This is a genomic window from Aquibium oceanicum (assembly GCF_001889605.1).
In the GTDB taxonomy this organism is placed as follows: domain Bacteria; phylum Pseudomonadota; class Alphaproteobacteria; order Rhizobiales; family Rhizobiaceae; genus Aquibium; species Aquibium oceanicum.
On record NZ_CP018171.1, the window covers coordinates 2136418 to 2249021 of the forward strand.

Consider the following 112604-nt stretch of genomic DNA (forward strand, 5'->3'; position numbering starts at 1 on the left):
TCGCCGGCATCGTCGGCCTGAAGCTGGTCACGCCGTAGGGCGAACCCTATCACTGCCCTCCCGCCGCCAGCAGCGACAGCGAGCGCACGTTGTCGGCGCCTTCGAAATCGAGCAGTCGCGTAGGGTACTCACCGCTGAAGCAGGCGTCGCAGAACTGCGGCGACTCCCCGTTGCGCGCGGTCTCGCCGACGGCGCGGTAGAGGCCGTCGATGGACAGGAAACCCAGCGAATCGACGCGGATGAAATCCGCCATCTCCTCGACCGACATGCGCGAGGCGAGAAGCTTGGCCTTCTCGGGCGTGTCGACGCCGTAGAAGCAGGAGGCGCGGGTAGGCGGCGATGCAATGCGCATGTGCACTTCCTTCGCGCCCGCCTCGCGCACCATCTGCACGATCTTCTGGCTGGTGGTGCCGCGCACGATGGAATCGTCGACCAGCACCACGCGCTTCCCTTCGATCATCCGGCGATTGGCGTTGTGCTTCAGTTTCACGCCCATGTGGCGGATCGAATCGCCCGGCGAAATGAAGGTTCGGCCGACATAGTGGTTGCGGATGATGCCGAGTTCGAAGGGAAGCCCCGCTTCCTGAGAAAAGCCGATGGCCGCAGGCGTTCCCGAATCGGGGACGGGAACGACGATGTCCGCCTCCACCGGGCTTTCGCGCGCCAGTTCGATTCCGATCTTCTTGCGCACGTCATAGACGTTGCGGCCTTCCACGGACGAATCCGGTCGGGCGAAATAGACGTACTCGAAGATGCAGAAGCGGGATTTCGCCGGCTCGAAAGGAAAATGGCTCTCGATTCCGTTGGTGGTGACCACCACCATCTCGCCCGGCTTGAGGTCGCGCACGAAGCGCGCGCCGATGATGTCCAGCGCGCAGGTTTCCGAGGCGAGGATCCAGGCGCCGTCGAGGTCGCCGAGCACCAGCGGGCGGATGCCGAGCGGATCGCGGCAGCCGATCATCTTCTTGGAGGTCAGCGCCACCAGCGAGAAGGCGCCCTCGATCTGCCGCACCGCCTCGATGAAGCGGGCATTGGTGTCGCGCTGCTTGCTGGTCGCCACCAGGTGAAGGATCGTCTCGGTGTCCGAGGTAGACGAGAAGATCGAACCCTGCTTCTGCAGGGCGCGCTGGACGGTCATCGCGTTGGTGATGTTGCCATTGTGGGCGATGGCCAGGCCCCCGTCGGCAAGCTCGGCGAAGAAGGGCTGGACGTTGCGCAGGCCTGCGCCGCCGGTCGTCGCGTAGCGCGTATGGCCTATGGAGCGCGTGCCCTGCAGCCGGTCGATCACCGACTGCTTGGTGAAGGTGTCGCCGATCAGGCCGACATGGCGCTCGACGTGGAACTGCGAGCCGTCATAGGAGACGATGCCGGCCGCTTCCTGCCCGCGATGCTGGAGCGCGTGCAGGCCAAGGGTGACGATCGCAGCCGCGTCCTGCCGCCCGAAGATGCCGAACACACCGCACTCGTCGTGGAAGTGGTCGTCGGCCTCACCGGCGCACGTGTCCCGTTCGTGGTGCGTGTCGATCGCTGCGTCTGCCATTGCAAGCCGCCTTTGCGCTCTTCGGCGCCGTTGTTCCGCCTACCCGCGGGCGACGGATCAGTTGTTCGTCTCGGCCTCGTCGCCTTCGGTCAGGCGCTTGATGATCGAGTTCTCCGGATCGTCCGGAAGCACTTCCTGCAACTTCGCGCCGATGCCTTCGAGCAGGGGCAACGACTTCGCCTCGGCCACCCATTCCGGCTTGTTGTCGCCTACCAGCCAGTTGAAGAACATCAGAGCCACGGCGATCACGAGGATCCCGCGCGCCGCGCCGTAGACGAAACCGAGCGTCCGATCGAGCGCGCCGACCCGCGAATCGATGATGAAGTCGGCCAGCTTCATCGTGATCACCGTCACCACGATCAGCGCGAGCAGGAAGACGATGGCCGCTGAGGCGGCAAGCGCGATCTTGTCGTTGTCTATGTAGGGCGCGACGTAGGGGAGCACAAAGGGGTAGAGGAAAAAGGCCGCCGCCGCGGCCGCCGCCCACGAGGCGATGGAGAGAAGTTCGCGCGAGAGGCCGCGGACCATCGCCAGGATCGCGGAAACAAGCGCAAAGCCGACGAGTATTCCGTCAAGCAGCGTAATCGGCATCGTCGCCCACTCCAATCCGTCAGTCCGCCTCGTGACCGCGCTTCGTTCCCGCGATCCGGGCAACGAGGTCGGCCAGCGCATCCGGCTGGAACGATCGCGTCGCGATCGATCCTGCCACGTCCCCGCTGCCGGCGGGCAGGACCGCCTGCCCGAAACCGAGTTTTTCCGCCTCTTTCAGCCGCTGCTGCGCATGCGCGACAGGCCTGACGGCGCCGGAAAGGCTGATTTCGCCGAAATAGACACAATCGGCGGGCAGGGCAAGTCCGGTGAGCGACGAAACCAGTGCGGCAGCGACGGCGAGATCGGCGGCCGGCTCCGAGATGCGGTAGCCGCCCGCGACGTTGAGGTAGACGTCGTTCTGCGCGAATCGGACGCCGCAATGCGCCTCGAGCACCGCGAGGATCATCGACAGACGCGCCGAATCCCAGCCGACCACCGCCCGGCGCGGCGTTCCGAGCGGCGAGGGGGCGACCAATGCCTGGATCTCGACGAGCACCGGGCGCGTGCCCTCCATGCCGGCGAAGACGGCGGCACCCGGCGCCTTGGCGTGGCGCTCGCCGAGGAAAAGCTCAGAGGGATTGGCGACCTCGCGCAGTCCCTTGTCGGACATCTCGAAGACGCCGATCTCATCAGTGGGACCGAAGCGGTTCTTCACCGTGCGCAGGATGCGATAATGATGTCCGCCTTCGCCTTCGAAGTAGAGCACGGCGTCGACCATGTGCTCGACCACGCGCGGGCCGGCGATCTGGCCTTCCTTGGTCACATGGCCGACCAGAACGATCGCCGCCCCGGTCGATTTGGCATAGCGGATCATCGCCTGTGCCGAGGCGCGGACCTGCGTGACGGTGCCGGGCGCCGAATCAGCGAGGTCCGTCCACAGGGTCTGGATCGAATCGAGGATCAGGAGGTCCGGCCGCCGTCCCTCCGCGATAGTCGCCAGGATGTCCTCGACGTTGGTCTCCGCTGCGAGTTCGACCGGCGTGTCGGCCGCGCCGAGACGCTGGGCGCGCAGCCTGATCTGCGCCACCGCCTCCTCGCCGGAGACGTAGACGACCCGGTGCCCCTTGCGCGCGAGCGCTGCGGCGGCCTGAGTGAGCAGCGTGGATTTGCCGATGCCCGGATCACCGCCGACGAGCAGGGCGGAGCCGCGCACGAAGCCGCCGCCGGTGGCGCGGTCGAGCTCGCCGATGCCGCTGGCAATACGCGGCGCGTCCTCGATCTCGCCGGACAGGGAGGTCAGCGTCACCGCACGGCCCTTGCGGGCGTTGCGCATGGAAGCCGGCCCTGAGCCGATGCCGCCGGCCGTGCCTTCCTCGACGAGCGTGTTCCACTCGCCGCAGCTGTCGCACTTGCCAGCCCAGCGGTTGTGCACCGAGCCGCAGTTCTGGCAGATGAACTGGACGCGCGACTTCGCCATTATCGGGCTGCTCCGACCATCATCACCGCGTATCGGCGCCGCTGATGTAGGCGCGGTGGTAGCGCTGGCCGATCCGGGTGAGGAGTTCGTAGGAGATCGTTCCCGCCGCGCGCGCGGCCTCGTCGAGCGGCAGGTTGGGCCCGAAGAGTTCGATGTGATCGCCCGTCGCGATGCCGTCCTCGCCGAGGTCGGTCACGTCGAACATGGTCAGGTCCATGGTCACGCGCCCGACGATCGGCACGCGGCGACCATGCACGAACCCGCTTCCGCCGGGAAAGAGCTGGCGGATCGGCACCCCGCTGCCAGACGCGGCGCGCGGGAAGCCGTCGGCATATCCGGCCGCGGCAACGGCGATGATGCTGTCGCGCTCGAGGACCGCCGTCGCGCCGTAGCTGATGGTCTCGCCGGCCCTGGCATAGCGGATCTGAACCACGCGGGCTTCCGCCGTCACCACGGTGCGCATGGTGACGCCAGGTGCGGGCGATCCGCCGTATACGGCGATGCCGGGGCGGCAGAGGCCGAAATGGTAATCGCGCCCTAGCAGCAGGCCTGAGGAATTGACGAGGCTCGCCTCCATATCCCCGAACGCACGCCGCACCTGCCGAAAAAGTTCGAGCTGCCTGCGGTTCTTGGGATCGTCGCGCCGGTCGGCGCAGGCGAGATGGCTCATCAGGAGCACCGGGTTGACCGTGCCGGTCAGCATGTTCTCGTCCGCGAAGGCAATCGCCTCGGCCGGCGTGATGCCGAGGCGGTTCATGCCGGTGTCGACATGGATGGCGCAGGGGTGCGCCGCACCCTGCCGCCCGCAGAATCGTTCCCAGATCGTCAGGTCGACGGCGGTGTTGATCACCGGGATCAGCTGCGACCCGGCGTATGCCTCGGCCGCCTCCGCTCCGAAGAGACCGTTGAGGACGAAGATGCGCGCTTGCGGCGCAGCGCGCCTGACTGCGAAGCCTTCTTCGGGCAGGGCGACGAAGAACGTATCGCATCCGACAGCCGCCAGCGCGGGGACGACCTCCGCGATGCCGATGCCATAGGCGTCCGCCTTGACGATTCCGGCGACGCGGGCCGGCGCGGCCACCTTTGCAAGCGCGCGAAAATTCGCCTGCAGCGAGCGCAGATCGATCGTCAGCCGGCCGCCGGCAAGGTGAGGTTTGGTCCCGGCCTCCCGGATGTGGAATTCCTCCTCCAAGCGACTACTCGAAGCGTTCCGGCAGATGACTTTCCTCGGCGAGGTCGGAGAACCGGGTGAACTGGCCTTCGAAGGCGAGATCGACCGTGCCGGTGGGGCCGTGGCGCTGCTTGGCGATGATGAGTTCGGCCTTGCCTTTCACGCGCTCGAACTTCTCCTGCCACTGCTGGTGTTCCATCGTGCCGGGCTCGGGCTCCTTGTTCTGCATGTAGTATTCGTCGCGATAGACGAAAAGCACGACGTCGGCGTCCTGCTCGATCGAGCCCGATTCGCGCAGGTCCGAAAGTTGTGGGCGCTTGTCGTCGCGGCTTTCGACCTGGCGCGAGAGCTGCGACAGCGCCACGATCGGCACCTGGAGTTCCTTGGCGAGCGCCTTGAGGCCAGTGGTGATTTCGGTGATTTCCTGTACGCGGTTCTGGTTCGATTTCGACGAGGAGCCCTGCATCAGCTGGACGTAGTCGATCACGATCACGTCGAGCCCACGCTGCCGCTTGAGCCGCCGCGCCCGGGCGGCAAGCTGGGCGATCGAGATGCCGCCCGTCTGATCGATGAAGAGCGGCGTCTTCTGCATCATCTGCGCGCAGGCGACGAGCTTTTCGAAATCGGCCTCGGAAATCTCGCCGCGGCGGATCTTCGAGGACGAGATCTCGGTCTGCTCCGAGATGATGCGGGTCGCGAGCTGTTCGGACGACATTTCCAGCGAGAAGAAGCCGACTACGCCGCCATTGGCCGCCTTGAAGGACCCGTCGGCCTGCTGCGCCGGCTGGTAGGCCGATGCGATGTTGAAGGCGATGTTGGTGGCGAGCGAGGTCTTGCCCATGGCGGGTCGGCCGGCGAGGATGACCAGATCCGACGGCTGCAGGCCTCCGAGCCTGCGGTCGATGTCGCGGAAGCCGGTGGAGATGCCCGAGAGATGGCCGTCGCGCATGTAAGCGGCGTTGGCCATGTCCACGGCGGTCTTGACCGCGTCGGTGAAGCTTTCGAAGCCGCCGTCATAGCGCCCGGTCTCCGCGAGTTCGAAGAGGCGCCTCTCTGCGTCTTCGATCTGGTCGGAGGGCGCCATGTCCACCGGCGCGTCGTAGGCGATGTTGACCATGTCCTCGCCGACGGTGATCAACGCGCGCCGCGTCGCGAGGTCGTAGATCGCCCGTCCGTAGTCGGATGCGTTGATGATCGTCACGGCTTCCGCCGCGAGCCGTGCGAGGTAGTGCGTGACGGTAATGTCGCCGACCTTCTCGTCGGCAGGCAGGAAGGTCTTCATCGTCACCGGATTGGCCATCTTGCCCATCCGGATCAGTTCGCCGGCGATCTCGTAGATCTTGCGGTGCAGCGGTTCGTAGAAATGGGGCGGCTTCAGGAAGTCCGAAACGCGATAAAACGCGTCATTGTTGACGAGGATGGCGCCCAGGAGCGCCTGCTCGGCCTCTATGTTGTTCGGCGCTTCGCGATAGAGCGGCGTTTCCGCCACCGCGAGTTTGCGGACTGCTTCTGCCATTTCTTTCCCGTCGATTCCCTGCCCGCCAACCCGGTATCAGATGTCGGCGAAGGATGGGGCGGGAAACCGCCTCACCGCCCGTGATTCACACTTCTCCACAGCCCCGGGATCGAAAATGCAAAAAAGCCGGTTGACGCGAATCGATCCTAGGGAAGGGGCATTGTAGCCCAGGTATTCACGCGAACAAAACGAGAAAATCGGAGCGGGAATCCGCTCCGATGTTTTGAGAAACGATGAGCAAAAGGGTTCCTCCTGCCGCCTCGTGCACCGCGGCGGGAAGGATGGGCTTCGATCGTCCTATTCGCCGGGTTCCGACATGCGCGTGTGCGTCGCCTTCTCTGGCAGGTGGCCCGGCTCGGCGACTCCGTGTTCGGCCAGGTCCCTTTCCGATTCCAGCATGTATTCGCGCGTCATCGGCAGGACCGAATTGCTGCGAGTAAGCTGGATCTGGAACACCATCATGTCCTGCCAGCGGAAGGCCGCTTCCGAACCGGCGAGATAGAATTCCCACATGCGGCAGAAGCGCTCGTCGTAGATCGACTTGATGCGATCGCGGTTCGCGAGGAAGCGCTGGCGCCAGTGCTTGAGCGTCTCGGCGTAGTGCAGCCGCAGGATCTCGATGTCGCCGCTCATCAGGCCGGCACGCTCGACCGACGGCAGCACCTCCGACAGCGCGGGGATGTATCCGCCGGGGAAGATATGCTTGCGAATGAAGGCGTTCGTGGCGGCCGGCGGGCCGAAACGGCCGATAGAATGCAGGAGCATCACGCCATCGGGCTTCAGCAGCGTGGCGCACTTGTCGAAGAAGGTGCGGTAGTGATTGACGCCGACATGCTCGAACATGCCGACCGACACGATGCGGTCGAATCGCTCCGATAGATCTCGGTAATCTCGCAGCTCGAAATGGACGTGCCGGTCGAGACCTTCGGCATGGGCGCGCTCGGTGGCGATCGCGTGCTGCTCCTCCGACAGGGTTACCCCGACGACGTCGACGTCGAAATTGCGGGCGAGATAGAGGCTGAGGCCCCCGAAGCCGCAGCCGATGTCGAGCACGGTCTGCCCCGGTTTGAGATCCAGCTTGGCAGCGATGTGGCGCTTCTTGGCGAGCTGCGCCTCTTCCAGCGTCACGTCCGGACCCTCGAAATAGGCGCAGGAATACTGCATGTCGTTGTCGAGGAAGAGGCGGTAGAGTTCCGGCGAAAGGTCGTAGTGCCGCGCCACGTTGCGCCTGGCGCGCACGGTGGTGTTGAGCTGCTGGAACCGGCGAAACGCGCTGCGTGCGCCTTCCAGCGCTCTCGTCCATGCCACGTCGAGTCCGCTCGGACCCATGTTCTGGTAGGCGATCCGCAGCATATCAATCAGATCGCCTTCGACCACGTCCAGTTCGCCATCCATGTATGTCTCGGGGACGGCAAGCATGGGATCGAATCCGATCGCGCGTTCGGCATGCTGGGTGCGAATGGCGATGGTGAGCCGCGGACCCGTTCCGTCTCCGAAGGTATGGGTCGAGCCGCCCGGATCGACGATGACGAGGTTTCCAGTGCGGACCAACCGCTCCAGGACATTGCGCAAGAGAATGTTCATCGAACACACACCCCTTACCGAACGTACTCCTCCCGCTCCGCCTACCGTTTGCTGGAGCGATGCCGAAACATGCATCCGCTCCACATGTTCCTTCAAGCAAAAAAATACCCGGGCGTTCCCGCCCGGGTATTGAGCCTGTTCGGGCAATCCGAATGGATCAGGCGTTTTCTTCTTCTTCTTCGAATCCCTCTTCGTTCGGATCGAAGTAGGCATCCGGACGCGCGTTCTCGTTGATGTCTTCGCCGTAGATCGCCTCGAGGGAATCCAGCTTCTCGCCGGCCGCCTGACGTTCCGCCTCGTCGGCCGAGCGCGCGACGTTGAGCGTGATGGTCACCTCGACCTCCGGATGGAGCGCGATGACGACGTTGGTGAGGCCGATCGACTTGATCGGGTTGTTGAGCTCGACCTGATTGCGGCCGACCGAGAAACCCTCGGCCGTCAGCAGTTCGGAGATGTCGCGCGGGGAGACCGAGCCGTAGAGCTGGCCGGTTTCACCGGCCGAACGCACGACCACGAACGACATGCCGTCGAGCTTCTCGGAAACCGCCTCGGCTTCCGACTTGCGCTCCAGGTTACGCGCTTCGAGCTGCGCGCGCTGGCCTTCGAACTTCTTCTTGTTGGCTTCGTTGGCGCGAAGCGCCTTGCCCTGCGGAAGCAGGAAATTGCGTGCGAACCCGTCCTTCACCTTGACGGTGTCGCCCATCTGGCCGAGGCGGGAAATGCGTTCGAGAAGAATGACTTCCATTGGTCTTGTCCTTTCACGGGCCGGGATGCGGCCAAATCGGTTCGGGACAGGTCAGGAAGCCGTGTCGGACGCGCAGTGCGTCGATGTCGCTGTCCTGCCTGCCGCGGCAGTTAGGGCGATACCGCCCAACTCGGGATTTTTCGAAAGCCGAGACCGCCGCACCCGAAGCGGCGGAAGGCCGGGCGGTCGAGCCGCCCGGCCGGCCGGATCACTTCACCACGTAGGGCAGCAGGCCGAGAAAGCGCGCGCGCTTGATCGCCTGGGCGAGTTCGCGCTGCTTCTTCTGGCTGACGGCGGTGATGCGGGAAGGAACGATCTTGCCGCGCTCGGAAATGTAGCGCTGCAGGAGACGGACGTCCTTGTAGTCGATCCGCGGCGCGTTGGCGCCGGAGAACGGGCAGGTCTTGCGGCGGCGATGGAAGGGCCGGCGCGTCGGGATCTGATTGATGTCGACCATTAGTGCGAAGCTCCCTCGGGCTGTTCACGGGGACGGCGCGGGCCACGATCGTCGCGGTCGCCGCCACGGTCACGATCGCCACCTCCGCGCGGGCCGCGATCACGGTCGCCGAAGCGCGGACGGTCACCGAAGCGGTCACCCCGGTCGCTGCGCTCTTCGCGCTTCTGCATCATCGCGGACGCGCCTTCCTCGTGCTTCTCGACGCGGATGGTCATGAAGCGCAGGACGTCTTCCGACAGGCCCATCTGACGCTCCATTTCCTGGATCGCCGCCGCCGGGGCGGTGATGTCCATGAGCGTGTAGTAGGCCTTGCGGTTCTTCTTGATGCGGTAGGTGAGGGACTTCAGTCCCCAGTTCTCGACCCGGCCGACACTGCCGCCATTCGCTTCGATGACACCCTTGTACTGTTCGACAAGGCCGTCGACCTGCTGCGAGGACAGATCCTGGCGGGCGAGAAACACATGTTCGTACAGAGCCATGAGCTTTCTTGCCTTTCTTCGTTTCGCTCGTCCGGTTCCCAACGGCTAAAGCCTCTGCGACAGCTCTTTCCGCGTTCGCGGAGAAGAAAGGCGCATTCGATGAGACGGTCGAGAGCGGAGACACGGGAGGCGGAAGGCTTGCACCTTCACACACGCGGATTTCCCAAATTAGAGCTGGAGAAACGCACGGGCCCTCCGTTCAGCCCCCAGTCGGGACCGGCAGAGTGGTCGCGCTTATACGGAAAACTCCGTGCTTTGCAAGGCCCGGATATCACATCGGGGTGAGGAACAAGACCGCGGTGTACACGGCATAGCCTGCGAGCATCAGCCCGCCCGCGGTCTTTCCGAGCCGATCCCCGGCGGTGAGCACGGCGGCAAAGCCGATGCTGATGGCCATCATCAGAGGCAGATCGAACCAGAGAAAACGGGTGGCAATCGGCAGCGGCGCGATGATGGCAGTCGCACCGAGGATGCCAAGCACGTTGAAGATGTTGGAGCCGACGACGTTTCCGAGCGCGACGCCCGGCCGTCCGCGCCAGGCGGCGACGATGGAGGTGGCGAGCTCCGGCAGGCTGGTGCCGATCGCGACGACGGTCAATCCCACGACAGCGTCGGATATGCCCGCCGCGCGCGCAATCGAACTCGCCCCGTCCACCAGCCAGTCCGCGCCGAGAACGAGCATGACGATGCCGCCGATCACAAGGGCGACGCTGCGCCAGAGCGGGTCCATCGCAGTCGTATCCGGACCGTCCGCCGAATCCGGCTTCGCGTTTGCGTGCCGTGCCGCCCGAAAATGTGCGTAGAGGTAGACTGCGAGCAGCGCGACGAGCAGCAGTCCGCCAAGCCGCGGGATCGCGCCCCATGCGGCGGCCGGCAGTATGAGGGCCGAAGAGGCGAGCATCACGCGCAGGTCGCGCTTCAGCTCGCCATCCGGCGCCACCATCGAGGCGATAAGCGCGGTAAAACCGCCGATGAGCAGGATGTTGGCGATGTTGGAACCGACGACGTTGCCGATGGCTATTTCCGGGCTGCCCTTCAGGGCCGCCTGGACCGACACGAGCAGTTCGGGCGTCGATGTCGCGAAGCCGACGATCGTCAGGCCAATGACGAGTTCGGAGACACCGAACCGGCGCGCGGCGGAAACGGCCCCGCGAACCAGGAACTCTCCGCCACCGAACAGCAGCCCCATCCCGAGTAGAACGAGTAGAAGGTCTGTCCAGAAGCCCATGAAATCCCAATGTTGCTAGTGGTTCGGCCAGCCCTACATGGGTCGCTCGCTACGAACCCGCAAGCCGCCGGATGTCATCTGGAAGGCGGATGCGCGACGCAAACGTCGATTTTCCGATTGCGGCCAGTGCCTCGGCGGGCAAGACTGGCCGCACCAAGAATGAGTGGAGTTTCCAGGACATGCCGATCATCAACCGTATCGCCGAGTTCCACAAGGACGTGACCGAGTGGCGCCGGGACATCCATGCCAACCCGGAACTGCAGTTCGACGTGCATCGTACCGCCGCGCTGGTGGCGGAAAAGCTCAAGGAATTCGGTGTCGACGAGATCGTCACGGGTATCGGACGCACCGGCGTGGTCGGTGTCATCAAGGGTCGCAAGAACGGCAGCGGCCGCACCATAGGCCTGCGCGCCGACATGGACGCGCTGCCGATCCAGGAAATCATCGACCGACCCTACAAGTCGAAGACGGACGGGGCGATGCATGCCTGCGGGCATGACGGCCATACGGCCATGCTGCTGGGCGCGGCACGCTACCTGGCGGAGACGCGCAATTTCGACGGTACGGCGGTGGTCATCTTCCAACCGGCGGAGGAGGGCGGCGGCGGCGGCCGCGAAATGGTCAATGAGGGCATGATGGACCGTTTCTCAATTGACGAGGTTTACGGCCTGCACAACGCGCCGGGCCTTCCGGCGGGCGCCTTCGCAATCCGCAGCGGGTCGATGATGGCGGCGGCCGACATGTTCGTCATCGACATCGAAGGCTTGGGCGGCCATGCCGCGCGCCCGCAGCGCTGTGTCGACACGACGCTGGTCGGCGCACACATCATGACGGCGCTGCAGTCGGTGGTGGCGCGCAACGTCGATCCGGTCGAGGCCGCGGTGGTTTCCGTCACCACCTTCAAGGCAGGCGACACCTTCAACGTCATCCCGCAGACCGCACAGCTCACCGGCACGGCGCGCACGCTGTCGGCTGAGGTCCGCGACCTGCTCGAGGAGCGCATGCGGGAGGTCGTGGAACATACCGCCCGAGCCTTCGGGGCAAAGGCGACGCTCGACTACCAGCGCAACTATCCGGTTCTCTCGAACCACGCGCAACAGGCCGAGTTCGCGGCCGGCGTCGCCCGGCAGGTCGCGGGTGACAGGGTGGACACCAACACGCCGCCTGTGATGGGCGGCGAGGACTTCGCGTTCATGCTGGAAGCCCGCCCGGGTGCCTTCATCTATCTCGGCCAGGGCGACGGACCCTACGTCCATCATCCCGCCTACGACTTCAACGACGAGATCATCCCCGTCGGCTGTTCCTACTGGGCGAAGCTGGTGGAAACGGCGCTGCCGGCGGGCTGAGACAGGACAGGACGATACGGAGGCGGTTCAGGCCGCCTTCGTGATGGTGAAGTCCACGTGGATGGCGTCGTAGGGAAAGACGATCTTGCCGTCGTCGGTCGGTTCCTGCCCTGGCCTTGACTTGTCGGCCTCTCCTGCCGCACAGGCTCACCGGAAAGAACGACGGGGAGATCGCCCGATGGGCATTGCATTCACCTTTCCAGGGCAGGGCAGCCAGTCCGTCGGGATGGGCCGGGACCTGGCCGAAGCCTTCCCCGAAGCGCGCCGCGTTTTCGAGGAAGTGGACGAGGCGTTGGGCGAGAAGCTCTCGTCCATTATCTGGGACGGGCCGGAAGAGATGCTGACCCTGACAGCCAATGCGCAGCCGGCGCTGATGGCGGTTTCCATGGCCGCCATCCGTGCCCTGGAGGCACGCGGATTTTCGCTGAAGGACAAGGTGTCCTACGTGGCCGGCCATTCGCTTGGCGAGTATTCGGCTTTGTGCGCGGCAGGCGTGTTTTCGCTCGCAGACACCGCGCGGCTCCTGCGCATCCGCGGCAATGCCATGCAGGCGGCGGTTCCGGCGGGCGAAGGGGCGATGGCGGCAATCATCGGTCTAGACCAGGAGAAGGTAGAGGACGCCTGCGCGAAGGCTTCCGGCGGCGCCTGCCAGATCGCCAACGACAATGGCGGCGGGCAGCTTGTGATTTCCGGTACGAAAGCCGCCGTCGAGGATGGTGCGCGGCTGTGCACGGAGATGGGCGCCAAGCGCGCGCTCATGCTTCCGGTCTCCGCGCCCTTCCATTCCGCGCTGATGCAGCCGGCGGCCGAAGCGATGCGCGAAGCGCTGTCGAAGGTGGTCGTGAACGCGCCGTCGGTGCCGGTCGTTGCCAATGTGACGGTCTCGCCGATCGCCGATCCCCACGAGATCCGGCGCCGCCTGGTCGAGCAGGTGACGGGGCGGGTTCGCTGGCGCGAAACGGTGGAGTGGCTGGCGGCGAACGGGGTGGCGACACTATATGAGGTCGGCGCCGGCAAAGTGCTGTGCGGTCTGGCCCGCCGCATCGACCGTAACCTGAACGCGGTGGCGGTCAATTCACCGGCCGATGTGGAAGCCGCACTCGCGACGCTCGGCTGAAGCCGAAGCGCCGAGTTCGGGAAGACCCGGGCGAAGGACCGAAGGAGAGGAAAATGTTTGATCTCAGTGGGCGCAAGGCCCTCGTCACCGGTGCCTCCGGCGGTATCGGCGAAGCGATTGCGAGGGCTCTCCATAAGCAGGGCGCGACGGTCGGCCTGCATGGAACGCGGCAGGAAAAGCTGGAATCGCTCGCCTCCGAATTCGGGGATCGGGTCAAGGTCTTCCCCGCCAATCTTTCCAGCCGCGACGAGGTGAAAGCGCTCGGGCAGAAGGCGGAGGCCGAGCTCGAAGGCGTCGACATCCTCGTCAACAATGCCGGCATTACCAAGGACGGACTGTTCGTGCGCATGTCCGACGCCGATTGGGATTCGGTGCTGGAGGTGAACCTGACATCGGTGTTTCGCCTGACACGCGAACTGACCCATCCGATGATGCGCCGCCGCTACGGCCGCATCATTAACATCACCTCGGTCGTCGGCGTCACCGGCAATCCGGGGCAGGCCAACTACTGCGCTTCCAAGGCCGGCATGATCGGGTTTTCCAAGTCGCTGGCGCAGGAGATCGCGCCGCGCAACGTGACGGTGAACTGCGTCGCACCCGGCTTCATCGAATCGGCGATGACCGAGAAGCTCAACGACAAGCAGAAGGACGCGATCCTGGGCATGATCCCCATGAAGCGGATGGGCGTGGGCGACGAGATCGCGTCGGCCGTGGTCTATCTGGCGTCCGCCGAGGCGGCATACATGACGGGCCAGACTCTCCACGTGAACGGCGGCATGGCGATGATCTGATGTCGCTCGTGGCGCCGGGGAGGAATACTGCTTTGCGGCACATGCCGGTTCGTGATATGCGGCGCGAGCCAGCGAGAGAGGCGGCCGTTGCCGCCCCTGCGGCAGGTTTCCAGCACCGAACCGTCCCGCCGGGAATGCGCCGTTGAAGGGCGAGAGCGGGGCCATCTTTCAGCTTGATTAGCGGTTGACCTGCCGCTAACGAAGACCAACTTGAACCGAAGTCGAGGGTTTTGAAATGAGCGATACTGCAGAACGCGTAAAGAAGATCGTTGTCGAGCATCTTGGCGTCGACGCGGACAAGGTGACCGAGCAGGCGAGCTTCATCGACGATCTGGGCGCCGACAGCCTCGACACCGTCGAACTCGTGATGGCCTTCGAGGAAGAGTTCGGCGTGGAAATCCCCGACGATGCGGCCGAAACCATCCTGACGGTCGGTGACGCCGTGAAGTTCATCGAGAAGGCTTCGGCCTGAAGGCGTCGGGCGCACCAAGCGCCCGTCGAGTGAATTCGCATGAGACGTGTCGTCGTAACTGGCCTTGGTCTCCTGTCTCCCTTCGGAACGGGCGTCGAGCATTCCTGGAAACACCTGCTTTCCGGAAAGAGCGCGGCGCGCCGTATCGAAACTTTCGAGACGGGCGACCTGGCCTGCAAGATCGCCAACGTAATCCCGCGCGGTGACGGAAGCGACGGCAGTTTCAATCCTGACCAGGTGCTGGAACCCAAGGACCAGCGCAAGATCGGCGATTTCATCATCTACGGCATCGCCGCGGCCGACGAGGCGCTGCGGGATTCCGGCTGGGAGCCGAAGACGGAGGACGACCGTTATGCCACCGGCGTGATGATCGGCTCCGGCATCGGCGGCGTCGACGGCATAGCCGAGAATGCGCTGATCCTGCACGAGCGCGGCCCGCGCCGCATCAGCCCCTTCTTCATTCCGGGCAACATCATCAACCTGGTTTCGGGCCAGGTCTCGATCCGGCACGGGCTCAAGGGCCCCAACCATGCTGTCGTGACGGCGTGCTCCACCGGCGCGCATGCCATCGGGGACGCCGCGCGGCTGATTGCTCTCGGGGACGCGGACGTCATGCTCGCAGGTGGAACCGAAGCGCCGATAAATCGGCTGTCGATCGCCGGTTTCGCCGCCTGTCGTGCCCTTTCGACCGCCTACAACGATACGCCCGAGAAGGCATCGCGCCCCTATGACCGGGATCGTGACGGTTTCGTCATGGGCGAGGGCGCCGGCGTCGTCGTTCTGGAGGAACTGGAGCACGCAAAGGCACGCGGCGCGAAGATCTACGCCGAAGTCACCGGTTACGGGCTGACGGGTGACGCCTATCACATCACCGCGCCGTCCGAGGACGGAGACGGGGCGTTCCGCTGCATGAAGGCTGCCCTGAAGCGTGCCGGCATCTCGCCGTCGGACATCGACTACATCAACGCCCACGGCACCTCGACCATGGCCGATACGATCGAGCTTGGCGCCGTCGAGCGGCTGGTCGGCAATGCCGCGTCGGAGATCTCGATGTCCTCGACTAAGTCGTCGATCGGTCATCTTCTCGGCGCGGCCGGCGCCGCAGAGGCGATCTTCTGCGTGCTCGCGATCCGCGACAACGTTGCGCCCGCGACGATCAATCTCGACAACCCGTCGACTGAGACGGCCATCGATCTCGTCCCGAACACGCCGCGCGAGCGCAAGATCGACATTGCGCTTTCCAATTCGTTCGGCTTCGGCGGCACGAACGCCTCCCTGGTATTCCAGCGATACAATGGCTGACCGGCGCGAGCCGCGAATTTTGCCATATTCGTCGATATGGTCCGGTGACCATGTCGTGATTCCGCTTCCTTCCGACGGAGCGTAGCCGACCACACAAGCAGCCGTGCTGGAACAGCACGGAACGGGACGTTCGCGGTAGCAACGAGACGAACGCCGTTCGAGGGAGCCTTGGGACGAGGATGACGACCGAAGACAATGCAACGTTCGGCAGGCGAAGCGATGTTCCCAAACCAATTGTCCCCAAATCCGCGACAGAGGCGCTGAGGCCCGAGATGGGTACGCCTCCGCCAAAGCGCGTTCGACGGTCGCGCGGCTCGCGCAACCAGTTCGTGGTCTTCCTGAATTTCGTCATGTCCTCCATCGTGCTCCTGACGCTGGCGGCGGGCGCACTCCTTTATTTCGGCAAGCGCGAGTTCGAATCACCGGGTCCATCGCTGACCGGCGACGTGGTGATGGTTCAGCCGAACTCCGGCGTCAGGGAGATCGCCTCCCTGCTCGAGCGGCGCGGCCTGATTAGCGACGCGCGCATTTTTCGCTACGGCGTCCAGGCCTACGGGCACGATGCGAGCCTCAAGGCCGGCGAGTACGAGATCAAGCCGGCAGCCTCGATGCGCGACATCATGGAACTCCTGGAGAGTGGGCGATCGGTCCTTTATTCGCTCACCGTTCCCGAGGGCCTGACGGTCGAGCAGGCGTTTCAGCGAATCGCCGAGCATGAGGCGCTGACCGGCGAGATGCCGGCGGAAATGCCGCCGGAGGGCAGTATCGTGGCCGACACCCAGCGCTTCACGCGCGGAACCACGCGCAAGGAAGTCATCCAAAGGCTGATTGCCCAGCAGAAGGCACTCGTCGAGAGTGTCTGGGAGCGCCGGGTCGAGGGCCTGCCGCTCAAGGACATCAACGAGTTCGTGACCCTTGCCTCGATCGTAGAAAAGGAAACCGGAGAGCCCGATGAGCGGTCCCGCGTGGCCGCGGTCTTCATCAATAGGCTGAGGAAGGGCATGCGGCTCCAGTCGGACCCGACGATCGTGTATGGCCTCTTCGGCGGCAAGGGCAAGCCATCGGACCGGCCAATCTACAGGTCCGATATCGACAACCACACACCCTACAACACTTACCAGATCGACGGCTTGCCGCCCACGCCCATCGCCACGCCGGGCCGGGCCTCTCTCGAAGCGGTGGCAAACCCGTCCCAGACGAACGATCTCTATTTCGTCGCCGACGGCACCGGGGGCCATGTCTTCGCCGAGACGCTCGACGAGCACAACCGCAACGTTGCGCGCTGGCGAGCGGTCGAGCGGACGCAGAAGGAAAGCGCCGCCCCGGCCGGCGGGGAAGCAGGCAGCGGCGACTGAGCTCATCGCGGGCGGGGGGGGACTCCATGGCGGTTCAAAGCATGACGGGTTTTGCCCGCGCCGGTGCCGAACACGACGGAATGGCCATCGCGTGGGAAATCCGCTCGGTGAACGGCAAGGGGCTGGAGGTGCGATTGCGCCTGCCGCCCGGCTTCGAAAGGTTGGAACAGCCGGCAAAGCAGGTCGCGCAGAAACGTTTTGCGCGAGGCAACGTCCAGGCCACGCTTGCGGTGTCCCGCACGGGTGCCGCCGCGCAACCCGTGCTCAACGAGGCATTCCTGGAGGCGGCGGCGAAGCTGGCCCGCGACCTCGAGGAGCGGTTCGGATGTCGGCCGGCGACCGCCGATGGTCTCTTGGCCTTGCGGGGCGTTCTCGAGGTGCCCGATCTCATCGAAAACGAGGAGGCGCGTGCGGCAGTCGATGAAGCGGTGCTCCGGTCACTCGCGGCCGGCTTTACGGATCTCGAGCGGGCGAGGCTAGCCGAAGGTGCGGCGCTCGCGAAGGTTCTCCTGAGGCAACTCGATACGATCGAAGAACTGACGCTGAAGGCCGAGGCCGATCCCTCCCGCGATCCCGCGGTCATTCGGGAGCGCATCGCGGCCCAGGTGAGCATGATCATGGAGGCGACGGGATCGGCGCTTGATGAAACGCGGCTGCACATGGAGGCGGCGCTGCTGGCGACCAAGGCCGACATCCGGGAAGAGATAGACCGCCTCAAGGCCCATGTCGCCTCCGCCCGCGAGATGATCGCGAAAGGCGGCGCGATAGGCCGGCGCCTCGATTTTCTTTCACAGGAATTCAACCGCGAATCGAATACCCTGTGCTCCAAGTCCAACGCCACCGCGCTCACCGCGATCGGTCTGGAACTGAAGGCGGTCGTCGATCAGTTCCGCGAACAGGTGCAGAACCTGGAGTAGAAGAGGATGGTCGACAAGAATCCGGCCGAGAGCATTCGCCGCCGCGGCCTCATGCTCGTCCTGTCATCCCCGTCGGGAGCCGGGAAGTCGACGATCGCCCGCAATCTCCTGGAGAGCGACAAGGAGTTCGAGCTTTCCGTCAGCGTCACGACCAGGCCGCGCCGGGCAAGCGAGATCGACGGCGTCCATTACCATTTCCGCGGCCGGCGCGAGTTCGAATATCTTCGCGACAATGACGAACTGCTCGAATGGGCCGAGGTGCACGGCAATTTCTACGCGACCCCGCGCGAGCCGGCGGAGAGGGCGATCTCGGAAGGCCGCGACATGCTGTTCGACATCGACTGGCAGGGCGCCGAGCAGTTGCGCGAGCGCATGAGGGGCGACATCGTCTCCATCTTCATCCTGCCGCCTTCGATGCGCGAGTTGAAAGACCGGCTGCGCCGCCGCGCCGAGGACCAGGAATCCGTTATCGCCGCCCGGCTGAGCAATGCTCGCGAAGAGATCGAGCACTGGCGCGAATACGACTACATCGTGATCAACAGCGATCTGGACGCGGCGTTCTCGTCGGTGAAGGCGATCGTGGCGGCGGAGCGGCTGCGGCGCGACCGACGGCCGGGACTCTTCGAGTTCGTATCCGGGCTGCTCGACGAGAAGCTGTAGCGCCTCTCAAATCGCGTTTGCCAGCGCGACGAACTCCTCGACCGACAGTGTTTCGGCGCGCCGAGTGCCGTCGATTCCGACCTTTCCCAGCAATGTCTCGCCGCCAAGGCTCTTCAGGCTCTGCCGAAGCATTTTGCGGCGTTGACCGAACGCTGCCTGCGTCACCCGCGAAAGCTTGCTTGCGTCGCAGGGAAGCGGCTCCGGCCGGGGAACCAGGTGCACGACCGCGGACGTGACCTTGGGCGGTGGCGTGAAGGCTTGGGCGGGCAGGTCGAAGGCGATACGGGCCTCTGTCCGCCATCCGGCCAGCACGGCCAGACGGCCATAGCTGCCGCTGCTAGGTGCGGCGACGATGCGCTCGGCGACCTCGCGCTGGAACATCAGTGTCAGCGAGGCGTAGAAAGGCGGCCAAGGCTCGGCGGTGAGCCAGCCGACCAGCAACTCAGTGCCGATGTTGTAGGGGAGGTTGGCGACGATCCGGACCGTCTCTCCGCCAGCGAGAGTATGAAAGTCGGTCCGGAGCGCGTCGCCCTGCAGGACCTCCAGCCGGCCGGGATAGCGCGCCTGGATCTCGGCCAGCGCGGACAGGCATCGTTCGTCCCGCTCGATTGCAATGACGCGTTTGGCGCCGTGCGACAGGAGCGCCCGCGTTAGGCCGCCGGGTCCCGGACCGACCTCGATGACGGTCGCCCCGTCGAGGTCTCCCGCCGCGCGCGCGACCTTGCCGGTCAGGTTGAGGTCCAGCAGAAAATTCTGGCCGAGCGACTTCTTCGCCATCAGCCCATGCCGCGCAATGACCTCGCGCAGCGGCGGCAATCCATCGGAACTCATGTCGGCGAAACGTTACGTTGACGCGTCGCCATCTCCGCCGCCATCCGCAGCGCCGCGATCAGGCTGTCCGGCCGCGCGATGCCCTTGCCGGCGATATCGAAGGCCGTTCCGTGGTCGGGCGAGGTACGGATGAAGGGCAGGCCGAGCGTGACGTTCACAGTCTCGTCGAAGGCCAGTGCCTTGGCCGGGATGAGCGCCTGGTCATGGTACATGCAGATCGCGGCATCGTAACCCTCCCGGGCCCGCGCGTGGAACATGGTGTCCGCGGGCAGCGGGCCGAAAGCCTCTATGCCTTCCGCCCGCAGCAACTCGACGGCCGGCCGAACGATCGCCTCGTCCTCGACACCCATCGCACCATTCTCGCCCGCATGCGGATTGAGGCCGGCGATCGCCAGTCGAGGCTTCTCGATGCCGAAGCGTGCCCGCAGGTCCCGTGCCGTGACCCGCGCGGTCGAGACGATGAGATCGGTCGTGAGCGTTTTCGGCACGTCCGCAAGCGCGATGTGGATGGTTACGGGCACGGCGCGCAGTTGTGGCCCTGCGAGCATCATGACAGGCTGTACGGAAATGCCGGACGCCTCTACGCAGAGGTGGGCGAGATATTCGGTATGGCCGGGAAAACGGAATCCGGCATCGTAGAGCGGTTTCTTGGCGATCGGGTTCGTGACGACCGCAGACGCGGTTCCGGCTCTGACGTCGGCGACAGCCCTGTCGATGGACTCCAGGATACCAGCCGCATTGCCGCTGTCCGCGACGCCGGGATCGTCACGCACTGTCGCCTGGAGAGGCACGAGCGGAATGGCTTGCGCAAAAATCCCGGGCGCATCTTCCGCGGCGCAGGGGACAAAGGAAACCGAGGCGCCGACTTGAACGGCCCGTGCCTCCATGAGGTGGGGGTCCGAGATAAGGTAAAAGGGCGGCACCTGCCGCTCCTTCCTTGCCAGCCACGCCGCTATCGTGATTTCCGGCCCGATCCCGGCCGGATCGCCGCAAGTCAGCGCGAGCGGCGGCTGGTCAGCGCTGGACGATCCGCGCATTCTTGCGCAGTTCCGCTAGATATTCCTCGGACAGTTTCGAAGGCTTCTCTTCGCCGGCGATCTCGTTCTGGAACACCATCTGGGCGACGCGATCGTCGGACACTTCGCGCGCGCTGCAGATACCGATGAATTCCACGCCGCGGTCGGTTTCGCGGACGGGGGTGGCCTGGCCCGGCTTCGTGGCCTTGATCTTGTCCGCCCAGTCCGGCGGAAGTTCGGGCGCGAGCACCTTGCCGAGGTCGCGGACCGTCACGTCGAGCAGCCCCTTCGCGAATTCACGTGTCGTGTTGCATCCATTGAAGCGCGCACGCATGGATTCAGCCTCGCGCTTGCGCTTGCCAAGCTGCGCGGACCGTTCGGCCGCCGGGACGACGAAAATGATCTGCTGAAGGAGGTATTCGGTCGCGGTCGGCTTGTTTCCGCCCTGCTGGAGCATGCGCTGAGCCGCATCTTGCTCGCTGATCCGGGCCTCCGATCGCAACTTGGCACCGAGCACCTGGCTCCATCCCATCTGGGCGCGGATGTAGTCCTTGAAATGTGCCTTGGTCACGCCGCTCTGGGCCATGACCTGGTCGACCTGGGCAACGGAGAGCTTGTTGCCCGCGGCGAAACGGGCATAGGCGTCGTTTACCTGCTGGTCGGTTATCTTGATGCGCCTGCGGTTGATTTCGGAAACCTGCAGGGCCTGCTCGATCATTGCTTCGGAGGCACTGCCGGAACGTCGCTGCAGCTTCAGGAAGGCGGCGCGCCGGGCGATGTCGTAGCTCGTGACGGGGACGTCGTTCACGATGTACTTGATCTCGCTGGCAAATGCCCGCGTGGCAGTGGAAATCCCCGTCAAGCCGATCACGAAAGCGGCCAGAAGTGCCGGGAAGGTGAGGCGCCTCGTGGCAGTCATCATGCGATAAATCCTGTCTGGCTATACGAAGTCTCGGCGAAGATGCATGCGTTTCCTATGCGGCGAAAGCATGACGCGATCACTCGATGCCGAGTTGCGTGGACACTTCCTCGGTCGACGTGCCTATTTCGCCGAGTGTTCTTAGCGAAATGCGGAACGCGACATTGTAGTCGACTTCTTTGGTTGTCGTGCCCTCTTTGCGTTTGAACGTGAGCGCGTAGGAGAAGCACTCGTCCTCGTACTCCAGCCCGATGCTGCTCGTGGCGAGCGTGTTCGAATACAGGTCGTACGCGCCTCCTCCGAAAACGCGCCAGTTCTCGTCGAGCTTGTTCGATGCGCTCAGCCGCACTTCCTCGCGGTCGCGGTCGAAGCCGTAGAGCGGCTGTTCCTGGATGAAGGCATAGGTCGCGCTGAGTTTCGTCGTGCCGATTTCCGTCGTGGCGCCGACCTCGGCGCGTCTGGTTTCGAAAGTCTCCTCGTCGAAGCGCCCGCCAGCGAAAAACTTGAGACCCACCGGTGTGTCGAGATCCACATAGCCGACGAAATCCGACACGTCGCTCTCGAGCCCCGAAAAGGCGCCGGCATTTACGAAGTTCGGCGAAGCGTAGGGGTTGGTGCCGGCAATGTGATAGGACTGCCCGAATATACCCGACATATTCCAGCCGTTGCCGAAAGATCCGACATAGCGGATACCGAGATTAGCCCGGGTCCCACCCTCTATCAGGTCGTAGCCGGAAAACTTGTCCCGTTCGAAAAGCGATGCCGCGTCGAACACGAGGCTCTGCGCATCCTCGTTGGGAATGCCGAGCGTATCCCCGTAGGGGGCGTCAGGCCGGATGAAAAGCTGCCCGATTGGTTCGAGCACATGCGATGCGCTCGTCGTCGAAAACATCACCGGCCACCGCGCTTCCAGACCCGCGGTCGCCATGCCCCGGTAGTAGGACGAGCGGATGTCGGACGCCACGGTGCCATAGGTCGAACCGTCATAGGAGTAGCGCGACCCGCCAAGCTTGCCGGTCATGTGGTTGATGGCAGAGATGGTGGAATCCGAGGCGTCGACACCGATCGCGTCTCCGCGCACGCTGAGCAGCGGTGTCAGAAGAAGCCCGCCTCCGGTAATGAAACTGCGTTTCCACTCCGATTCCAGCGTGATCCGCCCCGTCGTCCCCTCTATGCCCCGTAGCGCGGGTACGCCGCTCGAATAGTCCCGGTCGCTGCGATGGACGATCGCTGTGTTGAGATCGAAGCTGAGTTCTCCGCCCGCGACGGGCTCGTCGACTGTCTTGGAGTAGTCCAGGGACGGAAGCACCCACGGCTGCAGCGAGTCGAGTTGCGTGCCCCGGAAATTGCGATCCTGAACGCTGAACTTCTGCAGGCGAAGGTCGAAATAATTCCGGTCGTTCAGACCGGTGAGGTAGATCTCGTTCGTCCGCTCGTACGCGTCATACCCCACGATGCCGTAGGTGGCGGAAAAACGCGAATCGCTCTGCACCATCACGTCCCATCCGAACGACCAGCGCGGATTAATGGTGAACGCGCCGCTCGTGCCGATCATGCCGCGCTGCTCGACGGTGGTGTCGACGTAAGATGACGGGAATTCGCTCGGATCCTTCTGGCTGATCCCGGCAATGGTCACCGAATATGCACCGTTGTTGAAGCGCTGGCGCCATTCGGCTTCGGCCAGGAAGCCCTGCTTGCCGTAATAGGTGCCGGTAACGGTCAGGTCGTATGTCGGCGAAAAGGCGAAGAAGTATGGGATCGATACGCTCGCGCCCAGATACTTCGAATAGCCGATCGCCGGCCGTAGAAAGCCGCTCTTGCGCTGGACCGTCGGGTCCGCCATCTCGAAATAGGGAAGGTAGGCGATCGGCAGTCCGAAGAACTCGAACCGAGCTCCTTCGAAGCGCACCACCTTCTCTTCGCCGTTCCAGATGATCTTTCGCGACTTCACGCGCCAGATCGGCGCCTTGTCGGGACGATCTTCGCACGGTTCGCAGGCGGTGTAGACGCCCTGGTTGAAGACGGTGACCCTGCCGCCGCGCCGTTCGGCGCTTTCCGCGGCGAAATAGGTGTCGTCAGTCGTCTCCACCGAGAGCGCGTTGATGAAACCGTCGCCGAAGTCCTCGGTCACGTCGATTTCGTCCGCGAAGATTCGTGTGCCTTGCCTGTCGACGATCTGGACGTTGCCGGACGCCACGATCCGCCCCGTGGCCTGGTTGTAGTCCACCCGCTCCGCGACCAGGCGGCTTCCGCCATACTTGATTCGGACCTGGCCCTGGGCGGTCACCGTCTGCAGGTCGTTGTTGTAGATCACCGTGTCCGCTTCGAGGTACATCTGGGTATCCTCGTCCGCCCCGGCGTCAAACGACGGCAGGTTCTGGGCATGCGCATTCGTAGCGCCGAGCGCGCAAAGCAACGCCAGAGCGGTCGCGCCGCAAAGCAGCCGCGCGCGAGCGGCTGGTCCGCTACCCCTCACCAACCCCAACTAACCGTCCTCCTTGTACAGCAGAAAGGTCACCCCGAAAAACATCGCGACGACCACAGGCATCCAGGCTGCGATGACCGGCGGCACGATCCCCGAACTGCCGAACGCCTTGACCAGAGTCGTGACGACATAAAGCAGAAAGCCCGCAAGGATGCCACCCAGAATCAGGGTCGCCGATTGGCCGAGTCTGACGAACCGCATCGACACCGTCGCCGCGATGAGCGTCATTGCGACCAGTAGCACCGGCATCGCAACAAGTGAATGATATTGCATGGCAAACGCATTCGCAGCGTAGCCGTATGCCTTCGCCACTTCGATCTTTTCGCCAAGTTCGAGGAAAGGCGTCGCCTCGGGGCGGGCGAGCTTTTCCTGGACGAACTCCGGGCGCAGGTTCGTTGCAACGCGCGTGGTTTGCACCGACACCGGCTTTTCGCCGGGAACTGATACGCGCACGTCGTGGAGCTCCCAGTATCCATCGGTCAGGTTCGCCCGGCGGGCATCCTGGCGCATCACGATGTCGCCGTTCTCGCCGAACTGGATGAAGACCGCGTCCGAAAGGGTCAGGCCCGAATCCAGCACGGCGCGTGCGCCGATGATGGTCTCGGTATCCTCCGTCTTCTGCCGCAACCAGGGCGCCGAGGAAGCCGAGATCGCGTTGGAGTGTCCGGAGCGGAGTTCGCTCTCGATCTGCTCCATCCGCGCCACTCCATGGGCCGCAATCGGGTTGAGGACGAAGATCGTCAGCAGCCCGAACATCAGCGCGCCGATGCAGGAGGGCAGCAGGAACTGCCACGCCGAAACGCCGGCGGCACGGGCGATCACGAGTTCGTATTTGCGGTTGAGGGCGATAAGAGTGGCCATTGCCGCAAAAAGCGCGACGAACGGCACCGTTTGCTGGAGGATCAGTGGAATGCGCAGGGCCGTCATCAGGATGCCCAACTCGAGGGAGTAACCCGGAAGCGACCCGAAGCGATTGGCCTGCTCCGTGAAGTCGATGATGAAGATGAGCGCGGAAATCCCGGCGAAGAACCAGAGGGTGATCACCACGTAGCGTCGGAAGAAGTACCGCCCGAGGGTCCAGCCGATCATGACCTGCCCTCCATCGGACGCAGAGGATTGAGCCAACCGATCATGCGCCGGAACCACGCCGCCAGCCATGCGATCCGGTTGCCCAGGGCTTCGGCCCACGAAGCGGGAAGCTCCAGCAGGCGCCCGGTGACGACGAAGTAGAGCGCAAAGAGCGAATTTCCCAGAAGCACGGCATAGAGGAGCGGTATGAAAGCCCGGCTGTCCTCAACCTTGTCGGCGAGGAAATACCCTTCCCACCGCACGAGCAATGCGTAGGCGATCGCCGTGACCATGGGGTGAATCCGCGCCTGCCGGTGCGAGCGCACATCGCCCGCGGCGGCAAGCGCGATCAGGGCGAAAACGATGGAGTAGGTCCAGTCGGTGAGCCTTCGATGCAATTCCGCCACGTAGAGCAGCGGGACCTGCTGATAGATGTTGTCGTCCGGATCGGGTTCCAGCAGGTATCCCAGGGTTCGGTCCTTGGGGTACAGGAAAACGCTGTCCGACTTGGACTTGAACTCGGAGAGATCGAACGCGTAGGACACGAACTTGATGACGGAGACATCGCCTCCCGGCGTCTTGCGGTGAACTTCGCCGTCGCGCATGAAGAGTATCCGGTCGTCGCCTTCGCTGTAGATTTCTCCTTGCTTGGCATAGAAGGCCAGGTCGATGTTCTTGGTGCGCGAATCCGCCACGAATATTCCGCCGAGACGACCGTCTGGAAGTCGCTCGGCGACTTGGACGAAGAGGCCGTCCTGAATCTTTCGGAACGACCCTTCCTCGATGACCGAGGTGAGGATGTCCGCATTGGCGTTGGCGATGATGTCGCGAACGCGCTGGCGTGCCGCGGGTTCGATCGCGTTGTCGACGAAGAACGAGAGCGTACTTGCCAGAAGCGCGAGAACGAGCACCGGTTTCACGATGGTCCAACGCGAGGTTCCCGATGCCGAGATGACGGCGAGTTCCGAATCCTGGTTCATCGCGGCGAGCGTCTGGGTCACGCCGATGATCACCGCGAAGGGCATGACGACCCCGACGACGGTTGGAAGCAGCAGCGTCGCCACCTCGAAGAAGGTCATGGCCGTCTGGCCGCTGTCGGTCACGAGATTGATGCGGCTGAGCGCCTGCGTGGTCCACGCTATGCCGAGCGCGACCGCGAGAGCGCTGGCCGATACCTTCATCGCACGGGAGAAGACGTATCGCTCGACGAGTTTCATAGGATGAATGCCAGCGCTCCTGTCCCTAGCCCTTCGCTCCGATGCGCCAGGCAGGCTATCCGCGCGAGGCTGGCCTTACAACCGCTCGCGCTTCGATCTGCGTTCAGAAAACCATCGTCCCCGATCACATTCATGATGGGTCAGCAGGGCTAAAAAAGGGCGAAGAAGCATGGTTAAGGCTTCGTTAGCCGCCAATGGAGGCAAATGCGATCACAATCAGGTTCACGAGACCGCCCGCCTGTTCTAGATATGTGCTCGATCTCAGACTCGGGCCCTCGAACAGAACCGGATTGACATGCACAAGCCACCATCGATTGCTTTCGCGAAGCTGACCGCCGCACCGAAGTCCGGCGCCGTCGTTCTCCTCATGGCCGATAAGGGCGGGCTGGGCGATGCAGTTGGCTCGGTCGATCCGTCCGGAGCGCTGACACGTGCGGCGGGTGCGGCCAAGTTCACGGGCAAGATGGCTACGCGGCTGGAGGTCTGGGCGCCCGAGGGAGCGCAGGCCGACCGGTTCTGCATCGTCGGCGCCGGCCAGGTCGACAAGCTGGACGAACAGGCCTGGATCAGGCTCGGCGGCGTCGCCTGCGCGATGGTGCAGAAGGCGGAACAGGCGGCACTCGTGCTGGATCTGCCGGGCGAGGCGCCCGGCGCCGATGCAGCAGCGGCCTTCGCCCTGGGGTTCCTGCTCCGCTCCTATTCCTTCGACAAGTACAAGACCAAGAAGGATGGCAAGGAAAAGGACGAAGAGGGCGAAGCCCCGGCGAAGATCGCCAAGCTGACGATCCATTGCGCCGATCCCTCGCGGGCGAAGAAGGCCTTCGCGGACGTGGATGCCGTGGCGGCCGGTGTATGTGTCGCGCGCGACCTGGTCAACGAACCGGCTAATATCCTCGGTCCCGTCGAGTTCGCGGACCGGGCGAAGAAGCTGGAGGACCTTGGCGTCAGGGTCGAGATCCTGGCCGAGAAGGAGATGAAGAAGCTCGGCATGGGCGCTCTGCTTGGCGTGGCGCAGGGATCGCCGCGCGGCGCACGCCTGGTGGTGATGCACTGGAACGGCGGCAAGGGGAAGGACCAGCCGATCGCCTTCGTGGGCAAGGGCGTCACCTTCGACACCGGTGGGAACTCGATGAAGCCCGCCTCCGGCATGGAGGACATGAAGGGCGACATGGGCGGCGCCGCTGCCGTGACCGGCCTCATGCATGCCCTTGCCGCGCGCAAGGCGAAAGTGAACGTGATCGGGATCATCGGCCTTGTCGAGAATGCCGTCGACGGGCACGCGCAGCGTCCCGGCGACATCGTCACCTCCATGTCGGGCCAGACCATCGAGGTGCTCAACACCGACGCCGAAGGCCGCCTCGTGCTGGCGGATGCGCTCTGGTACTGCAACGACCGTTTCAAGCCAGGCTTCGTCATCGACCTCGCCACGCTGACGGGCGCGATAATGGTTGCACTCGGACAGGCGCATGCCGGCCTGTTCTCCAACGACGACGCGCTCGCGCAACGGCTTTTCGCCGCGGGTCACGCCACCGGCGAGAAGGTTTGGCGCATGCCGCTCGGGCCCGAATATGACAAGCTGATCGAATCCAAGAACGCCGACATGAAGAACATCGGAGGTCGCTACGGCGGCGCGATCACGGCCGCGCAATTCCTGCAGCGCTTCATCAAGGACACGCCCTGGGCGCATCTCGACGTCGCCGGCACGGCAATGGGATCGCAGGCGAGCGACATCAATCAGTCCTGGGGATCAGGCTTCGGCGTGCGGCTGCTCGACCGGCTGATCAGGGACCACTACGAGGCGTGACGGAAATCCTCTTCTATCACCTGACGGAATCCACGCTCGAGGATGCGCTTCCGCCGCTCCTCGAACGTTCGCTCGCGCGCGACTGGCGGGTGGTCGTGCAGACCGGCAGTGACGAGCGCCGCGATTCGCTCGACCAGCATTTGTGGACATTCCGGGATGATTCCTTCGTCGCTCACGGCACCGATCGCGATCCACATGCCGCGGAGCAGCCCGTGCTGCTGACAACCGGCACCGGAAATCCCAATGCAGCGGCGATACGCTTCATCGTCGACGGCGCCCGTGCCCCGACCCTCGATGAATACCAGCGCGCAGTCTTCATGTTCGACGGACATGACGAAGCGCAGGTGGCGCTGGCACGCGACGACTGGCGGGCTGTGCGATCCGCCGGGCATCAGGCGACGTATTGGCAGCAGACACCGGATCGCCGGTGGGAGCGGAAGGCGTAAGCTTTTCCGGGACGGAACTCGAAGGGTCGCCTCGCGGCCCATTTCTGGACATCGCCGCGGGTGCGTGCCAAATCGCGCATCGACGACATGGCCGCAAGAACGGACTGCCAAGCATGCGCTTCTTCTTCCTGATCATCCTTCTTGCCGGCCTCGCACTGGGGGTCGGCTATCCCTGGGCGGTCAGGAACGTCAGCGGATACGAGATCGGCACCTTTCCGGTGTTCGGACAGGCTGGCGGATTCGTGCCCGCCGAAGTCGCGCTGGCACCGTCAGAGGCGCCGGTGAGCGTCACGGTCGAGATGCAGACCTCGGCGCCGTTCACCACCGGCGAGGGTGTGGAGGTCCTGAGGATAATCGCGACAACGGACAACCGGACGGTGCTCACCACCCCGGTCTCCTTCGAGAATGCCGAATCGCGGTCCGCAAGCCCGCAGGGCGGAATGGTCTATCGCGCCGACGTGGCAACCATCGATCCTGTCGACGGAGACGAGAACTACGTCTTCACCGTCGAACAGGGAGATATCGAAGACCTTCCGCTCGAAGGCGTCGTACTAATCCTGAATGCGGGCGCTTTCGAACTCGACCCGCGGGCCGTCCCCATCGGCTACATTCTCATTCTCGTCGGTGTGGTCGGGTTCGTGGCCATGTTCCGCCGCCGGCGCATTATCAATCGCAAGGCGGAAGCCGAGAAGCCGAAGTGGGGCAGGGGAGCCGAAAAGGGCACCGACAAGGAAGAATAGGCGGCCGACGTTTCGGCTGGAGCCTCGCCAGTTCTCCTAGATCTCGGAAAAATCGCCGGAGCGTCCCTTGCCGGACGCGAAGCGCGCGGCTCCGGCGCTGCCTTCCGCCCGAAAGGTTTCCGCGCTCTTCCATTCGTTGGCGAGCGCATGGGGAATGTCGAGCGACCACTGCTCGAGGGCGGACTTTCGGTCGGCGCGCATGCACGCCTGCGGAAACCGGCTGATCTGGCCGGCGAGTTCGAGGGCGGTCTCCAGCGCGGCGCCGTCGTCGCAGAGCCGGTTGGCAAGGCCGATCGCGAGGCACTCCTCGGCCTCGACCTGCCTTCCCGTGAGGATCAGATCCATCGCACGCCCGTGCCCGACGATGCGGGGAAGCCTGACGGTGCCGCCGTCGATCAGCGGGACGCCCCAGCGGCGGCAGTAGACGCCCATGTAGGCCGAGCGCTCCATCACCCGCATGTCGCACCACAGGGCGAGTTCCATGCCGCCGGCGACGGCGGGGCCGGAGATGGCGGCGATGACGGGCTTGGAAAGCGTCAGCCGGGTCGGTCCCATCGGACCCTTGCGCGGCTGGTCGTCATGTCCGTCGAAGCTCGCGTCGAGTTCGTGCTCTGCATACCAGGTCTCGCCCATTCCGCCCGCCGCCCGCTTTAGGTCGAAGCCGGCGCAGAAGGCGCCCGGTATGCCGGCCAGAATGGCCACCTTGAGCGCGGGGTCGCGGTCGAAGGCCGTGAACTCGGCGAACAGCTGCGACGCCATTTCCGGATCGACCGCATTGCGGGCTTCCGGCCGATCGATGGTGACGACCCTGATCTCGCCATGCGTCGCGGCCTTGATGCTCATTCGGCTATTCCTTGCTCGTATTCGGCGGAGAGTTCTAGCCATGTCTCCTCGTGCCGCGCCAGCGCGGCCGCGAGTTCAGACCGCTCCTTGGCGAGCCGGGTCGCCTTCTTCGGATCCTTCTCGTAGAGCGCCGGATTTGCAAGCTCGTCCTCGACACCGTCGAGCTTCTTTCGGGTCCGCTCGATCAGCCCCTCCGTCGCGCGCACCTGCTTCGCCACCGGCTCCATGGCAGCGCGGCGGGCGGCGGCTTCGCGGCGCTTGTCGGCCTTCGACGCCTTGTCCGCCTCGCGCTTCTCGCGTCTGTCCGCCGACCCGCCCGTGATCTGGCTGCGATAGTCGGACAGGTCGCCCTCGTAGGGCGCCACCGTGCCGTCCTTCACCAGCCACAGCCGGTCGGCAGTGGCCTCGATCAGGTGCCGGTCGTGCGAGATCAGGATGACCGCGCCCGGATAGTCGTTGAGCGCGTGGATGAGGGATTCGCGGCTATCGATGTCGAGGTGGTTGGTCGGCTCGTCGAGGATGAAGAGGTTCGGTCCCTCGAACGACGCCAGCCCCATGAGCAGCCGGGCCTTTTCGCCGCCCGAAAGGTCCTTCGCCGCCGTCGTCATCTTTTCGGTCGCAAGCCCCATCTGGGCGACGCGCGCGCGCACCTTGGCCTCAGGCGCGTCCGGCATCAGGCGCCGCACGTGCTCGATGGCGTTCTCCTCCGGGCGCAGGTCGTCGAGCTGATGCTGCGCGAACATCGCGACCTTCAATTGCGGCGCGATGGTCATGCCGCCAGTGTCGAGTTCCAGCCGGCTGGCGATCAGCTTGGCGAAGGTGGACTTGCCGTTGCCGTTGGCACCGAGCAGGGCGATGCGGTCGTCCTCGTCGATCCGCAGCGTCAGGTTCTTGAGGATCGGCTTGCGGGGCTCGTAACCGACCGCGCCGCCCTGGATGGCGACGATGGGCGAGGCCACGCTCTTGACCGGCTCGGGAAAGGAGAACGGCCGCACGGTCTCGTCGCTCCACGCGGCGATCGGCTTCATCTTCTCCAGCGCCTTGATGCGCGACTGTGCCTGCCGCGCCTTGGAGGCTTTGGCGCGGAACCGGTCGACGAAGGATTGCAGGTGCTTGCGCTGCGCGTCCTGCTTGACGCGCGCCTTCTCCTGCAACTCGATCTGCTCGGCGCGCTGGCGCTCGAACTGGTCGTAGCCGCCGCGCCAGAAGGTGAGCTTCTTCTGGTCGAGATGGACGATCGAGGTGACCGCGCGGTTGAGCAGGTCGCGGTCGTGGCTGATCAGGAGCACGGTGTGCGGGTAGCGCGAGACGTAGTTCTCCAGCCACAGCGTGCCTTCGAGATCGAGATAGTTGGTCGGCTCGTCGAGGAGCAGCAGGTCGGGCTCGGAAAACAGCACCGCCGCGAGCGCCACGCGCATGCGCCAGCCGCCGGAGAAGGACGACGCGGGACGCTTCTGAGCTTCTTCGTCGAAGCCGAGACCGGACAGGATCGTCGCGGCGCGTGCCTCGGCGGAGTGTGCGTCGATGTCGGCCAGCCGCATGTGGATTTCCGCGATCCGGTTCGCGTCCGTCGCCGACTTCTCCTCCTCCAGAAGGGCCGCCCGCTCCTTGTCCGCCTTGAGCACGATCTCGATCAGCGCCTCCTCGGTGCCCGGCGCTTCCTGCGCCACCTGACCGATACGCGCATTCTTCGGCAGCGATATGGTGCCGGTCTCTGTCGCGAGTTCACCGGTGATGGCGCGAAAGAGCGTCGTCTTGCCCGTTCCGTTGCGACCGACGAGCCCCGCCTTCGCGCCGGCGGGCAGCGACAACGATGCATGGTCGATGAGAAGGCGCCCGGCAATGCGCAAGGAGATGTCGGAAAGCGTGATCATGGCGGGCTTTTGGCGGACGCTCGCCGCAAAGGCAAGGGGAGGAGCATTTGGCCACTGCCGCGCGGGTGTGTATATTCAGGCTGACGCTACACATCGGAGGTGGCCGTGCGCACCAATATCGAAATCGATGAGGCACTCGTTCGGGAATTGATGGCTCTTACCGGGGCGAAGACGAAGAGACAGGTCGTCGACGAAGCTCTGCGTGACCAGCTCAAATGGCGCAAGGCCGTGAAGGATATCAGATCGCTTCGAGGAACCGTCGAGTGGGAAGGCGACCTCGACGCGATGCGCCGGGACAAGTGATCCTCGCCGATACATCCGTGTGGATCGACTATTTCGCCGGGCGCGAAACCAGTGCGGTTGCACGCCTGGACGCGGCGATCGAGGATCGTGAAATCGTGATGGGCGATCTCATCCTCGTTGAGGTGCTGCAAGGCGCAGGGAGTGAGCACAAGCTTCGCCAGATCGCTCGCAAGCTGTCTCCGATCCCCTGCGTAGTTCTCTGCGGCCCCGACGTCGCTCCTGACGCAGCGGCGAACTATCGCGCGTTACGGCGACGCGGCGTCACGGTGCGCGGCACTATCGACGTGATCATCGCTACGTGGTGCATCAGGAACGGAGCGCAACTCCTGCACAATGATCGCGATTTCGTCGCCATGGAGGGGCATCTGAGCCTGGCCGTGTGGCGCTGATCCGCATTCCCTCCGCGACAGCAGCCCCTCACGCGAACTGCCGACCTTCCTCCGTCCGCTGGAAGTAGATCATGTCCAAGCTCGGAGGTTCGCGGCCGAGCAGGGACAGGATGGTGTGCGCCTGGCCGCGGTGGTGGGTCTGGTGGTTGAAGAAGTGGGCGAGGGCGGGCGCCAGCCGCTGGCTGACGGTCCGCATGTCGGTGACGGTGATGTAGGAGAAGCGGCCGGCGAAGGCCGCCTCGCCGAGGCCGTCGATCCAGCCGAATATCCGCTCGTCCTCGGCTTCGCGCGCGATACGCAGCGGGTCGAGATTGGGATGGATGATCGCGTCGAGAGACCGCGGCGCCTCGCCGTGGGCGGTGAAGCGCTTCATCCAGATGCGGTCCGCGACGAGGACGTGGTTCAGCGTGCCCATCATCGAGCGGAAGAACGCGCCGACGTCCTGCGCGAACTCGGCGTCCGTCAGGTCGGCGGCTGCATCGTAGAGTCGCCCGTTGGCCCAACCGTTATAGGCGGCGAGCATCTGAAAATGGTGCTTCATCCTCTTTTCTTTCCGGTCGAGACGGGTTCAATTGCCGCCTCCATTAACACCTGCCGGGGAGCCGTTCCAATGGCCATTCTGCTCTACGAACTCGTCGGTGCCGACGCCGCGCGGCCGTTCAGCCCGCATTGCTGGAAGATATCGATGGCGCTGGCCCACAAGGGGCTGGAGTACAAGTCCATGCCGGCTCCTTTCACGGCCATTCCCAGGGTCGAAGAGGGCGCGACCAAGACCGTTCCGCTGATCAGGGACGGCGACCGTCTGGTGTCGGACTCCTTCGATATCGCGCTCTATCTGGAGGAGACCTATCCGGACCGGCCGACGCTCTTTGGCGGCGACGGAGGGAAGGCCATGGCGCGCTTCGTGGAGCGCTGGACCCAGCTAACGATCCATACCTATCTCGGCGCCGCGGTGCTGATGGACATCCATGACTGTCTCGATGCCGAGGACAAGGCGCATTTCCGGCGCACGCGCGAACAGCGCTTCGGCAAACCAATCGAGGAGGTGCCGGTCGGGCGCGAGGAGAAGCTGGTGGCGTTCCGGGCTTCGCTCGAGCCGCTGCGCAGTACGCTCTCCGTGCAGCCCTTCATCGGAGGTCAGTCTCCGCTGTTTTGCGATTACATCGTCTTCGGCGCCTTCCAGTGGGCGCGCATCGTCTCGTCGTACCAGCCGCTCGCGGAGGACGATCCCATCCGCGACTGGTTCGAGCGGTGTCTGCACCTGCACGACGGCCTCGGCGCGAAGGTTCCCGCGGCGGCCTGAGGGGCCGCTGGAAGCTTGCCTGCCCGCCATCTTGTCCCCTTGGCATCGTCGGGGGCGGCCTGTATAGAGCCGCCACTTTCCCAATCCGATTTCAGAAGGAACAGACGATGGCGATCGAACGCACCTTTTCGATGATCAAGCCCGATGCCACGAGGCGCAACCTCACCGGCGCGATCACCAAGATGCTCGAGGATGCGGGCCTGCGCGTCGTCGCGTCCAAGCGCGTGTGGATGAGCCTGCGCGAGGCCGAGGGCTTCTATGCGGTGCACAAGGAACGGCCGTTCTTCCAGGAGCTCACGGAATTCATGTCCTCCGGCCCTACGATCGTCCAGGTGCTCGAGGGCGAGAACGCCATCGCAAAGAACCGCGAAGTGATGGGCGCGACCAACCCGGCGAACGCTGACGAAGGCACGATCCGCAAGGCGCATGCGCTGTCGATCGGCGAGAACTCGGTGCACGGCTCTGACGCCCCCGAGACCGCCGCGCAGGAGATCAAGTACTGGTTCTCCGACATCGAGATCGTCGGCTGATCATCCGTCTCGCGGATAAAATATCGAAGGCCGGCCGCTTGCGCCGGCCTTTTTTCTGGCGCGGCGAAGCTCATACGAACGGCGAAGCAATTCGACCGTCCGGGGAGCCCGACTTGTCTTACCCCGACTTGCTTTACGACGTGTCGTTGGGCTTCGGTGCATAGCCGCTCAGGGCGCGGCCCGAGCCCGGTGCGACGGGGCCAGATGACAAGCTGCGCTGCACGGACCGCCAGTCGAACCGGCCCCCGATCGGCAACAGGGCGCAGAGCGCAACCGCCAGCGCGTAGAAGCGCGCGGCGAGGCAAAGAGCATCGTCAGGGTCATTCCCGACCGCCGCGATTCCTTCGAGCGCGGCGGGCGGCATGCCCGCTGCGTCGAAGACGAAGTCCTCCGCCACCATCTCCGCATGGCGCAGGATGAGGAGCACGAGCCAGCGGACCGGCGCGGACCGGCCGGCGACGCGCTCGGCCAGGTCGGCGAACGAGACGAGCAGCGCGATGACGCGCCGCAGCATCCTTTCGTCCACCATTGCCGCCTGCACGTCCATGTCGCGTCCTTTCGCTCACCGGGCATTGTGCCGCCGGTCGCGGGCGCGTGGATGGAATTCGAGGAAGTCGTTGATCCGGCTGGTGTAGGCACCGGTCTCGTCCACGCCGGCAGCCCCCTCCGCTTCGTCATCCTCGGCCGACCGGAGCGCAGCGGAGGGAGAGCCGAGCATCCATGCCTGAGAGGTGGCGAAGGTGAGGTGGCGGAGGAGGGGCTTTCTGCACCACCTCCCGTGGCCGCGATGCCCAGGCGTGGATCCCAGGGTCTGCGCCTCCGCTATCCCTTCCGCTTCGCCTTGGGATGACGAAGGTGGGGGGTGTCCTCGCTAACCGTCGGCGGCGGGCGGTGGGGGTCGGCTGCTCGCGATCGACAGCCGCAACCCGAACTGATGGCGCATTCGGAGCGCCACTTCCTTCAGGGTCTGCGCTTTCGCTATCGCTCCGGCTGCGCCCTGAGATGACGCAGGTGGGCTGGCGATGACTAGGACTTGATTTCCGCCGGCTGATCCCCTGACGCCCAGCGCGACGCGGCGTGGTCGTCGGCATCGCGTGCCTCGACCCATCCGCCTTCTGTCCCGTCGCGGCGGTGTTCCTTCTTCCAGAAGGGCGCGCGGGTCTTGAGGAAATCCATCAGGAACGAGGCGGCCTCGAACGCCGCCTGCCGGTGGGCCGAAGCGGCGACGACGAGCACGATGTTCTCGCCCGGCGCGATCCTGCCATGACGGTGGATGGCGGTGAGGCCGGTCAGGGGCCACCGCTCCGCGGCCTGGCGGGCGATGCGCATGATTTCCGCTTCCGCCATGCCGGGATAGTGCTCCAGTTCGAGCGCGGCGAGGGTGCCCGCGTCGTCGCGGCAGATGCCGGAGAAGGTGACAACCGCGCCGACGTCCCGGCGATCGCGAGACAGGGCGGCCGCCTCGGCGGCGAGGTCGAATTCCTCCGCCTGGATGCGCACCACCGGTGTCACGGGTGCGTCCGGCACGTCATCCTCCGGTCATGGGCGGGAACAGCGCGATCTCCGAGGCGCCGGTGATCGTTTCGCGATGGTCGACATGTTCTTGGTCGATCGCAACGCGGATCACGTCCGGGTGCTGTAAGGCGTGCTCGTAGCCCTCGCCGCGCGCCTTCAGCCATCGCAGCAGGTCCTTCACGGTGGCGACGTCCGGCGGCAGCGTGACCTCTTCCTCCGAGAGGCCGATGCGTTCGCGCACCCAGGCGAAATAGATCAGTTTCATGAGCTTGCCGTCATTCGTCGATGATGTGCCTGATGCCGGCGCGGAAATAGTCGTAGCCCGTATAGAGCGTCACCAGCGCCGAGACCCATAGCAGCGTGATCCCGATCTCGGTCGTATAGGGCAGAACTTTGTCTCCCGCGGGGCCGGCGAGCAGGAATCCGATCGCGACGAGTTGGAGCGTCGTCTTCCACTTGGCGAGCCGGGTGACCGGCACGCTCACCTTCAGTTCGGCGAGGTATTCGCGCAGGCCCGACACCAGCACCTCGCGGCACAGGATGATGATCGCGGCCCACAGCGACCACTTGTCGATGGTGCGATCATAAGCGAGCAGCAGCAGGACCGCCGCGACGAGAAGCTTGTCGGCGATCGGGTCCAGCATCTTGCCGATGTTCGACGTCTGCGCCCAGATTCGCGCGATATAGCCGTCGAAATAGTCGGTGATGCTCGCCACGGCGAAAATGGCGAAGGCGGACCAGCGCCAGAAGTCGGTCGGCCGCGTGCGTCCCTCGAGATAGAAGCAGAGCAGCACCAGCGGCACGGCCAGGATGCGCGCATACGTCAGCAGATTGGGCAGGTTGAATGCGCGTCTAGCCATGAAAATCCGGACCGAAGTGAGCGCTACACAAACCAGATGGAGTGGGCCGGGGTCAACCGCAACCGGCCGGGGCCTTCTTGGGCCACGGACGGAACACTGTTTTTTGTGATTGCAGAGGGCTTGACCGTGCCAAGGCATAGAGTCCCAGGGAAACATCCATCGTTCCTCAGAACAGGCTGGCCAGCAGGTATAAGATCGCGGCCATGAGCCGGAACACCGATTCGATACTCGGCGGGGCTGAACGCTTCTTTCGAGAAGTGGGAGGATCGCCAGGGAGGCGGGGGCGTTTGGACATCGGCGGACGGAATCCTTCATTGATAAGATCAATTTTGGATTCTGTCTCGCAGTACTTTTAGGGACGCCATTTTTCGGGGGTTGGCAAGGAAAAAATCGGGAAATTTTTAGACGCCCAGAGGCCTTGAAGTTGTAATCGATTAAGATATTGAAATAATTGATAAAAATAGAAGCAACAAGAGATAGTTTCCCCAGGAAAATTTGCGTCCAGTTTTTTCCTTCCAAGCACAAGGCGATCGGATTGGATCAAATCCTGATGCTGAAGCTGTGAGTCGAAACCGGATGCGACAATGGTTCGCTTGTGCGTAAGGTGCGCAATCGGCGCGCACGAACGAGATTATCTCGTCAGATTCCCCCTTGGCAAACCCGTCGACGCGCGTTGCGTTCTAGTTTTCGTGGAAATGCTCGTAGATTTGCCGGGCGATTCCGGCCGAGATCCCTTCGACCGTCATCAGATCCTCCACGCCGGCCTTGCCGACCGCCTTGGCGGTGCCGAAGTGGTGCAGCAGAGCGCGCTTGCGCGAGGGGCCGATGCCGTCGATCTCGTCGAGCGGGCTGCGCACCATCTCCTTCTTGCGCCGCGCCCGGTGGGAGCCGATGGCGAAGCGGTGGGCTTCGTCGCGCAGGCGCTGGATGAAATAGAGCACCGGATCGCGCGGCGGCAGCATGAAGGGTTCGCGCCCCGCGACGAAGAAGCGTTCGCGACCCGCGTCGCGGTCCACGCCCTTGGCGACGCCCACGGCAGCCACGCGGTCCTCGATGCCGAGTTCTGAAAGGATCTTGCGCACGGCGGACATCTGTCCCGCGCCTCCGTCGATCAGGATGAGATCGGGCCAGGCGGGGAAGGCGCCGCTGTCATCCTCGCTCTCGCCTTCCGCGCCGCCGCTATCCGCCGTCGCGCCGGGTGACTGGCCGTGTTCCTTGAGCAGCCGGGAGAAGCGCCGCTGCATCACCTCGCGCATCATGCCGAAATCGTCGCCGGGGGTGATGTCGGTCGAGCGGATGTTGAACTTCCGGTACTGGTTCTTCACGAAGCCTTCCGGGCCCGCCACGATCATCGCTCCGACGGCGTTCGTGCCCATGATATGGGAGTTGTCGTAGACTTCGACGCGCCGGGGCGGCCGCTGCAGACCGAAGGCGTCGACCAGTCCGGCCAGCAGCCGCCCCTGGGAGGAAGTCTCGGCCATCCGGCGGCCCAGCGCCTCGCGAGCGTTCTGCAACGCGTGGTCGACCAGGCCTTTCTTCTCGCCGCGTCGGGGGACCGAGATCGTGACCTTGCGGCCGGCTTTGGTGGCGAGCGCCTGGGTGAGCAGTTCCTGCTCCTCGACGACGTGCGACAGCAGGATATGCCGCGGGCACGGCTTGTCGTCGTAGAACTGTGCCAGGAAGGCGCCGAGCACCTCGGCGGATTCCAGCGAGGGGTCGGCCTTCGGGAAATAGGCGCGGTTGCCCCAGTTCTGCCCGGTGCGGAAGAAGAAGACCTCGATGCAGCTCTGCCCGCCTTCCTGGTGGATGGCGACGACGTCCGCCTCCTCGACGGATTGCGGATTGATGCCCTGGTGGCTCTGGACGTGGCTGAGTGCGGCGAGGCGGTCGCGGAAGACCGCCGCGCGTTCGAAATCGAGCGCCTCGGAGGCCTCCTGCATGGCGCCGGAAATCTCCGCCTTCACCTTCTGGCTGCGGCCGGACAGGAAGTCTTTCGCCTCATTGACGAGTTCGGCGTAGTCGGCCTCGCCGATCTCGCCGGTGCAGGGGCCCGAGCAGCGCTTGATCTGGTAGAGCAGGCAAGGTCGCGTCCGGCTTTCGTAGACCGAATCGGTGCAACTCCTGAGCAGAAACGCCCGCTGCAGCGCGTTGATGGTGCGGCCGACCGCGCCGGCGGAGGCAAAGGGGCCGAAGTACTCGCCCTTGCGCGAGCGCGCGCCCCGGTGCTTGAAGATGCCGGGCGCGGTATGGTCGCCGGTCATGAGGATGTATGGGAAGGACTTGTCGTCCCGAAGCAGAACGTTGAAGCGCGGCCGCAAGCGCTTGATCAGATTCGCTTCCAGCAGCAGCGCCTCGATCTCGGTCCGCGTGACGACGAACTCCATCGAGACCGTCTCGCGCACCATGCGTCCGATACGGTTGGTGTGGAACCGGCCCTGCGCGTAGTTCGAGACGCGCTTCTTGAGACTGCGCGCCTTGCCGACATAGAGCACGTCGCCCGCCGCGTTCATCATGCGATAGACGCCGGGCGCGTTCGGCAGACGCTTCACGAAATGGGCGATGACGTCCGCGCCGCTCTTGCCCTCCGCGTCGATCGAAGCCGAATCCCATTCGACCGCCGGCACGTCGGAGGCTGCCGCCGTGGTTTCGAAGGCCTCCAGGTCGGTGTCTTCGTCGCCGTCCGAATCGTCTCCTTCCGCGCCGGGCAGGAAGCCGGCGACGTCGTCACTCTCGGTTTCCGGTCGCGCCTTGCGGCCCGCGGGAAGCGGGCGGTGTTCGGTCTTGGTCGAGTTCATTCGTGCATGCCTGTCACATCGGGCGTCTGCCAGGCAAGATGCTGGCCGCCGTCGAGCGCGATCATCTGGCCTGTGATCGACGGCGTCTCCCACAGATAGCGTATCGTGGCGCCGAATTCCGTCAGCATCGGGCCGGTCTTGAGGAGAAGGCCCTCTTTCTGCTGTTCGAAATCCGATTCGCGCTGACGCTGGTTCCGCAGTGTCGGACCGGGACCGATCGCATTGACGCGGATGCGCGGCGCGTAAGCCTGGGCCATGGTCTGCGTGGCGGTCCACAGCGCCGACTTGGAAAGGGTGTAGGAGAAGAACTGCGGCGTCAGCTTCCAGACGCGCTGGTCTATTATGTTGACGATGAGCGCCGCTTCTCCTTCCGGGAGCCGCCGCGCCATGTCGGACGAAAGCTGGACCGGAGCTTCGAGATGCAGGGCGAAGTGCCGGTCCCAGGTGCTCCAGTCGGGCGATTGCGCTTCGTCCCTGTCGAAGGCAGACGCATTGTTGACCAGGAGGCGGACGGGGCCAAGTTCGGCTTCCGCCGCCTCGATCACCCCGGCCGTTTCTTCGCGATTCGCGAGGTCGGCGCGCACGACCGCAGCCCTACCGCCCTTTTCGACGATCGAGGCGCGGAGTGGCTCGGCTTCCGCGCAGGAGCGGTTGCAGTGGATCGCGACGGCGAAGCCGTTCGCGGCGAGGTCGGCCGCGATCGCCGCGCCGATGCGCCTCGCCGCGCCGGTGACCAGCGCAACCGCCTTTTTCGCCATGATTTCCACCCGCTTCGTTAGTGTTCCATTCATATATGCGGCCGAAACGCGAAAGAAAGCGGCCTCCCGCCGATAGCTGCCACGGTCAGGGCGGCGATAGCCTCTTGGCTTGTCGAGAAGGCCTGGCCGGCAATCTCTAGAGTTTTCATAAACTTGTCGGCATTTCGCATTCGGCCTTCATTGCCGGGAGACGGGTCGGTGTCAGACCCTGTTGCATGAATGACACGTCATCTTTCCGCCATTTCGCCGCCAGCCGATGACCCCTTTTGACCTTCGGTTCAGCCTCATTTGTCACCGACATTGGGAACACGCCCGGCCCGAGAACATTCCTCCCCGCGGGTCGGGGCGCGTTTCAGAGTAGGAGACCGAGCGTCTCCGCAAGTACGGCTAAGGAGCTATGACAATGTCAAACAAGATTCTCTCCGGCAGGAACGTTGCCGCTGCTTTCGGGCTCGCGGCCGTCATGGGCGCCATGCCTGCCTTCGCGGCCGACGTCATCGGCGAGGAGCCGCCGGCACCGGCGCCGATCCAGTACGACCAGGTTCCCGTCGCATCGTGGGCTGGCGGGTACGCCGGTATCCAGGGCGGCTACAACTTCAGCGGCGAAGACGAGGTTCCGGGCAATTCCATCGACACCGATGGCTTCAACGGTAGCGTGTTCGGTGGCTGGAACGGCCAGAGCGGCATGTTCGTCTACGGTCTCGAAGGCGATATCGGCTATGACTGGAGCGACGGCGCCAATGCCGGGGTTGCTACCGATCATGGGCTGAACGGCTCGCTGCGTGCCCGCATGGGCGTCGCCGCGACCGACAACATCCTGATCTACGGTACCGGCGGTGGCGCCGCGGCCCGTGTCGAGGTGTCCGACGGCCTGACCTCCGACGAAAACACCATGCTCGGCTGGACAGCCGGCGTCGGTGCGGACGTCAAGGTGACCGAGAAGGTCTTCGTGCGCGGTGAATACCGCTACACCGATCTCGGCAAGGAAGACTTCGCCCTGACCGGCGGCGCTACGGAAGTGGACTCGACGTCCAACAACTTCCTGCTCGGCCTCGGCTTCAAGTTCTAAGTCCCGGCAGCCGACACAGTCGGCCAGCCAACCAGAACGGCGAAAGGCCGGACCTCATGGGTCCGGCCTTTCGTGTGTCAGGAGAGCGTTCCTCGCGACGGGCTATTTCGGAACGTATTCGAGCAGTTCGGGAAAGCTTTTGTCGAACCGCTTCATCCAGCGCTTGAGCTTGGGCCTGCCGCGCTGCCAGTCCTCGCCGAATCGCAGCGACAGATAGCCGAGCGCCGCCCTCAGCGCGATGTGGCCGGCGTTGATCTTCTTTCCCAGCCGCGGCGCGTTCGCGTTCAAATGATCCAGCGCGCGCACCGCCTTCGACCACTGCTTGTCGAGCCATGGCTGATGGATCTTGTCTTCGGGGCGGAAGCGCCGCTCGTAAACATGCGCGAGCAGGCAATCCGCGATGCCGTCGCCGAGCGCCTCCAGGCGTTCGGCTTCGGCGCGCTTGGCGGCATTGCGCGGAAAGAGCCGGTTGCCGGACATGCGGTTCAGCTGCTGGGTGATGGCCCGGCTGTCGAAGATCGCGGCGCCGTCGTCCATCAGGAGCACCGGGATCTTGCCGAGCGGATTGGCGTCCATCAGCACGGCCGGTTCGGCATTAGTGTCGACCGCGACCGATTCGAACGGAATGTCGGCATAGGCCGCCGCCATGCGGACCTTGGCGCTGTAGGGCGATGCATTCGAGAAGAGGATGCGCGTCATCGGGATCCGGTTCGGTTGGAACGTGGTGCTGGGTTCGATGGAAGGGAAAGAAACCCTACCGCGCCACGCGGCAGCGGCCGTCGTAGACATTCCAGCGATCGAACCCGTCGATGCAGGCTTCGACGTTGGAGCCGACGCCTGCGAAGCCCATGCCTTCCTCGATGAAGTACCAGGCGGTGCGGCTCAGTCCGTCGGACAGCGTGACCGTGGCTTCGCAATAGGTGCGCGGTACCGGCCACGTCTCGGACGAACCGAGATAGCGCTGGAGTTGCACGTTCCGGAAATCGACGATCGCGACGTCCGGAAGGTTCGGGACGTGCTGGACCTGATAGCGGAAATTGTCCGAGACGCGTTTCAGCACCCATCCTTCGCTGCAGATGCTGCTGTCCACATAGTAGCCGCCGGAAAGATCGGCGCTGCTTGCCGGTGCGGTGACCGGCAATGACGCGCCGGCAGCGATTGCCGCTGATGTTGCGAAAGCCGCGAGACGGTTCATGGGGACCTGCCGGATTTTGTGGGGTGCTTCAAGTTCAGGCGGCACTCTGCGGTCCGGAGGGACACCGGTCAAGACGGATCGGTTGCCTTTCCCGCCCCGAAGCGTAACGTGAATTTGCGATGGGCAGGGGGATCGGCCGATGCAAGAGGACGTCAGGGGCGTCGTCGAACGCCTGTTCAGGGCAGCGGAAGCGGCCGACATACCCGCAGCGCTCGGGTGTTTTGCAGAAAACGGCGTGCTGATCGATCCGCACTATCCCAATCCAGAGATGCGCGGTCGGACCGAGATCGAGAAGGGTCTGGTCTGGGGACTTTCGGTCATGAAGCAGTTCGGCTTCCGGATCGCGCGGGTCTTCGAGGGCGCGGATGGCCGCAGTGCGGCCTTCGAGATCGACACCAACCACGTGCTGAAGGGCGGTCAGAAACTGTCTTTCCCGCAGGTCTTCGTGGTCGACGTGGAGGACGGGCTGATCGTCAGCATGCGCGCCTACGAGCCCTACGGCCCGAACGGCATCGGCGGCTTCTTCCTGGGCCTGGAGAGGTTGAAGCGAAGGGTCTTCCGTTAGTCGGCGTTCTCAAGCGTCGTCGGAGGGCGGGGCCTCGCCCGCGATCTCTTCGATCTGCCAGTTCCCGGCGCCACGTTCGCCGAGGCGTGCCGACAGTGCTGGCATGATCGTACGCATCTCTTCCTCCAGCGTGAAGGGCGGGTTGACGACGAGCATGCCGCAGCCGTCGAGCCTCGGTTCGGACGATGGTTTCCGGACGAGGATCGAAAAATCGGTAATCTTCGGAATCTTCGCGCCACGTAGTGCGTCGTGAAATGCGTTCACCGCGCCGCCATCCTTGATCGGGTACCACACGGCATAGATGCCGCCAGGCCAGCGCCGGTGTGCCCGGCCCAGCCGCTCCGCGATGCGGTCGAACTCGCCGGTCTCCTCGAAGGGCGGGTCGATCAGCACGAGGCCGCGCTTCTCCTTCGGCGGAAGCTGTGCTCCCAGCGCCAGCCAGCCGTCCAGCTGGATGACGCGGACCTGAAAATCGCCGGCGAACCGTGCCTTCAGGCGTGAGGCATCGTCGGGATGGAGCTCGACGGCGGTCAGGCGGTCGCGTGAACGCAGCAGGTGGCGCACCAGTGTCGGCGAGCCTGGGTAGTGGCGCACGCCTCCATCCGGATTGAGGGCGCGCACGGCATCCAGATAGGGTGCCAGCAGGTCGCTGGCCTGCCGCGGAAGGCTGGCGTCCATCAGCCGCCCGATACCACCCCGCCATTCTCCCGTCTTCTGCGCCTCGTCGGACGAGAGGTCGTAGAGGCCCGTGCCGGCATGGGTGTCGATCACCCGGAACGTCTTGTCCTTGTGCTTCAGGTACTCGACGATGCGCCCCAGCACGGCATGCTTGAAGACATCGGCGAAATTCCCGGCGTGGTAGGCGTGGCGGTAGTTCATGGCTGCGGCTTCACGTTCTTTCCCGAATGCATCACCACGCGTGATCGATCCGATCAAACGAAATCGTCCGGGCGGCCTGTAACGGGCTTCTGAAAGCGGTTACTCTCCCGGCATGAACCAGCTCGCGCCCATCCGCATCGGCCATTCGGCCTGTCCGCACGACTGCCCCTCGACCTGCGCGCTCGACGTCGAGATCCTGGGACCCGATCGCATCGGCCGGGTGTATGGGGCGAAGGAGAACACCTATACGGCCGGCGTGATCTGCGCCAAGGTGGCGCGCTATTCCGAGCGGATCCACCACCCCGACCGCCTGTTGAAGCCGCTGGTGCGCGCCGGCGGCAAGGGGGAGGGCGGCTGGAAGGAGGCGAGCTGGGAAGCCGCGCTCGATCTCGTAGCCGAAAAGTTCCTGAGGGCGGAAGATAGGCACGGTTCGGAGACCGTGTGGCCTTACTACTACGCCGGCACGATGGGCCTGGTGCAGCGCGATTCGATCAACCGGCTGCGGCACGCGAAGAAATATTCCGGCTTCTTCGACACGATCTGCACCAATCTCGCCTGGACCGGCTACGTGATGGGCACCGGCCGGCTCGCGGGCCCGGATCCGCGCGAAATGGCGAAGTCGGATTGCGTCGTGATCTGGGGTACAAACGCGGTCGCTACGCAGGTCAACGTGATGACGCATGCGGTGCGCGCCCGCAAGGAGCGCGGCGCGAAGATCGTCGTCATCGACATCTACGACAACGCGACGATGAAGCAGGCCGACATGGGCCTGATCCTGAAGCCCGGCACCGACGGCGCGCTCGCCTGCGCCGTGATGCACGTGCTCTTCCGCGACGGGCTCGCCGACCGCGACTATCTCGAAAAGTACACAGACGATCCGGCCGGGCTGGAACGGCACCTGGTCTCGCGCACGCCCGAATGGGCTTCCGCCATCACCGGCCTCTCCGTCGGGGAGATCGAGGCCTTCGCCCGGCTGGTCGGAACGACGAAGCGGACCTTCTTCCGCCTCGGTTACGGCTTTGCGCGGCAGCGCAACGGCGCGGTAAACATGCATGCGGCGCTTTCGATCGCCTCCGTCACCGGCTGCTGGCAATATGAGGGTGGCGGCGCCTTCCATTCCAACAGCGGCGTGCTGAAGCTCGATTCGTCCCTAGTCCAGGGCGGCGCAATGATGGACCCGTCGATCCGCCATCTCGACCAGTCGCAGATCGGGCGCGTCCTCACCGGAGACGCCGACGCACTGCAGGGCGGTCCGCCGGTGACCGCGCTGCTCGTCCAGAACACCAATCCGGCCAACGTCGCGCCAGAGCAGCGCCTGGTGAAGCGCGGCCTGCTGCGCGAAGACCTCTTCACCTGCGTCCACGAGCAGTTCATGACGGATACGGCGAAGCTCGCCGACGTGGTGCTGCCCGCGACGATGTTCCTGGAACATCACGACATCTACAAGGGCGGCGGCAACCAGCATGTCACGCTCGGCCCGAAGCTGGTGGACCCGCCGGAAGGGCCGCGCCAGAACCTCTTCGTCATCGACGAACTGGCGAAACGCCTGGGCGTGGCCGACCGGCCCGGCTTCGGCATGACAGCACGCGAGCACATCGAGATCATGCTGGAAAAGCGTGGTCTCGGCACGTTCGATACGTTCATGGAAGAGCGCTGGGCCGACCTGCAGCCGGAATTCGAGACGGCCCATTACCTATCAGGCTTCGGCCATCCGGACCGAAAGTTCCGGTTCAAGCCGCAATGGCAGGGCGGCGTCGCGCCCAACAAGCCGCCAAAGTCGATGGGGCTGATGGGGCCGCACGAGAGGCTGCCGGAGTATCCCGACCACGTCGACCTGATCGAGGTCGCGGACGAGAACCACCCGTTCCGGCTGGCCACATCGCCGGCGCGTTCATTCCTTAATTCGAGCTTCTCAGAGACGCCCGGCTCCGTGACGCGCGAAAAGCGCCCGGAGCTTCTGATCCATCCCGACGACGCGGTGGCGCTGGGCGTGGCCGACGGCGACCGCGTCGAACTCGGCAATGTCCGCGGCGAGATCGTGCTTCATGCGAAAGTGTTCGACGGCGTCCGGCGCGGCGTCGTCATCGCCGAAGGCATCTGGCCGAATTCAGCGCATGAACGCGGGGAGGGGATCAACGTGCTCACCGGCGCCGACGCCGCGGCCCCCTATGGCGGCGCGGCGTTCCACGACAACCGGGTGTGGGTTAGGGCGGCGGGCTGACCTAAGGCGTGAACCGCGCCAGGTGCTCCAGGTCGGTCTCCTGCCGGCGGAACATCTCTTCCGGCGAGGGCGAGAAGAGCCGCTGGTCCGGATCGCTTCCGCCCGCGCCGGCAAAGACGGTCCGGTCTCCTTCCAGCCGCGCTTCGCCGCGCGCGACCAGCGACAGCGCCATCGGGTAGAGCCGGTGCTCGGCGGTCAGCACGCGCTGCCCGAGCGTTTCGGCGTCGTCTTCCGGCAGCACAGGCACCGCGGCCTGGGCGATGATCGGGCCGTCGTCGGTCTTCTCCGTCACGAAGTGGACCGAACAGCCGTGGATGAGAACGCCCATCTCGAGCGCTCGGCGGTGCGTGTCGAGGCCCGGGAACGCGGGTAGCAGCGACGGATGGATGTTGATCATGCGGCCCGCCCACGCCGTCACGATGTCGGCGGTGAGGACGCGCATGTAGCCCGCCAGGCACACGATGTCGGGCGAGAATTCGGACAGCGCCTCCGAAACCGCGGCGTCGTGCTCCGCCCGTGACTTGAACCCCTTCTGCGGCACGCAAACGGCTTCGATCCCGCGGGCGCGGGCGGTCGCCAACCCGCGCGCCGACGCGTTGTTGGAGAGGACGCCGACGATCTCGGCGGGATACTCCGGCGACGAGGCCGCCGCCAGCAGCGCCTCCATGTTCGAGCCACGGCCGGACAGGAGGACGGCGACCCGCTTCTTTGTGCTCACAGTTCGATGGCTCCGCGATAAATGACGCCGGCGTCGCGGCGGGGACATATGCGACCGATGGGCGAGACCGTCTCTCCGGCCTGGTTCAGTACGGCGGCGACCTGTGCGGCCTGGCCGGCGGCGACCACCGCGATCATGCCAATGCCACAGTTGAAGGTTCGCAGCATCTCGAGGTCGGCGATGCCGCCGGTCTTCTGCAGCCAGCCGAACACGGGCGGAGCGTCGATCGCCTCGAGATCGATCTCGGCGGACCAGTCGTCCGTCAGTACCCGCGGGATGTTGTCGGGGAAACCGCCGCCGGTGATGTGGGCCAAGGCCTTGATGCCATGGGTGCCGCGCACCGCATGGAGCAAGGGTTTTACGTAAATGCGTGTGGGCTCGAGCAGGGCGCGGGCAAGGCTCCGGTCCTCGGCGAAAGGAGCCGGATCGTCCCATCCGAGGCCGCTCTTCTCAACGATCTTGCGCACCAGCGAGAAACCGTTCGAGTGCAGGCCCGAAGACGCGAGCCCCAGAATGACGTCTCCTTCGGCGATGTCATCGGTCGGCAACAGCAGGCCGCGTTCGGCGGCCCCGACGGCGAACCCCGCGAGGTCGTAGTCGCCCTCCGCGTACATGCCAGGCATTTCTGCGGTCTCGCCGCCGATGAGCGCGCAGCCGGCCATGCGGCAGCCTTCGGCGATGCCCGCCACTATAGCCGCGCCCTGATCCGGGTCGAGCTTGCCGGTCGCGAAATAGTCGAGGAAGAAGAGCGGTTCGGCGCCCTGCACGACGAGGTCGTTGACGCACATGGCGACGAGGTCGATGCCGACGGTCTCGTGGATGCCCGCTTCGATGGCGACGCGCAGCTTGGTGCCGACGCCGTCGTTGGCGGCGACCAGCACGGGGTCAGAGAATCCCGCCGCCTTGAGGTCGAACAGCCCGCCGAACCCGCCGATTTCGCCGTCGGCGCCCGGCCGGCGCGTCGCGCGCACCAGCGGCTTGATCTTCTCCACCATGGCGTTGCCGGCGTCGATGTCCACGCCGGCATCCGCATAGGTGAGCCCGTTTTTGCCGTCGCTCATTGAGCCGTGCCTGTCGGTTGACGGTGTTGCCGCCCGGTCCTTCGCATGAAGACGCCGGTGCCGCAAGAAGCCGGCCCGCATCGGTCGTCCTGGCGGGGAGCAAATCGGTGGACGGATTTCCACATACCGCTGGCTCCTTGAACGCGGCCACGCCAACGGCCATCTTTGGTCCGAATCAAAGGCGCATGCCGAGACCGGAATTTGACCGTCCCCAACTTCATCACGATCCTGCGCTTCCTCCTCGTCCCCGCCGTGGTGTTCGCGCTGCTGAGGGGCGAGGTCGACTGGGCGCTGGCGGGCTTCATCGTCGCCGGCGTTTCGGACGGCGTCGACGGTTTCATCGCGCGCCACTTCAACCAGCGCTCCGAACTCGGCGCCTATCTCGACCCGATGGCGGACAAGCTTCTGCTCGTCTCGGTGTTCGTCGTGCTAGGCTACATGGGGGAACTTCCCTTGTGGCTGGTGATCGCCGCCGTTTCCCGCGACGGCCTCATCGTCGGCGGGGTTCTGCTTTCGACGATCATGGGAAATCCGGTGGCCATGAAGCCGCTGTTCGTGTCGAAGGCCAATACCGCGGTCCAGATCGTGCTTGCGGCGCTGGTGCTCGGCCAACTCGCCTTCGAGGCGGAGCCCGGCCTGCTGCGCCTGGGACTGGTGGTGCTGTCGGGCATCTTGACCGCGGCTTCCGGCGCGGCCTATCTCGTCGCCTGGCTCAGGCACATGAATGGCGATGGCGAGAGCGAAACCTTCAGGGGCTGAACCCGAAACGGATGCGGCGGCAAACGCCTCGTTCCGGCGCCAGGTGCTGTTCTGGCTGGCGACGGGCGCGTTCTTCATCCTGTTCCTGCTGATCTTCAGCTCGATTTTGCTTCCCTTCGTGGCGGGCATGGTGCTGGCTTATTTCCTCGATCCCGTCGCCGACAAGCTCGAGAGCTTCGGCATGTCGCGGCTGGCGGCCACCATCACCATCCTGATCGCCTTCGTCGTGTCCTTCGTGCTGGCGCTGATGATCATCGTGCCCATCCTCGCCACGCAGCTTGCCGGTTTCGCGGCGAACCTTCCGGCCTACCTCGCGCAGCTCCAGTCGCTGGTGACGAACCTCGACCCGGCGTGGCTGGAACGCACCATCGGCGTGAAATCGGACAGCCTGCGCGAGGCGCTGAGCACGCTGATCACCCAGGGCGCCGGGTTCCTGACGGGGCTCTTCCAGTCGCTCTGGACCTCCGGTCTAGCCCTGATCAACATCGGCGGCCTGCTGGTGGTGACGCCGGTCGTGGCCTTCTACATGCTGCTCGACTGGGACCGCATGGTCGCGACCGTCGACAACTGGATCCCGCGTGAACATCTCGGCACGGTGCGGCGCCTGGCGAGCGAGATCAACCAGTCGACCGCCGGGTTCCTGCGCGGGCAGGGCACGCTCTGCATCATTCTCGGCGTCCTCTATGCGGTGGCGCTGACGGCGGCGGGACTGAACTTCGGGCTGCTGATCGGACTGGTCGCGGGACTGATCAGCTTCGTTCCCTACATCGGCTCGCTGGTCGGGCTGGTGTTGTCGGTGGGTGTCGCCTTCGTGCAGTTCTGGCCCGACTGGATCATGGTCGCGATCGTCGCCGGCATCTTCTTCGCGGGCCAGTTCATCGAGGGCAACATCCTGCAGCCCAAGCTGGTCGGCCGCAGCGTCAACCTGCATCCCGTCTGGCTGATGTTCGCGCTTTTCGCCTTCGGATCGCTCTTCGGCTTCGTCGGGCTGCTTCTCGCCGTGCCGGCCGCAGCGGCCGTCGCCGTCCTGGTGCGTTTCGCGCTGTCGCGCTATCTGGAATCGCCGATGTACCGCGGCCACGACACGGTCGCAGCGCCCGTCCGGCGCCCGGATTGATGCCATGTCGGAGAAAGCCATGGCGAACCCGCGGCAATTGCCGCTCGATCTCGGCCACGATGCCGAATTATCGCGCGACAGCCTGGTGGTTTCGCCGGCCAACGCCAAGGCCGTGGCGCTGATTGACCGCTGGCCCGACTGGCCCTCTCCGGTCGTCATCCTGGCGGGGCCGACGGGATCGGGCAAGACGCACCTGGGGGAAGTCTGGGCCGAGGCGGCCGACGCGCGGCGGTTACCGACCGACCGGCTCGGCGAAGCGAGCCAGGTTTCGCAGGCGGGCCGTCCGATCCTGATCGACGGCCTCGAGGCGCGCGGCTTTGACGAGACGGCTCTGTTTCACCTCATCAACTCGGTCCAGTCGGCGAATTCCTTCCTTCTGATGACGTCGCGCTCCTTCCCCAACGCCTGGGGCGTCAAGCTCGCCGATCTCGGTTCGCGCCTCAAGGCGGCGACGGTCGTGGAAATCGGCGAACCAGACGACATGCTGCTCGCCGGCGTCATCACCAAGCTCTTCGCCGACCGCCAGCTCGAGGTGGAGGCGCACGTGGTGAGTTATCTCGTCTCGCGCATGGAGCGTTCGCTTTCCACGGCAGGCCGCGTGGTGGAGCGGCTCGACCGCGCCGCCCTGGAGCAGAAATCGCGCATCACCCGCGGATTGGCCGCGCAGGTGCTGACCGCGATGGACCAGGGGCAGGGAGAGTTCGAACTCTGAGGCCGGTGGCAACACCGCAAAACAGTTGCGGCTTGCGGCCTTCCTGTGTATCCCACGGCTCCGAGGCAAACGTCGGAGTGTAGCGCAGTCTGGTAGCGCATCTGGTTTGGGACCAGAGGGTCGCAGGTTCGAATCCTGCCACTCCGACCAGCCGCCGCCGGGCGGTTCGCCCCCGACGCGGAATGCTTCCGCGAGTTTGCGAAAGGATCGACCATGTCAGCGCGCATCTACAGCCCAGCCAGAACCGCCATGCAGTCGGGCAAGGCCAAGACCGGCCGCTGGGTGCTGGAGTTCGATCCCGAGCAGCCGAGGAAGATCGATCCGCTGATGGGCTACACGACCTCCGGAGACATGAAGAGCCAGATCCGCCTGGTCTTCGACACGCGGGAAGAGGCGGTGGCCTATGCCAAGAAACAGGGGCTCGCCTTCCGGGTCCAGGAGCCGAAGGAGATCAAGCGTCGCCAGATTTCCTATTCGGACAATTTCCGCTATGACCGCAAGATACCCTGGACGCACTGAGCGCCAGTAGCGAATGCCCGTCCGGCGCCGCCGGACCGCCGATCCCGTAGCTCAGCCGGATAGAGCACCGGCCTTCTAAGCCGATGGTCGCAGGTTCGAATCCTGCCGGGATCGCCAAAATTCAATCGCTAAGTTCGCTCGCTTGATGTCTGCCACGTCACCGCCGGCAGGCGGTTCGCAGAAGTCGGTCGGCAGATGGTCCTTTCGTGTGGCGAAAAAGCTTTTCGGATATCATCTGGTAGTCGGCGAGATGCGGCCGCTTGAGAAACGCGTCGATCTGCGCAATCGAATGGCCCGTGACACCGGAGAACCGTCGATTCTTCGCGGCCACCATTCGGTGATGGAGGTGTCGTACAAATCGTGGAAAGGTCACGTCCTCGATCTTCTGCCGCCGGCGCTCATCGCGCCACGAGGCAGGCGATATCGCAGAAGGCAAGGCGGCATGCCTGTCGTAAGGGAACTATCGGCGTTGCATCGCATGCACGACTGTACTAGGAGGCGGGCGGTGACGGTCGGCATCTTCCAATCCATGTACATAAGTTCTTGCTGATCGATTGCCTACCTTTGACGGCCTCTCGTTTCATAGGTTCAATGCAGTCTTTCGTGGGGGGATGATGCAGACCGTTCGCGGCCCCGTTCTTGACACGAGAGCGGCTCGGGTGCTGCGAAAAAGCCAGGAACCGACGACTATGCGAGTGGAGAACTTGAAGTGCAGGTGACATTTTTTGGGACGGGCTACGTCGGTCTCGTGCAGGCGGCGGTTCTCGCCGAGGCGGGGCATCATGTGATCTGCGTCGACATCGACGCCCGTAAGGTCGAAGGCCTCAGACAGGGCCAGGTGCCGATCTACGAGCCCGGTCTGGAACGGCTCGTCAGAGACAACAGCGCAGCTGGCCGGCTGCTCTTCACGACCGACGCCGCCGAGGGCATCGCGCACAGCACGCTTCAGTTCATCGCGGTGGGGACGCCGCCGGACGAGGATGGCTCCGCCGACATCAAGTACGTGCTGGGCGTCGCCGACCAGATCGCGGCGCAGATGGATGAGCACAAGATCGTCGTGGTGAAGTCGACCGTTCCAGTGGGGACGAGCCACAAGGTCAAGGAGAAGATGAAGGCCCGGCTGGCCGAGCGCAATCGGCCCGATCTCACCTTCGACGTAGCGTCCAACCCCGAGTTCCTAAAGGAAGGCGCCGCTGTTGCGGACTGCAGCAAGCCGGATCGCATCATCGTGGGCGTGGAGAACGAGGCGGCCGAGAAGGTCCTGCGTGAGCTCTATGCGCCATTCAGCCGCAACCACGAAAAAATCATCAGCATGGACATTCGCAGCGCCGAACTGACCAAGTACGCGGCGAACTGCATGCTCGCCACCAAGATCAGCTTCATCAACGAGATTGCCAACCTGGCCGAACTCCTGGGCGCCGACATCGAGAAGATCCGGCTCGGCATCGGTTCGGATCCGCGCATCGGCTACCAGTTCATCTATCCGGGAGTCGGCTATGGCGGGTCGTGTTTCCCCAAGGACGTCCAGGCGCTGATCAGGACCGCGGACGAGGTCGGTTTCGACGCCACGGTGATGAAGTCGGTGGAGCGTCGCAACAACGAGCAGAAGCGCTTCCTGTTCGACAAGATCTTGCAGCATTTCGGGGGAGACATCGCCGGCAAGACCTTCGCGATGTGGGGCCTGGCCTTCAAGCCGAACACCGACGACATGCGCGAGGCGCCGTCGCGGGTGCTGATGGAGGCCCTGTGGGCGGCGAAAGCGAAGGTACGCGCGTACGATCCCAAGGCCATGGACGAGTGTCGCCGGATCTACGGCGACGTGGATGGACTGGAACTCTGCGAGACGCAGGAGGAAGCGCTCGAAGGCGCCGACGCCCTCGTCCTCGTCACCGAGTGGAAGAGCTTCTTCGCGCCCGACTTCGACGAGTTGAAGAGGATGTTGAAGGAGCCGGTCGTCTTCGACGGCCGCAACGTCTTCGATCCTGTCGTGACCTCCCGGCAGGGGATCACGCTCTACGGAGTCGGAAGAGGCGTTTCGGAAGGGGTGCGTGGCAAGAATGCCCCATCCGACGTTTCCGCTGCCCCCACGTCGAACCGGGCGGCCGTCGGGAATTGATTTTCCGGGAGGGTTCCTGCAAGAACTCGACCGGCTGAAATGGGGCACGACCAGCCGGAGCGAACGATCTTTCGCTTCTGCATTTCCAATAGGATGGGGTGACTATGGCCAAGGGTATTATTTTGGCAGGAGGCAGCGGGACGCGGCTCTATCCGCTTACGCTGGCCATCTCCAAACAAATACTGCCGATCTACGACAAGCCGATGATCTACTATCCGCTCAGCGTCCTCATGCTGGCCGGGATCCGCGACATTCTCATCATCTCGACGCCGCGCGACCTTCCGGTCTTCCGTGAGCTTCTGGGCAGCGGAGAAGATTTCGGCATCAATCTGAGCTTCGCGGAGCAGCCGCAGCCGAACGGTCTCGCCGAGGCCTTTATCATCGGCCGCGAGTTCATCGGCGACGACAACGTCGCGATGATCCTCGGCGACAACATCTACTTCGGAGAGGGCCTGTCGAGCATGTGCAAGGCGGCGGCGGCGCGCGAGAGCGGCGCTTCGGTCTTCGCCTATTACGTGGAGGACCCCAAGCGCTACGGCGTCGTGGAGTTCGACCAGACTGGAAAGGCACTCTCGATCGAAGAGAAGCCGTCCGAGCCGAAGTCGAACTGGGCCGTCACCGGGCTCTATTTCTACGACAACGACGTCGTCGACGTCGCCGCCTCGATCAAGCCGTCGGAACGGGGCGAGCTCGAAATCACCTCCGTCAACAATCACTATCTTGAGAAGGGCAGCCTGCACGTACACCAGCTCGGGCGCGGCTACGCCTGGCTCGACACGGGCACGCACGACAGCCTCCACGAAGCCTCTTCCTTCGTACGCACGATCGAGCACCGGCAGGGCATGAAGATCGCCTGTCCCGAGGAGATCGGCTTCGAGATGGGCTGGCTCAGTCCGGCACAGGTCTATGCCCGGGCCGATCGCCTGGGAAAGAACGAGTATGCATCGTATCTGCGCAGGCGCGTCGCTGAACTGGAGCAGGCATGACGGAAATCAGGAAGAACGAGCTTGAAGGCGTTCTCGAGATCGTTCCGAAGCGTTTCGGCGACGACCGCGGCTTCTTTTCGGAGACCTACAACAGGAAGGTGCTGAAGGACGCCGGTGTCGATCTGGATTTCGTCCAGGACAATCACTCCTATTCGGCCCGGCGCGGGGTGCTTCGCGGCCTCCACTATCAGCTTCCTCCCTTCGCCCAGGACAAGCTGGTGCGCGTGGTCAAGGGCGCGATCTTCGACGTCGCCATCGACATCCGTCGAAGCTCGCCACAATTCGGCAAGTGGCACGCGATCGAGATCTCCGCGACCAAGTGGAACCAGTTCCTCGTGCCGAAAGGCTTCGCGCACGGCTTCGTGACGCTGGAGGAAGACACCGAGGTCATCTACAAGACGACGGACTTCTATTCGCCCGAGCACGACCGTGCGATCCGGTACGACGATCCGACGATCGGGATCGACTGGCCGCTGGGGGCGGACGAGTTGCAGCTTTCGCCGAAGGATCTGCGTGCGCCTTCGCTCGCCGATGCAGACATATTCGATTGATGAGGTAGAACAGTGCGAATTCTCGTCACCGGTGGTGCCGGCTTCATCGGATCGGCCGTATGCCGGTTGCTGGCCCGCAACCCCGACAATAGGGTGGTCAACGTCGACAAGCTGACCTATGCCGGGAACCTGGCGTCGCTGCGCGAGATCGACAATTCACCCAACTACCGCTTCGTGAAAGCCGATATCTGCGACGATGCCGCGATACTCGACATCATGAAGGCCGAAGAGATCGGGACCGTCATGCACCTCGCGGCGGAAAGCCACGTGGACCGGTCGATCGACGGGCCCGGCGCATTCATCGAGACGAACGTGGTCGGGACATTCCGCATGCTCAATGCAGCCCTTGCCTACTGGAAGGGGCTCTCGTCGGGCGCGCAGGAGCAGTTTCGCTTCCATCACATCTCGACCGACGAAGTCTTTGGCGATCTCCCGTTCGATTCCGGCATCTTCACGGAAGAGACGCCCTATGCGCCGTCCTCTCCCTATTCGGCTTCGAAGGCCGCGTCCGACCACTTCGCGCGAGCCTGGCACGAGACCTATGGGCTGCCGGTGGTGCTGTCGAACTGCTCCAACAATTACGGCCCTTACCACTTCCCCGAAAAGCTCATTCCGCTCGTCATCCTCAATGCGCTCGACGAGCGGCCGCTCCCGGTCTACGGCAATGGCGCCAACGTGCGCGACTGGCTCTACGTGGAAGACCATGCGCGCGCCCTCGAACTGGTTGCGACCACGGGCGTCGTCGGCGAGAGCTACAATATCGGCGGGCACGCCGAGCGCACCAACTTGGAAGTCGTCCAGGCGATCTGCGACATTCTCGACGCGAAACGTCCTCGCAAGCGCGGTGCGAGCTATCGCGACCTCATCACCTTCGTGACGGATCGGCCAGGACATGACCGCCGCTACGCCATCGATTCGTCCAAGATCGAGCGTGAACTCGGCTGGCAGCGCCAGGAGAGTTTCGACACCGGACTGGCACGCACGATCGACTGGTATCTCGACAATGAATGGTGGTGGGGACCGATCCGGTCTGACCGCTACTCCGGCGAACGGCTTGGGGTGACCAAGATAGGCGCAGCATGAGGATTCTCGTCACCGGCAGCCAGGGACAGGTCGTAAGCAGCCTCGTCGAGGCGGCGGCGGGTCGCTCTGGTATCGAGGTCGTCGCAATTGGCCGGCCTGAACTGGACCTTGCCGACCCGGCGAGCGTGCATGCGGCGATTGCCGCGGCGAGGCCCGACGTGGTGGTCTCCGCCGCGGCCTATACGGCGGTCGACCAGGCCGAGGACGAGCCCGAGATCGCCGCGGCGATCAACGAGCGCGGGGCCGGCGCGGTGGCCGAGGCGGCCGCGAAGATCGGCGCGCCCGTCATCCACCTTTCGACCGACTACGTCTTTTCAGGCGATGGCGATCGCCCCTATCGCGAAGACGATCCGACCGGCCCGGTCGGCGTCTACGGAGCGACCAAGCTGGCGGGCGAAAAAGCGGTCGCGGCCGCAACCCCCCGCCATCTGATCCTGCGGACCGCCTGGGTCTACAGCGTCTACGGGAAGAATTTCGTGAAGACGATGCTGCGGGTCGCCGCCGACCGTGACAGCCTCACCGTCGTGGCGGATCAATGGGGAAACCCGACCTCCGCGCACGACATCGCCGATGCTATCCTCACCGCCGCAGAACGTCTTCGAAGCGACGCGGCGCCGTTTGGCACCTATCATCTGGCCGGTACGGGCGACACCCACTGGGCCGGGTTCGCGGCTCATGTTCTGGACACCAGCCGCACCCTCGGGGGCCCATGGGCCGAGGTTCGCGGGATAACGACGGCGGAGTATCCAACCAAGGCACGACGTCCAGCCAATTCCAGGCTCTCGACCGATCGCTTCCGGGATGCCTTCGGATGGGTGGCGCCCGACTGGCGTGAATCGAGCCGGATCGTGGTGGAACGTCTCTTGGCATAAACGAAAAGCAACCCGCAGGATCGAGTTGCACAACCGGACGAACAGATAGTGGCTTCGAGAACTCCCCAAAGGGCCAAAAGCATTACTACCAGGAAGCAGGAGCCAAGAACGGCGGTACTCGTTCTTGGCATGCACCGATCGGGAACATCGGCGCTGTCGCGTGTACTGAATTTGCTGGGATGCCATCTGCCGGACGACCTCATTGGTGGCGATGCGAGCAATCAGCCCGGCCATTGGGAATCCAAGGCGGTTGCGAGGCTGAACGACCGCATCCTGGAGTCGGCAGGTTCGACCTGGTACGACTGGCAGGAATTCAATCCCAGGTGGTTCGACTCTCCGAAAGCCGACGAGTTTCGGGATGAGGCGATAACGACGCTGGCGACGGAATACGGTCCATCACGCCTGTTCATCATGAAGGACCCCCGTCTCTGCCGTCTTGTTCCCTTTTGGCTCGACATCCTGGCTCGGTCGAACGTACGACCTGTCGCCCTGCTTCCGCTTCGCAATCCTCTCGAAGTTGCTGCATCTCTCCATAAGCGAAACGGGTTCGACCCGGCTTTCGGATATCTTCTGTGGATTCGCCATGTCCTCGAAGCGGAGGCCGCTTCCCGAGACGTGCCCCGCATGTTCACCACGTATGACCAACTCTTGCAGGGATGGGGGCGCTTGGTTGAGGACGCCCAGAACGCCCTTGGCGTGTCCTGGCCGCGGCTTTCCGATCGAACGGCTGCGGAAATCGATGCTTTTCTCTCCAAGAACCATCGGCACCATACGGAACCGCCCGAAAAAATCGTCGAGAACCCCAACGTCACGAACTGGCTTAGAGAGAGTTATTCGATTTTCCTGAACTGGGCGAAGGCCGGAGAGCAGATCGACGATAGAACTCGGCTCGACGGGATTCGTGACGAGTTCAATGCGGCATCGCCCGCCTTCGGTCGACTGGTCGAGTCTGGCAGGGTGGCCCGCTCTCGGGTTGGAAAGCTGGAGAAAGAAGTTTCCGTCATCACGGAAAGATCGGCTGTCGAAGTGGAGAAAGCCAAGAAGCTGGAGCAGGAGCTTTCTACCACCCGGTCGCGCATCGCCGAGGGTGATAAGAAGGTGTCCGAGCTGCAGGCCGAAATCGCCAAGCGCAGCACGGCCCTGTCGGAAGCTCAGCAAAAAGCGAGCGCTGCGGAGGCAGCGTCTGCGGCCAGCGGGCAGAAGCTGAAGCAACTGGAACAGGAACTCGCTGCAGCACGTGCAAACCTCGGTGAGGGCGAGAAGAAGGTCGCTGCGCTCGATGCCGAAATCGCCAAGCGCGGCAAGGCCCTGACCGAAGCTCAGCAAAAAGCGAGCGCTGCCGAGGCAGCGTCCGCGGCGAGCGGGCAGAAGCTGAAGCAACTGGAACAGGAACTAGCCGCAGCGCGTGCAAACCTCGGCGAGGGCGAGAAGAAGGTCGCTGCGCTCGAGGCCGAGATCGCCAAGCGCGGCACGGCCCTGTCCGAAGCTGAGCAAAGAACGAGTGCCGCCGAGGCAGCGTCCGAGGCGAACGGGCAGAAGCTGAAGCAACTGGAACAGGAACTTGCCGCGGCGCGTGCAGCCCTTGGCGAGGGCGAGAATAAGACCGCTGCGCTCGAGGCCGAAATCGCCAAGCGCAGTTCCGCGCTGGCCGAAGCCCAACAGAAGGCGAGTGCGGCGGAAGCAGCCTCCGCGGCGAGCGGGCAAAAGCTGAAGCAGTCCGAACAGGAATTGGCTGCGGCGCGGACTCAACTTGACGAACGCGAGAAGAAGGCCGCGGCGCTCGAGGCCGAACTCGCTAAGAGAAATACGGCGCTGGCAGAAGCGGAGGCTAAACGCGACGCCGCGGAAGCGGATGCTGCGGCGCAGCGGCAGAACGCAGCAGAGGTCGTAAACGAAATCACCGGACTGAAACAGCGGATCGGTAATCGCGAGAAGGAGTTGTCGGGCCTTCGGTCTGAACTCGAAAAGCGAAGCGCGGAAAATGCCACCGGGTCGGCGGCACGGGCCGAGCTTGAGGCGAATCTCGCGACAAGCCAAGCGAATGCTGCACGAGAACGCGAACAGTCGGAACGTCGTATTGCCGAGATTGCAGAAGAACTGGATACGCAATCGAACCGCGCAGAAACAGCCGAACGCGAGGCCCGAGAGCTACGCGACAAACTCTCCGAAACCAGCAGTGCGTTGGCTCAGAGGCGTCTTGAGGCAGAGCAAACCGCAGCTGAACTGGCTTCTGCACGCGAGGAGTTGAGAGAGTCCGGAAAAGCACGGGCAGAGAGCGAGAAGAGGGTCGAAGGGTTGAGCGAGCATGTTGCGCTCCTCACCTCGGATCTGAAGCATCGAGATGCAGCCCTTTCAGAACTGCGCAACGAAGTGCGCAAAACCGAACAGGCACTGGGGGAGAAGGAAAAGATTGCATCCGGTCTTGCGGATCATGTCAAACTTCTCATTTCGGACCTGGACGAATTCCGCGCGCAGGCCGCTGAACGGGACGAAGCGCGCAAGAGGGCGGAAGCTGCGAGGGACGAAGCGCACAATGCAACGGAAGTGGCGCGGCAAGCTCTCGGGGCAGCGCAGGAGGAATCGGCCAGGCGCGAGGCCATCCTCAAGAGCGATCTGAACTCGCTGAAAAGCGAACTGGAAGATGTGAGAACGAGCAGCAAGACGGCTCTGCTCGATGCTGTTCGTGAAGCGCGCACCGCAGAGGAAATGGCACGCCAGGCACTTTCCGCGGCGCAAGAGGAATCCGCGAGGCGTGAGACGGTCCTCAAGGGCGAACTGAGCTCGCTGAAAAGCGAACTGGACGACGCAAGAACGAGCGGCGAGGCGGTTCACGAAGTCCAAGAACTCAGGACCGAATTGGAACGGGCCAGGTCTGCTTACGAAGCCGAACTAGCAAACTTGCGCGAGCAGGCCGAGACGAAGGTGCGGTTGCAGTATGAGAAGTTCGAACGGCTCCGGCTTGCCGGTGCAGAGGAGCGGGGACGAATGGTCGGTTTCATTCTGGGAAGCCGAATCTGGCGCTTCGTGCCGGCAGGTCTTCGGCTGCGGGGAAAAATGGCTGTTCTGCGCCGCTCGCGCATCTTCGATGCCGAGTGGTACCGGAACCATTATGACGACGTTGCCAAGGCGGGTGTCGATCCGCTACGACATTACGTAGAATTCGGCGCCCGAGAAGGGCGAGAGCCGAACAGCACGCTTGAAGGTTTGCCACGTGTCCCCGAGGGCGGGTAACTCAAGGCTATTGGGGCTTCATGGCGCGGAGAAATCCATATCCGCGACAGGCGCAAGCATGTGTAGGAGCATAGATGATCCGGTATTCCAAGCAGGACATCGAGCTGGTTCGCGAGTCCGAGCTTTTTGATCAAAATTGGTACCTAAAAAAGTACCCTGAGGTGAAGAGCCTCAACATGGATCCCGTCGAACACTACTTACGGCTTGGCGCTCGGCTTGGCCGCAATCCGTGTTCCGACTTCGACACCGCCGCTTACTTGACCAACAATCCGGACGTGGCGGAGCGCCGAATCAATCCGCTTATTCACTATCTTGTCTGGGGAAGGCGGGAAGGGCGCAGGATTTCGGTAGCCAGCGATCTGGGCGGCGGTTGGGGGCAAAGCCGAAACCGCAACTGGACGGCGGTGCTGGAACGCATCGAGCGCGTTGGGCGTCCTGCGGCAATTGTCGTACCCATCTACAATGCGCCTGAGGAAACGGAGGATTGCATCGAGTCGGTGCTCAAGCACACCCCGGTCTCCGTCAGGTTCATTCTCATCGACGATGCCAGCCCGGATCCCAAGGTGAGGGAAGTGCTGGCCCGATACGCCGACATCTCGAACGTGACCGTGGCCAGGAACGAGGCGAACCTCGGATTTACGCGAACGGTGAATCGGGGCATCGAGATCGCCGGTGCGGCTGACGTGATCTTCCTGAACTCGGACACGAAAGTGACGCCGGGGTGGTTCTCGAACCTTCGGCTTGCAGCTTACAGCGAGGACCGGGTTGCGACCGCCACTCCGTTCTCCAACAACGCAGGCGCATTCTCGGCGCCGGAAATCGGGAAACAGAACCCGCTACCCCCGGCGTTCGTGCTCGACGAATGCGCACGCCTGGTGACACGTGTCAGCGGACGCTTCTATCCCAAGATCCCGACCGGCAATGGCTTTTGCATGTACGTCCGCCGTGATGCGATCGAGGAGGTAGGTCCGCTCGACGCCGAGGCATTTCCCCGCGGCTACGGCGAAGAGAATGATTTCTGCATGCGGGCCGGAAGAGCCGGATGGGATCACGTGATCGACGACGCGACGCTGATCTACCACGTGCGATCCGCCAGCTTCGGTGATGAAAAAACCCCGCTGATGAAAGCGGGGAGGGCGATCATAGATCAGCGGTACCCCGAATACACGCCGAGCGTACGGAAGTTCGTCGAGGATCCGGACATCGCAGCTATTCGCAGGCGCACCTCGCAGGCGTGGAACCTACCGGTGGAGGAATATGGCATACGACCCCGGGTTCTGTTCGTCGTTTCGACGCGCACCGGAGGTACGCCGCAGACAAATGCCGATTTGATGGCAGCGCTGGAGGACCGATATGAGCCCTTCCTACTGCGCTGCGATTCCAAAACGATCGAATTCAGTTCCGTGAGCGGGCGGGGCACGCAACTTCTCGAGACGATAAAGCTCAAGACCCAGTTGAAGGGGTTTCCGCATCGCTCCCAGGAGTATGACGATGCTGTTGCGAAGCTCCTCGTAGAGCACTGCATCGACCTCTTGCATGTGCGCCATATCGCCTGGCACGGACTGGATCTGACGCGTATCGCCAAGCTGCTTGGTCTGCCGGTGCTCTTTTCGTTTCACGATTTCTACACCGTCTGTCCGACGATCAAGCTACTGGATGAGAACCTTGTCTTTTGCGGTGGCCGCTGCACTGCCACACAAGGCGAATGCAAGCACGAACTGTGGAAGGAACCGGATTTTCCGCCCCTCAAGAATGCCGCAATACGCGAATGGCAAAGCACGATGGCACGTGTGCTCGAAGATTGCGACACCTTCATCACGACTGCGGCCAGCGCGCGTGAGCAGATTTCCAAGATATTCCCGATCACGCGAAAGCGGCCGTTTCCGGTCATTCCTCACGGCCGCGATCTTGATATGGTACAGGTGGCTTCGCCGCTAGACGAACCGTCCGGCAAGGTCAGGATACTGTTCCCCGGCAACATAGACACCCCGAAGGGTGCTCGCATCATCGAGGCGATTGCCAAGCTGGACATCGCCAAACGCTTCGAGTTCCACATCCTGGGCGTAAGCGACATCCAGGCGAATGAAAGCATCATCGTTCACGGGCATTACAAACGCGAGGAATTCGAGCGGAAAGTCGAAAACATCCGACCTCATCTCGGTGCGATTTTTTCGATCTGGCCCGAGACGTTCTGCCACACATTGACGGAAATGTGGGCTTGCGGCCTACCCGTAGTGGCAATTGACAACGGCGCGGTGGGAGAGCGGATTCGCGCCCATGAAGGTGGTTGGTTGCTTTCCGAAGCGGAGCCGGCTGCGGTCCTTGCAAAACTCATGGCCATCGCAGACGACCAGGAGGGAATCGCCGCCCAAAGGAGCCGTGTCCTAGTCTGGCAGGAGGAAATCGGCGCCTCTCATACCACTCTGCACATGTCGCATGGCTACGACGCCCTCTACCGGCGCAATCTGATGCCGTGCATCACCATTCCGGATTCTCGCCCGCGGGTTGCCGTTCTTGTGCCCGACCTTGGCGCCGCTTCTAGCCGTATCCGCGTAATCGAGAAGATTCGCGATACTCTGGACCGACCGGTTCGCTATGACGTTGCGACGTTCACCCAGGTGGGGAACACAGGTGCTCTCGCGGATTATGACGCAGTACTCGTACAGCGAACTGCAATTCCTTCAGAAAAAGTCGATTCGTTCCTAGACCGCTGCGCATCCGCGGGACAGAAGATAATCTATGAGATCGACGACGACCTGACACGCTTTCATCGGCGCAAGGACGATCAGGTCGACTACGACGGTCTGCGGGACGGCGTCGTCAAGTTGCTGGTCGGCGCCGATCTCGTGATCGTGTCGACGCCCGAACTCAAGCACCGGTTCCGGCATTTCAACCACAACGTCATGATTGCGGAGAATGCGCTGGCCGAGCGCCTGTGGTTCACCGGGCTTGCCGAAGCGCACATGGTGCGGGGCAAACCGGTCAAGGCCGTCGGCGAGCAACACATTCTCTACATGGGCACGCGGACCCACGACGCCGATCTCGCTCTGCTGGAAGAGGCAATGGCGTCGGTGCGCCGCCATTTTCCGAAGACTCGCCTTTTCACCGTCGGGATAACCGCCGAACGCCGGACCTGGTACGAGCCGATCACCATTCCCGATCCTGCCAAGCACTATTCCCGCTTCGTACCTTGGTTGCGGGCGGTTTCGAAGGACATGGACCTGGCAGTCGCGCCGCTGGTCGAAACCGACTTCAACCGTGCCAAGTCCCCACTAAAGCATTTCGAATATGCTGCTGCGGGACTGTGCGGGCTCTACAGCAACGTCGAACCCTACCGGTCCGCCGTTCAGGACGGCGAAACCGGCTTCTTGGTCGACAATTCCGCTGAGGACTGGACGGCCGCAATCATGCGCGCAATCGAAGACCCTGAGGTGACGCGCACGATCGCAGAACGCGCCTATGCCGAGGTCGCACTGAAACGCGGCATGCGCCGCGAAGCCGAAAGGCTCGATGAGGCCGTGCTGAAAATGGTTCGGCGTGCGCCAGCGGTCCCGGTAACACGTTCGGAGAACGTGAAGCTCGTGGCGGCAAGATAAGAAATCACAAGATGATGCGGGTACGATGTTGAACGGCCAGTTCTGCTCTTCATCGGCCGGGCTGGCCGTCGACCGTAGACGAAAGCCGAACTGGATGCGCGTCGGAGCAGAGCTCGTCCCCATGTAGGTGAGCCGTATCGTTCGCCGAGAAAGCCGAGGGTGCGCTGTGGCATCGGAAAGCCCCTGTGTAAGTTGCCGGGGCAGTGTGAAACTTGCACAGCAGCTTCACGTGATCGGACTACAGGTGAGAATAACAGGGGTGCTCCTTGTTTTCGTCGCCTGCGTCGGCCTTTTCACCATCCGGGTGCAATGTGACATTGCCCCCAAACGTGTCCTCGGTTTGAACTGGGCTCCGTCGAAAGGAGATAGAGATGAAGAAGAGCGGGTCACGGAAGACCAGATCATCGGAGTTCTAAAGGAGCATCAGGCGGGAATCGTGATGGAAGAGTTGTACCGCAAGCACGGGATCTCGGACGCGACCTTCTGCAACTCGCGTAGCCGCTACGGCGGTATGGGCAACGTCAGATGACTTGGCACGTCCGATTCGCTTCAGCATTTCGATTATGCCAGGGGCTCAGTTCAGCCGGATGCTGCTCAGACTTTCGTGGAATGCTCCACGTGGTCCTCGACCTCGGGAACTTTTCGTCCCGGCGAATGGTGAGGCGACGATAGCGGTCCTCTAAGCCGGCGGGTGGGCAGGGATTAGCGCCACCACCACCACTCGGGAAGGGAAATGCCAAATCTGCGACAAGTCACGCGCGCTTGCCCGTGCGCTCGTACATGATGACGCCGGTCACCCTTGTCGATATCCTCAGAGTTCCTTCCTCCCAAGCAAGGAGAGCGAGACTACGCGATCCGCATTCGACCTGAGGTGGATCGATGTCGCCGAACTTCCCGGATTAGGTGGCATAGCCTAATGGTTCGAATGGTCGGAGCGGCGGGATTCGAACCCACGACCCCTTGACCCCCAGTCAAGTGCGCTACCGGGCTGCGCTACGCTCCGACACGCGGGAAGCCATATATTCGGAAGGTTTGCGGCGCAAGCGCTAATTCTGCGAAAGCGGAGACGCGGGGCGTTCGGTTTCGGTTGCCTGGCACGCAGCCCTTCTGGACTATGGTCGCGAGCCACTTCTCGGCGGGGCGGCTTGCAGAAAGCGGGGGGACGCGGGAGCCTTGCTTTCGTTTCGGATGCGAAGCTCGACGGTGCCGGAGCGAGTTTCCCCGTCCCGGGTGCGGCAAATGTTGAGCTATGCCGTCTCAACGGTCCGGGGACCTCGCCCCAGAGGTTGTCGTCTTTCGTCAGAATTTCAGCCCGGCTTCGTTCCAGCGCCCGAAGGCAGTGCAGTTCAAGCCGTCTTTCACGCGCTTCGGATCGATGAGTTCCGGCGCAAAGACGTAAGCGTACCGGCAAAATGGCCCGTGGACGATGACCTTGTAGGCCTCCTTGTTGGCGCGGACCAAAATTCTTGTGCCCTCTGGCAGATTTTTCGGCGCCTGCTTCTGAAGGTTTGCATCGATGCGCCCGATCGGAATGAACTTGCCGCCCGCCAGTTTGGTCAATCTGGCGGCATTCTCCGCCTGGAGGCGCTTCACGCCGGCCTCGGCAACATCGAGGAAGGAGCGGGCGGATTCGAAGGCGGGCGTCGAGGTCCGGAACTCGTCGTAGAGCACTGTCCTGATGCGCGCGCGATCGCCATATGAGATGTCGACGACCGAAGCGGCCGCCAGCGCCCCGAGACCGGCTGCACCCAGCGCCAAGCCGATGACGACCCCCGCGACAACGGGCAGAGCGCGGGTGGAGCGGTTCTTTCCATCGGCGACAGGTTCGGCGCGGTTCGACTGGACTGGAGCTTCTTCCGGGAGCGTTTCGGCCGCAGGCATCCCCATCCGGCTCTCGCGGTGGTCGCGGATGACCGCTTCGACAGCGGCGCGCAGCTCTTCCGCCTGGCCTGTTTCGGAGAGATGCTTGTTGTTGTCGAGCATCTTCTCGTTGGCCGCCCTCAGCCGGTCGTACCCGGCTTCTATCTGGGCCTCGTCGCCTGGGTCTACGCCATCGAGTATCTTCGAGAGGTATTGAACATACTTCGGCTTGTACTGTTCCATGCGATCCGACGGTACCTTTTTCTGCCGGTGCTTTCAGGCACCATGGGTGCCGCACCTTCGTTCGCCCCAAAAAGTTGCCGTCGGCCAAAGTGCGACATAAGGCGACGCATGGCCGAACGGCGAATTCTCCTCTTCAATGACGACACCGAATATCGGGAATGTGACGCAACGTCGACAGCCAAGGCGCAGGAAATGCAGGTCGTTGGTCGCGAGGCGCAAACTGCGCCAGATCACGAAGGTGCTCCCGGCCTCTTCCACCGTTCGCACGCGCAAGACATCGGAAACCTTCGCAAATTAGCGAAACTGATCGAGAAAAGGATACGGCCAGGCGGCTGGAGAAGTGGAGATGTGTACCCTTGATCCTGATGCTGAGATTGCTCTAGGCGAACGATACCACCATGCCGGCGAATGACGAGCTCCTCGAGAACACCCTGTTGGCGTCCCGGAGGAACAATGCCGGCAAGGGCATCACCGGCATGCTGTTTGCCGGCGAGGGCGTCTTCCTGCAGATCCTCGAGGGAGAGGCAACCGCCGTCCGATCGCTGGTGAGCCGCATTCGCCGCTATCCGCGCCACCGCAACGTCATGATCCAGAGCGCAACAACGGTTTCACGGCTCCTGTTCGGAAACCACGACATGGAATTTAAGAGGCTCGATCCGTCCCGCTGTCCCGATCGGGAGATCTTCCGCACGACGCGCGAGGCGCTCGCGGACCGCATCTCCCAGGCGGATGGCGGCATCCTGCGGGACACCGTCCTGGCATTCAGCGCGGATTTCCTCGCACCGGCATAGCATAAGCCTATCGTGCCAGTCCCAGCGGAATGGCGAAGTTCCAGCTGCTGCGTCCGGCGGCGGCGGGGATAGGCGGGAACGGCGCGGCCTTACGCACTGCTGCGAGTGCTGCCTGGTCGAGGGCGGACGAGCCCGAACTCTGCGTGATGCGCGCCGAACCGAGGCCGCCGCTGGCGGTCACCACGAAAGACACGTGGACGTCGCGCTGGGCGCCGCGGCGGGCGGAGCGGGACACCGCGCGCACTGCGCGCCTGAGCTTCGAGGCGACTTGTCCGGGATAGTTCGAAACGGCGGCGTTGCCCGCCTGCGAACTGCGGTTGCCGGTGCCGCTCGCCACCGCGCTGCCTCGGTCGCTGCCATTGGCCTGGCCGCGCGTGGTGCTGCTCTTCTGCCTTCCGCCGTTGCCTGATGCGCGTGGCGCGGGTTTGCGCTCGGTCTGCTGCTGTCGCCGAGGTTCGGTCTGAGCGCGGTCTGGCCGCACCGCGGCTTGGCGGACGACGGGCGGCTCCGGACGAGCCGTCGGCAGCGGCACGTCTTCGGGAATCGGGAATTCTTCGATCGCCTCGATCACCTCTTCGGGCTCCACCGGCTCGACGGCTTCCGCCACCGGCGGAACCACGGCGAGAGCAGTCTGGACCTCATCGGCCACTTCGGGCGCATCGGCCGTCTCGGTTTCGGGCGCTTGCGGCGGCTCGATCTCGGAAGCCACCGGCGACGCGCTCTCCGACACCTCGACGGGCTGTTGCGGCGTTACCCCGGACGGCTCATGCGGGGTGGTCTCGACGGGCTGCGGCGGGTTCGCCTCGGCCAAGTCCGTCAACGGCTTGGATGTCGTTTCCGGTGTCTCCTCGGTAGGTACCGCGACCGCAGGGCTGGTCTCCATTGGCTCTTGGGTTTCCTCGGAAGCGACGGCGGGCGCCGGAACGTTCACCTGGGCCGGCAGGGTGGGGTCGCTCTCCATCGGCGCGGCGACCTCCGGCTCGGCCGCGGTCGCCTTTTCGGGCGCCACCGCTCCGACTGTTTTGCTCGCAGCAGGTTCAGCCGCTGGCACCGGGGCGACCGCCTCGGCGGGAGCGGCTTCGGCGCGCGCGGCCATCTGTGTCTCCACAGGCTGTACAGCCTGCGGTGTCTCCGCTGCCGTCTCGGCCGTCGTCACCGGTTCGGCCACTTCCGAGGGCTCCTCGACGGGGGTGGCTGTGTCGACCGGTTCCACCGGATCGCCGGCCTGGAAGGCATCCTCGAACGAGCCGAGCACGGCGATCTCCATCGCCGCCGAGCCTTCGATCTGAACCTCGTCGGGAGCCTCGCGCAGCATGAAGGCGGCGGCGCCCGCGTGCAGCACGCCGGATGCCAGCAGTGCGGCGGTCCATTTGAGCGAGCGCTTCATGGCATCGCGCGTTCGGTGACGACGGAAACGCGGGTGGCCCCTGCGTCGCGGAGTTCGGCGACGATCCCGATCAGTCGTTCAGCTGGAAGATCGCGGTCGGCCGCGATCTTGACCGTGATCGCGTCGCCGCCAAGGAGGAGCCTGTCCTGCCGAATCCTGGCGACGTATTCCGCCGGCGTGATCTCGGCGCCTCGCGCACGGATCGAGCCCTGCGCCGTCACGAAGAGCGCGTCCGGCGGCTCTGCCTGGTCGGATTCGGCGGTGCTGATCAGCGCCACCTCCTTGTCCAGCGGCGGCGTCAGCGAACCGGCGATCAGGAAGAAGATCAGCATCAGGAAGACCACGTTGATGAGCGTGATCGTGCTTTCCTGCTTCGTGCGTGCGGTGGGCCTGGGAAGCCGCATCGTTCTATCTCGCGACTTGCAGGGTCAGGTTGGTTTCCCGCCGGATGCGTTCGACTGCGCTGACGAGCGCCTGCGAGGTCATGTCGCCGCGCACGAGGAGCACAGCCGACACCGCGCCGGCTTGTTCGAGGCGCTTCAGCTCGGCGACCGCGCCTTCCGCACCGACCGGCAAGCCGTTAATCGTCCAGACGTCTCGGTTCACGCGAAGCAGGATGCCGGGCGCGACTCCCGGCGCGCGTGCGCCGGCGCGGCCGCCGACGATCTCGACCTCGGCGAATTTGGTGAACGTCGACGACAGCATGAAAAACAGCAGCAGCAGGAATATCACGTCGATCAGCGACGTGACCGAGATCGGCCGGCGCCGGGCGCCAGCGCCCGCGTCAATGCGCATGGCTCGCCCCGGTCAACGCCGCGACCGACGGTTCGGCGCGGGGAGAGGCGGCGCGGATCTCGCCCAGCGCGTGCTGCGAGAAGAAGCTGGTGGTGAGTGTTTCGATCGCCACGCGCTCGTTCTCCATCCGCGTTTCGAACCAGGTCAGCACCAGCGAGACGGGCATGGCGACGGCGAGACCGGCGGCGGTGGTGAGCAGCGCGACCCAGATGCCGCCGGCCAGGATGGAGGGGTCCACTGCGTTGCCGGCGCCTTGCAACTGCTGGAAGGCCTCGATCATGCCGAGCACGGTTCCGAACAGGCCGAGCAGCGGCGAAATCTGCGCGATGGCGTCGAGCGCGCGGAAACCGCGCTGCAGGTCGTGCAGCCGGCCGACCGCGATGCGCTCGACCTCGTCCTCGACCACGCCTTTGGGCACGCTGCGCGTCATGGAAAGCCGCATCGCCGCCGCGAGCGCTGATCCGACCGCCGACGGGTCGGCGTCGGCGACCTGGCGCGCATCGCCATAGTTGCCGTGCACCCACAGATGCAGGGCACGCTGCGCGGCGCCGTGGAAGCCGACGCGCTCGCGCCAGAACTGCACCAGTTTCAACAGGATCAGCGCCACCGCGAAGACGGAGAGTACCAGAAGGATGGCGACCACCGGGCCGCCAAGCTCCAGGAAGGAGCGCATGTTCTGAAAGACGCTGTCGGTCATGGGTCGGGTCCTGTCGCTGGGGTATGCTCGCCGATGCGGCGAGATCAGCTGCCGAACGTCACGTCCGCAGCCTTGGTGGCGGCGTCGAGATGGCGGATGCATGCGCCGGCCTCCACGCCGTCACCGTCGCAGGCGACCGCGTCGTTGACGAGCACGCGCCCCACCGCCGCGCAGTCGGTGTCGGCCAGGTCGAACTGGCGCACCTTGGTCTTGCCGTCCGGCAGGTCCTTGAAGTCGAGCACGGTCAGCCGCTGGACCAGCCCCGCCTTGTCGAAGAGCACGATCTCGAAGGCGGCTTTCTCCAGCGCGGCGCCGAGCTCGTTGCGGACCAGGAAGGTAAGCCTGCAGCCGCCCGCAGACGGCTCCAACCCGTTGAGTTCCAGGGTCAGCGAAGGCGCCGTCGACGCCTCCTGCGCGAGCGCCGTGGCGCCCGCCAGCGGCGACATCGCGATCGATGCCGCCAGCAACCGTGCCGTTGCCGTCGCTTTCGACATCACTGCCATCCTATCTGCTTGCTGAGTGAGATCTTGAACGTCCGGCCCATCGCACGGTCGTTGTTGAGGAATTCCTTGAAGTCCTCGTCGAACAGATTGTCGACGCCAGCCTGCACCTCCCAGCCGGAGAACTGGCCTTCCTGCGGAGTCCACGAGAGGAACACGTCGTGGACGTCGAAGGCCTTCGCGTAGCGCGTGGAGGTTCCGATGGCCGTGTCGGAGCGGAGTGCCGGATCCTGCGGGTTTGCAACGATGCGCGAACGCCAGCCGAACTGCAGGTCGTGCTGGGGAACCTTGCCACCGACGGTGAAGGCAAGCTCATGCGGGGCGATCGAGGTCAGGTACTTGTCGTAGTCCGCACCGGGCGTCTTGTTCTTCCCGACCACGTAGGAGTAGGCGACGTTGGCGAAGAAATAGTCCGCGTCGTAGGCCGACTCCACTTCGAAGCCGTATATCTGCGCCGACGCTATGTTGACGAAACCTGCCCGGTCATTGAATCCCGCGGTGAAAGGCGAGTCGAGCGCGATCAGGTCCGTGACGTCATTGTAGAAGCCGGTGACCTTGATCTGGCCGGCATCACCCGGCTGAACCATGTCGTACCCCGAGACCGCGAAACCGCCTTCGAAATTGTCGGATCGTTCCTTGCGAAGGTCGAGGCTAGGAAGGAAGGTTGCAGAGGAGCTTGCCGTCGAGAAGACTTCATCGATGGTGGGGAATCGCTCGGTATGAGCGATGGAGCCGAAGACGGCGAAAGTGTCGTTGAACTTGTAGTGCGCCGCGATCTTAGGCGAAATCGCCGTGTCGTCGCTGTCGCTCATGGGGTTCCCGCGGTCCGTGACGCCGGTGCCCGGAGTGAGGCGATGCCAGTCGAGCCGAATGCCGGGGATGAGGGTCAGCCTGTCGTCCCAGATGAACTCGTTTTGGACGAAGACGCCCGTCTTGAGATCGGTTCCTTCGGGGTGGAAGGTCACCGGGAGCAACGTCCCGTCGTTCAGGAAGGCATCGGCCACTCGGCGCTGGTAGGTGCTCTGGGAACCATATGTAAGATAGTTCTGCCAGTTGGCGCCGGTCCACTCCATCGTGTTCTGCGCATTCAGCTGCCACGTCTGGTAGGCGTAGTCCGAATCGCACACGATCGAAAATGACCCAGGGCTGCAGGAAGAGCGCAGATCGGCATCGCGCTGCGAATTGCTGGTATCCGAATAGGAGGCGGATACCTTCACATCCAGCATGTCATTGTCGGTGAAGGGATTCTCGTAGGAGAGTATGGCGGTCTGGTCGATCACGTGCCGGTCGATCAGACCGAAGAAGGTCGCGGTGCTGGTTTGCGACAACTGCTGGTCGGCGAGGTCTGAATCCCAGCGCTGGTAGGAGGCGCGCAGCTTGCCTTCGTCTCCGACGTTGAAGGTGCCCTTGACCAGTCCCGACCATGCCTCGAAGTTCGATCCGACGATCTCATTGCCGGCTCCATCCTCATAGGGATCGGCGAACCGGTAGTTGCCGGTGACGAGCAACTCGGCATCTCCGCCGAACCGCTGGGCGAGCACCGGTGAGAAGAGCCATCCGTTCCCGTTGCTGCTCCAGCTCGACTTCATCCGGAAAGCACCGTTGTCCCCGTCCCTGATGTAGTCGGAGGCGTCCTTGGTTTCGAAGTTGATCACGCCGCCGAGGGCACCGGATCCATAAAGCGTGGAGGATGCGGGACCACGCAGCACCTCGACACGCTTGTAGAGTTCCGGATCGGAGAAGAACGAACCGAGCCGATACTGCTCGTAGAATTTCTGGACGCCATCGACATTGACGATGATGCGCCCGCCGTCGCCGCTGTTTTCCGGCGCGCCGATGCCCCGGATGTTGAAGCTTTGGCCCAGAACGCGATCCGAACCCGTCACGTTCACGCCCGGCACCGCTCGGATCACTTCACCGATCGTCTGCGGCTGCAGCCGATCGATCTCTTCCTGCTCGATCACGGTGACGGATTGCGGCGTGTCGATCGCGACCTTTTCCACGCCGGCGCCGAAGACCAGGCGCTGCAGCATGGTCACGCGGCCCTGCTTGTCTTCCGCGTTCGTGCGCGTTTCCTCCTGCGCGCCGGCCATCTGTACGACCACCGCGCTCAGCGCGGCTCCACCCAGCAATACCGCGACGTTCCGAGCCACCAACCCCATACCCCAACTCCTTGATCTGTCGGTTCAGGCTGGCTGGCCGTGAGGCTCGCTTGCGAATGATTGTCATACCGGAAAACATGAATTTCAGACTCCGGTATTGCGCTCACTATTAAACCTGATAAACGGTGTCAACAATAAGAACGCGAGATTCAACCACGCCAAGCCAGCGACGCGAGCCAGGCGCGAACGGAGGTTCAGTGACGTGACCACGACCCGCACCTCGTACGACCTGTCGTACCGCGACCATTGCAACGAGCCGGCCCCGCGCGGATTCCTGCGCGGCGACCCGCGCCAGTTGAGAACCCTCACCAGCCAGGCGCTGTTTCTCGGCGAGCATGAGATCGGCATCGAGCATCAAGGATCGCTCTACCGGCTGAAGATCACCCGCCAGGGCAAGCTCATTCTCAACAAGTAGGTGCGCCGATGACCGCTGCTTCTATTCCGTCTCCCGCCGCGATCCGGCAGGCGAGGGCCGACAATCCCAGGATGCGCGAGCGCGATCTCGCGAGCCAGCTCGGCGTGACCGAGTGTCAGCTTGTCGCCGCCCATTGCGGCTTCGGCGTGCGCCGCATCCGGGCCGACGTCGAGAAACTCCTCGCTGGCGTCACCGCGCTCGGCGAGGTCATGGCCCTGACGCGCAACGAAAGCGCCGTCCATGAGAAGATCGGGGTCTATGAAAAGCCGGTTTCCGGCAAGCATGCCTCGATGGTGCTCGGCAGCGAGATCGACCTTCGTATTTTCCCAAAGCACTGGGTTCATGGCTTCGCCGTAGAGAAGGGGGAGGGCGACGACATCCGGCGCAGTCTCCAGTTCTTCGACGCCGCCGGCGATGCGGTCCACAAGATTCACATGCGCGAGAATTCGAACCTCGAGGCCTACGAGGATCTGGTGGCCATCCTGTTCTCGCCCGACCAGTTGGACGCACTCCCGGTCGCCGGCCCGCGCCTCGTTCAAGCGGCCAACGATCCGGGCTTGCGCGCCGACCTGGAAGGTCTGCGCGCCCGCTGGAGCGGCATGACCGACGTGCACCAATTCGTCGGCATCCTGCGCGATCTCGACCTGACGCGCCGGCAGGCGGTGGAGCTCGTCGGATCGGACTTCGCCTGGCGGCTCGCCGACGACGCCGTCCCGGCCCTGATGCGCCTCGCCGCGAACGAGCAATTGCCGATCATGTGCTTCGTCGGCAATGGCGGCTGCATCCAGATACATTCGGGGCCAATCACCGAGATCAAGCCGATGGGGCCGTGGATCAACGTCATGGATCCGACGTTCCATCTCCATCTCAGGACCGATCGCATCACGGACGTATGGGCGGTGCGCAAGCCGAACCGGGATGGCCACGTCTCCTCGATCGAGGCTTACGGCGCCGATGGATCGATGATCATCCAGTTCTTCGGCAAGCGGAAGGAAGGCACCGACGAGCGTCCCGATTGGCGCTCCCTCGTGGAGGGCCTTCCCAGGCTTGAACGGTCCAGCGCGGCTTGAGGAGGTCAGACATGTCCCTGAGAACCTCCCGGCGCGGCATCGCGCGCGCGAGTGCGATCGGCTTCACCCTCGTCCTGACGCTGGTGCCGCTGCTGGCGCCGCCGCCCGGCGGTTTGGCCATGGCCTCGCAGGTGGAGGCGCTGCCCTCCGGTGCGCAGCGCGTCGTGTCCGTCGGCGGCTCCATCACCGAGATCCTCTACGCGCTCGGCGAGGAGGACCGTCTGGTAGCGCGCGATTCCACGAGCCTCTATCCGCAGGAGGCGCTGTCGCTGCCGGACGTCGGATACATGCGGGCGCTCTCGCCGGAAGGCGTCCTGTCGGTCAATCCCGACGGCATCCTCGCGCTTGAGGGCAGCGGTCCGCCCGAAGCGATCCAGGTGCTGGAGAAGGCAAGCGTCCCGATGGTCGTGATTCCGGAGCGCTTCGACAGCCAGGGCATCGTCGACAAGATCACGGCGGTCGGCCAGGCCATCGGCGAACCGGAGAAGGCGGAGGCCTTCGCCGCGAAGGTGGCCGGCGACCTTGATGCCGCGAAGAAGATCACCGCCGGCGTGGAGGACCGCAAGAAGGTGCTGTTCATCCTCAGCCTGCAGGGCGGAAAGATCCTCGCCTCGGGAACCGGCAGCGCGGCCAACGGCATCATCGAGCTTGCCGGCGGCGAAAACGCCATCATCGGCTATTCCGGTTACAAGCAGCTGACCGACGAGGCGGTGATCGAGGCACAGCCGGATGTGGTGCTCATGATGGATCGCGAGGGCGACCTCAGCATCGACGAGAACGAACTCTTCTCCAATCCGGCCATCGCCGCGACGCCCGCCGGCATGAACAGGCAGGTGATCCGGATGGACGGGCTCTATCTGCTGGGCTTCGGTCCCCGGACCGCAGCCGCGGTGAAGGACCTCGCCGTCCGGCTCTACGGCGACGAGATCACGAACTGACGGCGCCGAAAGTGGTTGACCAGACGATGATGGCGGCGGCCCGGCCGCGCCGGGAGGATCCGGTTGAAGGTGACAGGTCGGCCCGCGCGCGCCTCGCGATCCTGCTTTGCGGCCTGCTTCTCGGCGTGGTCGCGCTCGCCAGCCTCGGCTACGGCGCATCGGACACATCCGCGGCGACGCTGCTGTGGAACCTGGTGTCAGGTGGCGGTGCCGATGCGATCTCGGCCCGCGACCGGATCATCGTCTACGACATCCGCCTGCCGCGCGTGATCCTCGGCATTTTGATAGGCGCCGCGCTCGCCGTCTCGGGCGCCGTCATGCAGGGGCTGTTCCGCAATCCGCTCGCCGATCCGGGCCTTGTCGGCGTCTCGGCGGGGGCTGGCCTCGGGGCGATCAGCGTCATCGTGCTGGGAACCACCGCGCTCGGTCCCGTCGTGCGGATGTTCGGCATCTACGCGTTGCCCTTCGCCGCCTTCCTGGGCGGCCTCGCCACCACCCTCATTCTCTATCGCGTCGCGACTCGGCGCGGACAAACCTCCATCGCCACCATGCTGCTCGCCGGCATCGCGCTCGCGGCGATGGCAGGCGCGTTTTCGGGCGTCATGGTATATCTGGCCGACGACCGGCAGCTCCGCGATCTCACCTTCTGGGGCCTCGGATCGCTCGCCGGCGCGACCTGGAGCAAGATCGCGGCCGCGGGCCCGATCATCGTCGTGACCCTTCTCGCGGCACCCTTCCTGGCGCGCGGCCTGAACGCGCTCAGCCTCGGCGAGGCAACCGCGCATCATCTCGGCGTTCCGGTGCAGCGGTTGAAGAACGTCGCCATCGTCACGGTCGCGGCGGCCATAGGCGCCTGCGTTGCGGTCTCGGGGGGCATCGGCTTCGTCGGCATCGTGGTGCCGCATCTGCTCCGGCTGCTGATCGGTCCCGACAACCGCTACCTTTTGCCGGCTTCCGCCCTGCTGGGCGCTACCCTGCTGCTCGCCGCCGATGCGGTCAGCCGAACGATCGTCGCGCCGGCCGAATTGCCGATCGGCATCGTGACGGCGGCCGTCGGTGCCCCCTTCTTCCTCTGGATACTGCTGCGCCGGCGCGGCATCCTGGACCTCTAGGAGCCTCGGCCATGATCGAAGCGACCGACCTCGACGTCTTCATCGGCAACAAGCGGATCGTCACCGGCGCCAGCTTCGAAGCGCGTCCGGGAGAATTCGTCTCCATCGTCGGCCCAAACGGCTCAGGCAAGACGACGCTGATGCGGGCGCTGTGTGGAGACCTCGGTTATTCCGGCGAGATCACCTTTTCCGGGCGCTCGATGTCGGCCTTGAAGCCGTGGCAGCTTGCCGGCATCCGCGCCGTCCTGCCGCAGGCCGCGACGCTGTCGTTTCCCTTCACGGTCCGCGAAGTCGTCAAGCTCGGCCTGACGGGCGGCCGTTCCGGTGTCCTGCCAGGGGAGGCTGCCCGACTGCCGGAACGCGCCCTCGCCAAGGTCGACCTGGAGGGTTTCGCGGGGCGCTTCTATCAGGAACTCTCTGGCGGAGAGCAGCAGCGCGTCCAGCTTGCCCGCGTCCTGTGCCAGGTGTGGGCACCGGTGCTGGAGGGCAATCCGCGTTTCCTCCTGCTCGACGAGCCGGTGTCGAGCCTCGACATCAAACACCAGCTGGTCATCATGCGCATCGCGCGCGAGTTCGCCGACAGGGGAGGCGGGACGGTGGCGATCCTCCACGACCTCAACCTCGCCTCCATGTTCTCCGACCGGATCTACGTCATGCACCGCGGCCGGATCGCGGCATCGGGTGCGCCGGGCGAAGTGCTGCAGGACGATCTGATTTCGCGGGTCTTCGAGTGTGGAATGAAAGTGGGCGTTCCCGCGCCGATGGGCATGCCCTACGTGCTGCCGCAGACGGCGACGATCTCGCCTTGACGATCGAATTCTATCCCAACGCCGCTGTGCTGCGCCGTCGGAGAGCCAGGTCGGTGCGGATGGCTTCGTGCTGGTGGCGCGCTTCGAGCGCCAGCCCGCCCCACACCATGCCGAGCAGCAGGTAGAAGTGACGCCAGTGATCGGTGTCGATCACGGTTCCGAGCAGCACATGGCCGAGGAAGACGACGTAGGCGCACAGGAAATAGGGCTGCCAGGGACGATCCCTGAACAGGATCCTGAACCCGGCCCCGAGCGTCCACATGATCATGATGAACCAGGCGGCGAAACCGAGCCAGCCGTAGTCCATCAGCGCCTTCAGCCAGATGTTGTGTGTGTCCTCGCCGAAGGTGAGGCCGAACACCAGCGGCCCGATCCCGAGCGGCTTTTCGGTGGCGAGCATGAAGCCGATCGCGTGCCGCGCGAAGCGGCCGAGCCTGGCTGAATCATATTCCTGGACCAGCTGGGCGCGTGTGCTGAACAGGTCCGCAATAGCCGGGATCTGCAGCGCGATGACGAGCGCCAGAACGAGCAGGACGAAGGCCGCACCGCCCATCAGCAGGATGCGGAGGCGGAAGAGGCCGCTGCGGTGCTGGATGAACAGCGCGAGCGCCGTCATCAGCGCGCTGAAGGCGAACAGTCCCCATGCCCCGCGCGAGAACGACAGGAACAGGCCGAACGCGATGATCAGCAGCGGAACGCCGTAGAGCGGCATACGCGCGACGGGTCCGGTCAGGACCCGGTGAAGCAGCCAGATACCGGGGAGCGTGATGAAGGGACCGAAGACGTTCGGGTCCTCGAACACGCCCGCCGCGCGCTCGTACTTGGTGAACATCTCGGCGCCGGGAAAGGCATGGAAGTAGCCGAGGATGCCAAAGGCGGACGTGCTGACCGCGGCTGCGATCCAGGCCATGAACATCAGTCGGTAGAGATCGGGCCTCGCCTCCAGCACCGCCGCGTAAAACACTGCGGTAAAGGCCAGGAACAGGGACACGGCGATGTAGAGCGGCGCCTCCTTCAGGACCTCCATCTGCGTGATGGCGATCATGCCGCCGATATTGAACACGACGAGCAGGATGAGGAGCGGCGTCACGGAGCGCGAGATCCTGAGGCCGAAGAGGCCCCAGACCGCCATCAGCGCGACCATGTAGAGTTCGTAGGGCGCGGGTTCGCGGATGACGAACCCGGAGAGGAAGACGGCGATCGAGATGGCGCCCGCCACCAGCATCGAGACGAGTTTTGCGTTGACCGCCGCGCGCGGGACCGGCGAGGCGTGTGCCGTCATGTCGCCGGTCAGCGCGGTCAATATGCGTTCTCGGTGTCGAGCAGGCGGATCGGCGTCATCAGAAGGATCTTGAGATCGAACCAGAGCGACCAGTTCTCGATGTAGAACAGATCGAACTCCGTCCGCTTCTTGATCTTCTCGTCCGTGTCCATCTCGCCCCGCCAACCGTTGATCTGGGCCCAGCCGGTGACGCCGGGTTTGACCTTGTGGCGGGCGAAGTAGCCGTCGACCACTTCGGTGTAGAGCAGATTGTGCGACTGCGCGGCCACGGCGTGGGGGCGCGGGCCGACGAGCGCCAGGCTGCCGAACAAAGCATTGAAGAACTGCGGCAGTTCGTCGATCGAGGTCTTGCGGATGACGCGTCCGACGCGGGTCACGCGCGGGTCGCCCTTGGTCACGGCGCGCTTGGCCGTGGGGTCAGACTGGTCCGCATACATGGAGCGGAACTTGTAGACCTCGATGACCTCGTTGTTGAAGCCGTGCCGCTTCTGCTTGAACAGGATCGGACCCTTGCTGTCGAGCTTGATGGCGATCGCGGTCGCCAGCATGATTGGCGAGAACACGGCGATGCCGATGAGCGAGAAGACGATGTCGAAGGCGCGCTTGGCAACCGAATCCCAGTCGTTGATCGGCTTGTCGAAGATATCGAGCAGCGGTACCGAGCCGATGTAGGAGTAGGAGCGGGGCCTAAAGCGCAGTTCGCTCGAGTGCGCCGACAGGCGGATGTCGACCGGCAGGACCCAGAGCTTTTTCAGCATGGAAAGCACGCGCGCCTCGGCCGTAAGCGGCAGGGAGACGATCAGCATGTCGATGCGCGCGGCACGGGCGAACTCGATTAGTTCCGAGATGTTGCCGAGCTTCGGGTAGCCGGCGACGATCGGCGGCGAGCGGCGGTCGTCGCGGTCGTCGAAGATGCCGCAGATCCGGATGTCGTTGTCGGCCTGTCGTTCCAGCGAACGGATCAGCGTTTCCGCCGCTTGTCCGCCGCCGACGATGACGGCGCGCCTTTCCATCACGCCATTGCGTGCCCAGCGCTTGATCAGACGTGCCATCACCAGGCGTAGGCCAAGGATGACGGCGAAGCCCGACACGTACCATCCGGCGAACCAGAGCCGCGAGAAATCCGCGGAATTCTTCATGAAGACGCTAGCGAGCGCCATGGCCGCGAAGGCACCCGACCACACGAGCGCGAAGGTGCGCACATGCGCCAGAGGCTTGCGAAGCGCCGCCATCTGGTAGGAATCGGTGAACTCGAGCAGGATGACGGTCAACAGCGAACCGCCGAGGATCGCCGCAAGATAGTCCCAGTCGAACTGCCGGGGGACGCCGATACGGTATGTGTAGGCCAGGGCGCCGGCCGTGAGCAGGAGCAGGAATTCCAGGATGCGCAGCTTGCCGCTGACCATGACCGGGGACATGGTGTCGCGCCGGTACTGCGATGCGACCTGGCGCGCAACCGAACCGAGTTCGGCGCTCTTGCCGCGTTCTTCCTTCGCGTTTTCGAACCGGCGCACGGCATCCGGCGTGAAACGCGACGTTGGATCGATCTGGTTCATGGACGAGACCCGTTGAAGCCTCGTGATATACGAAATGCCCTAACGTTCCCTTGATCGGGAAGGGTTGATTCGACCGAACCGGCAAGGGCGGACAGGACCGGGGAAGCCGTCGAGGCGTGTTGTTTCAGGTGCTTCGTGCTTCCCGGTAGATCGCTTCGATCCGGCTTGCCATTGCATCGGCGCCGAAACGGGTGCGGACTTCCTCGCCTGACGGCATGACGGCTGCGTATGCGGCGAGGTCTTCGACCGCCTGCGCCATGCGGGCTGCGATCGCTGGAGCATTCGGTTCGACCAGTGCCCCGGGCGCATTCTCGAAGATCTCCGGGATGCCCCCGACCGAGGTGGCGACCATGAGTTTGCCGGCAGCGAGCGCTTCGAGCACGATGTAGGGCATCGCCTCGGCGCGGGAGGGGACGACGACGACAGCTGCGAGCGCGAATGCCTCTCGTGCCGGCATCGGCTCGCGGAAATGCACCCGGTCGGCCAGCCCGCGTGCGGCAACCTGAGCGACGTATCTGTTCTTGTCGTCTCCCGCGCCGACCATGAAGGCGCTGAGCCGGCGGCCCGTCTTTTCTTCGGCGATTTTCAGGGCATCGATGAAAAGGTCCGGCCCCTTCAGGTCCCGCATCATGCCGATGTAGAGAAAGTCGGCCGCCTCGGGGGAGGGCGGGACGGGTTCGAACTCGGCCGCGGTCACGCCGTTGTAGACCACCGTGTTGGGTGCCCGCGGAGGCCCGACCTTGCGCACGAAGGTCTCGCGCTCCTGCCTGGAGACGAACAGGATGTGCTCCGAAAAGCGCTCCATGATGCGTTCCAGCGCAAAGAAGAAGCGTCCCGTGACGCTCTTCTCGTCATAGTGCAGGCTGCCCCCGTGGGGCGAATAGAGGCGGGCTACGCGATACCTGGATACCCGCAAGAGTGTGCCGAACATGCGCGAATAGACGCCGCCCTTGGCGCCGTGTCCGTGCAGGACGTCCGGCCGCAATTCCTTGATGATGTCGTATGTCTTCCAGGCCGACGACAAATCGCCGGGCCCGATGTGGCGCTGCATCGGCGTCCGGTGGACGCCGAGCGGAAGCTTCGTCTCGAGTTCCCGGAACATGCGGGCCTCGTATTCTCCGCCCGTGGTGGAATCGCACACGATTCCCACCTGATGCCCCGCCGCCACCTGTGCGCCGGCCAGATCGCGGACATGGCGGAAGATTCCGCCGACCGGCGACCGGAAGCAATGGACGATGCGCAGGCTCTCGGGCACGGAGACCGTCTACCGCTGCTCAGAACAGTCGCTCGCGGACATAGACCGTGTCTCCCGGCAGGATCGGATCCGACGTGAGGACGCGGCCGGTCAGCACCTTGCCGTTGATGTCGCGGGTGATGTCGACGTTCGCCTGGTTGGCGCGGGCCGAGTAGCCGCCGGCGGCCGCGATGGCCTTATGCACGGTCATGCCCGGCACATAGGAATATTGTCCGGCGGCGCCAACTTCGCCCATTACGAAGATAGGGCGGTAGCGGTCGATCTCGACGGAGACGTCGGGGTCGCGGAGATAGCCGTTCTGGAGCTTTTGCGCGATCTGCTGCTCGATCTCCGAAGCGGTGTGACCGCGCGCGGCGATCGCGCCCACCAAGGGGAAGGAGACGTAGCCGGCCTGATCCACGTTGTAGACGTTGGTGAGGCCGTCCTGTTCGTACACGGTGATCCGCACACGGTCGCCGGCATCGAGTACGTAGGGTTTGGAGATCGCGGCATGGAAGGCTGGCGGAACCGGCCGATAGCCGGCGCAGCCGGCTACGGCGAGCGTAGCGATCGCGGCTATGGAAAGTGCGAACTGGCGCTTCATTGGCGGACACACACCCTTCAACTGCTGCCGGGCGAGGGACCCGGTTGCGTGGACTGCGTGTTCGTTATCCCCCTGTTAGGGTTAATGGGCGGTAAAGGAGAACATGCCCAAAGACCACCTTCGTCCGCGTAAAGTGGTTGGTAAGGTCCTGTAAACGATCGTTAATTTTGCGTTGCACGTTTCTTAACCGCGCGGTTACCATAGTTGTTTACGGTCACGCCCATAATGAGTGGAGTGACTTGCCATGGCCGGCCCGCACGCCCCCGGAAGTGACCTGGACATCGACATCGGCGCCCTGACCGCGAGCCTTGCGCGCGACTGGTTGCGGATCGTCCTCGTCGTCCTCGCGGTGACGGCCGTGGCCTTCATCCTGGCATCGACCGCGCAGAAGCACTACAAGGCGGAAACGCGGCTTCTGATCGAGGAGCGTGAATCGGTCTTCACGCGGCCCGACGCCAATGGCAGCAATTCGCCGGTCCTCGACGACCAGGGCGTCACCAGCCAGGTCGAGGTGATTTCGTCTTCCGACCTGCTCAAGCAGGTCGCGAGCGATTTGGGCTTAGCCAGACTGGAAGAGTTCGAGGCCTCCGGCGAAGTTTCGATGCTCGGCAGGCTGCTGATCATCGCCGGGCTGCGCAACGATCCCGTCGAATTGCCTCCCGAGGAGCGGGTTCTCAAGAACTTCCGCGAGAAGCTGACCGTCTACAGGGTCGAGGGGTCGCGCGTCATCGTCGTCCAGTTCTCGTCCGTGGACCCGGAACTGGCGGCGAAGGTCCCGAATGCCATCGCGGATGCCTATCTGGCCTTGCAGCGCAAGGCCAAGGCTCAGTCGGACACGGATGCGACGGAGTGGCTGGAACCCGAGATCGCCGACCTGCGCGACAAGGTGAAGGAAGCCGAGGGCAGGGTTGCCGATTTCCGCGGCGGGTCGGACCTCCTGATGGGGTCCAACAATTCGGCGCTGGCCACCCAGCAGCTCTCGGAACTCTCGAGCGAACTGTCGCGGGTCAAGGCGAACCGTGCCTCGGCGGAAGCGACGGCTTCGGCGGTGCGCAACGCGCTCGCCGCCGGGGCGTCGATCGATGCCCTGCCGGAAGTGCTGTCCTCGCCGCTGATCCAGCGCCTGCGGGAAAGCCAGGTTCAGCTCAGGGCGACGATCGCTGATCTTTCCTCGACGCTTCTCGACAACCACCCGCGCATCCGCGCGCTTCGTTCACAGCTTGCCGATCTCGACTCCCAGATCCGCAGCGAGGCCAACAAGGTGCTCGAAGGGCTGGAGACCGAAGCGGAGGCTGCGCGGCTTCGCGAGCGCGAACTCATCGCGGAAGTGAACCGCCTGAAGGCCGAGTCGGCGCGTGTCGGCGAGCAGGAGGTCGAACTTCGCGCGCTGGAACGCGAGGCGGCCTCCCAGCGGGACCTGCTGGAATCCTATCTGTCGCGCTACCGCGAGGCGGTGTCGCGCAAGGATCGCAACTATCTTCCCGCCGATGCGCGCATCTTTTCGCGAGCGTCGGTGCCGTCCGAACCGTACTTCCCCAAGGTGGTCCCCATCACCGGTGCCGCATTTGCCGCATCGCTCCTGGTCATGGTGGTCTTCACGCTGATGCGCGAACTGTTCAGCGGGCGCGCCATGCGGCCGGCGGACCGCGCCGCGGCCGAGCCCGTCCGGCAGGTCGTCATGCCAACGCATGCGGAGAACGAAGCGGACGAGGACGTCGCCCCGGTTCCGGTCGCAGCGACCGTCGCCTCCGATCCCGAGCCGGAACGGCCGGTTGCTGTGCCCGTGTTCACGAAGGGACAGGTCTCGATCCAGGATGCCGCCGAACGGCTCATCGCGCGTGGCGCTTCTCGCGCCGTCTTCGTCTCTCCGGAAGGCGACGAGGGTGCCGCGGCTGCCGTCATGGTGGCGCGGGAGGTCGCGGATGCCGGATTGCGGACGCTGCTTCTCGATCTCACCTCCACCGGCGCGGCATCGGGGCCGATGCTCGACGGCGCGAAATTGCCGGGCATCACCGACCTGCTCTGCTCGAAGGCCCAGTTCACCGACGTCATCCATCCGGACCTCTATTCGGATTGCCATGTCATCCCCGTCGGCAATTCCGATCCGGCCCGCGCGATGCGTGCGGTGGACAGGCTTCCGATCATCATGGAATCGCTGACGACCGCCTACGACATGGTGATCGTGGAATGCGGCCCGGCCGACGGCGCGAGCATCAAGCGGCTGGTGTCGGGTGCGAGCGAGGTCGTGATCAGCGTGATCGAGGAAGACGACGCGGCGGTCTCGGCCACCGAGGACGAGCTCAAGTCGGTCGGGTTCGAGAAGGCTTTCCTCGTGACCCCGATCGGCTACGAACCGCCGCATGCACCGCTCCCTGACGAGCGGAGCGCCGCCTGAGGCGTACGCTCGCGTTTGGTGAACCGGGGGAGGGCGCTACGCGGCCTTTCCCTTGCCGGCCGCGGCCCGGCGCAGCCGCTTCACGAATGTCCAGGCGAATTCGTTCGACTTGATGAGCCGCTTGGCGGTGTTGGTCGCCTGGCGAAGGCCGATCGCCAGCCGGCCCCTGGCGCCGATGGGAATGGCGACATCGAAATGCCTCGTCTCGACATCGCACCAAAGCCGCTTGTAGGTCTCGTCGCCGACACTGAAATCGTAGAAGGCGATATCGTCCTCGCAGGCTTCGCGGATGTTTTCGAAGAACAGGAATTCGCCGGGGCTCGTCGATGCGAGTTCGTCTTCCGCAATGGAGCCGAATTCGCAGATCACCGATGATGGCGTGAGGCTGCAGCCGGTGATGGCACGCAATTTCCCGCCTATCTCGAGTCCGTGCAGGAAGAATTCCGGCTTCGCGTCCGCCTCGCTCGCAGCGCCGAACAGGTCGCGGAAGAATTCCTGAACTGTCCGGTCGCCGAAGACGTCCTGAATGCCGTTGGCGGCGAGCCTCGCCGCCTTCATCGCGAAGAAGGCCTCCAGCAGAGCATCCGTTTCGGCACGGCTCGTCGCGCGTATCCGCTTGTATCCGCCGGCGGCTTCGAACTTCCTGATCTGCGATCGATGCTTCTTGCGTTTGCGCTTGGCGCTCGCCCGCTCCAGCACGGCGTCGAACCCGCCGGCGAGATCGACGGCCAGCGCGGGGTTGGGGCTCTCCCAGGACGCCAGCGTGGCGAGAGGGTTCGCGGCTCCTTCGAAGGATTTGACCTGGCGTTCGAGAAGCAACAGATCCACGTCCGGACGCGCCGCTTTCAGCGCCGCCGACAGAGCCTTGCCGCCGGCCAGGTCGAATTCGCTTTTGCCGAGGACCGCCGGAAAGTTGCCGTTCGCGTGGCTGCCGCCGGGGAAGCGGGCAATGCGGAACGCGCCCTCGCGAACGATCTCGAGCGGGATCGCCATGCCGCCGGCGTCGCTTTCCCATGAAAGCACGACGACGTCCGGATTACAGTGCCGCGCCCAGGATTCCACCCAGCGCGGGGATTGGGGCGGTGCAAAAAGCGCGCGGGCGCAGAATTCGGAATAGGCGAAAATGGCTGCTTCATTCGTGAGGCAGCGCACGGAGAAACCGGCGGCCGCCTTCGAGCCGGTACCGTCGAGTGTCCGCCCGTCTGGCGCGAAATGCAGGTCGGCGGATGCGCGGGCGTCAACCATACCTTTATCCTTCGGGGCTAATGAATCGGTTTGACATGGCGCCGCCTGGCGCCTGCTTCAGGATGCGGAGCCTATCCGCAAATGGTGAAAGAATGATCGACAGGGGGGAATTGCTGAGGAAGCTGATCCTCAATGCAATCCGCTTTTCGCTCCTGGCCCCGCTCGCCAGCCGCTACTATTCCGGCGTCGGCGCAATCCTGATGCTTCACCGGGTCAACGTCGCGCCGCTCACGACCATTGGTGCGAACCGGCATCTGACCGTCACGCCCGGATTCCTCGACGAACTTCTGACCGAAGTGAAGCGCCTCGGCTTCGAATTCGTCTCCATGGACGAGACGGTGGAGCGCCTTTCCAGCGGCAGGCGCGGTGGCAGGTATGTGACCATCACCGCCGACGACGCCTACCGGGACAATCTGGTGGAAGCCCTGCCGGTGCTGGAAGCCCACGACGCGCCGATGACCATCTACGTGGCTCCCGGCCTGACCGAAGGCAACGTCTTCCTCTGGTGGGAACTGCTGGAGGAGGTCGTGAGCCGCCGGCCGACGGTCTATCTGAAGACGCCGGAAGGAAGGATGGTCTTCGAATGTGCTTCCAAGGCCGAAAAATTCCGCGCGAACGCGGAGATCCACGACTACCTCACCGAGAAGATCGCCGAGGAAGACCAGCTCGACGTGGTTCGTGAACTGGCGTGGTCTTCCGGCCTGGACCCCCGCGAACTCGGCAAGAAAGCTCTGCTCGATTGGGACGAACTGCGCGGAATGGTGGCGCATCCGCTGATCACTATCGGAGCCCACACCGTGCATCACTACAATCTGAGAAGGCTCTCCGAGGAGAAGGCACGTCGCGAGATCACCGAAGCGGCGGGGATACTGGAGATGGAACTCGGCGAGAAGCCGCGCCACCTGGCCTATCCCTATGGATACGACGCCGCGGTCGGAGCCCGGGAGGTCCGACTAGCCCGGGAAGCAGGATACGCCTCGGCCGTAACCACCCGCCATGGGCTGCTGCAAGCGGAGCACGCCGCGCACCTCCACGCCTTGCCGCGCATTTCCATCAATGGCCGGTATCAGTGCGTGAAGCACGTCGGGACAATGCTTTCGGGGATTACCACGCCGATCGCCAACCGCGGCAGGCGCGTCGTCACGGTCTGAGCCGGCGGTCGCCAACGCACTCGCGACGCTTGCACTCCAGTCGGAGCGGTCAGCCGCGAGGCTTCGGCGCGCTCGCCATCCACTTGATGATCCACATCGCCGGCAGGACCCACAGCAGGCCGGTGAAGAAGAAATAGGCCAGGTGGACGACCCAGCTGGACTCGGCCAGGCGCGCCGTCGCCACCGCGGTCGCGACCAGCGCGTAGATCACGACCAGGGCCACCAGCAGGATCGAGCCGATGAACTTTTTCAGACGGACGGGCATCTCGGTTCCTTTCGCTCGCTTTTAGCGGCCGGCCCGCCAAGCGCAATCCCGGAACCCGAACGGATCGCGCGGCGCGACGGCTTGCCGCGCGATCCAATCTTGCCAGCGCCACACTGATCGTTCACGAGCATTCCATCCCGCGCATCTGGACCGATCACATGACAGCCTTCGCAGAACCGGTGCTTCACGACCGATTGGAACGGCAGGCGCACAATCGCGTCCTCGTCCGCGGCTGGCTCTACGTCGTCCTGCTCATGCTGTTCGCGCTGGTGTTCGTCGGCGGCGCAACCCGGCTCACCGAGTCCGGCCTGTCGATCACGGAATGGAAGCCGATACACGGCGTCATTCCGCCGCTGTCGGACGCGGAATGGCAGGAGGAGTTCGAAAAGTACCGCCAGATCCCCGAGTACCAGCAGATCAACAAGGGGATGAGCCTAGACGCCTTCAAGACGATCTTCTGGTGGGAATGGACGCACAGGCTGCTTGCGCGCGGCGTCGGCTTCGTCTTTGCGCTGCCTCTCGCCTTTTTCTGGGTCACCGGCAGGCTGGAACGCAGCCTCAAGCCGAAGCTCGTCGGCATCCTGCTCCTCGGCGCCTTTCAGGGGGCGGTCGGCTGGTGGATGGTGGCCTCAGGGCTCGTCGAACGCACCGACGTCAGCCAGTACCGGCTCGCCACGCACCTCACCATCGCCTGCATCATCTTCGCCGCGACCATGGTCGTCGCGCGTGGTCTGGCGCCGCATTCGGCCCCGCGATCCTCGCCCGAGACGCGACGCTTCGCCGGCATCCTGCTGCTCCTAGCGCTCATCCAGATCTATCTCGGCGGCCTCGTCGCCGGCCTCAACGCGGGTTTCGCCTACAACACTTGGCCGCTGATGGACGGAAGCATCGTCCCCGGCGATCTGCTGGTCCAGCAGCCCTGGTTCCTCAACTTCTTCGAGAATGCAAAGACCGTGCAGTTCGTCCATCGTATGGGCGGATACGTCCTCTTTGCGGCCGCGCTCTGGCATGTCTTCGCGGCGCGGTCGGCCGATCGCGGCAGCACGCATGCGCGCCGCGCCGTGGTGTTCTTCCACCTCGTCCTGGTGCAGGCCGCCATCGGCATCACCACGCTTCTGACGGTCGTCGACATCGGCTGGGCGCTGCTGCACCAGGCCTTCGCGCTGGTTGTGCTGGGCTTCGCCGCCGCCCATTGGCGGGCGACACGAGGCAGCTATCCGGCCGAAACGGGCGTCGTGGTCAGGAGCTGAGGGCTAAAGCCGTTCCCGGAGCGCCGCGTACTGCGCGGGGCTTGTATCCGCCAGAGCGTCCTCGCGCGTCGCGGGCAGGTCCTCGAACGGGATCGGACTTGCGAACTGGCCGATGGTGAGGTCCCAGCGCACGTTTCCGACGCGGTTGTAGAAATGCATGCCACCGGGCGTGCGCGTCTTCAGGATCTCGCCGCCGAACAGGTCCTGCACGACAAGGGCGTTGACGCTGCACTGCCCCTTCGCCGGCATGTCTGCCGTCCAAACGCTCGACGACTGTGCCGACCAGGCGGTCTTCAGCTCTTCGTAGAGGGCGAGCGGATCGCGATAGGCGCGCATTCAGGCGGCACGGCCGAGCATCAGGTCCATGTTCTGGACCGCCGCTCCGGACGCGCCCTTGCCGAGATTGTCGAGCACCGCGACGAGATTCGCCTGTCCCTTGCCTTCGGTCCCGAAGACGTAGAGCTTCATCCGGTCGGTGCCATTCAGCGCCGTCGGGTCGAGGCGCGCGAGCTTCGCGCTTTCTTCGAGTGGAACGACTTCGACCACCGACTGGCCGGCGTAATGCGAAGCCAGCGCGCCGTGGAGGTCCTCCAGCGACGGATCGCCGTTGAGGTCGGCCATGTGCAGCGGCACCTGCACGATCATGCCTTGCGCGAAGCGGCCGACGCTCGGCGAGAAGATCGGCCGCCGCTCGATGAGCCCATGCTGCTGCATCTCGGGCACGTGCTTGTGCGACAGGGTGAGCCCGTAAAGGAAATGCGGCGCGGCAATGTGGTCGGGGTTCGCCTCGTCCTCCATCTGCGCGATCATCTGCTTGCCTCCCCCGGTATAGCCCGAGATCGCGTTGACCGTGACGGGATAATCGGCGGGCAGGATGCCGGCTTCCACCAGCGGCCGGATGAGCCCGATGGCGCCGGTCGGGTAGCAGCCAGGATTGGCGACGAGCCGCGCCCCAGCGATCCGGTCGCGCAGCCCTCTGGTCATTTCGGCAAAGCCGTAAGCCCAGTCGGGATGCGTCCGGTGGGCGGTGGAGGTATCGATGATGCGGGTCGAGTTGGCGCCTTCCAGGATACCCACCGCCTCGCGCGAGGCATCGTCGGGAAGGCACAGGATCGCCACGTCCGCTTCCTTCAGCATGTCTTCCCGAAGGCTGCGGTTGCGCCGCTCGGCTTCGGGGATGGACATGATTTCGAGATCGGCGCGTCCGGCGAGCCGGGTCCGGATCTGGAGCCCCGTGGTGCCGTGTTCGCCGTCGATGAAGATTTTCGGTCTGGTCACTGTTTCGTCCGCCTGAAAAAGGAAAGAGGGTCAATGGCTTGAGGCCATGTCTGGAATCTGTCCGGAAAGGCGGTGAATCAGTGCGCGAAGACGCTGACTCAGAGAGCGAGCCTGTCCGGGCCGGCCGGTCCTGTTCGTCGTCGCATCATCGCGGTCGCGCCTTCTTCTCCGCCAGCAGGCCCAGATAGTGCTGGGCGACCGTGGCGCCTGCGATGGCGGTGATGTCCGCGTGATCGTAGGCCGGCGCGACTTCTACAATATCGGCACCCACCATGTCGAGATCGCCGAGCTGGCGCAGCACCGACAGCATCTTGGCGGAGGAAGGGCCGCCCGCGACGGGCGTTCCCGTGCCGGGGGCGAATGCCGGATCGAGGCAGTCGATGTCGAAAGTGACGTAGGTCTTCGCGCCGCCGGTGCGCTCCACGATGGCCTTCGCAATGTCGGCGGCCTTCATCTCGTCGAGATCGTAGCCGTGGAGGATCTCGATCCCGAAGTCTTCCGGCGCATGCGTGCGGATGCCGACCTGGATCGAGCGCTCGGGATCGATGACGCCGTCGCGCACGGCCCGCGCCACAAAGGAGCCGTGATCGATGCGCTTTCCGTCGTCAAACCACGTGTCCTGGTGCGCGTCGAACTGCACGAGCGCCAGCTTGCCGTGCCTGGCGGCATGCGCCTTCAGCAGCGGCCAGGTAACGAAATGATCGCCGCCGAGCGAGAGGAGAAAGGCGCCGGACTTCAGGAGCTTCGCCGCGTCGCGCTCGATCTTGCCTGGGGTCTTCTGGTGATTGCCGGTGTCGAGCAGGCAGTCGCCATAGTCGACCACGGCGAGATCGGCGAACAGGTCGCGATGAAAAGGATACTGCGGATCATTGTCGAAGATCGCCGCCGCGCGGCGGATCGCCTGCGGGCCGAAACGCGCGCCAGACCGGTTGGTGACGGCGGCGTCGAAGGGGATGCCCCAGACGATGGCATCGGCGCCCTTGACGTTCTTCGTGTAGCGCCGCCGCATGAAGGACAGCGCGCCGGCATAGGTCGGATCGCTGGCGCTCCCGGTCATCGAGCGGGCGGTGAAGGCGTGGTCGATCGTCGAGGCGGGCATGATCCGTTCCTGTTCGCACAAGTAGGTAATCCATGACGGCAAGCCGCTCAAGCGAGCGGCACGGATATTGCAAGGAACGGACCAGGGAACGGGTGACTGTACGACGATTGTCTTCCTTCGGGACAGGGGAGATGACGAAGGAGGCTGCGCAGGTGAAGACCGTTTCCAATCAATCCGTCCAAGACATCGGCTCGACCATTCCGGGACGTTTCGATGTGCTCGACAGCTGGCGCGGCATCGCCGCCGTCATGGTCGTGCTGTTCCACGTGCAGATCGTCGGTAACATCCACGATCTGCCGATCGTTCGCGCGGGCGAGACATTCGTGGACTTCTTCTTCGTGCTCTCGGGTTTCGTGATCGCCCACGCCTATGCCGGCCGCGTGAACTCGGGTCAGCAGTTCGTGGGTTTCGTCGTGCAGCGCCTCGGTCGCGTCTACCCGCTGCACGCGGTGATGCTGCTTCTGTACCTGCTGTTTGAGACGGCCAAGGCGGTCGTGCCTTCGCTTGGCAGCGCGGCGGATCCCGCCTTTTCCGGCAGCAACGAGATGTCGGCCATCGTCAGCAACCTCCTTCTGGTGCAGGCATGGGGCTTCGAAGACGGGCTGACCTGGAACACGCCCTCGTGGAGCATTTCGGGAGAACTGCTCGCCTACTTGCTCTTCGGCGCGGCCGCCCTCTCGTTCGGGCGCAAGCTGTGGATGGCGGCCGCGGTCGGGGCCATCGCGTCGTTCGCGGTGCTTCTGCTCGCCGCCCCCAAAGGCATGGAATCGACCTTCGACTTCGGCGCCGTGCGGGCGCTCTACGGCTTCTGCCTCGGCGTGCTCCTGCACCGGGCCATCATCGCCGGCGTGATGCGGACGCGGGAAGAACTGCGGCGCGAACCGTCGCAGGCCGCGAGGCTCGCCTGGACCATCGCCGAGCTCGCGGCGATCGGCTGCATCGTCGCATACGTCGGGGCGAGCCACCAGAACGCGGCCGCCTTCGCCGCACCGCTGGTCTTCGCCTTCGCCATCAACGTCTTCGCGCACGAAGGTGGCCATGTCAGCCGGCTGCTGCGCTGGAGGCCTTTCCTGACAGTGGGCATGCTGTCCTATTCCATCTACATGATTCACATGTTCGTGCTGCTGCGCTGCCTCAATGTGGGGCGCCTGGCCGACAAGGTGCTGGGAACGGAGATACTCCGGCCGATGGACGGCAATGCCGCGCATGGCCTGGTGATCGACTTCGGCAACCGCTTCGCGGGCGATCTCGCCATCGTCGGTGTGTTGGGCGTGATTGTCGCGATCAGCTACGTCACCTACCGGGTGATCGAGCGCCCGGGCCAACAGGCGTTCCGCAGGCTCGCACGACGGATGACGGACCGGCGTGATGAGCGTCTAGGCACCGTAGCAATCCGCACCGCCTGAAGGCGGACATGAAAAAGGCCGCGCGAGGCGGCCTTGATCGGTCTTGAGCAGTAGGCGGGATCCCCGCCCGAACTCAGCGCTTGGAGAACTGGAACGAACGACGGGCCTTGGCCTTGCCGTACTTCTTGCGCTCCACGGTACGCGAGTCGCGGGTCAGGAAGCCGCCCTTCTTCAGAACCGAGCGGAGGGTCGGCTCGTAGTAGGTCAGCGCCTTGGAGATGCCGTGGCGCACCGCGCCGGCCTGTCCCGACAGGCCGCCGCCGACGACGGTCGCGATGACGTCGTACTGGCCTTCGCGGTTGGCCGCGAGAATCGGCTGCTTCAGGATCATCTGCAGCACCGGACGCGCGAAGTACGCGTTGAAATCCTTGTCGTTGACGGTGATGCGGCCGGTGCCGGGGCGAACCCAAACGCGGGCGATCGCGTCCTTGCGCTTGCCCGTCGCATAGGCGCGGCCCTGCGCATCGAGCTTCTGCACGTGGACGGGAGCGGCCGGCTGCTCGGAGGTCACTCCGGTTGCGGTGCCGAGATCGGCGAGCGAGTTGAGATCAGCCATAGGCCTGTACCCTTACGTTCTTCTTGCTCATCGAGGCCACATCCAGCGTCTCGGGCTGCTGGGCTTCGTGAGGGTGGGCCGCGCCGGCATAGACGCGGAGGTTCTTCATCTGGCGACGACCGAGCGGACCGCGCGGGATCATGCGCTCGACGGCCTTCTCCAGCACGCGCTCGGGGAAACGGCCCTCGAGCAGGTCGCGGGCGGTCCGTTCCTTCACGCCGCCCGGATGGCCGGTGTGCCAGTAGTAGATCTTGTCGTTGTACTTCTTGCCGGTCAGCACCACCTTGTCCGCGTTGATGATGACGACGTTGTCGCCGTCGTCGACATGCGGGGTGAAAGTCGGCTTGTGCTTGCCGCGCAGGCGGTTGGCGACGATGGTTGCAAGACGTCCGAGGACCAGGCCTTCGGCGTCGATCAGCACCCACTTCTTCGTCACCTCCGCAGGCTTCTGCGAAAAGGTTCTCATCGGGCTACTTTCCTGTCGGACCTTCCGTCCCCTCGAGGGCGCGAAAGGCGTTTCTTGTTGCTTGCATTGGCGAGCTCTTGACCCGCCAAAATGAAACGGCGACCATCGGGCCGCTGCTTCGTGGCGGCTTATAGGCGAGGGCGCCATGCGCGTCAAGAGCGATTATCGCGCGGCTCAGGCAATAATGCTATTAAAAACAATAAGTTAGAAACGCGGTAACTTGATACCGCATCTGAATTGGCTGTTCAGCGCTTCGGCGGCACCGAATAGGTCCCCGTCGCATGCGCCACGGTAAGCCGTTCCGGCCCTGCAACGATGTCGATGTCGAACACCATGAGGCTCCTGCCGAGCTTGATGATACGGCAATGGCCGTCGATCGGGCCGGGTCCGGCCTTGCGTACGAAGTTGATGTTGAGGTTGGTCGTCACCGACAGCGCTTCGGGGCCTGCATGCGACAGCACGCAGACATAGCCGCCGATGTCGGCCAGCGTGAACAGGCAGGGGCCCGACACCGTGCCGCCGGGCCTGAGGTGCCGTTCGTTCGCGTTGAGCCGCACCGTGCAGCCGCCGGGGAAGACGTCCGTCGCGAGATAGTCGGCATACTCCGAATTGAGCTGCGGATAGACTTCGCCCATCATCCGGTTGACCTCCTCGGCGTTCATCACCGGCATGAGGGGAGGGGTGTTCTTCGTCATGGCATCCACCGGGGTGTCGTCAGGTTTTCGGGGCATTGATCGGGCGGTTCTGGGTCCAGTCGAACGTGCCGAGGTCGCGCTCGCGAACGGCATGCTTCCAGCCCATCTCCTCCGCCCGGTGCTTGAAATTGAGCCCTTCGGGCGAATGCCGGGTGATACCGTCGAAGATCGTGGCGAACATCTGCGTCTGCTTCAGCCCCATCGCCTCGATCGCCTGGTTCACCACCAGCTTCTGCATCATCAGCTGGTTGACCGGAACCCCGGCCATGCGCTCGGCCAACCGCTCGACTTCGCCGTCCAGTTCCGTGGCGGGAACCGACTTGAGCACCAGCCCCATGCGTTCGGCTTCGGAGCCCTTGATCTTGTCGCCGGTGAAGAGCATGCGCTTTGCCCGTTCCGGTCCCAGCCGGTAGACCCACATCGCCGTCGTCGGGCAGCCCCAGACGCGCACGGGCATGTAGCCGATCTCGGCGTCGTCGGCCATGACGATCATGTCGGAGCAGAGCGCGATGTCGGAGCCGCCGGCGACCGCGAAACCGTGCACCTTGCAGATCACCGGACGGTGCGAGCGCCAGAGCGACATGAAGAGGTCCGTGTTGCGCATCATGAAGGCGTAATCCTTCATCGGGTCCCACGGCATGTCCTGGGTAACCGAATTGCCGGCGCCTCCGGCGGCCTCGGCGTAGTAGATGAGGTCGTAGCCTGCACAGAACGCGCGCCCCGCGCCCGAAAGCACGATAACGTGCACACCGGCATCGGCGTTCGCCTCCTCGACGGCCGCGGCCAGTTCGCGCGGAAGATCGTCGTCGATCGCGTTCAAAACGTCGGGACGGTTGAGCGTGATGCGCCCGATCCGCCCGTCCTTCTCATAGAGCACTTTCGGCACCGTATCCTCCCTGTTCCGGTTCCGTTTGCGTAAACGTCAAACAGCTTCGCCATTTCCCGGCTGTTCTTCAAGGCGGTCCGTGTTAGTTCTCTTGGGCCAGCCGGACGGCGTTTACGAGGAGATTTTCATGGCTGAGGTGGTCGCAATGAAGCGCCCGGATGCGGAAGGGCCGGTGGCATCGCATCTGTCCGGCGGCGTGCTGACGCTGACGCTCGTCAACCCGCCCGCCAACGCGCTATCGCTCGCCACGATGGAGGCGCTCCAGGCCGCTCTCGACCGCGCGAGAGAGGACGATGCGGTCAGGGTCGTCGTCATCGCAGCGGCGGGAAAGGTCTTCTGCGCCGGCCACGATCTCAAGGAACTGACGGCCCACAGGTCGGATGCGGATCGCGGCCGAGCCTTCTACGAACGGACGATGCGCGCTTGCTCGGACCTGATGCAGTCGATCGTCCGGCTGCCCAAGCCGGTGATCGCCGAGGTGGCAGGGGTCGCGAGCGCGGCGGGCTGCCAGTTGGTGGCCAGCTGCGATCTCGCCATCGCGACCACCGAGACGACGTTCGCCACGCCCGGCGTCAACATCGGCCTTTTCTGCTCGACGCCGATGGTCGCCCTGTCGCGCAACGTGTCGCGCAAGCACGCGATGGAAATGCTGCTCACAGGCGAGATGATCGACGCCACCACGGCACGGGAGTTCGGCCTCGTCAACCGCGTGGTGCCGCCGGAGTACCTGAATCAGATCGTGCGGAAATACGCAGAAACCATTGTTTCCAAATCGCCCCTGACGCTGAAGATCGGCAAGGAAGCCTTCTACGCGCAAGCCGAGATGGGGCTTTCCGACGCCTATGACTATGCGGCCAAAGTGATGGTCGAGAACATGATGGCCCGTGACGCCGAGGAGGGCATCGGCGCCTTCATCGAAAAGCGCAAGCCGGAGTGGACGGGGGAGTAAAATGGCTCTGATAACGACGCTGGAGCGGGGCGATATGCAGCGAATGCAACTGCACGAGGCGGCTGAAGCCAGGTATTTCGAGCAAGAGTTAGATGGACGGAAACTGCTTCAAATATCCACTTTTGGACGACCAACACGGGATATTCCCGGGAAAGTTAGTCAGACAATTCAACTGAACGAAGAGTCAGCGGAGCAATTGTTCAAGATTCTAAAGCAGCATTTTGGTTTTTCCTAAGGTGGAACCCCGCATCTCCATCGTCACGCTGGGCGTGGCCGATCTCGATCGGTCAGTCGCCTTCTACGAAGCGATGGGACTGACCCGCAACCAGGCCGTCACGGACGGAGTCGCCTTCTTCCAGATGGGCGGGATCATTCTCGGGCTCTGGCCGCGGAAGGAATTGGCCACCGACGCAGGGGTTGACGAAGCGGGTTCCGGCTTTCGCGGCGTCGCGCTAGCCTACAACACGCGCTCCGACGAGGAAGTAGGCGCCGTCCTCGACGCCGCCGCGAAAGCCGGAGGCAGGATCGTCCGCGCAGCCGGCCGCGCCTTCTGGGGCGGGTGGTACGGCTACTTCGCCGATCCCGACGGGCATCTGTGGGAAGTCGCTCACAATCCCGCCTTTCCCATCGCGGACGACGGCACGATCTCGCTGCCCGGCTGACCTTCGCCGGAATCCCGCCGCTATCGTCATGTCTGGTGTCGGCGAAGGGACGACGGAGATACCGACCATGGCCATGCGCCTGGCCGCGGCCCTAGTCCTGTTGTTCGCCACCGCCGCCGAGGCTTCTGCACAGGATGCCGCGCCGCTCTATCCCGAAATGGTGCTCGAAACCGACGACAGCTACTCCGCCGATGCCGGTCTGACGGCGTTCAGAACCGCCTTGATAGAAGCCAGCGCGACGCTCGTCGTTACTCCCGCCGGCCGGATGCTCGATCCGGATGCCATGCTTCCGTTTCTCGCCCGGGAGGTGGAGTTCTTCGTCGGCCAGGGTGGAGACACGTACCGCGACGCGTTCGTGTCGCTTGGAGGGCATCCCGCCCGAAGGGCGCTCGAAATGGCCGGGCGGCTATCGCACGAAAGCGAAAGCATCGATCCCGTCGTGTACAGACGCTACGGCATGAACGCGCTCGCGGCGCTTGCCGGAGAACCGACGGTAGGGCGGACGGAATGGCTGGGCGGGCGTATCTGCACGGCGAGCTATGGTAGGATTTCCTGGCCCGACTGGATCGCGCTCGACGCCACGCTGCGGACCCTCGACCGCCGCGAATGGGCGATCGCCGCCGCTGTGGATGGCGAGGGGGCGGAGGGCCTGGCAGGGATCGGCTGGCCCAAACCCTATCAGATGGTGCCGATATCGCCGGGCCAGAAACGCTCCGGCGGCTGGCTGGGCGTTCTCGAACCGCAAGGCGGCACGGTCTTCTTCCGCACGTCCTACAGCCCGCACGCCAGCCATTTCGCGCCTTACCTCAATTCCCACCTGTGCTTCGAGCAGCGCGGCGGCGAATGGAAAGTCTCGGCCGTCGCGATACGGCTTGATTGATCGCCTGTGGTACTGCAAACCGGATGCATGAACCACGACGCTTACGAAAACAGCTACATCTCCGGCATTCTTCACGACGTGAAAACGATCGCCATCGTCGGCGCCTCGGCCAACGACGTGCGGCCCTCGCACTTCGTCACCAAGTACCTCATCGACAAGGGCTATACGGTCTTCCCGATCAATCCCGGCCACGCCGACAAGGAGATGCTGGGCCGCATGACTTATGCGAGACTGGCGGACGTTCCCGAGCCCATCGACATGGTCGATGTCTTCCGCGCCTCCGATGCCGTCCCGGCGATCGTCGACGAGGCCCTGGCCTTGGATCCGCTTCCCAAGGTGATCTGGACGCAACTCGGCGTGCGCAACGACGAGGCCGCCGCCAAGGCGGAGGCCGCCGGCGTCAAGGTTGTCATGAACCGCTGTCCCAAAATCGAGTACGGCCGCCTTTCGGGCGAGATCGGCTGGAACGGCGTGAACAGCCGCCTGATCTCGTCGAAAAAGCCCGTCATGCGCCAGGGTTTCCAGAGCTTCGGCATAAGGCAGAGGTAGGCGGTTGCAAGGTAGCGTCGATTGGCCGGTCAATCGTATCGCATCCCGAGCAGCCGGTAGGGCCAGTAGCTCTCCTTGGTCGCAATGAGCCGGAGGATCTTCGCGGGCGGCATGCCGGTCATCCGGCGTACCTCCCGGATCATGTGCGCCTGATCGGCGAAGCCCGCCTCGACCGCCAGTCCGGCATAGTCGTTACCGGTGCCGTCCGACATCACCCGTGCGAACAGTTCCTCGTTGCGAACGAGCAGCGAAAGCTCGCGTTGCGTACGTCCGGTCTGGCGCTTGATGCGCCTCTGCAACTGCCGCAGGCTCCGCCCCGTACTCGACAGCGCCGCGCGCGTTGCCAACGCCGTCGCCCAGTCCCGCATCCAGAAGGGCGATACCCCGCCTTTCGGCCGCCTCTGCGCCCACAGTTGCGCAATCTGCTCCTCAAAACATGCGAACTTCTGCTCGGCGCTTCCATTCTGGAACACCGGCAGCAGCATCTCGATCAGGTCGGGCCGCAATACCTCTTCGCCCGCCAAGTGTCTGTTGAAGAGCGGTGCAATGCGCGTGCCCGTCAGAACTTCCCAGACGTCGGGGTAGAAACCGACGGTCAGGACGAACACGGGACCCTCGCTCCAGGTCGTCACCGGCGTGCTGCCAGGTCCGGAGACCATCAGCCGCGGGAGCGCGATCCCGGTCTCGGGCGCGTTCATGTGTGCATCAGTCTCGACGAGATGCAGCTGCCCCTCGAAGTGGAAGGTCAACGAGCAATAGGGCGACAGGGGAAAATGATTGAAGCGGTCCTCGTGCGGTAGGGTGCGTCCCCGTGTGTCGCGGACGATGCCCAGCACGATGCAGCCCGCGAGGGTGGGACGAGGCATGAGCAGCACGGCACCCCGCGCTTGGAGTTTCGTGTCGGCCCGGGTCATCGCCTTTCGATCGTGCGGCGTCGTTTCGCTTCAATACCGTTCCCGTCGATCATCGCACGATCATGGCTCCTGGAAGGATGCCAATGCAAGGTGATGCCGCGATGCTCGATCAGAACCACTCACCGTACAACCCGCATGCCGGTCTTTCGGATGTCCTTGCCGACAAGGGATTTTTCGTGACGAGCACGCAGGACCTGATCGGATGGGCCCGCACGGGCTCGCTCCATCAGCTTGCCTTCGGTCTCGCGTGCTGCGCGGTTGAGATGATGCAGATGTTCGGCCCGCGATACGATTTCGAGCGCTTCGGCATGGCGCTGCCCGGAACGCCGCGCCAGGCCGACCTGATGATCATCGCCGGCACGCTGACCAACAAGATGGCTCCCGCCTTGCGCAAGGTCTACGACCAGTTGGCGGAGCCGCGCTATGTCATCTCGATGGGAAGCTGCGCCAACGGTGGCGGCTACTACCACTACTCCTACTCGGTGGTTCGCGGATGCGACCGGATCGTTCCCGTCGACATCTACGTGCCGGGCTGTCCCCCCACCGCTGAGGCCCTGCTCTACGCCGTGCTTCTCCTGCAGAAGAAGATCAGGCGCACTTCGACCATAGAGCGTTGAGGCGGGTGGCGACATTCCGCCGAAAGGACATGCTCCCGTCTTTCACTGGAACGAGAATCCCTGCGCCAACCACTTTCGGCAACAATCTCCTTTGCGCTTTGCCGCGGCCTTTGCCATGAATGCCGCCGAAGAACTCCAGGAGGAAATGGACATGACCCAGCGCACACCGGGCTTCGATACGCTCGCCATCCACGCCGGCGCGCAGCCGGACCCCGCCACCGGTGCGCGGGCGACGCCGATCTACCAGACGACGGCCTACGTCTTCGACGACGTCGACCATGCCGCCTCGCTGTTCGGGCTGAAGGCCTTCGGCAACATCTACACCCGCATCATGAACCCGACCCAGGCGGTGCTGGAGGAGCGGGTCGCAGCGCTCGAAGGCGGCACCGCTGCGCTGGCGACGGCATCCGGCCATGCCGCGCAGCTTTTGGTCTTCCACACGCTGATGCAGCCAGGCGCCAACTTCATCGCTGCCAAGAAGCTCTACGGCGGTTCGATCAACCAGTTCGGCCACGCCTTCAAGAATTTCGACTGGCAGGTTCGCTGGGCCGACGTCGACGATCTGTCGACGATCGAGAGCCAGATCGACGACAAGACGCGTGCCATCTTCGTCGAGAGCCTCGCCAATCCGGGCGGCATCTTCGTCGATCTGGAGGCGATCGGCGAGATCGCCCGCCGCCACGGCCTGCCGTTCATTGTCGACAACACCATGGCGTCGCCCTACCTGCTGCGGCCGATCGAGCACGGCGCCGACATCGTGGTGCATTCGCTGACGAAATTCCTTGGCGGCCACGGGAATTCCATGGGCGGGGCGATCGTCGACGGCGGCACGTTCGACTGGTCGAAGAGCGGCAACTATCCGATGCTGTCGCAGCCGCGGCCCGAATATGCCGGGATGGTGCTGCACGAGACCTTCGGCAACTTCGCCTTCGCCATCGCCTGCCGCGTGCTGGGCCTGCGCGATTTCGGCCCGGCGATCTCGCCCTTCAACGCCTTCATGATCCTGCAGGGCATCGAGACGCTGTCGCTGAGGATGCAGCGTCATTGCCAGAATGCGCTGAAGGTCGCGGAATGGCTGTCGAGCCATCCGCAAGTATCCTGGGTTTCGTATCCCGGCCTTCCTTCCGACGCGAACCATGCCATGATGAAGAAGTACTCGCCGAAGGGCGCTGGCGCGGTGTTCACCTTCGGGCTGAAGGGCGGCTTCGATGCCGGCGTGAAGGTGGTGGAGGGCGTCGAGCTCTTCTCGCATCTTGCCAATATCGGCGACGTGCGCTCGCTGATCATCCATCCTGCCTCCACCACGCACCGCCAGCTTTCCGACGAGCAGAAGGTCGCAGCCGGCGCCGGACCGGACGTCATTCGCCTTTCGGTCGGCATCGAGGAGGTCGAGGACATCATCGCCGACCTCGAGCAGGCGCTGGCGAAGGTCTGACGCTCGTGCGCCTGCTGGTTCCCGTCGACACCTTTGGCGTGGAGCCGGAGGAGGGCGCTCCGGCGCCCGACCGGGTGATCTCCGGCGATCCGCGCTTCCGCACCTGGAACGTGGAAGAGGCCGAGGGCGGCCTCTATTCCGGGCTTTGGGAAGCCTCGCCCGGCAAATGGCGGATCGAATACGACGAGTGGGAGTTCTGCCACATCCTGTCGGGGCGTTCGGTCATTTCAGGCGATGACGGCGAGACCCGGACGGTTGCGGCCGGCGACGCCTTCGTGATCCGCCCCGGCTTCAAGGGGACTTGGGAGGTGCTGGAGACGACGCGGAAGGAATATGTGATCAAAGCATAGCCCCAGGTGTCTCAAGGGAAACGGAGGCAGTTGATGAGGACCTTCCTCCGATAGGTCGCTACAGGATCGTGTGCCCGAGCTTGCGGGCAAGCGCATTGGCCTCGTCGAGCAGCGCCGCCACCAGCGGCGTGTGCGGTTCGCGGCGCGCCGCCACGAGGCCGACCAGATGGCTTGCGTCAGGCTCCACGATCGGGATCGCGCGGATCGGCTCGACGAACCCGAAGGTCTCGGCCAGGTTCATCGGCATGATGGACGACCACTTGCCCGTCCGGATGTGGGAGAAGAGCACGATCATCGAATTGGATTCCAGCGTCGGACGCACCGTCGCCCCGACTTCCGCCAGATGCAGATCGATGATCCGCCGGTTCTGCATGTCGGGTGTCAGAAGGCAGAGCGGCAGTTCCGCGACCTCGGCCCAGCTGACCCTTTGCCGATCCGAAAAGGGGTTTCCCGCAGCCGTGATCAGCTGGTAGCGCTCCGAGTAGAGCGGTACGGATACGACGTTTCCCAGCGGCTCGTTGTCGAGATAGGTGATGCCGGCGTCGATATCGAGGTTGCCGAGCATGGACAGGACCTCGATCGAGGTCCGCGACAGGACCGAGAACGAGACGCCGGGGTGCTTCTCGCGAAACGGTGTCGTCAACATCGGCGTCATGGCGAGCGCGGTCGGGATCGCCGCGATCTTCAGGCGGCCGGAAAGACCGAACCGCGCGGCCCGCATCTCCTCGCGCATCGTGCGTGCATCGCTGGTGATGCGATGGGCCCAGGCAAGCACCTGCTCCCCTTCCGGCGTCAGCCCCTGGAAGCGCGAGCCGCGCCTCACCAGCATCACGCCCAGGATGTCCTCGAGTTGCTTGATGGCGGCCGAGAGTGTGGGCTGGGTGACGCCCAGCTCCTCGGCGGCGCGCCCGAAATGCTGGGCCCTCGCAAGGACGATGAAGGATTCGAGCTTGTCGATCATCTTTCATTCGCCTGAACGAGGTCCGCGGCTGTCGCGTAGCCGGAAGCCCGGCATTGCGACCAGGCACGTTCGCGGCGAGCTGTGGCCGAGTGGACGGCACTCTCCGCCGCGAACAAGGGAGGCGCCGGGTTCGACCGGCCCTCCAGACCCGTCGGGATGATCAGTTGACGGCGTCCTTGAGACCCTTGCCGGCCGAGAACTTCGGCACGTTGCGGGCAGGAATCTGAACTGGAGCGCCGGTCTGCGGGTTGCGACCGGTGGAAGCCTCGCGCTTCGACACCTCGAAATTGCCGAACCCGACCAGACGGACGTCGCCGCCCTTCTTGAGTTCGCCGGTGATCACCGAAAAAACAGCTTCCACAGCCGACTGCGCGTCGCCCTTGGAAAGTTTGGCCGCCTCCGCCACAGCCGATACGAGTTCGTTCTTGTTCATGAAATCCTCATATTGTTTTAAAGACCGCATTCTTGCGACTCCACGGCCGCGGCGGGACTCTAGTGACATCGCGCGCGACAACCAAGCCGCAAATGGGCGAAAACCCCGGAATTCTGCGGTTTTTTTGCTCCGCTACATGCAAAAGGCCGGGCACCTGGCCCGGCCTTCCACAGCAGTTACGTCAAGCAATCGGATCAGTGAGCCAGGGAAGCGGCTCCCGCTTCGTCACCCGCCGGCTTCTTGGCCGCCTCGATAGGCTCGACCCATTCGATCGGCTCGGGCATGCGCAGCAACGCGTGCTGCAGAACCTCGCCAACCCGGCTGACCGGGATGATCTCCAGGCCGCTCTTCACGTTCTCCGGGATGTCCGCCAGATCCTTGGCGTTCTCCTCCGGGATCAGCACCTTCTTGATGCCGCCGCGAAGGGCCGCGAGCAGCTTCTCCTTCAGGCCGCCGATCGGCAGCACGCGTCCGCGCAGCGTGATCTCGCCGGTCATCGCCACGTCCTTGTGCACCGGGATGCCGGTGAGGATGGAGACGATCGCGGTGACCATTGCCACACCCGCGGACGGACCGTCCTTGGGCGTCGCCCCTTCCGGCACGTGCACGTGGATGTCGCGCTTGTCGAAGAGCGGTGGCTCCACGCCGAAGTCGATCGCCCGCGAGCGGACATAGGATGCCGCCGCCGAGATGGACTCCTTCATGACGTCCTTCAGGTTGCCGGTGACGGTCATCTTGCCCTTGCCGGGCATCATGACGCCTTCGATCGTCAGGAGTTCGCCGCCGACCTCGGTCCAGGCGAGCCCCGTCACGACACCGAGCTGATCCTCGCCCTCGACCTGGCCGAAGCGGAACCGCGGTACGCCCAGGTAGTCGGAAAGGTTCTCCTGCGTGATCGCGACCGATTCCTTCTTGGTCTTCAGGATCTCGGTCACAGCCTTGCGCGCGAGCTTCATCAGTTCGCGCTCGAGGCTGCGCACGCCAGCTTCCCGGGTGTAGGTCTGGATGATCGACCGGATCGCCTCGTCCGTCACGGAGAACTCGCCGTCCTTCAGCGCATGGTCGCGGATGGCCTTGGGCAGCAGGTGCCGCTTGGCGATCTCGACCTTCTCGTCCTCCGTGTAGCCGGCGATACGGATGATCTCCATGCGGTCCATCAGGGCCGGCGGGATGTTCAGCGTGTTCGCCGTCGTCACGAACATCACGCTCGACAGGTCGTATTCGACCTCGAGGTAGTGGTCCATGAACGTCGAGTTCTGTTCCGGATCGAGCACCTCCAGCAGCGCGGAAGACGGGTCACCACGGAAATCCATGCCCATCTTGTCGATTTCGTCGAGCAGGAAGAGCGGATTGGACTTCTTCGCCTTTTTCATCGACTGGATGACCTTGCCGGGCATCGAGCCAATGTAGGTGCGACGGTGACCGCGGATCTCGGCCTCGTCACGCACGCCGCCGAGCGCCATGCGCACGAACTCGCGGCCGGTCGCCTTGGCGATCGACTTGCCGAGCGAGGTCTTGCCGACGCCGGGAGGACCGACGAGGCACAGGATCGGCCCCTTTAGCTTCTTCTGCCGGCTCTGGACGGCCAGGTATTCGACGATCCGCTCCTTGACCTTGTCGAGGCCGAAATGATCGGTGTCGAGCACGTCCTGCGCGAAGTTGAGGTCCTGCTTGACCTTGGAGTTCTTGCCCCACGGGATGGACAGCAGCCAGTCGAGGTAGTTGCGTACCACCGTGGATTCGGCCGACATCGGCGACATGGACCGCAGCTTCTTCAGCTCCGCGTTGGCCTTGTCACGCGCTTCCTTGGAGAGCTTGGTCTTCTTGATGCGCTCCTCGAGTTCGGCCGCTTCGTCGCGCCCGTCCTCGCCTTCGCCCAACTCCTTCTGGATCGCCTTCATCTGCTCGTTGAGGTAGTACTCGCGCTGCGTCTTCTCCATCTGGCGCTTGACGCGCGAGCGGATGCGCTTCTCTACCTGCAGGACGGAGATCTCGGCTTCCATGAAGCCCATCGCCTTCTCGAGCCGCTCCCTGACGGAGAGCGTGGCGAGCATTTCCTGCTTCTCGGGGATCTTGATGGCGAGGTGCGAGGCGATCGTGTCGGCGAGCTTCGAATAGTCCTCGATCTGCCCGGCCGCGCCGACGACCTCGGGCGAAATCTTCTTGTTGAGCTTCACGTAGTTCTCGAAGTCGGAGACCACGGAACGCGCTAGCGCCTCGATCTCGACCTCCTCTTCTTCCGGCTCGGGAAGCACGTCGGCCTCGACCTCGTGGAAGTCGGCCCGATCGGTGAAGGACGAAATGCGCGCGCGCGAGGTGCCTTCCACCAGCACCTTAACGGTGCCGTCGGGAAGCTTCAGAAGCTGGAGGACGTTCGCCAGGGTGCCGACGTCGTAGATCGCGTTCGGCTCCGGATCGTCGTCTGAGGCGTTCATCTGGGTGGCGAGCAGGATCTGCTTGTCGGCCCCCATCACCTCTTCAAGCGCCTTGATCGACTTCTCGCGTCCCACGAAAAGCGGCACGATCATGTGCGGGAAGACGACGATATCGCGCAGCGGGAGGACTGCGTAGACGCCGTTCGACGAGGTTGGTCGAGTTGTCTTGGACATTGTCTTGCCTTTCACTTCACGGCCGCCATGAGCCAACCGCGAATCTCATTGTAGCCCCGGTGTTGCTCCACGCCTATCCACGAGTTGGGAGTGCTCGACAGCACGTGCAGATCGACCGGTCCGATAATCGTTAATTGGCGTCGCATCCGACAAAGATCAAGGGCGCGCACCGGCCGGGAGAGGGCGCCTTGCCGATGATCCCCGCAGGCCTCTTTCCGTGCACGAGGACGGCGAAATGCAGCACTCGGGACCCGGAACGGAACCGGGCCACGAGGATGCTCGAGATGACGATAGCGCCGCCCACCGCGATGCGATGGGTTCTCGGACGAGCGGCATGCCTCGCCGCCGGAAAGGAACGTCAGTCGCAGGATACGTTTCAGGCGACGCTGCCCTTTTCCTTCTTGGATTCCGAATAGATGTAGAGCGGCCGGGCCTTGCCGGTCACCACGTCGTCGGAGATCACGACCTCCTGCACGCCTTCCAGCGCGGGAAGTTCGAACATGGTGTCGAGCAGGATCGCTTCCATGATCGAGCGAAGGCCGCGCGCGCCGGTCTTGCGCTCGATGGCACGCCGGGCGATCGCCGTGAGGGCGGTTTCGTGGAAGGTGAGTTCCACGTTCTCCATCTCGAACATGCGCTGGTACTGCTTGACCAGGGCGTTCTTCGGCTCGGTGAGGATCTGGATCAGCGCCGGCTCGTCGAGATCCTCCAGGGTCGCCAGCACGGGCAGGCGGCCGACGAATTCCGGGATGAGGCCGAACTTCAGGAGATCCTCCGGCTCGACGAGACGGAAGACCTCGCCGCTGCGCCGGTCTTCCGGAGAGGAAACCGTTGCACCGAAGCCGATCGAGGTCTTTCGGCCGCGATCGGAGATGATCTTGTCCAGGCCCGCGAAAGCGCCGCCGCAGATGAACAGGATGTTGGCCGTGTCCACCTGCAGGAACTCCTGCTGCGGATGCTTGCGGCCGCCCTGGGGCGGCACGGAGGCCACGGTGCCTTCCATGATCTTCAGGAGGGCCTGCTGCACGCCTTCGCCGGAGACGTCGCGGGTGATCGAGGGATTGTCCGACTTGCGCGAGATCTTGTCGATCTCGTCGATGTAGACGATGCCGCGCTGGGCGCGCTCGACATTGTAGTCGGCCGACTGCAACAGCTTCAGGATGATGTTCTCGACGTCCTCGCCGACATAGCCCGCCTCCGTCAGAGTGGTGGCGTCGGCCATGGTGAAGGGCACGTCGATGATGCGGGCCAGCGTCTGCGCGAGCAGCGTCTTGCCGCAGCCGGTCGGGCCGATCAGCAGTATGTTCGACTTGGCGAGTTCCACGTCGTTGTTCTTCGACGCGTGCGCGAGGCGCTTGTAGTGATTGTGGACGGCGACCGACAGAACCCGCTTGGCGTAGGGCTGGCCGATGACGTAGTCGTCGAGGACCTTGAGGATTTCCTGCGGCGTGGGAACTCCCTCGCGGGACTTCACCATCGAGGTCTTGTTCTCCTCGCGGATGATGTCCATGCAGAGTTCGACGCATTCGTCGCAGATGAATACGGTCGGACCAGCGATAAGCTTGCGAACCTCGTGCTGGCTCTTGCCGCAGAAGGAGCAGTAGAGCGTGTTCTTGGAATCGCCGCCGCCGCTGTTGCCGATTTTGCTCATGCCTTCCAGTCCTTTCAGTCCCTGCCGGCCTGTGGCCCGAATCGGGGGCGCACGCGTCCGACGGTCAAGCGTGCCGCCTCCTGTTCCTGCATGCAGGCCCCGGCACCTTCGAACGATACACAAAACACGAGGCGCGGCAACGATTCGCCAAAACAGGCCGAGGCTATCCCCCGGGAACTCAACATAGGCTTAACGTAGGCCGCTGCCAGCCCCGTGGGAACACCCGTATGTGACAGAAATGCCGCAGAATGTTTCAAAAATGCGGCATTGCACGGGTACGGCCGAAATGCCGACGGAGATCAGCTCGCAGTCGCGGCCTCGATCGCCTGACGGCTGGAGATCACCTTGTCGATCAGGCCGAAGTCGCGCGCCTCGTCGGAGGTCATGAAGTGATCGCGGTCGAGCGTCTTCTCGATCACCTCGTAGTCCTGCCCGGTGTGCTTGACGTAGACCTCGTTGAGGCGCCGCTTCAGCTTGATGATGTCCTGGGCGTGGCGCTCGATATCGGAGGCCTGTCCGGAAAAGCCGCCGGATGGCTGGTGCACCATGATACGTGCATTCGGCGTCGCGAAGCGCATGTCCTTATGTCCGGCGCAAAGCAGCAGCGAACCCATGGAAGCGGCCTGTCCGACGCACAGCGTCGAAACGGCCGGCTTGATGAATTCCATCGTGTCGTAGATCGCCATTCCGCTCGTCACCACGCCGCCAGGCGAGTTGATGTAGAGCGAGATCTCCTTCTTCGGGTTCTCGGCTTCGAGGAACAGAAGCTGGGCGCAGACGAGCGTGGCCATGCCGTCCTCGATCGGCCCGGTGATGAAGATGATGCGCTCCTTCAGCAGCCGGGAGAAGATGTCATATGCCCGCTCGCCCCGGTTCGTCTGCTCGACGACCATCGGAACGAGGTTCATCGCGGTTTCGACGGGATCTCTCATTGGACGTTTCCTTCGTGGGAGCGATTCGGGCGCATGAAACTGCGGAATCGGCAAGTGACTTGTTGGCGCTAGATAAGGCGCCGTATCCCGCTCGCGCAAGGGCGCGCGGAACATTGCGGACACCAAACCGGCACGATGGTTTACCCGACCTCGGCGCGGAGCCAGGCAAGCAGCCCCGGAAGGTCGGGGCTGTCGACGTGGCTTCCCACGCGCCGCCCGACCGCCGCGCCGAACTTGTAGCCGTGCCCGGAGCAGGCCGAGACGATTAGACACTTCCCGCGCTCGTCCGCAAAGAAGCGCTCGTCGGCGGCGAAGGTATAGGCGCAGGTGACGACATTCTCCACCCGATACGCGCCGAGCCGCACCATCGGTGGTGCAAAGAGGTCGCGGATGGCCTCGCCCTCGCCAGCTTCCGGCACGCGGCGGGCATCGGCGTCGGCGGAAGCGAACTTGTGCAGGCCCGAGCCGAATTTCAGTCCGCCCTCGCCGGAGGGAGGAATGATGTAGCCGTCGGTCCGGCCGCCGACGTCGAGGATCACGGGCGCCGTCTGCCATGCATCCTTCAGGTCGGCAGGCGGCTCGAGGTAGACGACGGCGGTCCGGTAGGTAGTGAGGTCGGAGACGAGGTCTGGGAAGAGCTTCGTCACCCATGCCCCCGCGGTGACCACCACCCGGTCGGTCGACAACGTTTCGCCGGCGCCGATGGTGACGGTTCCGGCGACCGGATCGACGTCGCGCACCAGTGTGTTTTCGAGAACGGTCGCGCCGTGCGACTTCAGCCAGGCCGCCAGCCCGGAGGCTATCCGCCGGCAGTGAAGCGCGCCACCCTCGGGCGAAAAGTAGGTGTAGCGGATGGTAGCCGGGTCGAGGAACGGCCAACGCGCGGCCGCCGCTTCGGGCGAAAACATCTCATAGGGAAAGCCGCCCGCCTTCAGCCCGTCGAGATAGTCCTCCGCCTCGTCGCCTTCTTCGCGCGACACGCACAGAAAGCCGCGCGGATCGAGATGGCTCTCACCGAGATCCGCCCACATCTCGTCCCAGGCCTCGTAGGCCTCGGTGATGGCGCGGCCGTAGCCGGTGCCGGACGGATAGGCGCGGCGGATGATCCGGTGGTGATCCCCGGACGCGGCAAGGGGATTGGGTATGCTGCCTTGCTCGATCAGGGTCACCTCATGGCCGCGTTTGGTCAGCGACCAGGCAGTGGAAAGGCCGGCGATGCCGGCACCGACGACGATGATCTTCATTTCCCGGTCCACTGGCTCCGCGACGGTGTTTGCGGCCGCAAACTACGAACTGGCGCCGCCCTGACAAGCCGCACTATGGTCCGGCCATGAGTCCAGAGACGATCGCGCCTTCCTTCCTGAACTTCGATTCAACGAGCCGCCGTGTCCGGCTGAACCCGCGGGACGCTGACTTCTTTCAGAACCCCTATGTCGCCTATGCGTATCTGCATCGGGTCTCTCCCACCTTTTTTTGGGAAGACTACGGTTTCTGGTGCGTCTCCGGCTTCGAGACGGTAAACCGGCTGCTGCGCGACCGCCGCTTCGGTCGGGAGAACCGATGGGGGCCGCCGGTCAACGTCATCGAAGGCCGCGAGCACCTTTCGGCCTTCGACGCGGCCGAGCGCCACTCGCTGCTCGAACGCGAGGCGCCGGTGCACACGAGGCTCCGCGCCCTGGTGAACCGCGCATTCGTGTCACGACAGATCGAGCGCTTGCGGCCGCGCGTCGAGGCCCTGGCGCACGAATTGGTCGACCGCTTCGACAAGGACCGGCGCGCCGACCTGCTGCCCGCCTTCGCCACGCCCATCCCCGTCACGGTGATCGCCGAGATGCTGGGCGTGCCGGCCGACATGGGCCCGCAACTCGTCGCCTGGTCGAACCGGATGGTTGCGATGTACATGCATCGGCCGACCCGCGACACGCAGGACGACGCCAATGCCGCCGCGCGCGATTTTTCCGCCTTCCTGCGCGGCTATATTGTCCAGCGGCGCTCCGATCCGGGTGACGATCTGCTCAGCCTCCTGATCTCGGCCAGTGAGACCGGCGAGCGGCTGACCGAGGACGAACTGATCTCCTCGGTGATCCTGCTCCTGAACGCGGGCCATGAGGCGACGGTGCATCAGACCGGCAATGCGGTGAAGACCATCCTGGAGCAGGGGGGTGACCCGCGCCGCTTCGTGGCCGCCGAGGCGGACGCGGCGAAAGCCGTCGAGGAATGCCTGCGCTTCGACGCACCGCTGCACATGTTCACGCGCTACGCCTACGAGACCGTCGAGATCGAGCCCGGGGTCGTGGTCCCGCCGGGCGAGAGCGTGGGGTTGCTGCTTGGCGCGGCGAACAGCGATCCGGCGGCGTTCGTCGATCCTCGCCGCTTCGATCCCGACCGGCCGGACCAGAAGAACGTCTCCTTTGGCGCCGGTATCCACTTTTGCATCGGCGCGCCGCTCGCGAGGCTGGAAATGCAGGTGGCGCTGAAGGTCCTGTTCGAACGGCTGCCGGGACTGAGCCTCGCGCAGCCGCCGCGATACCGCGACGGCTTTCATTTCCATGGCCTGGAGAGGCTCGTGTGCGTCTGGTGAGCTGCCTAAAATCAGGGAAACCCTGAGATAGCCACTGCCTCCGTGCTCAGAGCGACGGGATTCCCACAGATCGCTGTCGCTTCTTCGATGGTTTGATAGGAAACGCCTATCGAACGACGGAACAGCTTTATTGAATCCCGTGGTTTTGTCTGGCTTGATAGCCAACAAGCGTGCGTTCGCGAATTCCGTGCCTTGATCTGGCGAAGGGAGTTCAGAGCGACCCGCCTAACAGCCAATCAGGGAGGGCGCTGCATGTCCATGCAGCACGCAAGTACCCAGGCACCAGCCGATGTCGCAGCACGCACGGCCATGGTCGTGGACGAGCACGGGGCGCTCGAAGGCCCGCTGCTTCCGATTCTGCACGGCATTCAGGAGGAGTTTGGCTACGTTCCCGTCGAAGCGCTTCCGGTCATAGCCGATAAGCTCAATCTTTCGCGGGCCGAAGTCCATGGGGTTGCGACTTTCTACCACGACTACCGCAAGCATCCGGCCGGTCGGCACGTCCTGAAGCTCTGTCAGGCCGAAGCCTGCCAGTCCATGGGATCGGACCAGGTCGCGGCGATGGTGAAGTCCGCACTCGGTGTCGGCTTTCACGAAACGGCGGCCGACGGTTCGGTAACCCTCGAGCCGGTCTACTGCCTCGGCCTGTGCGCCTGCGCGCCCGCGGCCATGCTGGACGGCGCGGTGATCGGGCGTATCGATGCCGACGTGGTCGACGAGATCGTCGCGGGGGTCCGCTCGTGACCCACGTCATCTATATACCCGGCGATTCCGGCGCACTGGCGCTTGGCGCGGACAAGGTCGCAAAGGCGATAGCGGCGGAGCTTCAGGGTCGCGGCATGGAAGCGACGATCGTGCGCAACGGATCGCGCGGCGCCTATTTCCTCGAGCCGATGGTCGAGGTCGAGACCGGCGCGGGCCGCATCGCCTACGGACCGATCCGGCCAGGCGACGTGGCATCGCTGTTCGATGCGGATTTCCTGTCTGGCGGAGCGCACCCGAAACTGCTCGGCCGGCCCGACGAACTTCCGTTCCTGACCCGCCAGACGCGGCTCACCTTCGCCCGCTGCGGCATCACCGATCCGCTCTCGCTGGCGGACTACGAGGCCAACGGAGGTCTCGCCGGTCTCAGGAAAGCGCTGGCGGTGTCGCCCCTGGAGGTGGTGAAGATCGTCACGGAATCCGGCCTGCGCGGCCGCGGCGGAGCGGGCTTCCCGACCGGCATCAAGTGGCAGACCGTCCACGACGCCAAGGCCGCCAACAAGTACATCGTCTGCAACGCCGACGAGGGCGATTCGGGCACCTTCGCCGACCGCATGATCATTGAGGGTGATCCCTTCGTGCTGATCGAGGGCATGGCGATTGCCGGCATCGCGGTCGGCGCGACCAAGGGCTACGTCTACATCCGCTCCGAATATCCCCATGCCATTAAGGTGATGCGCCGCGCCATCGAGATCGCGCGCGAGGCCGGGATGCTGGGTTGGAACGTGCTCGGCTCGCCGAATATGTTCGACATGGAAGTGCGCGTCGGCGCCGGCGCGTATGTCTGCGGCGAGGAGACCTCGCTCCTGAATTCGCTGGAAGGCAAGCGCGGCGTCGTGCGCGCCAAGCCGCCGCTGCCTGCGTTGCAGGGGTTGTTCGGCAAGCCGACGGTCGTCAACAACGTCATTTCGCTCGCTTCCGTCCCGGTCATCCTCGACAAGGGTGCCGCATTCTACAAGGATTTCGGCCTCGGCCGCTCGCGCGGCACGATCCCGATCCAGATAGCCGGCAACGTCAGGAACGGCGGTCTCTTCGAGGCGGCCTTCGGCATGACGCTCGGCGAGATCGTCAACGACATTGGCGGCGGCACTGCGTCCGGCCGGCCGGTTAAGGCCGTTCAGGTCGGTGGCCCGCTCGGCGCGTATTTCCCGCCTTCGATGTTCGACACGCCGTTCGACTACGAGGCGTTCGCCGCCAGGGACGGCCTGATCGGCCACGCTGGCATCACCGTCTTCGACGACACCGCCGACATGCTTAAGCAGGCGCGCTTCGCGATGGAGTTCTGCGCCATCGAAAGCTGCGGCAAGTGCACGCCCTGCCGCGTCGGCTCGATCCGCGGCGTCGAGACCATCGACAAGATCGCCTCCGGCGTTCAGCCGGAGAAGAACCTCGCGCTCGTCACGGACCTCTGCAACACGATGAAGTTCGGCTCTCTGTGCGCGCTGGGCGGGTTCACGCCCTATCCGGTCATGAGCGCGATCAACCATTTTCCGGAAGACTTCGCGCCGCGTCCGATGGCGGAGGCGGCGGAGTGACTGAGAAGGTCAAGGGTCCGGCGTCCTACTTCCCCTCGATCGAGAAGACCTACGGGCAGCCGATCGAGCACTGGACCACGCTGATCCGGACGAAGTCCGGCATGAAGCACATGGAGATCGTGAACTGGCTGAAAGCCGAACACGGTCTCGGACACGGCCACGCCAACGCGCTCGTCGCGCATACGCTGGCAAGCAAGCAGGATGGCTAGGAGCATTCCCATGGGCCTGATCCACGAAATCGACTACGGCACCCCGGCCTCCGGATCGGAAAAGCAGGTGACGCTGACCGTCGACGGCTTCACCGTCACGGTCCCGGAAGGCACCTCGATCATGCGTGCCTCCATGGAGGCGGGCATCGCCATTCCGAAGCTCTGCGCCACCGATATGGTCGACGCCTTCGGCTCGTGCCGGCTCTGTCTTGTAGAGGTCGAGGGACGCAACGGTACGCCGTCCTCCTGCACCACGCCGGTGGCGTCCGGCATGGTCGTCCACACCCAGACCGGCCGCCTGAAGGACATCCGGCGCGGCGTGATGGAACTCTACATTTCCGATCATCCGCTCGATTGTCTCACCTGCGCGGCCAATGGCGACTGCGAGCTGCAGGACATGGCGGGCGCCGTCGGCCTGCGCGACGTGCGCTACGGCTACGAGGGCGACAACCACGTCTTCGCCAGGAGCCGGGCGGACGGCGAGGAAAACGACCGCTGGATGCCGAAGGACGAATCCAACCCGTACTTCACCTATGACCCGTCGAAATGCATCGTCTGCTCGCGCTGCGTGCGCGCCTGCGAGGAAGTGCAGGGCACCTTCGCGCTGACCATCGAGGGCAGGGGCTTCGAAAGCCGCGTCTCGGCCGGCATGCACGAGGCCTTCCTCGATTCCGAGTGCGTCTCGTGCGGCGCCTGCGTGCAGGCCTGCCCGACCGCGACGCTGACCGAAAAGAGCGTCATCGAGATCGGCCAGCCGGAACATTCGGTCGTCACCACCTGCGCCTATTGCGGCG

111 protein-coding genes, 3 tRNA genes and 1 pseudogene (2 of these 115 only partly in view) are annotated in these 112604 nt (G+C 64.3%); 56 read left to right on the plus strand and 59 right to left on the minus strand.

Annotation, left to right across the window (positions count from 1 at the left end; all coding sequences use genetic code 11):
* Positions 1 to 38 carry the 3' end of a quaternary ammonium compound efflux SMR transporter SugE gene (gene sugE / locus BSQ44_RS10585; RefSeq protein ID WP_072603853.1) on the plus strand. The gene continues 280 nt to the left of window position 1, outside the view, so only the last 38 of its 318 coding nucleotides appear in the window; its start codon lies beyond the left edge, outside the window; it ends in the stop codon at positions 36 to 38.
* An 11-nt stretch (positions 39 to 49) separates the two neighbouring features.
* Here sugE and purF read toward each other — a convergent pair whose 3' ends face one another.
* From purF to BSQ44_RS10635, 10 genes are all read right to left on the minus strand, one after another.
* Positions 50 to 1540 (minus strand): amidophosphoribosyltransferase, encoded by a 1491-nt coding sequence (purF, locus tag BSQ44_RS10590; protein WP_072603855.1) that lies wholly within the window; start codon positions 1538 to 1540, stop codon positions 50 to 52.
* Positions 1541 to 1597: 57 nt separating this feature from the next.
* Positions 1598 to 2131, minus strand: coding sequence for a CvpA family protein (locus tag BSQ44_RS10595; RefSeq protein ID WP_072603857.1), 534 nt, complete (start codon positions 2129 to 2131; stop codon positions 1598 to 1600).
* 19 nt (positions 2132 to 2150) lie between these two features.
* Positions 2151 to 3548: a DNA repair protein RadA gene (gene radA / locus BSQ44_RS10600; RefSeq protein WP_072603860.1), complete on the minus strand. Its 1398-nt coding sequence runs from the start codon at positions 3546 to 3548 to the stop codon at positions 2151 to 2153.
* A 22-nt stretch (positions 3549 to 3570) separates the two neighbouring features.
* The gene (gene alr / locus BSQ44_RS10605; protein ID WP_083534684.1) at positions 3571 to 4740 is read right to left on the minus strand and encodes an alanine racemase; all 1170 of its coding nucleotides are present in this window, start codon (positions 4738 to 4740) and stop codon (positions 3571 to 3573) included.
* 4 nt (positions 4741 to 4744) lie between these two features.
* Complete coding sequence (locus tag BSQ44_RS10610) at positions 4745 to 6235, minus strand: replicative DNA helicase (RefSeq protein ID WP_072603862.1); 1491 nt, start codon at positions 6233 to 6235, stop codon at positions 4745 to 4747.
* A 297-nt stretch (positions 6236 to 6532) separates the two neighbouring features.
* Complete coding sequence (locus BSQ44_RS10615; RefSeq protein WP_072603864.1) at positions 6533 to 7819, minus strand: SAM-dependent methyltransferase; 1287 nt, start codon at positions 7817 to 7819, stop codon at positions 6533 to 6535.
* Between the two features lie 157 nt (positions 7820 to 7976).
* Positions 7977 to 8564, minus strand: coding sequence for a 50S ribosomal protein L9 (gene rplI / locus BSQ44_RS10620; protein WP_072603866.1), 588 nt, complete (start codon positions 8562 to 8564; stop codon positions 7977 to 7979).
* Between the two features lie 208 nt (positions 8565 to 8772).
* Positions 8773 to 9021, minus strand: a complete 249-nt coding sequence (rpsR, locus tag BSQ44_RS10625) for a 30S ribosomal protein S18 (RefSeq protein WP_072603868.1) — start codon at positions 9019 to 9021, stop codon at positions 8773 to 8775.
* The gene (gene rpsF / locus BSQ44_RS10630) at positions 9021 to 9500 is read right to left on the minus strand and encodes a 30S ribosomal protein S6 (protein WP_072603870.1); all 480 of its coding nucleotides are present in this window, start codon (positions 9498 to 9500) and stop codon (positions 9021 to 9023) included. The genes rpsR and rpsF overlap by 1 nt, the downstream gene beginning before the upstream one ends.
* Before the next feature lie 271 nt (positions 9501 to 9771).
* A complete protein-coding gene (locus BSQ44_RS10635) occupies positions 9772 to 10728 on the minus strand; it encodes a calcium/sodium antiporter (RefSeq protein ID WP_072603872.1) in 957 nt (318 codons plus the stop codon).
* A gap of 179 nt (positions 10729 to 10907) precedes the next feature.
* On the opposite strand from BSQ44_RS10635, the gene BSQ44_RS10640 reads away from it, so the two are divergent.
* The 8 genes from BSQ44_RS10640 to gmk all read left to right on the plus strand — a co-directional run bounded on the left by BSQ44_RS10640 (position 10908) and on the right by gmk (position 18688).
* Entirely contained in the window at positions 10908 to 12074 is a 1167-nt protein-coding gene (locus tag BSQ44_RS10640) for a M20 aminoacylase family protein (RefSeq protein ID WP_072607990.1), read from the plus strand.
* A 178-nt stretch (positions 12075 to 12252) separates the two neighbouring features.
* Positions 12253 to 13191: an ACP S-malonyltransferase gene (gene fabD, locus BSQ44_RS10645; RefSeq protein ID WP_072603874.1), complete on the plus strand. Its 939-nt coding sequence runs from the start codon at positions 12253 to 12255 to the stop codon at positions 13189 to 13191.
* A gap of 53 nt (positions 13192 to 13244) precedes the next feature.
* Entirely contained in the window at positions 13245 to 13982 is a 738-nt protein-coding gene (gene fabG / locus BSQ44_RS10650; RefSeq protein ID WP_072603876.1) for a 3-oxoacyl-[acyl-carrier-protein] reductase, read from the plus strand.
* A 235-nt stretch (positions 13983 to 14217) separates the two neighbouring features.
* Complete coding sequence (locus BSQ44_RS10655; RefSeq protein ID WP_072603879.1) at positions 14218 to 14454, plus strand: acyl carrier protein; 237 nt, start codon at positions 14218 to 14220, stop codon at positions 14452 to 14454.
* Positions 14455 to 14493: 39 nt separating this feature from the next.
* Complete coding sequence (gene fabF / locus BSQ44_RS10660; RefSeq protein WP_072603880.1) at positions 14494 to 15756, plus strand: beta-ketoacyl-ACP synthase II; 1263 nt, start codon at positions 14494 to 14496, stop codon at positions 15754 to 15756.
* Positions 15757 to 15935: 179 nt separating this feature from the next.
* Positions 15936 to 17111, plus strand: a complete 1176-nt coding sequence (gene mltG, locus BSQ44_RS10665) for an endolytic transglycosylase MltG (protein WP_072603882.1) — start codon at positions 15936 to 15938, stop codon at positions 17109 to 17111.
* Positions 17112 to 17137: 26 nt separating this feature from the next.
* The gene (locus BSQ44_RS10670) at positions 17138 to 18028 is read left to right on the plus strand and encodes a YicC/YloC family endoribonuclease (protein ID WP_072603884.1); all 891 of its coding nucleotides are present in this window, start codon (positions 17138 to 17140) and stop codon (positions 18026 to 18028) included.
* A gap of 6 nt (positions 18029 to 18034) precedes the next feature.
* Entirely contained in the window at positions 18035 to 18688 is a 654-nt protein-coding gene (gene gmk / locus BSQ44_RS10675) for a guanylate kinase (RefSeq protein ID WP_072603886.1), read from the plus strand.
* Positions 18689 to 18694: 6 nt separating this feature from the next.
* Here gmk and rsmA read toward each other — a convergent pair whose 3' ends face one another.
* From rsmA to lptF, 6 genes are all read right to left on the minus strand, one after another.
* A complete protein-coding gene (rsmA, locus tag BSQ44_RS10680; RefSeq protein WP_072603889.1) occupies positions 18695 to 19519 on the minus strand; it encodes a 16S rRNA (adenine(1518)-N(6)/adenine(1519)-N(6))-dimethyltransferase RsmA in 825 nt (274 codons plus the stop codon).
* Positions 19516 to 20556, minus strand: coding sequence for a 4-hydroxythreonine-4-phosphate dehydrogenase PdxA (pdxA, locus tag BSQ44_RS10685; protein WP_072603891.1), 1041 nt, complete (start codon positions 20554 to 20556; stop codon positions 19516 to 19518). Before pdxA ends, rsmA begins: the two co-directional genes overlap by 4 nt.
* Positions 20534 to 21454: a peptidylprolyl isomerase gene (locus BSQ44_RS10690; protein WP_072607991.1), complete on the minus strand. Its 921-nt coding sequence runs from the start codon at positions 21452 to 21454 to the stop codon at positions 20534 to 20536. Before BSQ44_RS10690 ends, pdxA begins: the two co-directional genes overlap by 23 nt.
* 79 nt (positions 21455 to 21533) lie before the next feature.
* Entirely contained in the window at positions 21534 to 23789 is a 2256-nt protein-coding gene (locus BSQ44_RS10695; RefSeq protein WP_235633384.1) for an LPS-assembly protein LptD, read from the minus strand.
* Positions 23790 to 23939: 150 nt separating this feature from the next.
* A complete protein-coding gene (gene lptG, locus BSQ44_RS10700) occupies positions 23940 to 25028 on the minus strand; it encodes an LPS export ABC transporter permease LptG (protein ID WP_072603895.1) in 1089 nt (362 codons plus the stop codon).
* Positions 25025 to 26224 (minus strand): LPS export ABC transporter permease LptF, encoded by a 1200-nt coding sequence (lptF, locus tag BSQ44_RS10705; protein WP_072603897.1) that lies wholly within the window; start codon positions 26222 to 26224, stop codon positions 25025 to 25027. Before lptF ends, lptG begins: the two co-directional genes overlap by 4 nt.
* A 295-nt stretch (positions 26225 to 26519) precedes the next feature.
* Between lptF and BSQ44_RS10710 the strand changes: the two genes are divergently transcribed.
* The 3 genes from BSQ44_RS10710 to BSQ44_RS10720 all read left to right on the plus strand — a co-directional run bounded on the left by BSQ44_RS10710 (position 26520) and on the right by BSQ44_RS10720 (position 29214).
* Positions 26520 to 28028, plus strand: a complete 1509-nt coding sequence (locus tag BSQ44_RS10710; RefSeq protein WP_072603899.1) for a leucyl aminopeptidase — start codon at positions 26520 to 26522, stop codon at positions 28026 to 28028.
* On the plus strand, positions 28025 to 28474 hold the full coding sequence (locus BSQ44_RS10715; RefSeq protein WP_072603901.1) for a DNA polymerase III subunit chi: 450 nt from the start codon (positions 28025 to 28027) through the stop codon (positions 28472 to 28474). Before BSQ44_RS10710 ends, BSQ44_RS10715 begins: the two co-directional genes overlap by 4 nt.
* Positions 28475 to 28587: 113 nt before the next feature.
* Positions 28588 to 29214: a hypothetical protein gene (locus tag BSQ44_RS10720; protein ID WP_072603903.1), complete on the plus strand. Its 627-nt coding sequence runs from the start codon at positions 28588 to 28590 to the stop codon at positions 29212 to 29214.
* Positions 29215 to 29250: 36 nt separating this feature from the next.
* Here BSQ44_RS10720 and BSQ44_RS10725 read toward each other — a convergent pair whose 3' ends face one another.
* Both BSQ44_RS10725 and BSQ44_RS10730 read right to left on the minus strand, forming a co-directional pair.
* On the minus strand, positions 29251 to 30057 hold the full coding sequence (locus tag BSQ44_RS10725; protein ID WP_072603905.1) for a crotonase/enoyl-CoA hydratase family protein: 807 nt from the start codon (positions 30055 to 30057) through the stop codon (positions 29251 to 29253).
* On the minus strand, positions 30054 to 31931 hold the full coding sequence (locus tag BSQ44_RS10730; protein ID WP_072603907.1) for an ABC-F family ATP-binding cassette domain-containing protein: 1878 nt from the start codon (positions 31929 to 31931) through the stop codon (positions 30054 to 30056). The genes BSQ44_RS10725 and BSQ44_RS10730 overlap by 4 nt, the downstream gene beginning before the upstream one ends.
* Before the next feature lie 105 nt (positions 31932 to 32036).
* Here BSQ44_RS10730 and BSQ44_RS10735 point away from each other — a divergent pair, with 105 nt between their 5' ends.
* Both BSQ44_RS10735 and vapC read left to right on the plus strand, forming a co-directional pair.
* Positions 32037 to 32234: a type II toxin-antitoxin system VapB family antitoxin gene (locus tag BSQ44_RS10735; RefSeq protein ID WP_072603909.1), complete on the plus strand. Its 198-nt coding sequence runs from the start codon at positions 32037 to 32039 to the stop codon at positions 32232 to 32234.
* A complete protein-coding gene (gene vapC, locus BSQ44_RS10740; protein ID WP_072603911.1) occupies positions 32231 to 32623 on the plus strand; it encodes a type II toxin-antitoxin system VapC family toxin in 393 nt (130 codons plus the stop codon). Before BSQ44_RS10735 ends, vapC begins: the two co-directional genes overlap by 4 nt.
* A gap of 28 nt (positions 32624 to 32651) precedes the next feature.
* On the opposite strand, the gene BSQ44_RS10745 is transcribed toward vapC, so the two are convergent.
* Entirely contained in the window at positions 32652 to 33164 is a 513-nt protein-coding gene (locus BSQ44_RS10745; protein ID WP_072603913.1) for a DinB family protein, read from the minus strand.
* A 69-nt stretch (positions 33165 to 33233) separates the two neighbouring features.
* Here BSQ44_RS10745 and BSQ44_RS10750 point away from each other — a divergent pair, with 69 nt between their 5' ends.
* On the plus strand, positions 33234 to 33926 hold the full coding sequence (locus BSQ44_RS10750; RefSeq protein WP_072603916.1) for a glutathione S-transferase family protein: 693 nt from the start codon (positions 33234 to 33236) through the stop codon (positions 33924 to 33926).
* 107 nt (positions 33927 to 34033) lie between these two features.
* Positions 34034 to 34456 carry a nucleoside-diphosphate kinase gene (ndk, locus tag BSQ44_RS10755; RefSeq protein ID WP_072603919.1) on the plus strand — a complete coding sequence of 141 codons (423 nt, stop codon included), beginning with the start codon at positions 34034 to 34036 and terminating at the stop codon, positions 34454 to 34456.
* 133 nt (positions 34457 to 34589) lie between these two features.
* Here ndk and BSQ44_RS10760 read toward each other — a convergent pair whose 3' ends face one another.
* The 6 genes from BSQ44_RS10760 to BSQ44_RS10785 form a co-directional block, all read right to left on the minus strand.
* Positions 34590 to 35003 (minus strand): hypothetical protein, encoded by a 414-nt coding sequence (locus BSQ44_RS10760; protein WP_072603921.1) that lies wholly within the window; start codon positions 35001 to 35003, stop codon positions 34590 to 34592.
* A gap of 479 nt (positions 35004 to 35482) precedes the next feature.
* A complete protein-coding gene (locus tag BSQ44_RS10765; protein ID WP_072603923.1) occupies positions 35483 to 35983 on the minus strand; it encodes a molybdenum cofactor biosynthesis protein MoaE in 501 nt (166 codons plus the stop codon).
* A 1-nt stretch (position 35984) separates the two neighbouring features.
* Complete coding sequence (moaD, locus tag BSQ44_RS10770; RefSeq protein WP_072603926.1) at positions 35985 to 36236, minus strand: molybdopterin converting factor subunit 1; 252 nt, start codon at positions 36234 to 36236, stop codon at positions 35985 to 35987.
* A gap of 10 nt (positions 36237 to 36246) precedes the next feature.
* Positions 36247 to 36831 (minus strand): CDP-diacylglycerol--glycerol-3-phosphate 3-phosphatidyltransferase, encoded by a 585-nt coding sequence (gene pgsA, locus BSQ44_RS10775; protein ID WP_072603928.1) that lies wholly within the window; start codon positions 36829 to 36831, stop codon positions 36247 to 36249.
* A gap of 680 nt (positions 36832 to 37511) precedes the next feature.
* Positions 37512 to 39626, minus strand: coding sequence for an excinuclease ABC subunit UvrC (gene uvrC / locus BSQ44_RS10780; RefSeq protein ID WP_083534685.1), 2115 nt, complete (start codon positions 39624 to 39626; stop codon positions 37512 to 37514).
* A complete protein-coding gene (locus BSQ44_RS10785) occupies positions 39623 to 40384 on the minus strand; it encodes an SDR family oxidoreductase (RefSeq protein WP_072603930.1) in 762 nt (253 codons plus the stop codon). The genes uvrC and BSQ44_RS10785 overlap by 4 nt, the downstream gene beginning before the upstream one ends.
* Before the next feature lie 403 nt (positions 40385 to 40787).
* Between BSQ44_RS10785 and BSQ44_RS10790 the strand changes: the two genes are divergently transcribed.
* Positions 40788 to 41453 carry an outer membrane protein gene (locus BSQ44_RS10790; protein ID WP_072603932.1) on the plus strand — a complete coding sequence of 222 codons (666 nt, stop codon included), beginning with the start codon at positions 40788 to 40790 and terminating at the stop codon, positions 41451 to 41453.
* 102 nt (positions 41454 to 41555) lie between these two features.
* Here the strand turns inward: BSQ44_RS10790 and BSQ44_RS10795 are convergent, their stop codons facing one another.
* Both BSQ44_RS10795 and BSQ44_RS10800 read right to left on the minus strand, forming a co-directional pair.
* Positions 41556 to 42152 carry a glutathione S-transferase family protein gene (locus BSQ44_RS10795; RefSeq protein WP_072603934.1) on the minus strand — a complete coding sequence of 199 codons (597 nt, stop codon included), beginning with the start codon at positions 42150 to 42152 and terminating at the stop codon, positions 41556 to 41558.
* Between the two features lie 55 nt (positions 42153 to 42207).
* Positions 42208 to 42648, minus strand: a complete 441-nt coding sequence (locus BSQ44_RS10800) for a hypothetical protein (protein ID WP_072603936.1) — start codon at positions 42646 to 42648, stop codon at positions 42208 to 42210.
* A gap of 139 nt (positions 42649 to 42787) precedes the next feature.
* On the opposite strand from BSQ44_RS10800, the gene BSQ44_RS10805 reads away from it, so the two are divergent.
* Positions 42788 to 43213 (plus strand): nuclear transport factor 2 family protein, encoded by a 426-nt coding sequence (locus tag BSQ44_RS10805; RefSeq protein ID WP_072603938.1) that lies wholly within the window; start codon positions 42788 to 42790, stop codon positions 43211 to 43213.
* A gap of 9 nt (positions 43214 to 43222) precedes the next feature.
* On the opposite strand, the gene BSQ44_RS10810 is transcribed toward BSQ44_RS10805, so the two are convergent.
* Entirely contained in the window at positions 43223 to 44092 is an 870-nt protein-coding gene (locus BSQ44_RS10810; RefSeq protein WP_072603941.1) for a 23S rRNA (adenine(2030)-N(6))-methyltransferase RlmJ, read from the minus strand.
* A 112-nt stretch (positions 44093 to 44204) separates the two neighbouring features.
* Between BSQ44_RS10810 and BSQ44_RS10815 the strand changes: the two genes are divergently transcribed.
* On the plus strand, positions 44205 to 46313 hold the full coding sequence (locus BSQ44_RS10815; RefSeq protein WP_072603943.1) for a molybdopterin-containing oxidoreductase family protein: 2109 nt from the start codon (positions 44205 to 44207) through the stop codon (positions 46311 to 46313).
* A 1-nt stretch (position 46314) separates the two neighbouring features.
* On the opposite strand, the gene purN is transcribed toward BSQ44_RS10815, so the two are convergent.
* Both purN and purM read right to left on the minus strand, forming a co-directional pair.
* Positions 46315 to 47031, minus strand: coding sequence for a phosphoribosylglycinamide formyltransferase (gene purN / locus BSQ44_RS10820; protein WP_072603945.1), 717 nt, complete (start codon positions 47029 to 47031; stop codon positions 46315 to 46317).
* Positions 47028 to 48092: a phosphoribosylformylglycinamidine cyclo-ligase gene (purM, locus tag BSQ44_RS10825; protein ID WP_072603948.1), complete on the minus strand. Its 1065-nt coding sequence runs from the start codon at positions 48090 to 48092 to the stop codon at positions 47028 to 47030. Before purM ends, purN begins: the two co-directional genes overlap by 4 nt.
* A gap of 201 nt (positions 48093 to 48293) precedes the next feature.
* On the opposite strand from purM, the gene BSQ44_RS10830 reads away from it, so the two are divergent.
* The 14 genes and pseudogenes from BSQ44_RS10830 to BSQ44_RS27840 form a co-directional block, all read left to right on the plus strand.
* Positions 48294 to 48851, plus strand: coding sequence for a CDP-alcohol phosphatidyltransferase family protein (locus BSQ44_RS10830; RefSeq protein WP_072603950.1), 558 nt, complete (start codon positions 48294 to 48296; stop codon positions 48849 to 48851).
* Positions 48823 to 49968, plus strand: a complete 1146-nt coding sequence (locus tag BSQ44_RS27150; protein ID WP_072607993.1) for an AI-2E family transporter — start codon at positions 48823 to 48825, stop codon at positions 49966 to 49968. The genes BSQ44_RS10830 and BSQ44_RS27150 overlap by 29 nt, the downstream gene beginning before the upstream one ends.
* Positions 49969 to 49972: 4 nt before the next feature.
* Positions 49973 to 50680 carry a DnaA regulatory inactivator HdaA gene (gene hdaA, locus BSQ44_RS27155; RefSeq protein ID WP_072603952.1) on the plus strand — a complete coding sequence of 236 codons (708 nt, stop codon included), beginning with the start codon at positions 49973 to 49975 and terminating at the stop codon, positions 50678 to 50680.
* Positions 50681 to 50753: 73 nt separating this feature from the next.
* Positions 50754 to 50830: transfer RNA gene (locus BSQ44_RS10845), tRNA-Pro, on the plus strand.
* A 63-nt stretch (positions 50831 to 50893) separates the two neighbouring features.
* Positions 50894 to 51199 carry an ETC complex I subunit gene (locus BSQ44_RS10850; RefSeq protein ID WP_072603954.1) on the plus strand — a complete coding sequence of 102 codons (306 nt, stop codon included), beginning with the start codon at positions 50894 to 50896 and terminating at the stop codon, positions 51197 to 51199.
* Positions 51200 to 51239: 40 nt separating this feature from the next.
* Positions 51240 to 51316 (plus strand) — tRNA-Arg (locus tag BSQ44_RS10855).
* Positions 51317 to 51908: 592 nt separating this feature from the next.
* Complete coding sequence (locus tag BSQ44_RS10860) at positions 51909 to 53315, plus strand: UDP-glucose dehydrogenase family protein (RefSeq protein ID WP_083534687.1); 1407 nt, start codon at positions 51909 to 51911, stop codon at positions 53313 to 53315.
* A 104-nt stretch (positions 53316 to 53419) separates the two neighbouring features.
* Positions 53420 to 54301, plus strand: coding sequence for a glucose-1-phosphate thymidylyltransferase RfbA (rfbA, locus tag BSQ44_RS10865; protein WP_072603956.1), 882 nt, complete (start codon positions 53420 to 53422; stop codon positions 54299 to 54301).
* Positions 54298 to 54852 (plus strand): dTDP-4-dehydrorhamnose 3,5-epimerase, encoded by a 555-nt coding sequence (rfbC, locus tag BSQ44_RS10870; RefSeq protein WP_072603958.1) that lies wholly within the window; start codon positions 54298 to 54300, stop codon positions 54850 to 54852. Before rfbA ends, rfbC begins: the two co-directional genes overlap by 4 nt.
* Before the next feature lie 12 nt (positions 54853 to 54864).
* A complete protein-coding gene (gene rfbB / locus BSQ44_RS10875) occupies positions 54865 to 55935 on the plus strand; it encodes a dTDP-glucose 4,6-dehydratase (RefSeq protein ID WP_072603960.1) in 1071 nt (356 codons plus the stop codon).
* Positions 55932 to 56807, plus strand: a complete 876-nt coding sequence (gene rfbD, locus BSQ44_RS10880) for a dTDP-4-dehydrorhamnose reductase (RefSeq protein ID WP_072603962.1) — start codon at positions 55932 to 55934, stop codon at positions 56805 to 56807. The genes rfbB and rfbD overlap by 4 nt, the downstream gene beginning before the upstream one ends.
* 129 nt (positions 56808 to 56936) lie before the next feature.
* Complete coding sequence (locus BSQ44_RS10885; protein ID WP_157894578.1) at positions 56937 to 60038, plus strand: hypothetical protein; 3102 nt, start codon at positions 56937 to 56939, stop codon at positions 60036 to 60038.
* Positions 60039 to 60112: 74 nt separating this feature from the next.
* Positions 60113 to 63634 (plus strand): glycosyltransferase, encoded by a 3522-nt coding sequence (locus BSQ44_RS10890; RefSeq protein ID WP_072603968.1) that lies wholly within the window; start codon positions 60113 to 60115, stop codon positions 63632 to 63634.
* A 340-nt stretch (positions 63635 to 63974) separates the two neighbouring features.
* A pseudogene (locus BSQ44_RS27840) lies at positions 63975 to 64148 on the plus strand (transposase); the annotation flags it as partial.
* A gap of 412 nt (positions 64149 to 64560) precedes the next feature.
* On the opposite strand, the gene BSQ44_RS10900 reads toward BSQ44_RS27840, so the two are convergent.
* From BSQ44_RS10900 to BSQ44_RS26875, 3 genes are all read right to left on the minus strand, one after another.
* Positions 64561 to 64637: transfer RNA gene (locus BSQ44_RS10900), tRNA-Pro, on the minus strand.
* A 296-nt stretch (positions 64638 to 64933) separates the two neighbouring features.
* Positions 64934 to 65737, minus strand: coding sequence for a hypothetical protein (locus tag BSQ44_RS10905; protein WP_072603973.1), 804 nt, complete (start codon positions 65735 to 65737; stop codon positions 64934 to 64936).
* 33 nt (positions 65738 to 65770) lie between these two features.
* The gene (locus tag BSQ44_RS26875; RefSeq protein ID WP_157894579.1) at positions 65771 to 65971 is read right to left on the minus strand and encodes a hypothetical protein; all 201 of its coding nucleotides are present in this window, start codon (positions 65969 to 65971) and stop codon (positions 65771 to 65773) included.
* A 164-nt stretch (positions 65972 to 66135) separates the two neighbouring features.
* On the opposite strand from BSQ44_RS26875, the gene BSQ44_RS10910 reads away from it, so the two are divergent.
* Positions 66136 to 66528 carry a BLUF domain-containing protein gene (locus BSQ44_RS10910; protein WP_072603975.1) on the plus strand — a complete coding sequence of 131 codons (393 nt, stop codon included), beginning with the start codon at positions 66136 to 66138 and terminating at the stop codon, positions 66526 to 66528.
* Positions 66529 to 66535: 7 nt separating this feature from the next.
* On the opposite strand, the gene BSQ44_RS10915 is transcribed toward BSQ44_RS10910, so the two are convergent.
* Genes BSQ44_RS10915 through BSQ44_RS10940 form a run of 6 tightly spaced genes read right to left on the minus strand, consistent with a single transcriptional unit; the run spans position 66536 to position 72069 of the window.
* A complete protein-coding gene (locus tag BSQ44_RS10915; RefSeq protein ID WP_072603977.1) occupies positions 66536 to 67915 on the minus strand; it encodes an energy transducer TonB family protein in 1380 nt (459 codons plus the stop codon).
* Entirely contained in the window at positions 67912 to 68319 is a 408-nt protein-coding gene (locus tag BSQ44_RS10920; protein ID WP_072603979.1) for an ExbD/TolR family protein, read from the minus strand. The genes BSQ44_RS10915 and BSQ44_RS10920 overlap by 4 nt, the downstream gene beginning before the upstream one ends.
* A gap of 4 nt (positions 68320 to 68323) precedes the next feature.
* Positions 68324 to 68710 (minus strand): biopolymer transporter ExbD, encoded by a 387-nt coding sequence (locus BSQ44_RS10925; protein ID WP_072603981.1) that lies wholly within the window; start codon positions 68708 to 68710, stop codon positions 68324 to 68326.
* Positions 68700 to 69407 (minus strand): MotA/TolQ/ExbB proton channel family protein, encoded by a 708-nt coding sequence (locus tag BSQ44_RS10930; RefSeq protein ID WP_072603983.1) that lies wholly within the window; start codon positions 69405 to 69407, stop codon positions 68700 to 68702. Before BSQ44_RS10930 ends, BSQ44_RS10925 begins: the two co-directional genes overlap by 11 nt.
* A 44-nt stretch (positions 69408 to 69451) precedes the next feature.
* Positions 69452 to 69901, minus strand: coding sequence for a hypothetical protein (locus BSQ44_RS10935; protein ID WP_072603985.1), 450 nt, complete (start codon positions 69899 to 69901; stop codon positions 69452 to 69454).
* A complete protein-coding gene (locus tag BSQ44_RS10940; RefSeq protein ID WP_072603987.1) occupies positions 69901 to 72069 on the minus strand; it encodes a TonB-dependent receptor domain-containing protein in 2169 nt (722 codons plus the stop codon). The genes BSQ44_RS10935 and BSQ44_RS10940 overlap by 1 nt, the downstream gene beginning before the upstream one ends.
* 202 nt (positions 72070 to 72271) lie before the next feature.
* Between BSQ44_RS10940 and hemP the strand changes: the two genes are divergently transcribed.
* The 5 genes from hemP to BSQ44_RS10965 are packed head-to-tail and all read left to right on the plus strand — an operon-like array spanning position 72272 to position 76413.
* Positions 72272 to 72484, plus strand: a complete 213-nt coding sequence (gene hemP / locus BSQ44_RS10945) for a hemin uptake protein HemP (protein ID WP_235633385.1) — start codon at positions 72272 to 72274, stop codon at positions 72482 to 72484.
* A gap of 8 nt (positions 72485 to 72492) precedes the next feature.
* Positions 72493 to 73554 carry a hemin-degrading factor gene (locus BSQ44_RS10950; protein ID WP_072603989.1) on the plus strand — a complete coding sequence of 354 codons (1062 nt, stop codon included), beginning with the start codon at positions 72493 to 72495 and terminating at the stop codon, positions 73552 to 73554.
* A gap of 11 nt (positions 73555 to 73565) precedes the next feature.
* A complete protein-coding gene (locus tag BSQ44_RS10955) occupies positions 73566 to 74492 on the plus strand; it encodes a heme/hemin ABC transporter substrate-binding protein (RefSeq protein WP_072603991.1) in 927 nt (308 codons plus the stop codon).
* Between the two features lie 26 nt (positions 74493 to 74518).
* The gene (locus BSQ44_RS10960; RefSeq protein ID WP_072603993.1) at positions 74519 to 75604 is read left to right on the plus strand and encodes a FecCD family ABC transporter permease; all 1086 of its coding nucleotides are present in this window, start codon (positions 74519 to 74521) and stop codon (positions 75602 to 75604) included.
* A gap of 11 nt (positions 75605 to 75615) precedes the next feature.
* On the plus strand, positions 75616 to 76413 hold the full coding sequence (locus BSQ44_RS10965; RefSeq protein WP_072603995.1) for a heme ABC transporter ATP-binding protein: 798 nt from the start codon (positions 75616 to 75618) through the stop codon (positions 76411 to 76413).
* Positions 76414 to 76423: 10 nt separating this feature from the next.
* Here BSQ44_RS10965 and BSQ44_RS10970 read toward each other — a convergent pair whose 3' ends face one another.
* From BSQ44_RS10970 to BSQ44_RS10985, 4 genes are all read right to left on the minus strand, one after another.
* The gene (locus BSQ44_RS10970; protein ID WP_072607995.1) at positions 76424 to 77695 is read right to left on the minus strand and encodes an O-antigen ligase family protein; all 1272 of its coding nucleotides are present in this window, start codon (positions 77693 to 77695) and stop codon (positions 76424 to 76426) included.
* A 17-nt stretch (positions 77696 to 77712) separates the two neighbouring features.
* A complete protein-coding gene (locus BSQ44_RS10975; protein WP_072603997.1) occupies positions 77713 to 79251 on the minus strand; it encodes an undecaprenyl-phosphate glucose phosphotransferase in 1539 nt (512 codons plus the stop codon).
* 124 nt (positions 79252 to 79375) lie between these two features.
* Positions 79376 to 80506, minus strand: coding sequence for a glycosyltransferase (locus BSQ44_RS10980; RefSeq protein WP_072603999.1), 1131 nt, complete (start codon positions 80504 to 80506; stop codon positions 79376 to 79378).
* Between the two features lie 19 nt (positions 80507 to 80525).
* On the minus strand, positions 80526 to 81089 hold the full coding sequence (locus tag BSQ44_RS10985) for a polysaccharide biosynthesis/export family protein (RefSeq protein ID WP_072604001.1): 564 nt from the start codon (positions 81087 to 81089) through the stop codon (positions 80526 to 80528).
* A 244-nt stretch (positions 81090 to 81333) separates the two neighbouring features.
* Between BSQ44_RS10985 and BSQ44_RS10990 the strand changes: the two genes are divergently transcribed.
* Positions 81334 to 83484: a GumC family protein gene (locus tag BSQ44_RS10990; protein ID WP_072604003.1), complete on the plus strand. Its 2151-nt coding sequence runs from the start codon at positions 81334 to 81336 to the stop codon at positions 83482 to 83484.
* A gap of 36 nt (positions 83485 to 83520) precedes the next feature.
* Here the strand turns inward: BSQ44_RS10990 and BSQ44_RS10995 are convergent, their stop codons facing one another.
* Complete coding sequence (locus tag BSQ44_RS10995; protein ID WP_072604006.1) at positions 83521 to 84729, minus strand: GNAT family N-acetyltransferase; 1209 nt, start codon at positions 84727 to 84729, stop codon at positions 83521 to 83523.
* A gap of 92 nt (positions 84730 to 84821) precedes the next feature.
* On the opposite strand from BSQ44_RS10995, the gene BSQ44_RS11000 reads away from it, so the two are divergent.
* A complete protein-coding gene (locus BSQ44_RS11000; RefSeq protein ID WP_072604009.1) occupies positions 84822 to 85880 on the plus strand; it encodes a polysaccharide deacetylase family protein in 1059 nt (352 codons plus the stop codon).
* Between the two features lie 49 nt (positions 85881 to 85929).
* Here BSQ44_RS11000 and BSQ44_RS11005 read toward each other — a convergent pair whose 3' ends face one another.
* Positions 85930 to 86145 (minus strand): DUF2842 domain-containing protein, encoded by a 216-nt coding sequence (locus BSQ44_RS11005; RefSeq protein WP_072604011.1) that lies wholly within the window; start codon positions 86143 to 86145, stop codon positions 85930 to 85932.
* A gap of 158 nt (positions 86146 to 86303) precedes the next feature.
* On the opposite strand from BSQ44_RS11005, the gene BSQ44_RS11010 reads away from it, so the two are divergent.
* Positions 86304 to 87395 (plus strand): COX15/CtaA family protein, encoded by a 1092-nt coding sequence (locus tag BSQ44_RS11010; RefSeq protein WP_072604013.1) that lies wholly within the window; start codon positions 86304 to 86306, stop codon positions 87393 to 87395.
* Positions 87396 to 87398: 3 nt separating this feature from the next.
* Here BSQ44_RS11010 and BSQ44_RS11015 read toward each other — a convergent pair whose 3' ends face one another.
* From BSQ44_RS11015 to speB, 3 genes are all read right to left on the minus strand, one after another.
* The gene (locus BSQ44_RS11015) at positions 87399 to 87731 is read right to left on the minus strand and encodes a YunG family protein (protein ID WP_072604015.1); all 333 of its coding nucleotides are present in this window, start codon (positions 87729 to 87731) and stop codon (positions 87399 to 87401) included.
* Positions 87732 to 88673 (minus strand): N-acetyl-gamma-glutamyl-phosphate reductase, encoded by a 942-nt coding sequence (gene argC / locus BSQ44_RS11020; protein WP_072604017.1) that lies wholly within the window; start codon positions 88671 to 88673, stop codon positions 87732 to 87734.
* Positions 88674 to 88818: 145 nt separating this feature from the next.
* On the minus strand, positions 88819 to 89772 hold the full coding sequence (gene speB / locus BSQ44_RS11025; RefSeq protein WP_072607996.1) for an agmatinase: 954 nt from the start codon (positions 89770 to 89772) through the stop codon (positions 88819 to 88821).
* A 131-nt stretch (positions 89773 to 89903) separates the two neighbouring features.
* Between speB and BSQ44_RS11030 the strand changes: the two genes are divergently transcribed.
* On the plus strand, positions 89904 to 91178 hold the full coding sequence (locus BSQ44_RS11030) for an acyltransferase family protein (protein ID WP_072604020.1): 1275 nt from the start codon (positions 89904 to 89906) through the stop codon (positions 91176 to 91178).
* Between the two features lie 73 nt (positions 91179 to 91251).
* Here the strand turns inward: BSQ44_RS11030 and rpsI are convergent, their stop codons facing one another.
* The 4 genes from rpsI to BSQ44_RS11050 all read right to left on the minus strand — a co-directional run bounded on the left by rpsI (position 91252) and on the right by BSQ44_RS11050 (position 93781).
* Positions 91252 to 91734, minus strand: a complete 483-nt coding sequence (gene rpsI, locus BSQ44_RS11035) for a 30S ribosomal protein S9 (RefSeq protein ID WP_072604022.1) — start codon at positions 91732 to 91734, stop codon at positions 91252 to 91254.
* Positions 91727 to 92200, minus strand: a complete 474-nt coding sequence (rplM, locus tag BSQ44_RS11040) for a 50S ribosomal protein L13 (protein ID WP_072604025.1) — start codon at positions 92198 to 92200, stop codon at positions 91727 to 91729. Before rplM ends, rpsI begins: the two co-directional genes overlap by 8 nt.
* Before the next feature lie 245 nt (positions 92201 to 92445).
* Complete coding sequence (locus BSQ44_RS11045) at positions 92446 to 92895, minus strand: PaaI family thioesterase (protein ID WP_072604027.1); 450 nt, start codon at positions 92893 to 92895, stop codon at positions 92446 to 92448.
* 19 nt (positions 92896 to 92914) lie between these two features.
* Positions 92915 to 93781 carry a crotonase/enoyl-CoA hydratase family protein gene (locus BSQ44_RS11050; RefSeq protein ID WP_072604029.1) on the minus strand — a complete coding sequence of 289 codons (867 nt, stop codon included), beginning with the start codon at positions 93779 to 93781 and terminating at the stop codon, positions 92915 to 92917.
* Positions 93782 to 93908: 127 nt separating this feature from the next.
* On the opposite strand from BSQ44_RS11050, the gene BSQ44_RS11055 reads away from it, so the two are divergent.
* The 5 genes from BSQ44_RS11055 (at position 93909) to BSQ44_RS11075 (ending at position 96821) form a co-directional block, all read left to right on the plus strand.
* Positions 93909 to 94730: an enoyl-CoA hydratase gene (locus BSQ44_RS11055; RefSeq protein WP_072604032.1), complete on the plus strand. Its 822-nt coding sequence runs from the start codon at positions 93909 to 93911 to the stop codon at positions 94728 to 94730.
* Position 94731: 1 nt separating this feature from the next.
* Entirely contained in the window at positions 94732 to 94965 is a 234-nt protein-coding gene (locus tag BSQ44_RS11060) for a cupredoxin domain-containing protein (protein ID WP_235633386.1), read from the plus strand.
* A 1-nt stretch (position 94966) separates the two neighbouring features.
* Positions 94967 to 95392, plus strand: a complete 426-nt coding sequence (locus BSQ44_RS11065) for a VOC family protein (protein WP_072604034.1) — start codon at positions 94967 to 94969, stop codon at positions 95390 to 95392.
* 67 nt (positions 95393 to 95459) lie between these two features.
* Positions 95460 to 96272, plus strand: coding sequence for a hypothetical protein (locus tag BSQ44_RS11070; protein WP_072604036.1), 813 nt, complete (start codon positions 95460 to 95462; stop codon positions 96270 to 96272).
* 27 nt (positions 96273 to 96299) lie between these two features.
* Positions 96300 to 96821 carry a CoA-binding protein gene (locus tag BSQ44_RS11075; RefSeq protein ID WP_072604038.1) on the plus strand — a complete coding sequence of 174 codons (522 nt, stop codon included), beginning with the start codon at positions 96300 to 96302 and terminating at the stop codon, positions 96819 to 96821.
* 29 nt (positions 96822 to 96850) lie between these two features.
* On the opposite strand, the gene BSQ44_RS11080 is transcribed toward BSQ44_RS11075, so the two are convergent.
* Entirely contained in the window at positions 96851 to 97687 is an 837-nt protein-coding gene (locus tag BSQ44_RS11080; RefSeq protein WP_157894580.1) for a helix-turn-helix domain-containing protein, read from the minus strand.
* A 149-nt stretch (positions 97688 to 97836) separates the two neighbouring features.
* On the opposite strand from BSQ44_RS11080, the gene BSQ44_RS11085 reads away from it, so the two are divergent.
* From BSQ44_RS11085 to BSQ44_RS11095, 3 genes are all read left to right on the plus strand, one after another.
* Entirely contained in the window at positions 97837 to 98352 is a 516-nt protein-coding gene (locus tag BSQ44_RS11085) for a NuoB/complex I 20 kDa subunit family protein (protein WP_235633421.1), read from the plus strand.
* Positions 98353 to 98503: 151 nt separating this feature from the next.
* Positions 98504 to 99787, plus strand: coding sequence for an O-acetylhomoserine aminocarboxypropyltransferase (locus BSQ44_RS11090; RefSeq protein WP_072607998.1), 1284 nt, complete (start codon positions 98504 to 98506; stop codon positions 99785 to 99787).
* Positions 99788 to 99792: 5 nt separating this feature from the next.
* The gene (locus BSQ44_RS11095) at positions 99793 to 100137 is read left to right on the plus strand and encodes a cupin domain-containing protein (protein ID WP_114579955.1); all 345 of its coding nucleotides are present in this window, start codon (positions 99793 to 99795) and stop codon (positions 100135 to 100137) included.
* A 58-nt stretch (positions 100138 to 100195) separates the two neighbouring features.
* Here the strand turns inward: BSQ44_RS11095 and BSQ44_RS11100 are convergent, their stop codons facing one another.
* The 6 genes from BSQ44_RS11100 to BSQ44_RS11125 all read right to left on the minus strand — a co-directional run bounded on the left by BSQ44_RS11100 (position 100196) and on the right by BSQ44_RS11125 (position 107967).
* Entirely contained in the window at positions 100196 to 101098 is a 903-nt protein-coding gene (locus BSQ44_RS11100; protein ID WP_072604045.1) for a LysR family transcriptional regulator, read from the minus strand.
* 160 nt (positions 101099 to 101258) lie between these two features.
* The gene (locus BSQ44_RS11105) at positions 101259 to 101531 is read right to left on the minus strand and encodes an HU family DNA-binding protein (RefSeq protein WP_072604047.1); all 273 of its coding nucleotides are present in this window, start codon (positions 101529 to 101531) and stop codon (positions 101259 to 101261) included.
* Between the two features lie 194 nt (positions 101532 to 101725).
* Positions 101726 to 104140: an endopeptidase La gene (gene lon / locus BSQ44_RS11110; RefSeq protein ID WP_072604049.1), complete on the minus strand. Its 2415-nt coding sequence runs from the start codon at positions 104138 to 104140 to the stop codon at positions 101726 to 101728.
* A gap of 376 nt (positions 104141 to 104516) precedes the next feature.
* Positions 104517 to 105791, minus strand: a complete 1275-nt coding sequence (gene clpX, locus BSQ44_RS11115; RefSeq protein ID WP_072604051.1) for an ATP-dependent Clp protease ATP-binding subunit ClpX — start codon at positions 105789 to 105791, stop codon at positions 104517 to 104519.
* A gap of 299 nt (positions 105792 to 106090) precedes the next feature.
* Positions 106091 to 106723: an ATP-dependent Clp protease proteolytic subunit gene (locus BSQ44_RS11120; protein WP_072604053.1), complete on the minus strand. Its 633-nt coding sequence runs from the start codon at positions 106721 to 106723 to the stop codon at positions 106091 to 106093.
* 140 nt (positions 106724 to 106863) lie between these two features.
* Positions 106864 to 107967, minus strand: coding sequence for an NAD(P)/FAD-dependent oxidoreductase (locus BSQ44_RS11125; RefSeq protein WP_072604056.1), 1104 nt, complete (start codon positions 107965 to 107967; stop codon positions 106864 to 106866).
* 86 nt (positions 107968 to 108053) lie between these two features.
* On the opposite strand from BSQ44_RS11125, the gene BSQ44_RS11130 reads away from it, so the two are divergent.
* From BSQ44_RS11130 to fdhF, 5 genes are all read left to right on the plus strand, one after another.
* Entirely contained in the window at positions 108054 to 109304 is a 1251-nt protein-coding gene (locus tag BSQ44_RS11130) for a cytochrome P450 (protein WP_072604058.1), read from the plus strand.
* A gap of 252 nt (positions 109305 to 109556) precedes the next feature.
* Positions 109557 to 110048 carry a formate dehydrogenase subunit gamma gene (locus BSQ44_RS11135; RefSeq protein WP_072604060.1) on the plus strand — a complete coding sequence of 164 codons (492 nt, stop codon included), beginning with the start codon at positions 109557 to 109559 and terminating at the stop codon, positions 110046 to 110048.
* Positions 110045 to 111601 carry a formate dehydrogenase beta subunit gene (locus tag BSQ44_RS11140; protein ID WP_072604062.1) on the plus strand — a complete coding sequence of 519 codons (1557 nt, stop codon included), beginning with the start codon at positions 110045 to 110047 and terminating at the stop codon, positions 111599 to 111601. The genes BSQ44_RS11135 and BSQ44_RS11140 overlap by 4 nt, the downstream gene beginning before the upstream one ends.
* On the plus strand, positions 111598 to 111810 hold the full coding sequence (locus BSQ44_RS11145; RefSeq protein ID WP_072604065.1) for a DUF4287 domain-containing protein: 213 nt from the start codon (positions 111598 to 111600) through the stop codon (positions 111808 to 111810). The genes BSQ44_RS11140 and BSQ44_RS11145 overlap by 4 nt, the downstream gene beginning before the upstream one ends.
* 10 nt (positions 111811 to 111820) lie before the next feature.
* Positions 111821 to 112604: the 5' portion of a formate dehydrogenase subunit alpha gene (gene fdhF, locus BSQ44_RS11150; RefSeq protein WP_072604067.1), read on the plus strand. The gene runs 2102 nt beyond the window's last position; 784 of the gene's 2886 nt are visible here — the first part of the coding sequence; its start codon is at positions 111821 to 111823; its stop codon lies off the right edge, out of view.

Coding starts and splice junctions, on each gene's coding strand:
- fabF (WP_072603880.1), top strand. CDS start 14,494: ATGAGACGTGTCGTCGTAACTGGCCTTGGTCTCCTGTCTCCCTTCGGA.
- BSQ44_RS10720 (WP_072603903.1), top strand. CDS start 28,588: ATGCGCTTCTTCTTCCTGATCATCCTTCTTGCCGGCCTCGCACTGGGG.
- BSQ44_RS10915 (WP_072603977.1), bottom strand. CDS start 67,915: ATGAAGCGCTCGCTCAAATGGACCGCCGCACTGCTGGCATCCGGCGTG.
- rplI (WP_072603866.1), bottom strand. CDS start 8,564: ATGGAAGTCATTCTTCTCGAACGCATTTCCCGCCTCGGCCAGATGGGC.
- BSQ44_RS10690 (WP_072607991.1), bottom strand. CDS start 21,454: ATGACTGCCACGAGGCGCCTCACCTTCCCGGCACTTCTGGCCGCTTTC.
- rpsF (WP_072603870.1), bottom strand. CDS start 9,500: ATGGCTCTGTACGAACATGTGTTTCTCGCCCGCCAGGATCTGTCCTCG.
- BSQ44_RS10750 (WP_072603916.1), top strand. CDS start 33,234: ATGGCCATTCTGCTCTACGAACTCGTCGGTGCCGACGCCGCGCGGCCG.
- BSQ44_RS11100 (WP_072604045.1), bottom strand. CDS start 101,098: ATGATCGACAAGCTCGAATCCTTCATCGTCCTTGCGAGGGCCCAGCAT.
- BSQ44_RS10920 (WP_072603979.1), bottom strand. CDS start 68,319: ATGCGGCTTCCCAGGCCCACCGCACGCACGAAGCAGGAAAGCACGATC.
- BSQ44_RS10885 (WP_157894578.1), top strand. CDS start 56,937: ATGCACCGATCGGGAACATCGGCGCTGTCGCGTGTACTGAATTTGCTG.
- BSQ44_RS11000 (WP_072604009.1), top strand. CDS start 84,822: ATGATCGACAGGGGGGAATTGCTGAGGAAGCTGATCCTCAATGCAATC.
- BSQ44_RS11045 (WP_072604027.1), bottom strand. CDS start 92,895: ATGACGAAGAACACCCCTCCCCTCATGCCGGTGATGAACGCCGAGGAG.
- BSQ44_RS27150 (WP_072607993.1), top strand. CDS start 48,823: ATGGCGAGAGCGAAACCTTCAGGGGCTGAACCCGAAACGGATGCGGCG.
- BSQ44_RS10710 (WP_072603899.1), top strand. CDS start 26,520: ATGCACAAGCCACCATCGATTGCTTTCGCGAAGCTGACCGCCGCACCG.
- rfbC (WP_072603958.1), top strand. CDS start 54,298: ATGACGGAAATCAGGAAGAACGAGCTTGAAGGCGTTCTCGAGATCGTT.
- BSQ44_RS10655 (WP_072603879.1), top strand. CDS start 14,218: ATGAGCGATACTGCAGAACGCGTAAAGAAGATCGTTGTCGAGCATCTT.
- BSQ44_RS10795 (WP_072603934.1), bottom strand. CDS start 42,152: ATGACGCGCATCCTCTTCTCGAATGCATCGCCCTACAGCGCCAAGGTC.
- rfbD (WP_072603962.1), top strand. CDS start 55,932: ATGAGGATTCTCGTCACCGGCAGCCAGGGACAGGTCGTAAGCAGCCTC.
- rpsI (WP_072604022.1), bottom strand. CDS start 91,734: ATGGCTGATCTCAACTCGCTCGCCGATCTCGGCACCGCAACCGGAGTG.
- BSQ44_RS10815 (WP_072603943.1), top strand. CDS start 44,205: ATGAACCAGCTCGCGCCCATCCGCATCGGCCATTCGGCCTGTCCGCAC.
- BSQ44_RS11055 (WP_072604032.1), top strand. CDS start 93,909: ATGGCTGAGGTGGTCGCAATGAAGCGCCCGGATGCGGAAGGGCCGGTG.
- BSQ44_RS10695 (WP_235633384.1), bottom strand. CDS start 23,789: ATGTACCTCGAAGCGGACACGGTGATCTACAACAACGACCTGCAGACG.
- BSQ44_RS10975 (WP_072603997.1), bottom strand. CDS start 79,251: ATGAACCAGATCGATCCAACGTCGCGTTTCACGCCGGATGCCGTGCGC.
- lptF (WP_072603897.1), bottom strand. CDS start 26,224: ATGAAACTCGTCGAGCGATACGTCTTCTCCCGTGCGATGAAGGTATCG.
- BSQ44_RS10595 (WP_072603857.1), bottom strand. CDS start 2,131: ATGCCGATTACGCTGCTTGACGGAATACTCGTCGGCTTTGCGCTTGTT.
- rsmA (WP_072603889.1), bottom strand. CDS start 19,519: ATGAGTTCCGATGGATTGCCGCCGCTGCGCGAGGTCATTGCGCGGCAT.
- BSQ44_RS10990 (WP_072604003.1), top strand. CDS start 81,334: ATGGCCGGCCCGCACGCCCCCGGAAGTGACCTGGACATCGACATCGGC.
- uvrC (WP_083534685.1), bottom strand. CDS start 39,626: ATGAACTCGACCAAGACCGAACACCGCCCGCTTCCCGCGGGCCGCAAG.
- BSQ44_RS10940 (WP_072603987.1), bottom strand. CDS start 72,069: ATGGGGTTGGTGGCTCGGAACGTCGCGGTATTGCTGGGTGGAGCCGCG.
- BSQ44_RS11080 (WP_157894580.1), bottom strand. CDS start 97,687: ATGCCTCGTCCCACCCTCGCGGGCTGCATCGTGCTGGGCATCGTCCGC.
- BSQ44_RS10905 (WP_072603973.1), bottom strand. CDS start 65,737: ATGGAACAGTACAAGCCGAAGTATGTTCAATACCTCTCGAAGATACTC.
- BSQ44_RS11120 (WP_072604053.1), bottom strand. CDS start 106,723: ATGAGAGATCCCGTCGAAACCGCGATGAACCTCGTTCCGATGGTCGTC.
- BSQ44_RS10890 (WP_072603968.1), top strand. CDS start 60,113: ATGATCCGGTATTCCAAGCAGGACATCGAGCTGGTTCGCGAGTCCGAG.
- BSQ44_RS11135 (WP_072604060.1), top strand. CDS start 109,557: ATGTCCATGCAGCACGCAAGTACCCAGGCACCAGCCGATGTCGCAGCA.
- mltG (WP_072603882.1), top strand. CDS start 15,936: ATGACGACCGAAGACAATGCAACGTTCGGCAGGCGAAGCGATGTTCCC.
- BSQ44_RS10810 (WP_072603941.1), bottom strand. CDS start 44,092: ATGAACTACCGCCACGCCTACCACGCCGGGAATTTCGCCGATGTCTTC.
- fabG (WP_072603876.1), top strand. CDS start 13,245: ATGTTTGATCTCAGTGGGCGCAAGGCCCTCGTCACCGGTGCCTCCGGC.
- BSQ44_RS10800 (WP_072603936.1), bottom strand. CDS start 42,648: ATGAACCGTCTCGCGGCTTTCGCAACATCAGCGGCAATCGCTGCCGGC.
- pgsA (WP_072603928.1), bottom strand. CDS start 36,831: ATGGCTAGACGCGCATTCAACCTGCCCAATCTGCTGACGTATGCGCGC.
- BSQ44_RS10635 (WP_072603872.1), bottom strand. CDS start 10,728: ATGGGCTTCTGGACAGACCTTCTACTCGTTCTACTCGGGATGGGGCTG.
- BSQ44_RS10805 (WP_072603938.1), top strand. CDS start 42,788: ATGCAAGAGGACGTCAGGGGCGTCGTCGAACGCCTGTTCAGGGCAGCG.
- hdaA (WP_072603952.1), top strand. CDS start 49,973: ATGTCGGAGAAAGCCATGGCGAACCCGCGGCAATTGCCGCTCGATCTC.
- BSQ44_RS10730 (WP_072603907.1), bottom strand. CDS start 31,931: ATGATCACGCTTTCCGACATCTCCTTGCGCATTGCCGGGCGCCTTCTC.
- BSQ44_RS11130 (WP_072604058.1), top strand. CDS start 108,054: ATGAGTCCAGAGACGATCGCGCCTTCCTTCCTGAACTTCGATTCAACG.
- BSQ44_RS10960 (WP_072603993.1), top strand. CDS start 74,519: ATGATGGCGGCGGCCCGGCCGCGCCGGGAGGATCCGGTTGAAGGTGAC.
- BSQ44_RS10610 (WP_072603862.1), bottom strand. CDS start 6,235: ATGGCAGAAGCAGTCCGCAAACTCGCGGTGGCGGAAACGCCGCTCTAT.
- BSQ44_RS10965 (WP_072603995.1), top strand. CDS start 75,616: ATGATCGAAGCGACCGACCTCGACGTCTTCATCGGCAACAAGCGGATC.
- BSQ44_RS10670 (WP_072603884.1), top strand. CDS start 17,138: ATGGCGGTTCAAAGCATGACGGGTTTTGCCCGCGCCGGTGCCGAACAC.
- BSQ44_RS11030 (WP_072604020.1), top strand. CDS start 89,904: ATGACGAAGGAGGCTGCGCAGGTGAAGACCGTTTCCAATCAATCCGTC.
- BSQ44_RS11090 (WP_072607998.1), top strand. CDS start 98,504: ATGACCCAGCGCACACCGGGCTTCGATACGCTCGCCATCCACGCCGGC.
- BSQ44_RS10955 (WP_072603991.1), top strand. CDS start 73,566: ATGTCCCTGAGAACCTCCCGGCGCGGCATCGCGCGCGCGAGTGCGATC.
- pdxA (WP_072603891.1), bottom strand. CDS start 20,556: ATGCGCGGATCGTCCAGCGCTGACCAGCCGCCGCTCGCGCTGACTTGC.
- BSQ44_RS11005 (WP_072604011.1), bottom strand. CDS start 86,145: ATGCCCGTCCGTCTGAAAAAGTTCATCGGCTCGATCCTGCTGGTGGCC.
- BSQ44_RS10760 (WP_072603921.1), bottom strand. CDS start 35,003: ATGGACGTGCAGGCGGCAATGGTGGACGAAAGGATGCTGCGGCGCGTC.
- BSQ44_RS10640 (WP_072607990.1), top strand. CDS start 10,908: ATGCCGATCATCAACCGTATCGCCGAGTTCCACAAGGACGTGACCGAG.
- BSQ44_RS10930 (WP_072603983.1), bottom strand. CDS start 69,407: ATGACCGACAGCGTCTTTCAGAACATGCGCTCCTTCCTGGAGCTTGGC.
- BSQ44_RS11105 (WP_072604047.1), bottom strand. CDS start 101,531: ATGAACAAGAACGAACTCGTATCGGCTGTGGCGGAGGCGGCCAAACTT.
- radA (WP_072603860.1), bottom strand. CDS start 3,548: ATGGCGAAGTCGCGCGTCCAGTTCATCTGCCAGAACTGCGGCTCGGTG.
- rfbA (WP_072603956.1), top strand. CDS start 53,420: ATGGCCAAGGGTATTATTTTGGCAGGAGGCAGCGGGACGCGGCTCTAT.
- BSQ44_RS11125 (WP_072604056.1), bottom strand. CDS start 107,967: ATGAAGATCATCGTCGTCGGTGCCGGCATCGCCGGCCTTTCCACTGCC.
- BSQ44_RS11010 (WP_072604013.1), top strand. CDS start 86,304: ATGACAGCCTTCGCAGAACCGGTGCTTCACGACCGATTGGAACGGCAG.
- fabD (WP_072603874.1), top strand. CDS start 12,253: ATGGGCATTGCATTCACCTTTCCAGGGCAGGGCAGCCAGTCCGTCGGG.
- clpX (WP_072604051.1), bottom strand. CDS start 105,791: ATGAGCAAAATCGGCAACAGCGGCGGCGGCGATTCCAAGAACACGCTC.
- rplM (WP_072604025.1), bottom strand. CDS start 92,200: ATGAGAACCTTTTCGCAGAAGCCTGCGGAGGTGACGAAGAAGTGGGTG.
- BSQ44_RS11070 (WP_072604036.1), top strand. CDS start 95,460: ATGGCCATGCGCCTGGCCGCGGCCCTAGTCCTGTTGTTCGCCACCGCC.
- BSQ44_RS10615 (WP_072603864.1), bottom strand. CDS start 7,819: ATGAACATTCTCTTGCGCAATGTCCTGGAGCGGTTGGTCCGCACTGGA.
- BSQ44_RS10785 (WP_072603930.1), bottom strand. CDS start 40,384: ATGGCGAAAAAGGCGGTTGCGCTGGTCACCGGCGCGGCGAGGCGCATC.
- BSQ44_RS10935 (WP_072603985.1), bottom strand. CDS start 69,901: ATGTCGAAAGCGACGGCAACGGCACGGTTGCTGGCGGCATCGATCGCG.
- BSQ44_RS10985 (WP_072604001.1), bottom strand. CDS start 81,089: ATGAAGCGCCAGTTCGCACTTTCCATAGCCGCGATCGCTACGCTCGCC.
- moaD (WP_072603926.1), bottom strand. CDS start 36,236: ATGAAACTGATCTATTTCGCCTGGGTGCGCGAACGCATCGGCCTCTCG.
- BSQ44_RS11075 (WP_072604038.1), top strand. CDS start 96,300: ATGAACCACGACGCTTACGAAAACAGCTACATCTCCGGCATTCTTCAC.
- lptG (WP_072603895.1), bottom strand. CDS start 25,028: ATGATCGGCTGGACCCTCGGGCGGTACTTCTTCCGACGCTACGTGGTG.
- BSQ44_RS10950 (WP_072603989.1), top strand. CDS start 72,493: ATGACCGCTGCTTCTATTCCGTCTCCCGCCGCGATCCGGCAGGCGAGG.
- BSQ44_RS11060 (WP_235633386.1), top strand. CDS start 94,732: ATGGCTCTGATAACGACGCTGGAGCGGGGCGATATGCAGCGAATGCAA.
- BSQ44_RS10995 (WP_072604006.1), bottom strand. CDS start 84,729: ATGGTTGACGCCCGCGCATCCGCCGACCTGCATTTCGCGCCAGACGGG.
- lon (WP_072604049.1), bottom strand. CDS start 104,140: ATGTCCAAGACAACTCGACCAACCTCGTCGAACGGCGTCTACGCAGTC.
- BSQ44_RS10970 (WP_072607995.1), bottom strand. CDS start 77,695: ATGACGGCACACGCCTCGCCGGTCCCGCGCGCGGCGGTCAACGCAAAA.
- BSQ44_RS10850 (WP_072603954.1), top strand. CDS start 50,894: ATGTCAGCGCGCATCTACAGCCCAGCCAGAACCGCCATGCAGTCGGGC.
- ndk (WP_072603919.1), top strand. CDS start 34,034: ATGGCGATCGAACGCACCTTTTCGATGATCAAGCCCGATGCCACGAGG.
- BSQ44_RS11015 (WP_072604015.1), bottom strand. CDS start 87,731: ATGCGCGCCTATCGCGATCCGCTCGCCCTCTACGAAGAGCTGAAGACC.
- BSQ44_RS10925 (WP_072603981.1), bottom strand. CDS start 68,710: ATGCGCATTGACGCGGGCGCTGGCGCCCGGCGCCGGCCGATCTCGGTC.
- BSQ44_RS10910 (WP_072603975.1), top strand. CDS start 66,136: ATGCCGGCGAATGACGAGCTCCTCGAGAACACCCTGTTGGCGTCCCGG.
- gmk (WP_072603886.1), top strand. CDS start 18,035: ATGGTCGACAAGAATCCGGCCGAGAGCATTCGCCGCCGCGGCCTCATG.
- BSQ44_RS10790 (WP_072603932.1), top strand. CDS start 40,788: ATGTCAAACAAGATTCTCTCCGGCAGGAACGTTGCCGCTGCTTTCGGG.
- BSQ44_RS11085 (WP_235633421.1), top strand. CDS start 97,837: ATGCTCGATCAGAACCACTCACCGTACAACCCGCATGCCGGTCTTTCG.
- purF (WP_072603855.1), bottom strand. CDS start 1,540: ATGGCAGACGCAGCGATCGACACGCACCACGAACGGGACACGTGCGCC.
- rpsR (WP_072603868.1), bottom strand. CDS start 9,021: ATGGTCGACATCAATCAGATCCCGACGCGCCGGCCCTTCCATCGCCGC.
- purM (WP_072603948.1), bottom strand. CDS start 48,092: ATGAGCGACGGCAAAAACGGGCTCACCTATGCGGATGCCGGCGTGGAC.
- speB (WP_072607996.1), bottom strand. CDS start 89,772: ATGCCCGCCTCGACGATCGACCACGCCTTCACCGCCCGCTCGATGACC.
- BSQ44_RS10745 (WP_072603913.1), bottom strand. CDS start 33,164: ATGAAGCACCATTTTCAGATGCTCGCCGCCTATAACGGTTGGGCCAAC.
- BSQ44_RS10725 (WP_072603905.1), bottom strand. CDS start 30,057: ATGAGCATCAAGGCCGCGACGCATGGCGAGATCAGGGTCGTCACCATC.